Raw genomic sequence first — 112,662 nt, 5'->3', positions numbered from 1 at the left:
CCCGTCGCGTCGTGCTCAGCGGCCCGCGGTCAGGGGACCTGCCAGCCGCGTTCGCGCAGGGCGCCGGCCAGCACCGAGGCCGCGTCCGGCTGGACCCACAGCTCGGCGATGCCCAGGGGCAGCCCCGGCGCGTGCTCCAGCCGCACGTCCTCGACGTTGACCCCGACCTCGTCGCACACCTGGAACAGCCGCGCGAGCTGCCCGGGACGGTCACCGATGACCACCTGGACGACCACATAGGCAGGAGCCGGACCGCCGTGCTTGCCCGGGATGCGCCCGTGCCCGGCGACGCCGCGCTTGAGGAGCTGGGTGAGGTCACCGCTCGCGGTGCCGTCACCCTCGGCCAGGGAGCGCAGCGCGGTCGCGGCCTCGGCCAGGTCGCGGGAGACGGCCTCCAGCACCTCGGCGACCGGCGTCGCGTTGCCCGACAGGATGCCGAGCCAGAGCCCGGGGTCGCCGCCCGCGATCCTGGTCACGTCGCGCACCCCCTGCCCGGCCAGGCCGAGCGCGACCTCGGTGGCGTCGGCCAGGCGGGCCGCCACGGCCGAGGCGGCGACGTGGGGGGCGTGCGAGACGACGGCGACCGCGCGGTCGTGCTCCTCGGCGCCCACCTCGACGGGGTTGGCGCCGCACAGCTCGATCAGCTTGAGCACCGCCGCCTTGGCCTCCGCCCCGGCCTCGCCGGTCGGGCACAGCGCCCACGGACGGCCGAGGAACAGGTCGGCCCTGGCCGCCCCCGGGCCGGACTTCTCCCGCCCGGCCAGCGGGTGGGAGGCGACGTACGACCTCAGGTCGCAGCCCAGCCGCTCGGCCAGGCGGATGGGCTCGGCCTTGACGCTGGCGACGTCGGTGTAGAACCGGGCCACCCCGCGCTTCTGCAACTCCAGCAGCTCGTCGGCCACGTGCGCCGGGGGCACCGCGATGACCACCAGGTCCACCTGCCCGGCGGGCAGCCGGTCCGGCTCCCACTCCTCGCCCGCGCCCAGTTCCCTGGCCAGCCGCACGGCGGCCGCGTCACGGTCGGCGAGCAGCACGCGTACGTCGTGCTTGCGCAGCGCCAGGGCCGCCGAGGTGCCGATGAGACCGGTGCCGACGACGAGCACGGTACGGAGTTCCGAGGCCATATTGATGTCCTGATTTATCGGGCTAGTGAGAGTGTTGCCTGTCGTGTCCGCCAGGCATGTGCCGCACGGCGATCCGGCTCACGGCAGGCGCGCCTACTGGGCGATGTCCTGACGCAGCGCCACCGCGCCCCGCAGATACACATGCTGCATCTCTGCCCGCGGACGGTCGGTCTCCACATGGGCCATCAGGCGCACCACGCGCGGCAGCGCGCCCGGCACGTCGATCTCGGTGCAGCAGATCAGCGGCACGTCGTGGAAACCCAGCTTGCGCGCCGCGAGGGCGGGGAACTCGGCGGTCAGGTCGGGTGTGGCGGTGAACAGCACGCTGATCACGTCGTCCGTGGTGAGGCTGTTGCGCTCCATGAGCGCCTGGACCAGCTCGGTCGTCCCCTGGATGATCGAGTCGCGGTCGTCGGCGTCCAGCTGGATCGCCCCGCGGATCGCCCGCACCATGCGCCTATTCCCCTTCCATAGCGGGAGAGCCCGTGCGAAGTGCGCACGGGCTCCTGCGTTCCGGCCAGATTACAGCTTCACGGCCGCGTAAAGTTCGCCGACCTCCTTCAAGGTCAGCGCGCGGACCGTGCCGGCCTTGGTGCGGCCCAGCTTGACCGGACCGAACTCGATCCTGGCCAGGTCGATCACCCGGTGACCGGCCTCCTCCAGCATGCGCCTGACGACGTGCTTGCGGCCCTCGTGCAGCACCACCTCGACCAGCGCCTGCTGGCCGTGCTCCTGCACGATGGCGAAGCTGTCGGCCTTGACGATGCCGTCCTCCAGCTCGATGCCCTGCCGGAGCCTGCGGCCCAGGTCGCGCGGGATCGGCCCCGGCACCTTGGCCCAGTACTTCTTCTGCACCCCGTAGCTGGGGTGCGTCAGCCGGTTGGCCAGCTCGCCGTCGTTGGTGAGCAGCAGCAGGCCCTCGGTCTCGGTGTCGAGCCGGCCGACGTGGAACAGCCTCGGCGCCAGCTCCTCGACGTAGTCGGTCAGGCACGGGCGGCCCTGCGGGTCGTCCATGGTGGACACGACGCCGATCGGCTTGTTGAGGGCGTAGTAGACCAGGTCGGGGGCGGTCGGGATGCGCTTGCCGTCCACGTGGATGACCTGGGTGGCGGGGTCGACCTTGGCGCCGAACCGGCGCACGACCTGGCCGTTGACCGTGACGCGGCCGTCGCCGATCATCTCCTCGCAGGCGCGCCTGCTGGCCACGCCCGCCTGGGCGAGCACCTTCTGCAGGCGCACGCCGTCGGGGACCTCGGTGGTGTCGCGCTCGTCGGTGTAGTCGTCGTCGTAGAAGGCCCGGTCGCGCAGCGGCTGGCGGGCGGCCTTGACGCGCCTGGCCTGGGGGCTCTCGGAGCCGGCCGCACGCCGTCCGCCGCCGAGCGTCTGCACGTCGTCCCGCCTCGGGGTACGCGGCTGCTGCCCACGGGGGGTGTCCTCGCGCCTGCCGAACCGGGCGCGGGTGTTGCTCGCGCCGCCCGAGCGGGGGGCGTCGTCCCTGCGCCCGCCGCGGTCGGCACGGAAGCCGCCGCGCTCCTGACGCTCGCCGTCGCCGCCACGTCCTGGACGCCCGCCGCCACGGGAGTCGGCGTAACCGCCGGGCCCCCCGCGCCGCTCGCCCGCGTGGCCGCCGCGCCCGGCGGAAGCCCCGCCACGGCCGCCGGAGAACCCGCCACGCTCGCCGGAGAACCCGCCACGGTCGTTGGAGAACCCGCCGCGCTCGCCACCGGCGTAGCCGCCGCGCTCGCCGCGCCGGTCGCCGCCGTAGCCGCCACGCCGGTCATCGCCGGACCTGCCCCGGTCGTCGGACCGGGGAGCCCCGCGGAATCCCTCACCGCGCGGCCGGTCACCGCCCTCAGGACGGGGACGGTCGAATCGCTCCCCGCCGTCACGGCGAGGACGCTCGAAACGGTCACCGCCCTCACGACGGGGACGGTCGAATCGGTCGCCGCGGTCGTCACGGGGACGGTCGTCACGGAAGCGCTCGCCGCGGTCGCCACCGGCTGGCCGGTCGGCGCGCTGGTAGCGGTCGTCGCGGTCGTCGCGCGCCGGACGGTCCGCGCGGTCACCGCGCGAGTAGCCGTCGCGGTCGCCACCGGGGCGGCCATAGCGGTCACCACCGAAGCCGGGACGACCCGAACGGTCACCACCGAAGCCGGGACGACCCGAACGGTCACCACCGAAGCCGGGACGACCCGAACGGTCACCGCCGGAGCGGTCGAAGCGGTCGCCGCCGGAGCCGGGGCGGCCGTCGCCGCCGGAGCGGTCGAAGCGGTCGCCGCCGGAGCCGGGGCGGCCGTCGCCGCCGCGGGGGCCGGCGTCCTGGCGGGCGCGGTCGTCGCGGTCGCCGGTTTTGCCGTAGCGGGCACGGGCTCCGCCGCGGTCCGCGCGGAGGGAGTCGCGACGGGGGTCGTCCCCGCCGAAGCCGCCGCCGAAGGTGTCGCGGCGGTTGTCGTCGGAGCGGAAGGCGGGACGCCCGTCGCGGCCGGAGCCGCCGGTACGTCCACGACCGCGTCCATCACCGGACGGGGTGCTGCGCCTGTTGATCACTTTGTTGTCTCCTCGAGGTTCTCCACGTCGTCGGGGAGGAAGGGAGCGAGCTCGGGAAGCTCGCTGAGGTCCCGCAGTCCCAGACGTTCCAGGAAGTATGAGCTTGTCCGGTAGAGCACTGCCTGGCTCTCCGGGTCGGTGCCGGCCTCTTCGACCAGCCCCCTGGCGACGAGCGTCCGCATGACGCCGTCGCTGTTGACGCCGCGTACGGCGGCGACGCGGGCGCGGCTCACCGGTTGCCGGTAGGCCACGACCGCGAGGGTCTCCAGCGCGGCCTGGGTCAGCCGCGCCTGCTGGCCGTCGCGGACGAACCGCTCGACCAGCGCCGCGCAGTCGGCCCGCGTGTAGAAACGCCAGCCACCCGCGACTTCCCGCAGATCAAAACCCCGCCCGGCGGCGGTATATTCCGCCGCCAGCCTCCTGAGTGCCGCAGCGACCTCGTGGGTGGGACGCTCCAGCACCTGGGCCAGCGTGATCTCGGCGACGGGCTCGTCCACGACCATCAGGATCGCCTCCAGAGCCGCCTCAAGAGGGGGCCCCGCCGCCTCCCCCTCTTCCGGCCGGTCGTCCTGCCGCTCTTCCTGCTGGTCGTCCTGCCGGTCTTCCTCCCGGCCTTCCTCCCGATCGGCGACGCTCACCGGCGCGGCCTCGGAAGGGGCGGCGGTGTCCGAGGGCCGCTCGGGGCCGGCGGAAGGCGACTCGGGGAAGGACGACTCGGGGGACGGCGAGGGCTTCGGCGGCGCGACCGGGAGGTCGGGGCCGGCGGGCAGGGAGGGGGCCTCCTCCGGGGAGGCGGGCTGGACGAGGGAGCCCGGGAGGGTCATCCAGGCGGGCAGCGGCGACCCCGAGTCGGGGGCCTTGCGCGGGCCTGGCAGGGGGTTGGGGTTGTCAGTCATTCGATGGTTTCTCCGCGGATTCCTCGTAGTCGTCCCCCACCGCGACGTCGCCGTCGTCGGCGCCCGTCCAGGTCACGTGGAGCTCTCCCAGTGCCTCGACCTGCTCGAACGTCACCGCCGACTCCCTGAACAGCTCCAGCACGGCCAGGAAGCGGGCGATGACCTCGAAGGTGCCCTCGCAGTCGGCCGTCAGCGCGCGGAAGGTGGCCCGGCGCAGCCTGCGCAGGTGCATGACCAGGATGGCCGCCTGCTCCTTGACGCTGGCCAGGGGCTGGTAGATGTGGCCGACGCTGACCGTGGGCGGGAGTTTCGGGGTGAACGCCTTGGCCGCGATGCGGGCGAGCTGCTCGGGCCCGATCCCGAGGATGAGCTCGGGCAGGAGGTTGGCGAACTGCGGCTCCAGCGACACCGTACGGGGGAAGCGCAGCCCCTCCTCGGCCATCCGCCCCGCGAAGACCTTCGCGACCTCCTTGTACGCCTTGTACTGCAGCAGCCGGGCGAACAGCAGGTCTCTGGCCTCCAGGAGCGCGAGGTCCTCTTCGTCCTCCACCTCGCCGGAGGGCAGCAGCCGGGCCGCCTTGAGGTCGAGCAGCGTGGCGGCGACCAGCAGGAAGTGGCTGGTCTGGTCGAGGTCCCACTCCGGGCCCCTGGACCGGATGTAGGCGATGAACTCGTCGGTGACCTTGGAGAGCGAGACCTCGGTGATGTCGAGCTTGTGCTTGGCGATGAGGCCGAGGAGCAGGTCGAAGGGGCCCTCGAAGACGTCCAGGTGAACCTGGAAGCCTTGGGATGCCTCGGTCTGCTCTGCGGTCACCTGGCCATTGTCGCAGGCGCCGGCCAGCGCGAGAGCACCTCGCGGGCCAGTTCGCGGTAGGCGTTGGCGCCGAGGGACGACGGGTCGAAGGTGGTGATCGGCTCGCCCGCGACGGTGGCGTCGGGGAAGCGGACCGTACGGTTGATCACCGTGTGGAACACCTTGTCGCCGAACGCCTCCACCACGCGGGCCAGCACCTCGCGACCGTGCAGGGTACGGGCGTCGTACATGGTGGCGAGCAGGCCCTCGATCTCGAGGTCTTCGTTGAGCCGCTCCTGGACCTTGGAGATGGTGTCCATGAGCAGCGCGACGCCGCGCAGGGCGAAGAACTCGCACTCCAGCGGCACCATGACGCCGTGGGCGCAGGTCAGCGCGTTGATGGTGAGCAGGCCGAGCGACGGCTGGCAGTCGATGAGGCAGACGTCGTAGTGCGGCAGCAGCGGCTTGATCACCCGGCCGAGCACCTGCTCGCGGGCGACCTCGGTGACGAGCTGCACTTCGGCGGCCGACAGGTCGATGTTGCTGGGCAGCAGGTCGAGGCCCTCGACGCCGGTCTCCAGCAGGACGTCCTCGGCGGTGACGCCGCGGTCCATCAGCAGGTTGTAGACGGTCAGGTCGAGCTGGAGCGGGTTGATGCCCAGGCCGACCGAGAGCGCGCCCTGCGGGTCGAAGTCGACCAGCAGCACCTTCAGCCCGCACTCGACCAGCGCCGCGCCCAGGTTGATGGTGGTGGTCGTCTTGCCGACGCCGCCCTTCTGATTGACCATCGCGACCACTCGCGCCGGCCCGTGCACCTGCGGCGGGACCGGTTCAGGGAACACCGGCCGCGGGCGCCGGGTGGGGCCCAGGTTGACGCCGTTGGAAGGCGCGTTGGTCTTGGTGTCACCCCAGGGGTTGTCGGGGGTCCCCTGGGTCGAACCCTTGGTCGTCACAGTCACCAGCTCGAACCTCCCTGACGATCCCGAACCGGACCGTCCGGACGGACACTATGGCGTCACCACTAAACGCGGCAAGGCGGCACGCCGGGGCGCCGCGCACGCGCAAAAGACTATAGATCACTGCCGGGCGCGCGGGTGCGCCGCGGCGTAGACCTCGCGGAGTTTGTCGACCGTGACCAAGGTGTAGACCTGCGTGGTCGTGACCGAGGCGTGACCGAGCAGCTCCTGGACCACCCTGACGTCCGCGCCACCGTCGAGCAGGTGGGTGGCGAAGGAGTGGCGCAGGACGTGCGGGCTGACACCTGCCAGGCCGGCGCGTTCGGCGGCGGCCTGGAGCACTTCCCAGGCCCCCTGCCTGGTCAGCCGGCCGCCGCGGGCGTTGAGGAAGACCGCCGGGGTGCCGCGTCCGTGGGCGAGCAGGCCGGGCCTGGCGCGGACGAGGTAGGCGTCGAGTGCCGAGCGCGCGTAGCGGCCGAGCGGGACGACACGCGTGCGGCCTCCCTTGCCGCGCAGCCGCACCTGGTCGGGTTCGAGGTCGTCCACGGCCAGGCCGACGGCCTCGGAGATGCGGGCGCCGGTGCCGTACAGGACCTCCAGCAGGGCGCGGTTGCGCAGGGTGAGCGGGGCGCCGTCGGGGCCGGAGGCGGCGATGAGGCGTTCGACCTCGTCGACGGCGATCGCCTTGGGGAGCCTGCGGAGCTGGCGCGGCGGGCGTACCTCGTGGGCGGGGTCGTGGGCCGTGACGCCTTCGCGCAGGGCGAACCGGTGGAGCCCGCGTACGGCCGACACGGCCCGCGCGGCCGAGCTGGCCACGAGGGCGGGATGTTCCCGGTCGCCCTCGCGCAGCGCGGCGAGGAAGGCCTGGACGTCGGCCTCCCCCACCTCGTCGAGCTTCAGCCGCCCGCGCGCCTGAAGATGTTCGAAGTATCGCCGCAGGTCACGGCGGTAGGACGCGAGCGTGTTGGCAGCCAGGCCCCGCTCCACCGCCAGATGGGCGAGGTAGCTGGAGAGCACCGCCTCCACGACATGGTCCTTCCGTCACGCCTCCGGGGCGTCGGCGGGGCGCAACAGGGCGAATCCCTCAACCGAAGCCGCATATGCGGCGAGGATACCGGCCACGGCCGGGGAATTGTGGATCATTCCCATGAGCGCCTTCTCGACCGCGTCGGCCAGCGGCACCCATTCGACCGGCATGCCGATCTCCTCGTGCCGGTGGACGAAGGTGTTCTCCTCGTCGGGGATCCTGCTCAGGCCGCGGGCGAGGAAGACCCTGATCCGCTCGTCGGTCATGCCGGGAGAGGAACGCAGGTCGACCAGGGTGTGCCAGGTGTCGGCGCGGTAGCCGGACTCCTCGGCGAGCTCGCGGGCCGCGGTGTCGGCGAGCGGTTCGCCCGCCACGTCGCGGATGCCGGCCGGCAGTTCCCACATGAGCTGCCGGGTGGGGTGGCGGTACTGCCTGATCATCAGGACCCGGTCGCGGTCGTCGAGGGCGAGCACGGCGACCGAGCCGGGGTGGACGACGTAGTCGCGGTCGGCGACCTCGTCCTGGGGCATCCTGACCGTGTCGGTGACGACCTTGATCACGTAGCCCTGGAAGTGCTCCTTGGACGCGACGACGTCCCATGCCTCGGGCGTGTCTTTGATCATGGTCGCACTCGCTTCCGGTTCTCCGTGGCCGGGGATGGGTTCACTTGCCGACCTTCGTGCTCACGCGGCTGTCGGCGTAGGCCAGGGCGGCGCCGATGAGGCCCTTGAACATCGGGTTGGCGCGGGTGGGACGCGAGCGGAACTCGGGGTGCGCCTGCGTGCCGATGAAGAACGGGTGCACGTCGACGGGCAGCTCGGTGTACTCCACCAGGCGGCCGTCGGGCGACAGGCCGGAGAAGACCAGGCCGACGTTCTCCAGGCGCTCGCGGTAGGCGTTGTTGACCTCGTACCTGTGGCGGTGGCGCTCGTCGGCCTTGGCCTTGCCGCTGTAGAGCTGCCTGGCCAGGGTGCCCTCGCCGAGCTTGGCGGTGTAGCTGCCGAGGCGCATGGTGCCGCCCATGTCGCGCTCGCCGGCGACGACGTCCTCCTGGTCGGCCATGGTGGAGATGACCGCGTGCTTGGTGTCGGGGTCGAACTCGGCGGAGTTGGCGTCCTCGATGCCGGCCATGTTGCGGGCGGCCTCGATGACCATGCCCTGCATGCCGAGGCAGATGCCGAGCAGCGGGATCTTGCCCTCGCGGGCGTGCCGGATGGCGCCGATCTTGCCCTCGATGCCGCGCACGCCGAACCCGCCGGGGATCAGCACGCCGTCGACGCCGTCGAGCTCGCGCTCGGCGCCCTCGGGGGTCTCGCAGTCGTCGCTCTTGACCCAGCGGATGTTGACCCGCGCGTCGTTGGCGAACCCGCCGGCGCGCAGCGCCTCGGTGACCGACAGGTACGCGTCGGGCAGGTCGATGTACTTGCCGACCAGCGCGATCGTGACCTCCTTGGCCGGGCGGTGCACGCGGCGCAGGAGCTGCTCCCACTCCTTCCAGTCGACGTCGCGGAAGGGCAGGCCGAGGCGGCGCACGACGAAGGCGTCGAGGCCCTCGGCGTGCAGCACCTTGGGGATGTCGTAGATGGAGGCGGCGTCGACGCAGGAGACGACGGCGTCCTCGTCGACGTCGCACATGAGGCTGATCTTGCGCTTGATGGCCGTCTGCACGGGCCGGTCCGAGCGCAGCACGATCGCGTCGGGCTGGATGCCGATACTGCGCAGCGCGGCCACGCTGTGCTGGGTCGGCTTGGTCTTCAGCTCGCCGGACGGGCCGATGTAGGGCAGCAGCGACACGTGCAGGAAGAAGACGTTGTCGCGGCCGACCTCGTGCCTGATCTGGCGGACGGCCTCCAGGAACGGCAGCGACTCGATGTCGCCGACCGTGCCGCCGACCTCGGTGATCACGATGTCGACGTCGGGACCGGCCATGCCGCGGATGCGGTCCTTGATCTCGTTGGTGATGTGCGGGATGACCTGGACGGTGTCGCCCAGGTATTCGCCCCGCCGCTCCTTGGCGATGACGTTGGAGTAGATCTGCCCGGTGGTGACGTTGGCCGAGCCGTGCAGGTCGGTGTCGAGGAAGCGCTCGTAGTGGCCGACGTCGAGGTCGGTCTCGGCGCCGTCGTCGGTGACGAACACCTCGCCGTGCTGGAACGGGTTCATCGTGCCGGGGTCGACGTTGAGGTAAGGGTCGAGCTTCTGCATGGTGACCCGGAGACCGCGCCCCTTGAGCAGGCGGCCGAGGCTGGAAGCCGTGAGCCCCTTGCCGAGACTGGAGGCGACACCGCCGGTGACGAACAGATGCTTGGTTTGCGATGCGCTGCGCAAAGGGGCTCCCGTGGCTCGTGATGTGGCCGAAGTGTCCACGGGCTCTCAGGATATCAAACAACGCCCCTCACATGCCCGAACGGCATGACCTAGCGGTAACTTTGGTCCTTATGTCACTTGTACGGCGGGCCATGGGTGCGCTGATTCACCGTGCCTACGCGGCGATCCGGCACGCCGGGGCGATCTCCCCGGACGCCACTGCAGGTTACCGCTTCCGCCGTATCGGCGAGGGTGTCAGCATCGCCTTCCCGCCGGGAGCGATCTTCGGCGAGCGGTGGATCGAGATCGGCGAGCACACGCTGATCGGCGAGCGGGTGTCGATCTCCTGCGGCATGTGGCCCGGCGTCGAACTCGGCCCCGGCTCGATCCTGCGGATCGGCGGCTCGTGCTCGATCGGCAGGGGCTCGCACATCGTCGCCCACCAGTCGATCGACATCGGCGACCACGTCTTCACCGGTCCGTACGTCTACATCACCGACCAGAACCACGTCTACGACGACCCGAACACGCCGATCGGCCGGCAGTGGCCGCGCAACAGCCCGGTCTCCATCGGCGCGGGCTCGTGGCTCGGCACGGGGGCGATCATCCTGCCCGGCACGGTCCTGGGGCGGCAGTGCGTGGTGGCGGGCGGCGCGGTGGTGCGCGGCGAGTTCCCCGACCACAGCGTGGTCGCCGGGGTGCCCGCCAGGCGCGTCCGCGGGTACACGCCCGAGCTGGGCTGGCACGCCCCCGGCGCCGCGGAGGCCGCCGCGGCGATCGCCCTGGCGCTGGACGGGCAGGCCGGTCCGTCCTGAGAGGGGATGGACCGAACAAGCTTCTGGAGGTTAGCGTCGGTGCATGCGGACCGCCATCTGTGAGCGCCTGGGCGTCGAGTTCCCGTTGTTCGCCTTCAGCCACTGCCGCGACGTGGTGGCCGCGGTCACGAACGCGGGCGGGTTCGGGGTGCTGGGGGCCGTCGCGTACTCGCCGGGGCGGCTCGACGCCGAGCTGACCTGGATCGACGAGCGGGTGGGCGGGCGGCCGTACGGGGTGGACGTGCTCGTCCCGGGCCGGATCGACGCCTCGGCGCTCGACCTGCGGGCCCATCTGCTGGACTTCGTACCCGACCGCCACCGCGACTTCGTCGCGCACCTGCTGTCCAAGTACGGCGTGAACGCGCCGCCGCAGCCGCTCAGCGCCGTCGCGGACGAGTTCGGCAGGCGGGTGACGGCCTCGGGGGCGACCGCGCTGATCGACGTGGCGCTCAAGCACCCGATCGGGCTCATCGCCGGCGCGCTCGGGCCGCCGCCGCCGGAGATGGTCGCGAGCGCCAGGCAGGCGGGCGTGCCGGTGGCCGCGCTGGTCGGGACCGTGGAGCACGCGCGCAGGCAGGTGGTGGCCGGGGCGGACATCGTCGTGGCCCAGGGCACCGAGGCGGGCGGGCACACCGGCGAGATCTCCACGATGGTGCTCGTGCCGCAGGTCGTGGACGCGGTCGCGCCCGTGCCGGTGCTGGCCGCGGGCGGCATCGCCTCGGGACGCCAGATGGCCGCGGCCATGGCGCTCGGGGCCGAGGGCGTGTGGTGCGGCTCGGTGTGGCTGACGACCGAGGAGGCGGAGACCTCGCCCGCGCTCCGGCGCAAGCTGCTGGCCGCCTCGTCGCTGGACACCGTGCGGTCGCGGTCGCGTACGGGCAAGCCGGCGCGGCAGCTCAGGTCGGCCTGGACCGAGGAGTGGGACTCCGGGCAGGAGAGTCCCGGGCCGCTGGGGATGCCCCTGCAACTGCTGCTGGCCGAGGGGGCGATGGCCCGCATCGGCGCTGCGGCCGACCGCGGCGATCCCGGGGCCCTGGAGCTCGTCACCTACTACGTGGGGCAGGTGGTGGGCCAGCTCGACCGGGTCCGGCCGGCGCGTGACGTGGTGTACGACATGATCACCGAGTTCACCGAGGCCGTGGCCCGCCTCACCCGCACCGGCTCCCCGTAGAAGCCCCTCGAACTCCCCCTGGAAGCCCCTGGAAGCCCCTCGGAGAGGGGCGTCCCGCACCGCCCGGTAGCATGCGCGTGTGGTCGGGACACCGCCTGAGCTGGAGCGTGGCACCGGGGTTCCCGCGCACACGCAGATCGAGCACTGGCTGCTGGAGGCCATCTCCTCCGGCGAGATGGCGCCGGGCGACCGGCTGCCCGGCGAGCGGGAGCTGGCCGCCCGCCTCGGCGTGAGCCGGATGACCCTGCGCCAGGCCCTGGCCACCCTCGAACACGACGGCGTGCTGATCAGGCTTCCCGGCAGGTCGGGCGGGGCGTTCGTGGCCGAGCCGCGCATCGAGTGCGACCTGACGGGCCTGGCCGGGTTCACCGAGCAGATGCGCCGCGCCCACCTGAGGGCCGAGGCGAGGATCCTGACGGCCGCCGGTGTGCCGGCGTCCGCCGCGGTGGCCGCCGCGCTCGGCGTCGAGCCGGGGGAGCCGGTGCACGAGGTGGCCCGGGTGCGCTCGGCGGGCCGTTCGCCGGTGGCGCTCGAACGTTCCTTCTTCCCCGCCCTGCCCGGCTTCCTCGACGAGGACCTCGGCGGCTCCCTCTACGCCCTGCTCGCCACCCGCTACGACCTGGAGCCGAAGACCGCCGTCGAGCATCTCGACCCGGTGATCGCGGGCCCGCAGGAGGCGGCCGAGCTGGGCATCGCGGCGGGCGCGCCGCTCATGCGGATCGAGCGCACGGCCTACGCCGCCGACGGCACCCCGGTCGAGTACGCCCGCGACCTGTTCCGCCCCGACCGGGTACGCCTGTCGGTGCGCAGCGGCGTCACCGCGCCCGCGACCCCGCCGGGTCGTACAGCGGCTCCCTGACCACGACGCCCGGCACCCACTCCCCCTCCACCTCGACCTCCACCGCCGCCCCCGGCCCGACCGGCAGGTACGCGTAGGCGATCGACTCCTTGACCGTGTACCCGTAGCCGCCGGAGGTGACCCGGGCCACGACCCGCCCGTCCACCCGTACGGGCTCGTTGCCCAGGGCCACCGCCCGGGGGTCGGCCAGGGTGAGGCACCGGAGGCGGCGGGCCGGGTCGGGGTCGAGGGCGTCCCGGCCGAGGAAGTCCTTGTCCGGCTTGACGCAGAACCCGAGCCCGGCCTCGTACGGCGTCGTCTCGGGCCCGATGTCGGCCCCCCACACCCGGTACCCCTTCTCCAGCCGCAGGCTGTCGATGGCCCGGTAGCCGCCCGCGGCCAGGCCGTACGGCTCGCCCGCCCGCCACAGCGTCTCCCACAGCGCGAGCCCGTACTCGCTGGAGCAGTACAACTCCCAGCCCGGCTCGCCCACGAACGTCACCCGCAGCGCCAGCGCGGGCACGTCCCCCACGGTGAGCTCGCGGGCCGACATGAACGGGAGGTCCAGCGGGTCCGGGGTCAGCCCGGACAGGATGTCGCGGGCCTTGGGGCCCCACAGGGCGAAGCACGCGTACTGGCCGGTGACGTCGGCGATCCTGGCCGTCGAGCCCGTGCGGGCGGCCTGGCGGCGCAGCCAGCCGAGGTCGTGGGAGCCGGACGCGGTGCCGGTGACGATCAGGAACTCCTGCTCGCCGCGCCTGGTGACGGTGAAGTCGCACTCGATGCCGCCGCGCCGGTTCAGGGCCTGGGTGTAGGTGACGGCGCCGACCTGGCGGGCGACGCGGTTGTCGCAGACCCATTCCAGCAGGCCGGCGGCGTCCGGCCCGGTGACCTCGATCTTGGCGAAGGAGCTCTCGTCGAACAGCCCGGCCGTGGTGCGGGTGGCGCGGTGCTCCGACCCGACGGCGGGCGACCACAGGCGTCCGGCCCAGCCGCGGGGGCGTTCGTCCTCGCCCGCGGGGCCGGTGGAGTAGTGGTTGACCCGTTCCCAGCCCGCCTTCTCGCCGAAGACGGCCCCGTGGGCGGCGTGCCAGGAGTAGGCGGGCGAGACCCGCAGCGGGCGGCCGGCCGCGCGCTCGTGGCCGGGGTAGCGGATGTCGTAGTACGTCTCGTAGTTCTCGGCCGAGCGCCTGACCGTGTACGACGGCGACCGGTACTGGCGGCCGAAGCGGCGTACGTCCATGTGGTGGACGTCCATGCCGGGCTCGCCGTCGACGATCCAGTCGGCCATGACCTTGCCGATGCCGCCCGCGCCCGCGATGCCGTGGGCGCAGAACCCGGCCGCCACGAAGAAGCCGCCCACCTCGGTCTCCCCGAGGCAGAACTCGTTGTCCGGGGTGAACGCCTCGGGCCCGTTGATCAGCTTGCGGATGCCGACGTCGGCCATCGCGGGCACCCGGATCCGGGAGTTGGCGGAGATCTCCTCCAGGCGCGGCCAGTCCTCGGGCAGCAGCCTGCCGTTGAAGTCGGCCGGCACGGCGTCGTAGGAGGTCTCGGAGGCGGTCCAGGGGGCGCAGGTGCGCTCGTAGCCGCCCATGACCAGGCCGCGCACCTCCTGCCGGTAGTAGACGAGCAGGTCGGGGTCGCGCAGCGTGGGCAGGACGGCGTGGTCGTGGAAGGCGTCGGTGACGACGTACTGGTGCGACATCGGCACGATGGGGACGCGCACCCCGGCCATGCGGCCGATCTCGGCGGCGAACATGCCGCCGCAGTTGACCACGATCTCGCAGGCGATGTCCCCCTGGTCGGTGCGTACGCCGGTGACGCGCCCGCGCTCGACGCCGATGCCGAGCACCCGCGTACGGGTGCGCACGCGGACGCCGCCCTCGCGGGCGCGGGCGGCCAGGGCGTAGCACAACATCGAGGGGTCCACCTGGCCGTCGGTCGGCAGGTACGCCGCCCCCACCACCCCGGACGGGTCCATCAGCGGGAACAGCTCCACCGCCTCGGCGACCGAGATCTCCTCCAGCGGCAGCCCGAACGTCCTGGCCCAGCCGATCTGCCGGCGGATCTCGGCCATGCGCTCGGGGGACGAGGCCAGCTTGACGCCGCCGCACTCGGTCCATCCGGCGTCGAGGGTGCGGTAGAGCTCGACGGAGTACTGGTTCATCCGGGTCAGGGTGGGGTCGGAGCGGAGCTGGCCGACCAGGCCCGCCGAGTGGAAGGTGGAGCCGCTGGTGAGCTCGTCCCGTTCCAGCAGGACGACGTCGCGTTCGCCGCGTCGAGTGAGGTGGTAGGCGACGGACGCGCCGCCCACCCCGCCGCCGATGATCACGATGCGGGCCGAGTCGCTCATGGTCGCGAGGCTAACCTCCGTACCGTAAAAGGTCTAGACCGTTTACGGCGGCGGAGCTAGCATCGACCATGGCTCTGGCCCAGGTGCTCGACCGCATCCCGCTGCTGTCCGGCCTGCCGCGCTCCGTCGAGGAGCTGCCCGGCGGGATGACCAACCGCAACTACAAGGTCACCACCCCCGCCGGGGCCTACGTGGTGCGCGTGGCCGCCAGCGACGGCTCCCTGCTGCGCATCGACAAGGACGCCGAGCACGCCGACTCCCTCGCCGCCGCGCGGGCCGGGGTGGGGGCGCCCGTGCACGGCTACCTGCCGGACGTGGGCGTGATCGTGATCGGGTTCCTGCCGGGCCGGACGTTCACCGAGGCCGACCTGTGGGAGCCGGCGAACCTGCCGCGGGTGGCGGAGGTGTGCCGGCGGCTGCACGCGGGGCCGCGCTTCGTGCGGGATTTCGACATGTTCGAGGTGCAGCGGGGGTATCTGCGGATCGTCCAGGAGCGACATTTCCGACTTCCTGCGAAATATCTTGATTTCATGCCCGCCGCCGAAGAAATCAGGAAATGTTTGGCGGTACGCGCCGAGCCCACCGTCCCCTGCCACAACGATCTTCTCCCCGGCAACATCGTCGAGTGCGGCGACCGCCTCCACCTCATCGACTACGAGTACGCCGGCAACAACGACCCCTGCTTCGAGCTCGGCAACCTCTGGAGCGAGGCCGACCTCCCGCCCGGCCACCTGGAGGAACTCGTCACCGCCTACTACGGCCGCCGCCTGCGCCACAAGATCGCCCGCGCCCGGCTGCTCGGCCTCATGTCCAAGTACGGCTGGACCCTGTGGGCCTCGATCCAGGACGGCGCCAACGACACGCTCGACTTCGACTTCTGGTCCTGGGGCATGGAGAAGTACGAGCGTGCGGCGGCCGAGTTCACCCGGCCGGGGCTGGCGCGCGTGATGGAGGCCGCGGCGGGGGCAGGCTAGGGGGATGTTCGCCGCGCTGACCGGTCTCGGGCTGTCCACCGCCGCCGGCCTGAACGCCTACATCCCCCTCCTGGTCGTGGGCGTGCTGGCCAACCTCACCGACAGGGTGAAGCTGCCCGACGGCTACTCCTGGCTCTCGAACTGGGGGGTGCTGGCGATCATCGCGGTGCTGCTGCTCGCCGAGATGGTCCTCGACAAGGTGCCGGCCGTCGACACCGTCAACGACGCCATCCAGACCGTGGTGCGCCCGGCCGCGGGCGGCGTGGTCTTCTCCGCCACCAACGCCGCCGCCGAGCTCGACCACTCGACCTGGATGGCCGAGAACCCGTGGGCCGGCTGGCTGCTGGGCATCGTGATGGCGCTGGCCGTCCACACGCTGAAGGCGACGGCCCGTCCGGTGATCAACGCGGGCACGGCGGGGGTGGGCGCGCCCGTGGTCAGCACCGCCGAGGACGCCGGCTCGCTCGGCATGAGCCTGATCGCGGTGTTCCTGCCGCTGCTGGTGATCGTCGTGCTGCTGCTCCTCGCCCTGCTCGCGTGGTGGACCTTCAGGCGGGTACGCCGCCTGCGCGCCCGGCGCAGGATCAGGAGAAATCCACCGCCAGGCTGAGTACGCCTCACCCTGCGGGCTGATCCGCTCCCCCGTCCCGCGCTCCTACGGTGTTCCCTCATGAAGCGAGTCATCATCACGGGGGGAGTCGCTGCTCTCGGCCTGGCCGCGCTGGTGCCCGTCGGCCTGGGCGGCAACGGCAAGCTGCGGGCCGACCTGGGCCCCAAGGGCAGGACCCTGGGCACGCTGCTGAGGATCAAGGACGGGAAGTCGTCCGTCATGGGCGACCTGCTCGCGTTCGAGGTCAAGCACAACCCTGACAAGAAGGACAAGGGCAGCGCGATCGACTCGTACCCGTTCGCGGTCGTGCCGACCCCGCAGGGCGGCGCGCTGGTCACGGACGTGGGCGGCAACGACGTGCTCCAGGTGAGCGCGTCGGGCAAGGTGACGCTGCGGGCGGTGTTCCACGCCCGCAAGGTCGCGGCCCCGGCCATGCTGAAGCTGCCCAAGGGCAGCAAGGTGCCGATGCAGTCGGTGCCGATGGGCATCGCGGCCGCCCCCGACGACTCCTACTACGTCGCCGAGCACGCCGGGTTCCCGCAGCCCGAGGGCGTGGCCAGGGTGTTCAGGCTGGCCGGGAAGAAGGCCTAGACCGCCGTCAAGGGCTTCACGACCGCGGTCGACGTCGCCTTCGACGGCGCGGGCCGCCTGCTCGTGCTCGGCTCGGTCGGCCCGGTGCCCTCCGACCACCAGCCCCGTACGTCGCTCTACCGGATCGAGGCCGACGGCAGGCGCACCGAGCTGCTCAAGCCCGGCACGCTGACCGTGCCGCTGGGCATGGCCGTCGCCGGCGACGGGTCGGTCTACGTGTCCAACAAGGGCTTCACCCCCGGCAAGGGCGAGATCGTCCGGGTGGAGCTGCCCGCATAGGCGTGTGAGCGCCATGGCCCCCAACCCCCTGGCGCGCTCACACGAAGGGCCCGGCAGCAGCGTCCGCGCTGCCGGGCCCTTCACCATGTCCCGAGGCCTTTCCCAGCGTTCTGAGCCAGCCCTCCAGCACGCGGACGAACTCCGCCGGGCGCTCCTCGTGCAGCCGGTGGCCCGAGCCCTCCCAGCACACGACCTTCGACTCCGGATGCCTGAGCAGCCCCGCCTCCCAGGCCGCGCGTTCGGGGTCGGCCCAGATCGACAACACCGGACAACCTCTGCGGGCCAGGTAGTCGTCACTGGCCGGCCGCACGCCGATGGCCCCCGGAGCGGTGAACATGGCCTCGAACGCCTCGGCCAGCACGTGCGGGGGCATGCCGTACAGGCGGCGCTTGTGCCAGCGGCGGATGACGGCCGGGGTGGCGGAGGTGGTGCACCACCGGTCGATCTCCTCGGCGACGGCGTGCGGGTGCTCGCCGCGCAGGCCCGCGATCATGCCGGGGAAGCTCGCGGCGAGGTCCTGGCTCATGCCGTAGCCGGGGTCGAGGGTGACCAGCGCCCGTACGCGTCCGGGGTGCTCGACCGCGAGGATCGAGACGACCTGGGCGCCCATCGAGTGGCCGACCGGGATCACCTCGGGCACGTCCAGGCGGTCGAGCAGCGTGTCCAGGTCCTCGGCCATCGCCCTCGGGGTGTTGCCGGCCTCGGGGACCGAGGAGTAGCCGTGGCCGCGCAGGTCCACGGCGATGACGCGGTGGCGGGCGGCGAGGGCGTCGAGGTGCCAGGACCACTGGTGGGAGTCGGCGCCCCAGCCGTGCACGAGCAGCAGCGGCGGGTCGCCGGAGCCGTCGTCGGTGTAGAAGAGGCGGAGGGCTGACGAAATTTCAGCGTGTGGCACGAAATATCCCCTTATTTGAGGGCGCGGATGGCGGCGCACACCCGGTTCGTGGCGTCACCGGCCGCGGGCAGGATCGGGCCCGTGCCGAAGAAGCCGTGGAACAGGCCCTCGTACCGGACGGTCTCCGCCTCGACCCCGCAGTGGCGCAGGTGGCGGGCGTACGCCTCGCCCTCGTCGCGCAGCGGGTCGTGCCCGGCCGTGATCACCAGCGCCGGCGGCAGCCCGCGCACGTCCGCGCCCAGAGGCGAGCTGTACGGCTCCCCGCGCCGCCCCCGGTCGGGCTGGTAGCAGTCCCAGAACCACCGCATGTGCGCCGTGGTCAGGAAGTATCCCTCGCCGTTCTGGTCGTACGAGGGCCAGTGGCGGGTGGCGTCCGTGGCGGGGTAGACCAGCACCTGCAGCACGATCGGCGGCCCGCCCTCCTCGCGCGCCCGCAGGCAGGTGACGGTGGCCAGGTTGCCGCCCGCGCTGTCGCCCGCCACCACCAGCGCGCCGGGGTCGGCGCCGAGCCCGGCCGCGTGCTCATGGGCCCAGCGGGTGACGGCGAAGGCGTCCTCGACGGCGGCCGGATAGGGGTGCTCGGGCGCGAGCCGGTAATCGGCGGCGACCACGACCGCCCCGGCCCCGGCGCAGATCTGACGGCAGACGCCGTCATGGCTGTCCAGCGATCCCAGCGTGAACCCGCCACCGTGGAAGTACACGACAAGAGGCCGCCCCGCCGCGCCCTCCGCGCCCTCCGTGCTCTCCGTGCTCTCCGTGCTCTCCGTGCTCTCCGTGCTCTCCGTGCTCTCCGGCGGCCAGTAGACGCGCACGGGGACGCCCGCCGCGTCGCGGTCCTCGACCCGGCCCACGGGCATCGGCGAGGGGCTCGGGACCGAGGCCAGCACGCGGCGCGCCGCCACCGGGTCCCAGGGCCCCTCGCCCTTGGGGAAGAACTCGCTCATCAGGTCGATGACCGCGCGGGTCGGCTCGTCAACGGCCATCCCCGGCCCCCTTCTCCGAGTCGTCCTCCGCGGCGGGGGCCTGGCCCGTGAGGCGGCCGAGCAGCGCCGTCTCCCCCGCCGTCCAGCCGCCGTCGATCGCCAGCTCCGCGCCCGTGACGTACGAGGCCGCGTCCGACAACAGGAACGCGATCGCCTCGGCGACCTCCTCGGGCTCCCCCCACCGCCCGGCGGCGGCCAGCGGGAACGTGCCCTCCCCCGAGACCGCGCCCAGCGAGGCCGTCATCGGGGTGACGATCATCCCGGGATGCACCGAGTTCACCCGGATGCGGTCCCGCCCGAACTCCAGCGCCGCGATCTTGGTCAGGCCGCGTACGCCCCACTTCGACGCGCCGTACCCGCCCGTGCCGGGCAGCGCGGTCAGCCCCGCGACCGACGAGAGGTTCACCACGGCCCCGCCGCCGCAGGCCCGCATGGCCCCGGCCACCGCCTTGAGCCCGAGGAACACGCCGACCAGATTCACCTGGAGCACGCGCTCGAACTCGGCCAGGGACTGCTGCTCGATCGTCCCCACGGTGGCGATGCCGGCGTTGTTCACCAGCCCGTCGAGCCTTCCGTGCGCCTCGACGGCCGCGTGCACGACGGCGGCCCACTGCTCGGGGTCCCGCACGTCGTGCGGGACGAACGTGCCCCCGACGTCCTTGGCGGTGGCCGCCCCCTCCTCGGTGAGGACGTCGGTGAGCACGACCCGCGCCCCGCCCGCCGCGCACCGGCGTGCCGTGGCCGCCCCCATGCCCCGGGCGCCACCCGTGATGATCACTACCTTGCCTTCGAGCACGCGCACCCCTCATCCGAGACGACCGAACATGTGCACTGAAACACGCGCTCACGTCCCCGATCAAGGGCTTGCTCGGCATGATCGCCGGAACCCCGGGACCCCGCCGCGCGTTGAACCCCTCGCGCGTCGAACTATCCTTCTAGGCAACGACTCCACGGGAGGTGGCGGAGATCAGCGAGTTCCTTGTCATCGTGCTGGCCGTCCTGGCGTTCCTCCTGCTGCTGACCGGCGTGGGCATCTATCTGCTGGTCAAACTGGGCAAGAAGGCCGCCAAGAAGGCCCGGCAGGCCACCACCCGGCTGACCACGCACGTCAACGCCATGGGCACCGGCGACGCGGCCGAGGTCGAACGCCTCCGGCTCGACCTGCGCCGCGAGGTGGCCCTCACCCGCCAGGCCGTCGAACAGGCCGAGCAGCGCGGCTGGGGCCTCGGCGACCTGCCCCGGCTCCTGGCCGACCTGTCCGCCCAGGCCGACGTGCACGACGGCCAGCTCGCCACGTACGCCCAGCAACGCCGCGTCTCGTCGTACGTCGACCACGCCGCGCTCGACCGGCTGCGCGGGCACCAGGCCAAGCTGACCGCCATGTGCGCCCGCATCCGCGCCGACCTTCTGGGCGACCAGATGCACCACGCGTCGTCCGGCATCGACGAGCTGTACTCGCGTACCGAGCTGGAGATCGAGGCCCGCCGCCGTCCTCCGGACCCGCTGGACCAGATCGACGAGCTCTACCGCCGCTCGATGGAGCAGCGCAAGGACCACTCCTGAGGGTCACCGTCCGTGACACAATAGGCTCGCGGAGTAACCTTAGGAGGCGCGCATGAGTACAGCCCTTCCTGAGTGGTTCTACCCCGGCCCACCCGGCGGCTGGACCGCCGACATGCTCGATCACCTTCCCCCCGGCGCGCCCCGGCACGTCGAGCTGATCGACGGGTCGCTCATCATGATGTCGCCGCAGACCGCCTTCCACCTGTACACGATCAGGTTGCTGGAGAATGCCCTGAAACCGCCCGCACATCTCGCGGTGGTCCGTGAGATGACCGTCACTCTGGGCCTACGGCAGCGGCCGGAACCGGACATCCTGGTGGTGGAGAAGTCCGCGATCGGGCCGGAGACGACTTCCTTCCGCCCAGAGGATGTACACCTTGTCGCCGAGGTGGTTTCAGAGGAGTCCAGGGAGCGGGATCGCAGCACCAAACCGATCAAGTACTCAGACGCCGGCATCCAACACTTCTGGCGGGTGGAGCAGGAAGACGGCCTACCCGTCGTCTACACCTTTGAGCTGGAACCCGCAGTCAAGGCTTATGTCCCCACCGGCATCCATCGTAAGCAGTTGCGAGCTTCCGTCGGGTTCGACGTGGACATCGACCTCGGCCTGGAATGGCCGCCCGCCTAGCTCCGGCCGTGGCCAGGGTGGCCATGGGGGGCCCGGGCGGGTCCTGAGGCCCCTTGACGGCGCGGACGGCCGCGGCGCCGGGGTCAGCGGTGCCGGCGGTACTGCAGCTCCATGATCCCGCCGCCCGAGGCGAAGCTGGAGACCAGGTCGAGCCGATAGGACTTGGGGACGCCGTCGAACAGCCTGGTGCCCTCGCCCGCGACGTAGGGGAACACGCTCAGCCGGAGCTCGTCGATCAGGTCGAGCCGCATGAGCGACCGCCAGAGGCCGACGCCGCCCCAGACCAGGAGGTGGCCGTCGCCGCCCAGCCTGAGCTTGTCGATCTCCGCCGCCGCGCCGCCGGAGGCGATGGTGGTGTTGGCCCAGTCGGCCGTCTTCATGGTCCGGGAGAAGACGACCTTGCGGCCGGCGGTCAGGATGTCGGCGAACGGGTGGTCGGGGGCGGTCGTCATGCCCTTGGCGATGCCCTCGTAGGCGGTGCGGCCCATGACGTGCGCGTGGGCGCTCCGGAGGAAGTCGAGGTAGGCCGGGGAGTCGGGCCGGCTGTTCTCGGGCAGGTCGAAGCAGAACTTCCAGAAGTCGGTGCCCTCGTCGGCGAGCAGGCCGTCGAGGGAGTAGTTGAACACTGTCGCTATCAGCTTCCGCATGAGCGCGTCTCCGTGGTCTCGGGTCGTACGGTGACACGTAAGACATCGCAGCCGCCCGGAAATCATCGGTGCCCGGCCGGGCGCCGCTCAGTACTTGTCGACGCAGATGGTCAGCGCCGGGACGGGCCACGTCCAGGAATGTCTGGTCACGCCGCGACAAGCAGTGGCGTCCTTGTCGGCGTTCCCCCGCAGAACGCGCCGCACGGTGAACGTCTTCGGCGCTCGACACTTGCGAGCGAAGTCCACGTATTCATCGTTCTTCGACCACTTGTAGCAGTAGTCCCGCCCGAACTGGTACGCCAGGCAGTACAGCACGTCGTCGTGGACGAGGTAGCGGTGGTTGGTCTCGCCGTCGCAGAGCCCGGAGGGTGTGGTGATGGCGGCCACCCGATAGGGCGCACCCCGCTTGCAACTGTCGACCACCGGCGCGTTCGGCAGGCCGGACAGGCAGTCACCGACCTTGAAGTCGGCCACCGGCTCGCTCGGGGCCGAGGTCGGAGCCACAGTCGGAGCCACAGTCGGGGCCACAGTCGGGACCGAGGTGGGTGGCGCCTGAGTGGGGAAGTCGGTGGGCGCGGGGAACGACGACGTCTCGGCCGGCTCGGTCGTGGTCCTCGGAGAACCGGTCAGCGTCTCGTGCACGGTGTTCTTGAGTACGTTCTTCCCGACCACCGCGAGCACCACCAGGACGACGGCCACCACCGCGGCCCCAATGCCGACCATTTTCGACCGTCCGGCACCCGAAGCCGCCTCGACCTGCCGGGCAGGCGGCGAGACCGGCTCCGGCTGCGCGGCCTCGCGTAATCGCGCGGCCCACTGCGCGGGCATGGGACGACTGAACGGGGGCTGGTCGAGCGCGGTCGTGGCGAACTCCGCCAGACCGGGATGGACGGCGGCCAACGCGGACACGTCGGTGGCGGACGGGTCACGGGCGAAGACGCGGATGGCCAGCAGCGCGAACTGGTAGGCGTCACCCTGCGGCGTCCCCGGCTGCTCCCCGGCGGGGATCCGCCGGTCGGGCGGCGTCTCCACGGGCGGCAGCGCCCGCGCTCCCCCCAGCCCCATCGCGTCGCAGCCGATGAGGAAACATCCCGGCCGGGGCTCCGTCGTGAACAGCACGTTCTCAGGGGACAGGTCGCCGACGACGACGCCCATCGCGTGCAGGCGGGCGAGCGTGTCGGCGAGATCGGCCAGGATCAGCAGACGGTCGCGGCCGGAGACGTCCTCCCGGCCGAACAGGCGGTCGACGGTCGCGAGCCGGCGTACCGCGCCGGACGGGCCGGGCCTCTCGCGGAAGAACCGCTGAGGCACGGTCCGCATCAGGAAGCCGACGACGGCGCCGTTCTCCGCCACCAGTTCGGCCGGCCAGGCCGCGCGCTCCTCCAGCCAGGCGGCGTCCGACGGGGAGAGACGGCCGGTCAGCCGGGTCATCGCGGTGAGGACGGCGATGTCGAGACCCGGTCGGACGTCGTAGTCGATCTCCTTGTACGCGACGCCCAGCCGGCCGTTGATCCTGCCGCTGAGCTCCTCGTGGACCATCCCCTGGCCCTCACGCCCGAGCGGCCGCCCCAGGGCGAGCTTTGCGCGGCCGATCACGATTTGTCACCCCTGGCCTTGACCATGCAGCGACCCTAGTTCCGCCGACACCGAAGATCAAAGAGACATGGCTCACCTCCGGCGCCGGGCCATTCGGCCGCCAACGACTTTCCCAAGAGGAAAGCAGATGATACTTTCCTTATAGGAAAGTAGTAGTCGACCTCGGGGAAGGCCCATGAACCAGCACGACGCCCAGACTTCGCTCGACGACATCCACCGCCTCCAGGAGACGACCCGGAAGCAGATCGTCCACCAGAGCTTCGCGCTCCCGCGCGTGGCCGTCTCCGCGCTCGGCATCTTCGTCGCCCTCGCGGCCATCGACCTCCCCAGCCCCTGGTACTTCGTCGGCGCGGCCCTCGGGGTGGTCGTGTACGCCAGCGTGGGCATCGTCTACGAGCACCGGGCCTCGGTCCGCCGCAAGGCCACCGGCCTGGAGGCGCTGTTCCACGGCGGGCTGCTGGCCTGCGTCATGGTCGCCTTCGCCATCGGCCGGATCGCCGCCTTCGCGCTGCTCGACCTGCCGCCCCACGGGCTGCTGTCACAGGCCGGCGCGGGCGCGGTCGTGGCGGCCTTGGCCTACGTCGCGGCCACGCCCGTCAACCGCTCCATCATGAAGGCGATCGTCCGGCGGGGCCGGGCCGCCTGATGGATCCTCATTTCGACGAGTTCCTGCACGTCCCGGCGCGTCTGTCGGTCGTGGCGCTGCTGGCGCCGGCCGAGTGGGTGGACTTCGGCTTCCTCAGGGACTCGGTCGGCACCAGCGACTCGGCGCTGTCCAAGCAGGTCTCCGCGCTGGCCGCCGCCGGGTACGTCATCGTCCGCAAGGACCAGGACAAGCGGGCGCGGCGGACGTACGTGCAGCTCACCCCTCAGGGACGGCTGGCCTTCCAGCGGCACGCGGCGGCCCTGGAGCGGATCGTCGCCCTCGCCCGCGATTCCGCCGACCGGCCCACCGCCGAGCAGCGCTGAGGGGCCGAGGCGAAGGTCCGCGCGACGCGCGGGACGGTCGTGGGTGTCGGCGTCAGGCGGGGGCGCGCCGAAGTGGCCGCGTTCGTGCACGGCGGGCGTAGCGGTTCTCTCCAGACCCGGCGAAGGCGGAGCTCCTCGCCCGTCCGGCCAGGCATCACACTCAGCTGCCCCACTGCGAGGAGATCGCGGCGGCCAGTTCCTCTTCCGTGGCGCCCTGGCGGACCATGGCCTTGGTGGCCTGGGCCTGGGCCGTCGTGGGCAGGCGGCCCTCGATCAGCAAGGGCAGCGAGAGCCGTCGTATCAGCACCTCCGAGGCCGCGATCCCGTACGGGCGGCGCGTCACGGCCACGTTGACCCGGAGCGCGTGCTCGTTGCCGGGCGGCACACCGGGACGGTCGATCTCGACGGCCGAGTAGCGGAAGCCGTTGGCGAGGTCGCAGGCGGCGCATCCGGCCGGGCCACGGCTCAGCCTGCCGCCGCACTCGGCGCACGTCAGGCGGTCGTAGGCGGCGTCCACGACGCGCCAGGGGTGCCTGTCGGGCTCGTCGACCACCATGCGGGCGATGAGCTGCTCGTCCTGGGGCTCCACGGTGCCGAACTCCTCGCGCAGGAAGGCACGCCAGCCCTCCTCGACCAGTTCGTCCACCAGGCCGGCGCAGCGGTCGCAGTCCGGCGCGCCGGCGGGCTCCTGGTGTCCGCACATCTCGCACTGCCGCATGCCCGCACCGTACAAGCCGGGCAGGCCGGGGTGCATCGCAATCTTCCGGCCGCCGTTTATTCGTTTGCGACGGCCGTGCCGGACGCGGCATACTCGACCGCGTTGATCACAGCGATGCGAAGGGAGGCTGAGACCGTGATGAATGTTGCCCGCGTGCCGTTTTCCGCGTCCTCAGACCTTCCCACCAGGCATCCGCTGACCTGATCCGTTCGGCGAGCCGGTGGGCCTCGATCCTGGAGGGATCTCACCGTGCCCAAGCACTCGCAGCACCGCCGGCGTGGCAAGTTCGCGCTCGACGCCGACGACATCGAATGGCTCGACAGCACCCCCGCGACCGATGACGGCCCGCCCGAGGGCGACCGCTGGTCCACCTGGGACCAGAGCACGCCCACCGAGAAGGGGCCGAAGCCGTACCCCGGCTGGCTGGTCACCGAGCTGGCCGCCGTCGACACCGAGCACGGCCTGCTCAAGACCGGCAAGGAGGCCGACGTCCATCTGATCTCGCGTGGCGTGCCCGGCACCGACCGGATCTGCCTGCTGGCGGCCAAGCGGTACCGCTCCTCCGAGCACCGCCTGTTCCACCGGGACTCCGGCTATCTGGAGGGCCGCAGGGCCCGCGAGAGCCGGATGAACCGGGCCATGGCCAACCGCACCTCGTTCGGCAAGCAGGTGATCGCCGCGCAGTGGGCGGTGGCCGAGTTCGGGGCGCTCTGCCGGCTCCGGGAGCTGGGGGTGCCGGTGCCGTACCCGGTGCAGATCCTGGGGACGGAGATCCTCCAGGAGTTCGTCGGCACTCCCGACGGGTACGCCGCCCCGCGCCTGGCCCAGGTCTCCGACGGCCTCGACGACCTGTGGAGGCAGCTCGTGGACGCCATGGTGACGATGGCCCGGGAGGGGCTGGCGCACGGGGACCTGTCGCCGTACAACCTGCTGGTGCACGAAGGGCGGCTGGTGATCATCGACCTGCCGCAGATCGTGGACGTGATCGCCCACCCGGCGGGCCCGTCGTACCTGGAACGGGACGCGCGCAACGTGGCCACGTGGTTCGCCGCCAAGGGTGTGGCCGCCGCGGACCCCGACGCGCTCGCCGGCCTCCTTCGCAAGGAGTCCGGCCGGACGTGATCGGCCCCGGAGCGTCTAGGTACGCGCGTCGGCGAGCGGGGCCGGTTCCCGCTCCGCCGCCGCCGGGGGCCGGGCGTCGAGGAGGACGCGGACCACGCCCACCCACACGAGGGCCGATCCGAGCAGGTGGGCGACGATGACGGCCTCGGCGAGGTCCGTGACGATCTGCGTCAGGCCCACGAGCCCCTGGGCGAGCAACACGGCCAGGAACAGCGTGGTCCGCAGATGAGCGGCCGAACCCGGCTCGCGCCGCGTCCTGAGCCACAGGGCGACGGCGAGGCCAAGGCTGAGCGCGGCGGCCGCCCCGTGCAGCCAGGTCATCGCCGTCCAGTTGAACGGCATGCGCGGCACGTCGGAGGAGTCACCCGCGTGCGGCCCGGTGCCGGTGACGATCGTGCCCGCCACGACCAGCACCGCCACGGACGCGATCAGCGCCACCGGAAGGCGGCCCGCCGGCGCGGAGAGGGGCCGCGCGGGCCGGTCGAGCAGGCGGGCCTTGTGCCAGACGACCGTGGTGGTGGTCAGGAACAGCACGGCGGCCAGGAAGTGCGCGGTGACGAGGTACGGGCTCAGCCGCGCCCACACGGTGAGCCCGCCGACGACCGCGTTCAGCACGACGATCCAGAACTGCGCCCACGCCCACCGGGTCAGCTCGGGCACGGGACGGCTCTGTAGCCGCGCGACGACGATGAGCCAGCCGACGGCTACGCACACGACCCCGGACAACACCCGGTTGCTGAACTCGATCGCGCCGTGGACGCCGAGCTCGGGCGTCGCCGCGAAACCGGCCTCCGAGCAGCGAGGCCACCCGTCACAGCCCAGCCCGGACCCGGTCAGCCGGACGACTCCGCCGGTCACGATGATCATCAGGCTGGTCGCCGGCGCCGCGCCCGCGGCCCGTCGCAGGGCCACGCGCTCGAAGCCGACCCGGATGCCGGGCGGCGGGCGGCCACCCCCGCCGTTCGGGCAGAGGTGGCCTGCTCCCCCCGTGGGTCAGCTGGTGGCGTTCTTCTTGGTGAGTTCACCGGTGGCGGCGTCGACCATCACCTCGTGCTTGGTCCCGTCCGGGGTCATCACGTCGGACTTCCAGACGGTCTTGCCGTTCTCGGTGTCGAGCTTCAGCTCGGTGACGCGTCCTTCCGGTACGGCGGCGGCGATCTTGTCGGCGGCCTGGGCGTAGTCGAGCTTGGCCTCGGAGATGCGGGTACGCATCTTGGCCTTCTCCTGCTCGTCCTCCTGCTTGGCCATCGGGCCCTTGACGACCTTGCCGGACTCCACGTCCATCTGGTGTTCGGTGCCGTCGGAGCCGACGACCTCGACCTCCCAGATCTTGCCGTTCTCCTTGCTCTCGACGGAGACGACCTTGGACCCGGGCACCGCGGCCATGGCGACCTTGGCGGCCTCCTTCAGCTCTCCGGCCCCCGGCTTCATCATGGACGTGCTACCCGGCGACGGGGACATGGTCCCCGTGGCGGGCGGGCTCTCCATCGACGGAGACGGGCTTCCCATGGTCGGACCCGGTGTCGGTTCGACGGCGAACTGGCCGACTTCCCGTACGGCGCCGCAGCCGGCGGCGAGCACCGCCGCACCGACCAGAGCCCCGATGATCGACTTGTTCATACCAGGACCGCTGCCCCAGGATCCTGCCTTCATTCCCGCAGGTCAGAACCCTGGGTCTCTCTCAGGAGCGATATCGCCCGCCCGGCAGGGGCATACGTCGCCCCTGCCGGTCCTAGCGGACGCCCGCCTCGCGCATGTCCCGGAGCTCGCGCTTGAGCTCCTTGATCTCGTCGCGCAGCCGCGCGGCCACCTCGAACTGAAGGTCGGCGGCCGACTGGTGCATCTGCTCGGTCAGCGACTCGATCAGCGACTCCATCTGCGCCCGCGGCATCTCGCCCGCGATGGCCTTGGCGTGCTGACCGGCCTGGCGGGCGGCGAACCCGGGCACCGGGGCTTTGCCGCGCGACTGCTGACGACCGCCGCCGAGCAGCTTGTCGGTGTCGGCGTCCTCGCGCTGGAGGGAGTCGAGGATGTCGGCGATCTTCTTGCGCAGCGGCTGCGGGTCGATGCCGTTGGCCTCGTTGTAGGCCATCTGCTTGGCCCGCCGCCGGTTGGTCTCGTCGATGGCCCGCTCCATCGACGGCGTGACCTTGTCGGCGTACATGTGGACCTGGCCGGACACGTTTCGGGCGGCGCGGCCGATCGTCTGGATCAGGGAGGTCTCCGAACGCAGGAAGCCCTCCTTGTCGGCGTCGAGGATGGCCACCAGCGACACCTCGGGCAGGTCGAGACCCTCGCGCAGCAGGTTGATGCCGACCAGCACGTCGAACTCGCCGATGCGCAGCTCGCGCAGCAGCTCGATGCGGCGCAGCGTGTCGACCTCGCTGTGGAGGTAGCGGACCCGGATGCCGAGTTCGAGGAGATAGTCGGTCAAGTCTTCGGACATCTTCTTGGTCAGCGTCGTGACCAGGACGCGCTCGTCGCGCTCGGCGCGCTCGCGGATCTCGTGCACCAGGTCGTCGATCTGCCCCTTGGTGGGCTTGACGACGATCTCGGGGTCGACCAGGCCGGTGGGCCGGATGACCTGCTCGACGACGTCACCCTTGACCCGCCCCAGCTCGTACGGCCCCGGCGTGGCCGACAGGTAGACCGTCTGCCCGATGCGCTCCAGGAACTCCTCCCACTTCAGCGGCCGGTTGTCCAGCGCGGACGGCAGCCGGAACCCGTGGTCGACCAGCGTGCGCTTGCGCGAGGCGTCGCCCTCGTACATGGCGCCGATCTGCGGCACGGTCTGGTGGGACTCGTCGAGGACCAGCAGGAAGTCTTCGGGGAAGTAGTCGAGCAGCGTGTTGGGCGCGGTGCCGGCGGCGCGGCCGTCGAGGTGGCGGGAATAGTTCTCGATGCCGGAGCAGGTGCCGATCTGGCGCATCATCTCGAGGTCGTAGGTGGTGCGCATGCGCAGCCGCTGGGCCTCCAGCAGCTTGCCCTGCCGCTCCAGCTCCGACAGCCGCGCGGCCAGCTCGGACTCGATGCCGGCCACGGCCGCCGCCATGCGCTCCTCGCCGGCGATGTAGTGGGAGGCGGGGAAGATGTAGAGCTCTTCGTCCTCGGTGATGACCTCGCCGGTCAGCGGGTGCATGGTGGCGAGCTTCTCGATCTCGTCGCCGAACATCTCGATGCGCACGGCCAGCTCTTCGTACTTCGGGATGATCTCGATCGTGTCGCCGCGCACCCGGAACGTGCCCCGGGTGAAGGCCAGGTCGTTGCGCGTGTACTGCATGTCGACCAGGCGGCGCAGGAGCTGGTCGCGGTCGACCTCCATGCCGACGCGGAGCCTGGCCATGCGGTCGACGTACTCCTGCGGGGTGCCCAGGCCGTAGATGCACGAGACGGAGGCGACCACGATGGTGTCGCGGCGGGTGAGCAGCGAGTTGGTGGCCGAGTGGCGCAGCCGCTCGACCTCGTCGTTGATCGAGGAGTCCTTCTCGATGTACGTGTCGCTCTGCGGCACGTACGCCTCGGGCTGGTAGTAGTCGTAGTAAGAGACGAAATATTCGACCGCGTTGTTGGGCAGCATCTCGCGCAGCTCGTTGGCGAACTGGGCGGCGAGCGTCTTGTTGGGCTGCATGACCAGCGCGGGCCGCTGCAGCCGCTCGATCAGCCAGGCGATCGTGGCCGTCTTGCCGGTGCCGGTGGCGCCGAGCAGGACGTTGTCCTTCTCCCCGGCCTTGACGCGGCGCTCCAGCTCGGCGATGGCCGTCGGCTGGTCGCCGGATGGAGTCATCTCGGTGACGACCTCGAAGGGCGCCACCTTCCGCTGCAAATCTGTGACCGGACGCATGCTGCCACTGTAGGCGGCGCCACCGACAGAAACCGTCAGGCCGCCGGCCCCCCGATCCGGGGGAACGGAGTGGTGGAGAAGACCACCTCGACCGGCACCTCGAAGTATCCGGCTATCCGCAACGCCAGGTGAAGGCTCGGGCTGTATTCGCCCCGCTCCAGGTACCCGACGGTCTGGTAGTGGACCTCCAGCGCGTCGGCGAGCTGCCTGCGGGTCACCCCGCGCTCGGCGCGCAGCAGCGCGATGCGGTTGTGGACGGTCCCGCTCATCAATCCTCCGCGTAGTAGGTCTGCTCCATCCATAGCACCTCCACTACAGGACGTAACAGACATATGACGACACATTGCAAGCGAACAGCAAGTCATACCCGATACGGTCGGATTCGCCTGTAGCGGAAAAGGAAGGTTCGATGTCACGACCCCGAGAGGCACTGATCCAGGCAGGTCAGGGCATAGCCCAAGCGGTCGCTCAAGGAGGTGACGTACGGCAGGCGATGAGCCAGGCGATCGGACAGGTCACCGAACAGGCCGGTCAGCTCACCGGCCAGGCCCCCGGCTTCGCGCTCAACCCGCACGACTTCGCCGCCGCCCGCGACGGCGGCGCCTCCGTCGGCACGCTGATCGAGGCCAGGTCCGCCTCGCTGAACGAAGCCGGCGAGATCGTCAACCGCAGCTTCGCCGAGAACGGCATGCACGTCATCTCGCCGGTGGTGATCCCCAAGGGCAGCACGGCCAAGGTGGTCATCCCGCTGACCGTTCTCGTCGTCCTGGGCCTGATCGGCGCGCTCGGCGGCATCGTGCCGGGGTCGGACATCTTCTTCGGCCCCCATTACTGGGTCGTGCTCGTCCTGGCCGCCGCGTTCCTGTGGTGGCGCAGGAGCGTGGTGATGGTGCCCGAGGGCTGCAAGGCGCTGATCACCAAGTTCGGCAAGCTGGTGCACATCGCCGACCCGGGCCGGGTGACGCTGTTCAACCCGTGGAAGCGGGTCAGCTACATCGTCAACACCACCCGCGAGTACCCCTTCAACGCCCCCATCAGGGAGGCCCCGACCCAGCAGGGCGTCAAGGCCAGCGTCGACCTGTTCCTGCAGTTCAGGATCGAGAACCCGGCCGAGTTCATCTTCGTGCTCGGCTCGGTCAGCGGCTTCCAGTCCAAGCTGCAGAACGCCATCAGCGAGGTCACCCGGTCCCTGATCTACGCCCAGCGGGCCGAGGACATCTACGACCTGGTGGGCGAGAGCACCCTCGGCATGCTGGAGAACCTCAACCAGCAGTTCCTGCCCGCCGTACGGCTCACCGACGTGAACATCACCCACGCCGAGCCGTCCAGCCAGGAGTACCGCATGGACCTGGCGGCCCCCGAGATGGTCCGCGTGGCCAAGGAGGCCTACACCTACGAGTACGAGCTCCAGCTGCGCAAGGAGCAGAACGAGGGCGACCTGGTCAAGGAGCTGGCCGGCCTCCAGGAGACGCTGAGCGCCATCCAGGCCGAGATCGCCGGCTACCAGGCCCGCATGGACACCGCGCTCGAACGCGCCAGCCACCAGGCCACCGCGCAGGCCAGGCAGCGCCTGGTCGAGGCCGAGTCCACGGCCAACGCCAACGCCGCGCTCCTGGAGGCCCAGGCCCTGGACATCCGGGCGCTGTCGGCCGCCGAGGCCCCCGAGATCCTCGACTACCGCTTCCAGCAGGACCTGCTGAACAAGCTGGAGTCGGTGGCCACCAGGCTGCCGCAGGTGGTGCAGGTGGGTGAGCACACCGACATCGACTTCCTGGCCCTGGCCCAGCAGCTCGTGGGCGGCAAGGGCGCGGCGCTGTTCTCCGCCGAGGACATGGCGGCCATCCGCGGCCGGCTCGGCGAGATCGCCGCCCGCGTCAGCGACCGCGAGGACGAGATCGCGGCCCTGCTGAAGAAGGCCGCCGCCGACGTGAGCGAGCCGCAGGCGACGCCTGAGCCCGACCACGACCTGGAAAGCACGGTCGAGCGCCTGCTGCCCGGCCGCCTGAGCGAGGGTGAGGTCCGATGACCCGCGAGTTCTCCAAGATCAAGGAGTCGCTGGCCTCCTGGTCCGACATCCGCCAGCTCCTGCGCGGCGGCGAGCAGGGCCAGCTCGTGCCCGTCGTGATCCCCAAGGACCGGCGCGGCTTCTCCTGGATGGCGCTGGTCCTCCTGGCGCTGTACTTCGCCGGCATGGCCGCGCTCACCGACCTCACCGTGCCCGCCGCGCTGGCCGCGCTGTTCTTCCTGGTCGTGGCGCTGGTCACGATCTGGCGCCAGGCGATCATCGAGATCGAGGAGGGCACCACCGGCGTACGCAGCCGCTGGGGCGCGATCACCGGCACGCTGCCGCCGGGCCGCCACTACCTGTGGCTGCCGTGGGACCGGGTGGACGCGGTCGTGGACACCTCCACCGAGATCCCGTACTCGGCGCCGATCGTGGCCTGCCCGACGGCCGAGAACGTGCCGCTGAAGTCGATCGAGTTCTTCCTGAAGTTCCGCATCGTGGACCCGGTGGCGTTCGTCCGGACGATCGGCGCGGGCAACTTCGACCTCGTGCTCTCCAGCGCCGTGCAGGACGCGATCAGGCAGCGCAGCCGCCGCGTCAACACCGAGCGCGCCTACGACCTGCGCGGCTCCGACGTCGGCGACATGCAGGAGGCGCTCAACCGCCAGCTCGGCCGGTACGGCGTGCGCGTCACCGGCGCCAACATCCCCGACGTCCAGCTCCCCGACCAGTACCAGCAGCACCTGGCCACCCGGGAGAAGGTCGCCAAGGAGCTGTCGGCCTACGAGCGCGAGTGGGAGCTGACCCGCAAGCGCCGCATCGACACGCTGCTCATGGAGATCGAGCGCTCCAAGAAGACCCGCGACGCCCGCGTGGTCGAGGTCAAGGCCGCCCACAACAACGCGCGCAAGAACGTGGCGCGCATGCTGGAGGAGCAGGAGACCGAGGCCCAGCGCGTGACGTGGGAGATCGAGGCGCGCGGCAGGGCCGACCTGACCTCCGCCGAGAACGAGGCCAAGGCCCTGCGCAGGCTGGCCGAGTCCTACCGCGACAACCGGGCCGTGCTGCAGTACGAGCTGGCCCGCCGTCGCCTGGACGTGGGCGCCAAGCTCGCCGAGAACGCCCCCCAGCCCCTGGTCGTACGGACCCAGCAGGGCCAGGCCGACTCGGCGCTGTCCACCCTCATCCTGGCCCAGCTGCTCCCCCGCATCTCGGGTACGGGAACCGCCGCCGTCAACGGCCAGACCCCCACCGCATAGGAGAGACCCCATGGTGTTCCGCAAGTTGATGGCCGCCTTCGGCGCGGGCGTCGAGGTCGACACGGTGCTGACCGACACGACCGTGCGCCCCGGCGAGCCGCTGCGCGGCGTCGTGCACTTCCGCGGCGGCGGCTCCGACTACAAGGTCGAGGGCATCTACCTCGACCTGACCGCCGTGGTGGAGGTCGAGAGCGGCGACAACGAGTACAAGACGACCTACAGCTTCCTGCGCCAGCAGGTGGCCGGGACGTTCCAGCTCGCCTCGGGCGCCCAGCACCAGCAGCCGTTCCAGCTCATGATGCCGTGGGAGACGCCGATCAGCGCGATCGGCGGCCACCCGCTGCACGGCATGCGGCTCGGCGTGCAGACGGAGCTGGCGCTCGCGGGCGCGATCGACAAGGGCGACCTCGACCCGCTGTTCGTCGGCCCGCTGCCGGCCCAGGAGCACGTCCTCGCCGCCCTCGACCGGCTGGGCTTCCACTTCAAGAAGGCCGACCTGGAGCGCGGCACGCTGTACGGCTCGACGATGCCGTTCTTCCAGGAGATCGAGTACCACGCGGGCGGCCAGTGGCGGCGGCACTTCAACGAGCTGGAGCTGACGTTCATCGCCGGGCCGCGGCAGATGGACGTCATCCTGGAGGCCGACAAGCGCGGCGGCTTCCTGACCTCCAGCCACGACACCTACAACCGCTTCACCGTGCGCTACGACGACCATCCCGGCTCGGCCGACCAGGCGTTGCAGCACGGCCTGGAGCAGATGGCCCGCCGCCGGGGCTGGTTCTGACCGGCGTCCCCGGGCCGGGCGGCGTCCCGGCTCAGGGGACCCGGTACATGCGCTCGGTCCAGGCCCGGTAGCGCCAGGTGTGCCCGACGCGGTAGTCGTGGCCGAGATAGACGCCGAAGACCTGGCGCTTGAGCTCGCGCAGCGCCCCCACGACGTTGGGGGCCCAGCCGGTCATCGGGTAGCCGCGGTAGGAGACCGTCCGCAGGCCCAGCCCGTTCGCCGCGGCCAGGGCGAAGCGGGCCGAGGCCACGTGGTCGGGGTGGTCGCACAGCCCCCGGCTCTTGGGCGGCTCCGGGTCGAGCGTGCGCAGCACCGTGGGGCGGAACCGGGCGTAGAGCGCGCGCAGCACGCCGACCACGTCCCCCCTGCCCACGCAGCGCGGCTCGGGGCCCGAGGGGAACCGGCGCACGCAGGAGCGGCCCTCCCACAGCCTGGTCAGCGCGTCGCGGCCGCCGTCGGCGCGCGGGTCGCCGCCGTCGGGCAGCCCGACGAAGGCCAGCCTGACGGCCGGCGTGTCGGCCAGTTCCTCCAGGCGTACGGGGAAGCCGCCCGCCGTGATCGTCCGGACCCGCCAGACGTCGCGTGCCCCGGCCATGAAGGCGTACGCGGCCCGCAGGCCCCGCGCGCGGTCGCGGGCGTAGGCGACGGGGTCGCGGTCGTCGTCCCAGCCCGCCTGGCCCTCCCCCGCGGTCAGGTAGACGGTCACCGTCGGGCGGTGCCACTGGACGGCGCCGTACAGGTCGGGGCTCATGAACAGCAGGTCGTCGTCCGGATGGGCCACGACCTGCACGAACCGCTCCCACAGCGACGGCCGGTTGACCTCCGCCCGCGCCGCGGCGGGCGCCGCCGGGCACGCCAGGACGGCCACCAGCACCAGCGCCAGCGCGGCCGCCGAGAACATCCTGATCCCCTTCATCCCCACCCCCGTGCGCTTCCAGTATCGAACCTGGTCAGGTCCCGGTCCTGAGCTGCCAGGGGGAGATGTCATGTCATTCCCGGGTAGGAGATACCTCCTTCCCGTGCGCTGGAAGTCGCATGCCGACGGTCGTTACGATGACCTAGGGATTGACTGATCGTCGAACGGTGGGGCGGACGATGGCACGGTTCACGGCGGCGCTGAAGCGGGCCGCCCCATGGGCGGCGCAGAACGCCGACGGCGCCATCGCGCTCTTACTGGCGGTCGTGGTCGGCGTGCTCGGCATCATGCCCGACAAGGTCGTGCCCACCGACGTGCAGACCCAGCTCGTCAACGCCGCGACGCTGGTCATCATGGCGCTGGTGGCCACCGCCCTGCTGCGCGACCGCGTCCGCCAGGCCCCGGTCGAGGAGACCATCACCTCCGGCGCGCTGGCCCAGCTCCCCGTCCGGCTGTCGCGGCTGGAGGAGATCGAGACGCTCGTCCACGGCACCCGCAAGGCCCTCGACGCGCTCCAGCTCGTCCGGGTGCTGGGCAGCAAGCAGGAGATCGCCCAGATGCACGCCGAGGCGCGCCAGGACACCACCCGGTGGAGCTTCAAGGGCGGCACCGGCACCTACCTGCGCGCGGTCACCCTGCCCGAGTGCGTGGCGGCCGCCCGCCGGGACAAGCGGCACCTCGTGGTGCGGGTCGAGGTGATCGACCCGTCCAACGTCGAGGTGTGCGAGACCTACGCCCACTACCGGCGCTCCCTGTCCGACTCCCCCGACGCGACCGGCGAGACGTGGACGACCGACCGGGTCAGGAAGGAGTCGTACGCGACGATCCTGGCCGCCTTCTGGTACCGCCAGCGCTACGGCCTGCTCGACATCGAGGTCGGCCTGTCGGCGTCGATGACCACGTTCCGCTGGGACCTGTCGGCCACCCGGCTGATCATGACGGTCGAGGACCCCAACCGGGCCATGACCGCGCTGGCCGGCACGTTCTACTACGAGAACTGCGACACCGAGCTGCGGCTCAGCTTCGAGCAGGCGCGCCGGGTGCCGATGGACATGTACAAGAAGGCGCAGCTCGGCGACGAGCCCACGATCGAGGAGGTCCAGGACCTGTTCGGTCGCATCGGGGTGCCTCTTCCCAAGGCCTACGACGGCCGCGACGTCGTGGACATCGCGCGCAAGGCCCTGCGCGCGGTCGACCCGTACGGCGAGGCGCGTCCCGCGGCCCTCCGACGAGACGGAACGTGAGTGCGACTCCATGAGCTATCGGTCGGTCTTCCAGCGGGTCCACGACGGACAGGCCAGGTCGTGGGCGCTCGGGGCGCTGAGGGGGGCCGCGCACCCCAAGGCCGTACGCCATCCGCTCGGGTTCGTCTGCCTGCCGCTGGAGCGTGAGGGCGGCGAGGGGGTATGCCTCCATCTGTGGTCCGACTCGCTCAAGCACGCCCGGAGCACCACCTCGCAGATCCACTGCCACAGCTGGGACCTGGTCAGCCACGTGCTCTACGGCCAGGTGCGCAACGTGCACGCGGTGGTCACCGACGCGGGCCCCGATGCCACGCACCGGGTGTTCGAGGTGGTCAGCGGCGCCGACGGCGACCGCATCTCGCCCACCGGCCGCACCGTGCGGCACGCGACCGGGCTGGTGGAGCTGTTCGGGCCGGGCGACACCTACACCCTGTCCGCCGACCGCTTTCACAGCAGCGTGGTGCCCGAAGGCGGCGAGGCGGCCACGATCGCGCTCGGGCGCGGCCGGCCCGGCAGCCGCGACCTGTCACTCGGCCCGCTCGGGGCGGCCGGCCACCACGTGCCCCGGGAGCCGCTGGACGCCGAGGAGACGGCGCTCGCCGTCCGGCTGATCACCGCCCACCTGACCTGAGGGGTGCCCGATGGACCTGGATCACGCTCGCACTGTGGCCGTGGAGGCCGCCCAGGCCGCCGGGGCGCTGCTCGCGGCGGGCACCCGCGGGGCCGTCGGCATCCGGGCCAAGGGCGACGCCGGGGACGTGGTCACCGATCTCGACCTGGCCTCGGAGAAGCTGCTGGTCGAGCGCATCCTGACGGCCTACCCCTCGCACGCGATCGTGGCCGAGGAGTCGGGGCTGATCGGCGCGGCGGGCGGCGAGTGGACCTGGCTGGTCGACCCCCTCGACGGCACCAACAACGTGGCCATCGGGCTGCCCACGTACGTCGTGGGGGTGGCGCTGTGCCGGGCCGGGCGGCCGGTGCTGGGCGTGGTGCACGATCCGGTGACGGCCCAGACGTGGTCGGCGATCCGGGGGCGGGGCGCGGTGGCGTCCACGGGGGCGCGGCTGGCGCCGCCGTACACGGCCAGCCCGCACGGCCCGCTGCTGGCCTGGACCCAGGGGTACGGCGTGAGCAGGGGGGACGCCACCATGCTGGCGTTGAAGGCGGCGCTGGAGCTCGGCGCGCGGCGGGTGCTGCACCTGTGGGCGCCGCTGCTGTCGTGGGCGATGCTGGCCCGCGGCGACATCGACGGCATCGTCGGCTACCGCGCCGAGGCGGTCGACCTGCCGGCGGGCGCGCTGCTGGCCCAGGAGGCCGGGATCGAGATCAGGGCGCTGGACGGCGGGCCGTTCGAGGAGAGCATCGACGGCTCGGCCGAGGACCGCAGCTTCGTGGCCGCCCACCCGCGCGCCCTTCCCGCGCTGATGTCGCTCCTGCCCGGATGAGGCCCGCGGCGCTCAGCCGAACGTGACCAGGGCCCAGACCGTGGCCAGCAGCCCGGAGACGGCCAGGCCCGCGCCGGTGAGCAGGAAGCGGCGCAGCGGGACCGCGACGTCGTGGCGGCGGCACGACTCGAACCACAGGAGCGTGGCCAGCGAGGCCCACGGGGTGATCACCGGGCCCACGTTGGTGCCGGCCAGCAGGGCCAGCAGGCGGTCCTGGTCGGCGGCCGGGATGACCTGCGCGACGGCCTGGTAGGCGGGCAGATTGTTGATCACGTTGGACAGGCCCGCGCCCACCGCCGCCGTCCGGTACGGGTCGCCCTCCGTGCCGATCATCCACGTCATCAGCGCGTCGAGCCCGTGGGCGCTGAGCGTGGGCACCACCAGGAACAGCCCGGTCACGAAGACGACGAGCTGCCAGGGGATCAGGCTCCAGGTCAGCCGGGCCCGGTCGCGGGCCAGGAAGGCCAGCACCACCAGCACGGCCGCGGCGGTGGCGGCGACGGCGACGTGCGCCTTGAGCAGCAGCAGGGCGATGAACAGCAGGCAGCCCGCCGAGGCCGCGCCGAACAGCACGCGGTCGGCCACCGGTTCCAGCACCGGCGGCGTGTAGCGCAGGTCGCGGCGCTCGCCCCGGCGCCAGAAGAACACCCACAGGAAGACCATCGTCACCGCGATCGAGGCGAGCTGCGGGGCCCACATGCGGGCGGCGAAGCCCTGGGCGTCGAGGCCGAGCTTGTCCATGCTGAGCAGGTTGGTGAGGTTGGAGACCGGCAGCAGCAGGCTCGCGGTGTTGGCCAGCCAGATGGTGGTCATCGCCAGCGGCAGGGCGGCGATGCGGGCCCGGGGGGCCAGGGCCAGCATGACGGGGGTGAGCAGGACGGCGGTGGTGTCAAGATTCAGAAAAATCGTGACAAATGACGCGAAAGCCGTACAAAGAAAGAAAAGTGCGGTGTAGTTGCCGCGGCCGAGCACCGCCATCCGAGCCGCGATGGCGTCGAAGACCTGCGCCTCCTTGGTCAGCTCGGCCAGCACGATGATGGCGACCAGGAAGATCAGCAGCGGCCCGATGTCAGCGAGGCTGTCCACGGCGTCGCGCCATGGCAGCAGACCGGTCGCCACGAAGACCAGACCGAGAGCAAGCAGCCCGATCCTGATCAGATCGAGCACGCTCAGACGCCGCCACACTTGACGATGATCGCACACCGACTCCAAAAGGCCGACTCCCCGGTGGATACTGAGCAGATGGCACGTGACGGCAGGCCGACCGAGATCTTCGTCAGCTACTCCCCGGCCGACACCGCCTGGGCGACCTGGATCGCCTGGGAGCTGGAGGCGGCCGGCTACCGGACCATGATCCAAGCCTGGGACTTCGTGCCCGGCACCAACTTCATCGACTTCATGGACCGTGGGGTCAGCGAGGCGCAGCTCGTCGTGGCCGTGCTCTCGCGCAACTACCTGACCTCGCGCTACGGGCGCATGGAGTGGCAGGCGGCCATGCGCGCCGACCCGGACAACCCCTCCAACAAGCTCGTCACGATTCGGCTGGAGGACGTGCACTTGGAGGGCCTGCTGTCCACGATCACCTGGGTCGACCTGCTCGGCGTCAACGACTCGGGGCAGGCCAGGGCGCTGCTGCTGGGCCGGGTCGGCGAGGCGATGGCCGGGCGGGCCAAGCCCGAGGCCGCCCCCGCCTTCCCCTCCGGCCGCCTCGTCCCGCCCCCGGCGCCGACGCTGCCCCCGACGGCCGACCTGACCAGGGCCCGCCGCACCCCGGTGACGGCCCCCAAGTTCCCGCCCGCGGGCGGCGGCGAGCGGGGGCGCGAGTCGGTCAACGTCCTGCACATCGGCGGGCCGAGGTTCGGCCGGGCGCTGCCCGATCCGGGCGAGCCGTTCACGCCGGAGGACATGCAGGCCCGCATCTGGGCCGACCTGACCGCCATGTACGACCGGGGCATGCCGCGTCCCGACCTCATGGTGGTGAGCGGCGACCTGACCGAGTCCGGCAGTCTGGGGCAGTTCGCGCAGGCCACCCAGTTCGTCACCGACCTGCGGCTGCTGATCGGGCTGGAGCCCCACCGGCTGGTGCTGCTGCCCGGCCCGCGCGACGTCACCAAGGCCGCGGCCAGCGCGTACTTCATGACCTGCGAAGCCGACGACGTGAGCCCTCAGCCCCCCTACTGGCCCAAGTGGCGGCATTTCGCCGGGCTGTTCCGCGAGGTGTACCAGGGGCTGGACGACCGGGTGTTCGACGGCGGCCAGCCGTGGACGCTGTTCGAGGTGCCCGACCTGAGGGTGGTCGTGGCGGGGCTCAACTCCACGATGGCGATGAGCCATCTGGAGCGCGACGCGTACGCGCTGCTGGGCGAGGCGCAGGCCGCGTGGTTCGCCGAGCGGCTGCGCCCCTATGAGGAGAGCGCCTGGCTGCGGCTGGGCGCGCTCGGCCATCCGCCCACCGCGCTGCGGGACGCCCCTACCTTCGACCGGCTGCTCACCCACCGGCTCAACCTGCTCTTCCACGGGTCGGGCGCGGGCAGCGCGGCCGCCGAGCCCCGGCCGGGCTTCGCCGCGGTCGTGGCCCCGCGCTCCGGCCGCCACCAGGTGGTCGAGATCACCCCCGACGGGATGCGCACCTGGACGCCCGACGCCGGCAAGCCCGTACGCGCCCGGCACGGCTGGCGGGCGGTGCGGGCCACGTTCACGGGCGAGACCCCCGGCGCGCCGCCGCCCGCCGCCAAGCCGGAGGAACGCGAGCCGAGCCCCGTCGAGCTGCTGCTCGACCGCATCACCGAGGTCTGCGAGGCCCGGCACGAGCGGGCCAAGATCCGCCGGTTCCCCGACCACCTGGTGGTCACCCACCCCGAGGACGGGTTCGTCCGGCAGCTCATGATCGGCGCGCACGTCGGCGAGCTGACCGAGGCCGCCGCCGTCGGTTTCGCCCGCCGCGCCCATGCCGCCGACCTGGCCGCCGAGCTGGTCCACCAGGGCCCGCCGGCCCCCCGCGCGCTCCGCGACGACCTCATGCGCAAGGGCGTGCGGGTGCGCAGCTTCGTGGAGTTCCAGGGCCTGCTCGACCTGTCGGGATACGTCGCCGAGCAGACCGGCAGGCTCACCGGCGACCGCCGCTACCCGCCCGGCCTCTACGTCCCCCAGCGCTACCGCGAGCTCGACCGGCCGGGCAGCCAGATCAGGCAGGGGCTCACCGACGAGCTGATGCGGCTGCTGGCCACCGACCACGGCCGTTTCCTGCTGCTGCTCGGCGACTTCGGCCACGGCAAGACGTTCGCGCTGCGCGAGCTGGCCAGGCGCATCCCGGCCGAGCTGCCGCACCTGACGCCGATCTTCATCGAGCTGCGCGCCCTCGACAAGGCCCACTCGGTCGACGCCCTGGTCGCGGCGCACCTGGCCGGGCACGGCGAGGAGTTCATCGACCTCAAGGCGTTCCGCTACCTGCTCCGGCAGGGGCGCATCGTGCTGCTGTTCGACGGGTTCGACGAGTTGGTCACCCGGCTGACCTACGACCGGGCGGCCGACCACCTGGCCACCCTGCTCGCCGCGGCCGAGGACAAGGCCAAGATCGTGGTGGCCAGCCGTACGCAGCACTTCAAGTCGCACAGCCAGGTGCTGACCTCGCTCGGCGAGATGGTGGGCGTGCTGCCGCAGCGGCGGGTGCTCAGCGTGGAGGACTTCACCCAGGACCAGATCCGCTCGTACCTGGACAACCGGTTCGACGACGGCGACGAGGCCGGCGCGCGCATGTCGCTCATGGCCGAGATCAAGGACCTGCTCGCGCTGGCCCAGAACCCGCGCATGCTGAGCTTCATCGCCGACCTCGACGCCGACCGCCTGCGTACGGTCGCCGGCGCCCAGCACACCCTCAGCCCCGCCCTGCTGTACGAGGAGATCCTCAGCACCTGGCTGGCCTTCGAGGAGCGGCGGGCCCGCGTCCCCGGCTCGCCCGGCGCGCTGTCGATCGGCGAGTTGTGGCGGGTGGTGACCGCGCTGGCGCTGCGCCTGTGGGACAGCGGCGAGACGCTGCTCGGCGTGGACGAGCTGACCGAGATCGGCGAGACCCTGAGCGACCTGGCCTCGGGCCAGCTCTCGCCCGCGCACGCCGCGCACGCGATGGGCTCGGGCAGCCTGCTCGTCCGCACCGAGGAGGGCATGTTCGGGTTCATCCACGCCTCGGTGATGGAGTGGCTCATCGCCCGCCACATCGCCGCGAACCTCGACAACCCTCTCCCGCTGGCCCGCCGGCCGCTGTCGGCGTTGACGGTGGAGTTCCTGTGCGACCTGGCCGACGTACGGGCGTTGCGCGCCTGGGTGGCCGACCCGCCCGCCGACGACGTGGCCAGGGCGAACGCGGTCAAGATCGCGGCCAGGCTGCGTACCCCGGCCAAGGCCGACCTGCGCGGCGCGAACCTCAAGGGTGAGGACCTGTCGGCGCGCGACCTCCAGGAGGTCGACCTGACCGGCGCCGACCTGTCGGAGGCCACCCTCGCCGGCACGAACCTGTCCAGGGCCGTCCTGCGCGACGCCAGCCTGGCCGGCGCCCGGCTCGACGGCGCCAGGCTGACCGGCGCCGACCTGACCGGGGCCGACCTGTCGGGCGCGCGCCTGGCGCAGGTCGACCTGAGCGACGTCGCGGTCGAGGGCGCCCGCTGGCACCGGGCCTCCCTGATCAACGTGACCGGCACGCTGCCGCCGCTGCCGGGCGCGGCGGTGGTGCCGGGCCAGCCGGTCGAGGTGGAGTTCGCGCCCGCCGGCATCGGCGTCCCGTACGGCTACCACTTCCAGACCTCCCGCCTGCCCGAGCCCATCGCCTACAGCCCCGACGGCTCGACCGTCGCGATCGGCAACGAGGACGGCGGCGTGCTGCTGTGCGCCGGCGGCTCCCCCGTACGCACCCTCCAGGGCCACCGCGGCCGGGTCTACGCCGTCACCTTCGCCGGCGACCTGCTGGCCACCGGCGCGAGCGACGGCACGGTCCTGCTCTGGGACACCCTCACCGGCCGGCGCCTGCACACCCTGACCGGCCATCCCGACGGCGTGTGGCCGGTACGCCTCAGCGCCTCCGGCGAGCTGGTGGCGGCCGGCGGCGGCGACGGCGTGGTCCGGGTGTGGGAGACCGCGTCCGGGCGGCTGGTCCACGAGCTGCCGGGGCACCGCGCGCCGGTCTACACCGCCTCCTTCGGCCGCTCGCAGCTCGTGACCGGCGACTCCGCGGGCGTCGTCCGGGTCTGGGACCTGAGCAGCGGGGAGACGGCCGTGATCCTCGACGGCCACCGCGGCAGCGTCTACCGGGCCGTGCACAGCCCCGACGGCACCCTGCTGGCCACCGGCGACGAGGCCGGCACGATCCGGCTGTGGGACACCGCCACCTGGTCGCCCCGGCACGAGCTGACCGGGCACGTCGGCAGCGTCTACTGCCTGACGTTCTCGCCCGACGGCTCGATGCTGGCCAGCGGCGACACGGCCGGCAGCGTACGGCTGTGGGAGGCGGCGGGCGAGCCGCTCGGCGTGCACACCACGCACGCGGCGGCCGTCTACCAGGTGACCTTCAGCCCCGACGGCCGCACGCTGGCCAGCGGCGACTCCGGCGGCACGGTCCGGCTGCAGCCCGTCGGCGGCGGGAAGCGCGTGGAGCTGACCGGCCACCGCAGCTCGGTCTGGCCCTTCGCGTTCCGTCCCGACGGGCAGCAGCTCGCCACCAGCAGCAACGACGGCACCGTCCGCCTGTGGGACCCGGTCTCCGGGCAGTGCCAGCGGGTGCTGCGCGGCCACGGCCGGCGGATCTCGTCGGTGCGTTTCAGCGCCGACGGCTCGATGCTGGCCACCAGCGGCAACGACGGCGTCGTCCGCGTGTGGGAGCCGCACACCGGGCGGCGGCTGCGGGAGTTCACCGGCACCGCCGACCGGCTGATCTCCGCCCTGTTCTCCCCCGCCGGCCCGGTGCTGGCCACCTCCAGCAACGACGGCGGCGTGCACTTCTGGAACGCCACCACCGGCGACTACGAGCGCGAGCTGCACGCCGAGACCGACCACGTGTGGGCCGAGGCGTTCAGCCCCGACGGGAACATGCTGGCCACGGCCAACGACGACGACAGCGTCAAGATCTGGTACCGGCCGACCGGCCGCATGGCCGTCGACCTGGTCGACCACCGGGGCCGGGTGCGCTCGATCGCCTTCAGCCCCTTCGGCGACTACGTGGCCACCGGCTGCGACGACAAGCTCGTCCGGCTGTGGCACGTCGCCTCCGGCGGCCGGGTGGCGACGCTGGAAGGCCACACCGACCGGGTCTACTCCGTGGCCTTCTCCCCCGACGGCCACTACCTGGCCAGCGCCGGCAACGACGGCCGCGCGATGGTGTGGGAGCTGCGGCCCGGCCAGCCCTGGCAGCCGCGCCTGGCGCACACGCTGACCCGGCACGACGGCCGCCTGTGGAGCCTGGCCTTCGACGCCACGGGCCGCCACCTGGCGACCGGCGGCGACGACCTGACCGTACGGGTGTGGGAGACCGGGACCGGGCGGCTGCTGCACACCCTCACCGGGCACGCGCGCCGGGTGTGGTCGGTGGCCTACAGCCCCACGTCCGACCTGCTGGCCAGCGCGGGCGACGACGGCGTGGTGATCCTTTGGGAGGGCGGCGAGCGGCGGGCGACGCTGCTGGGGCTGCCCGAGGGGTGGGCCGCCCTGACACCCGACGGGCGCTACAAGGTGCACGGCGATCCTGGCGGGCAGTTCTGGCACGTCATCGGGATGTCGCGGTTCGAGCTGGGTGAGCTGGATCCGTACCTGCCGGGGGTGCGTCAGGTGCCGCTCGACTCGCCCTTCTGAGCGTTCGCGGGGTCGCCTCGCCCGCCATGGTGGCCCGGCAGTCCGCAGGCCGCGGTCTCGACGTACGGGGGCCGGGTCGGCGGCTATCCGCGGGCGGCGCGGCGTACGAGCTCGTGCCAGACCTCGTCGACCCGGGCCTCCAGGTCGTCCAGCGAGCCTTCGTTGGGGATCACCAGGTCGGCGGCGGCCAGGCGGTCCTCCCGGTTCGCCTGGGCGGCGATGCGGGCCTTGGCGTCGGCCTCCGGCATGCCGCGATGGTCGGCCAGGCGCCGGATCCGTACCTCGTCGGCCGCGTCGACCACGATCACCAGGTCGTACATGGGCGCCAGCTTGTTCTCCACGAGCAGCGGCACGTCGTAGACCAGGATCGCGTCGTCGGGCGCCTGCCCCTGCAACTCGGCCACCCGCTCCCCCACCAGCGGATGCACGATCGCGTTGAGCGCGGCCAGCCGGTCGGGGTCGGCGAAGACCACCGAGCCCAGCCGTTCCCGGTTCAGCGAGCCGTCGGGGTGCAGCACACCCTCCCCGAACGCCGCCACCACCCGGGCCAGCCCCACAGTGCCGGGCTCGACCACCTCACGCGCGATCTTGTCAGCGTCGACCACGACGGCGCCTCTGGCCGCCAGCCGCTTGGACACCTCGCTCTTGCCCGAGCCGATGCCACCGGTGAGCCCAATCTTCAACACCGGAAAAGACTACCCATCCCGCCGTACCCGGTCATCCCGACGACACCAGAACGCTCACGCCGACGTCCGTGGTGGCGCGGGTGAGCGACTGACCGGCTTCTTCGGCGAGGGCGGCGGGCGGAGGTGGCGGCCGTGAACGCGTCCGGCGGAGCGATCAGGCTGTCTGGCGGCGCAGGTGGATCAGGGTCAGATGGTCGTCCATCCGTTCCCGGCTGGTCTCCCGGTAGCCGAGCCGCCGGTACAGGCGCAGGTTCCCGTCCGACAGATGGCCCGTGAACAGGTCGAACGCCTCCGCCTCCGGCACCTGCTCGTGCAGCGCTTCGAGCAGTGCCGTACCGAGCCCCTGCCCCTGCCTGTCGGGCGCGACCACGAGCCGCCCGATCAGGCAGGTGGTGCCGGACAGCTGCCCCCGCACGGCGCCGACGATCCGGCCCGCGTCCACGGCCTTGAGCACGACGGCCGCCTCGACGGCCTTGCGCACCTGCTCCAGCGACTCCACGAGCGGAGGGATGTAGGGGTCGCCGTAGAGTTGAGCCTCGCTCACGTACGCCGCCCGTTGCAGGGTGAGGATCTCTCCCGCGTCCGCCGCCACCGCCCGTTCGACCATCACGCCAGCACCCTACCGGCCACCTCCCCGCCCCACCTCCAACTCCTCCACCCGCCCCCCGGCCCAGAACCTCTCCCCAGCGCCTCAGATGCCCTGAGCCCGGTTCCCGGGCGCAGGGGGCCCTGAGGCCCGGTTCCGGAGCGCAGGAGGCCCTCAGCCTGGTTCTGGGGCGCTTGAGGCATTGAGCCCGGTTCTGGGGCGCTGGAGGCCCGACTCTCGGCTACGGGGCGTTCCCCGCCGTCAGTTCGCCCGGGCAGAACGTGCCCGGCTTCGGCATCGCGCCGTTGACCAGGTAGTCGTGCACCTTCGTACGCAGGCAGGCCGCCCGCAGCCTGCTCACGCCCTGCGCCAGGTACGCGCCCTGCCCGTCGCCATGCCACAGCACCCGCGCCCCGGGGAGCTGCCCGGCCACCCGCGCCGCCCCGGAGGACGGCGTCTCGTTGTCCAGCCGTCCGACCCCGACCAGCACGGGCGGCACCCTGAGCCCGGCCGGCACCGGGTGCGGCGCCCAGCCCGGCGATCGCGTCGCGCCCAGGCACCTGGCGACCTCCGCCCTCCCGCTCAACCACCCCACCCGCGGCCCCACCTTCCGCAACCGCGCCTCCACCTGCAAGAACCGCCGATATCCGGGCACGGCCAACCCGAAGTCATGACACCACCTGACCCCTTCCACATCCCCCGGCCCAACCTCCCCCACCCCGAACGCCACCGCCCCCGCCGCTGTCCTTGGAGCGTCCTGCCCCACCCGCAGCTTCGGTTCCGCCACACCCCCGCCGGACGCGGCGGTTCCCCCTGCCGCAGGCGTCCAGCCGGTGCCATGGGGTGCCGCCGTCCTTTCAGGAGTGGCGGTGGAGGGCGGCGTGGACTGCGGGTGCTCGGTGGGGATCATGGCGGCCAGGCCCGTGGCGTCGCCCGTTCTCGCCCTGGAGAGGGCGTGCGCGAGTGCCGGCCAGCGTGCGGGCGTGAGGCCCGCCCGTACGGCGGCGGCGATCTCGTGCCCGCTCACCGTACGTTCGCCGCCACCGAGCCGCAGCGGCGCGCGCTTGACCAGGGCGTCGAACACCCGGATGGCGTCCGCGTGGCCGAGCGGGCAACCAGGACGGGTCCGGCACCAGTCGCGAAAGTACCCGAGCTGCCGTTCCTGGGCACGGGCGAGGGCGAGCAGCCGCCGTTCGAGCCCGGTCTCGGTGTGGTCGGGCAGCCCCTCCAAATACATCCGTCCGGCCCGGCCGGGGAACAGCTCCAGGTACGCCTGCCCGTACACGCTCCCGTAGCCGTTGCCGAGGTAGCGCAGCCGCGACTCCCCCAGCGCGGCGCGTACGGCGTCGAGGTCGTGGGCGACCTGCCAGGACGACAGTCCTGCGTAGGCGGCCCCGAGCGCGGCGCGGCAGGCGCGGTCGTGGACGGCGTTGTCCCTGGCGAACGCGCGCCAGGCCGTCCGCCCCGCGGCCACCTGCAGCCGGGCCGGGTCGGGCTGCGACCTGGGGCACACCCCCACGTCGTCCCGCTCGCCCGCCCCGCGTGCCTCCACCAGGACCACGTCGAACCATCTGGCCAGTTCGCCCACGGTGTCCGGCCGCGCCCTGACCTCACGGACGACCGAGGCGGACCCGGTGTTGACCACCAGCGCCCCGAGCCGCCGCAGCGGGTCCTGGGCGGGGAGCATGGCGAGCTCGATGGTCGTGCGGGCTCCGCGCGGCTTGGCCCAGTCGGCGGGCACGGACAACGTGGCGCATCGCAGACCGTCCCCGCACTCCGACCAGGCGAGCGCCGCCGTCTCCCGGCCAGGCACCGGCTTCACGAGCCCACCGAGGTCCTGCTCCGGCCCCGCCGATCCGGCCGCCCCACGCTCGGACCCGGCTGACCCGAGTGACCCGGCTGACCCGGCTGACCCGGCTGACCCGGCCGACCCGGCTGACCCGGCCGAGTCTGCCGCTTCCCGTTCCGGCTCCGTCAGCTCGGTCGCGTCCCGTTCCGGCTTCGCGAGGTCGGCCGTTTCCCGCTCTGGTGCCGCGAGCTCGGTCACGTCCCGTTCCGGCCAGGGGCGTGGGGAGGCCTCCATACGCATCGCCTGCCCGACTCCACCGCCTGCCGCCGGGACCAGGACGGTGACCGCCGCCACCACCGGGATCACGCGCTGAACCATACGCACCGCATCGCCCCCGAACGTTCGTGCCTCCAGCCGCATGCCAGTTTCCCAGCGGCCGTCTTCGCAGGTAGAGAAGTCGCAAAAGCTCGCTGGGTAAAATCTGGCAACCGCTCGGCGGGTCGCCGTGCCACGGGCCCCTGGGCCGCAGATGCGCACCGGCTCTGGGTGGAGCGCTGCCCGGCACCCGGGCCGGCACAGAACGGGACGGGCCGGGGCGTAGGGCAGGACCCAGACCCACGGTGCGAGACTCACGACGGGGAGCCGCCGTGCCGGACCCGCGTCGCCGTACGGCCCCGACCACCACACGCCCCGCCGCGACGGGTCAGGCAGCCGCCGCTCGGCCTAGGAAGGTGGGTGAGGTCGGTGGCGGACAGGGCGACGTCAGGGACATCGTGGGCGGCCGCCGTGGCCCGAGGTGGCCGGGCTCTGGGTCAGAGCAGGTCGAAGAAGGTGCGGATGGCTGTGACCAGGGTGTCGGGGGCGGCCAGGCCCACCATGTGGCTGGGGCTCACGGCATCGCCCCACCACCGCAGGTCGTTCCCGCGGGACGCGATGCGCCGCATGATCGCCGGCCCCCCGTGCGAGACCCCCGTCGGCACCGCCCGCTGATCGATCGGCAACCCGGCGGCCCCTTCGTAGTACGGCCACGACGAGGAGCCACCCGTGCCGGTCAGCCAGTACAGACTGGCGGTGGCCAGGACGAGGTCCCGTCCGACGGGCTCCTTCAGCGGCGACCAGCCGTCGAACTCCTTGAACCGCTCCACCAGGTACGCGAGCTGCGCCACAGGCGAGTCCACGAACCCGTAGGAGAGCGTCTGAGGCCGTTTGGCCAGGTAGGGACCGTATCCGCTGCCGCCGGAGGTCCACGCGGTCAGCTCGGCGAGCGAGGCCAGCTCCTCCTCGTCCGCCCCGTCCAGTTCGCCGGGATCGCCGGTGGGGATGCCGAGACCGGCGGTGATGAGCGAGCCCACCACGTGCTCGCTGTCCAGGGCGGCCAGCTGGGCTGTCACCAGCGCGCCCGCGTCGTTGCCGTGGGCGCCGTAACGGTCGTGGCCGAGGCGGGACATGAGCTCGGCCCACGTACGGGCCACGCGGGCGATGCTCCACGGCCGTTCGTCCGGCGTGTCGGGGAACGGCGAGAAGGCGAACCCGGGCAGCGAGGGCGCCACGACGTGGAAGGCGGTGGCCGGGTCGAGCCCGTACGCCCGCGGGTCGGTGAGCGGCCCGACCACCTCGGCGAACTCCAGTACGGAGCTCGGCCAGCTGTGCGTCAGGACGATGGGCAGCGCGTGCGGCTCGGGCGAGCGGACGTGCAGGAAGTGGATCGTCTGCCCGTCGATCACGGTGGTGAACTGGTCGAACGCGTTGAGCCGAGCCTCATGGGCGCGCCAGTCGAACTCGTCGGCCCAGTACGCGGCCAGCTCGCGCAGATGGTCGACCGGCACCCCCCGATCCCACCCGCCCGGCAGCGGCCGGGCCCAGCGGGTGCGGCGCAGCCGCTCCTTGAGGTCGCCGAGGTCGGCCTGCGGAACGTCGATGCGAAAAGGCGTCATGGAAGAACCGTAGAGACCCATGCGGCAAGGTTCGTTCCGCGATACCCGTCCCGGCAAAAAGTGCAGGGCATGAAAATGCCCCGCACGGGAAACCCGTGCGGGGCATTTTCAAGGCTGAGCCTTAGCTCTGGCCGCCCGCGAGCTTCTCGCGGAGGGCTGCGAGCGCCTCGTCAGAGGCGAGCGCGCCGCTGGCCGGAGCCGACGACGAGCTGCCCGACGGAGGAGCGGTCTCGCCGCTGTAGGACGAGGGAGCGGCCTCGCCGGCCTCCGCCTCGGCCTTGCGGGCCTCCTCGATCTGCTTGCGGTGAGCCTCGAAGCGCGTCTGGGCCTCGGCGTACTGCCGCTCCCACTCCTCACGCTGCTTGTCGAAGCCCTCGAGCCACTCCCCGGTCTCCGAGTCGAAGCCCTCGGGGTAGATGTAGTTGCCCTGGTCGTCGTACGTGGCCGCCATGCCGTAGAGGGTCGGGTCGAACTCGACCTCGGTGCCGACACCCTCGTTGGCCTGCTTCAGCGAGAGGCTGATGCGACGACGGTCGAGGTCGATGTCGATGATCTTCACGAAGATCTCGTCGCCGACCTGGACGACCTGCTCCGGGATCTCCACGTGGCGCTCGGCCAGCTCGGAGATGTGGACCAGGCCCTCGATGCCCTCCTCGACCCGGACGAACGCACCGAACGGCACCAGCTTGGTGACGCGGCCCGGCACGACCTGGCCGATCTGGTGGGTACGGGCGAACTGCTGCCACGGGTCTTCCTGCGTGGCCTTGAGCGACAGGGAGACGCGCTCGCGCTCCATGTCGACGTCGAGGACCTCGACCGTGACCTCCTGGCCCACCTCGACGACCTCGGACGGGTGGTCGATGTGCTTCCAGGACAGCTCGGACACGTGGACCAGACCGTCGACCCCGCCAAGATCGACGAAGGCGCCGAAGTTGACGATAGAAGAGACGACGCCCTTGCGGACCTGGCCCTTCTGCAGGGTGTTGAGGAACGTCTGGCGCACCTCGGACTGCGTCTGCTCCAGCCAGGCGCGGCGGGAGAGAACCACGTTGTTGCGGTTCTTGTCGAGTTCGATGATCTTCGCCTCGAGCTCGCGGCCGACGTACGGCTGCAGATCGCGGACGCGTCGCATCTCGACCAGGGAGGCGGGGAGGAAGCCGCGCAGGCCGATGTCGAGGATGAGACCACCCTTGACGACCTCGATGACGGTACCGGTGACGATGCCGTCCTCGTCCTTGATCTTCTCGATCGTGCCCCAGGCGCGCTCGTACTGCGCGCGCTTCTTGGACAGGATCAGGCGGCCCTCTTTGTCCTCCTTCTGGAGAACCAGGGCCTCGACGTGCTCCCCGACCTCCACGACGTCAGCAGGGTCGACATCGTGCTTGATCGAAAGCTCGCGCGAGGGGATGACACCCTCGGTCTTGTAGCCGATATCGAGAAGGACCTCGTCTCGATCGACCTTGACGACGGTGCCCTCGACGATGTCGCCGTCGTTGAAGTATTTGATGGTCTCGTCGATCGCTGCGAGGAAGGCTTCCTCGGACCCGATGTCGTTGACCGCTACCTGCGGGGTGCTCGAGGTGGCCTCAGTGCTGGACGTCATGTGTGGAATTGCTCCGAACGCGGACAGGATGTCGATGTGGCGGATGCGCGGCAGGCCCTCTTCCGCATCAAGCCGAGGAATGACGACATCGACGTGACCGAGCGCGAGCCCGCTCCGTCTGAGGCGCGCGCGAGCCCACAGCGCAGCGATCAGCATATGAGACGTTGGCCGCGGGGTCAATCCGGGGGCGCATCAGTACGCAATGATCTGGGACTCCCGCTTGGGGTTGATATTACCCCTTTGTTTCCGCGGGATGGAGATCCGCGCGGGATCGCCGTCCGAGACGTAGCGGTCGCCCGGGTGCTTGTTCAGCCACTCCAGCCAGTACTGGGAGCACCACTTGCGGCACTCCCCGCGCTTGCCGTTGCTCTGGATCCGCTGGATCGCCCCGCGGTCGAAATTTTTCGCGTAGGGCGAAAGGGACGGCTGGGCCCCGGCGAGGAACACGCCCGCGAAATCATAGCGGGTCCCGTCCCAGGAGCCGGTACGGGCGAGCTTCTTGGGCCGCGGCACCGACCCGTACGGCAGGGCCAGGGTCTTGTCGGGCGGCGCCCCCAGCTTCTTGAGCAGGCGCTCCAGCCGGACGATCTGCTCGCGCACCTTCTTCTTCGGCAGCCGTCGCAGATCCGGATGGGACCAGGTGTGGTTGGCGACCTCGAAGCCGTGATCGACCAGCCACCGCACGGCGGCCGCCTGCTGGTCCCGATCGCGCAGCCCGAACGGCTCACGGGTGATCCAGAACGTCGCGGCCGGCCGGAACGAGGGGTATCGGGCGGCCACGTCGAGGATCACGCCGACGGCGGTGTCGGGCTTGGGGTTGCCGGAGGCGTCGAGCGCGAAGTGGCTCGGGTGCCCGTCGTCGAACGTCAGCACCACGGGGAACCGCCCGGCCGGCACCCGGATGTCGCCGGTGGCGAACTGCCGGGCCGTGATGGGCACGTAGCCCTGCTTGGCCAGCTTCTCCAGTTCCTGCCTGAGCTGGCCGGGGGTGCGGTCGATGGAGGCCACGCGCTTGCGCAGGATCCGGTGGTACATGAGGATCGGCACCAGGCCCGCCTCGTTGGCGCGCACCTGCCGGGCGAACTCGGGGGTGGCGACCACGCCGGGGGGCTCGGAGGCGTCCTGGGGCTGTCCCTGCGGGGGTGTGACGGGGGCGATCACGCCGACCTTGGCCGACGCCTGGGTAGTGGGGGTCCCGCCGTCAGGTAAGAGGCTCAGCCCGACGATGGCCACGGTCACCACGGCCACGTTCGCGATTGCGATGATCCGCGTGAATGACGTTGGTACCCGCACAAATCTCCCGGCATCTCGGCCAAAACTGTCTTCAGCGTAGACGAGAAGCCCCGGAGACGGCGGGGCCACGCCGTTCGCGATATGTCGGACTGCCCCGCCGTGTCGGGATAAACATCGTCAGTGGCCGGCGTCCTCCCACGTACGCCCGACGCCCACCGAGACCTCCAGCGGAACGCGCAGGTGGTAGGCCGCGTTCATCTGGTCGCACACGAGCTGCCGCAAGGTCTCCAGCTCGCCCGGCGCGACCTCGAACACCAGCTCGTCGTGGACCTGGAGCAGCATCCGGGAGGACAGCCCCTCCTCGGCGATGGCCTGATGGACGTGGAGCATGGCGACCTTGATGATGTCGGCCGCCGAGCCCTGGATGGGGGCGTTGAGCGCCATGCGCTCGGCCATCTCCCTGCGCTGGCGGTTGTCGCTGGTCAGGTCGGGCAGGTAGCGGCGGCGGCCCATGATCGTCTCGGTGTAGCCGTCGGTGCGCGCCTGGGCCACGATGGCCTGGAGGAAGTCGCGCACGCCGCCGAACTCGGTGAAGTACTCCTCCTTCAGCGCCCGCGCCTCGGAGACCGGGATGTTGAGCTGCCCGGACAGGCCGAAGTCGGACAGGCCGTAGGCCAGGCCGTAGTTCATCGCCTTGATGCGCGCCCGCAGCTCGCCGTCGATCTGCTCGGGCGGCAGGTCGAACACCCGGGCCGCGGTGGCCTGGTGGAAGTCGTGGCCGGACTCGAAGGCCTCGATCAGCGACTCGTCGCCGGACAGGTGGGCCATGATGCGCAGCTCGATCTGGCTGTAGTCGGCCGTCAGCAGCTGATCGTAGCCCTCGCCGACCACGAAGCCCTGCCGGATGCGGCGGCCCTCGGCGGTGCGGATCGGGATGTTCTGGAGGTTGGGCTTCTCCGACGACAGGCGGCCGGTCGCGGCGATGATCTGGTTGAACGTGGTGTGGATGCGCCCGTCGTCGCCGACCTCCTTGATCAGGCCCTCGACCGTGGTGCGCAGCTTCTGCTGGTCGCGGTGGCGCAGCATGATCGTCGGCAGCTCGTGCTCGGTCTGGGTGGCGAGCCAGGCGAGCTGGTCGGCGTCGGTGCCGTAGCCGGTCTTGATCTTCTTCGTCTTGGGCAGGTTGAGCCGGGTGAAGAGGATCTCCTGAAGCTGCTTGGGCGAGCCGAGGTTGAACTGCTCGCCGACGGAGCGGTGGGCCTCCTCCACGGCGTGCTTGACCGCGGCGCCGAACTCGGCCTCCAGGCCCGCGAAGTATTGGCTGTCGACGGCGATGCCGGCCCGCTCCATCTCGGCCAGCACCGACAGCAGCGGCAGCTCGACGTCGGCCAGGAGCTGGGTGCCGCCGCGGCCGGCCAGGAAGCCCTCAAGGGAGTCGGCCAGCTCGCGCACGGCGTGGGCGCGCAGCGCGAGGTCTTTGGCCGGGGCGTCCTCGTCGTCGCCGAACAGCGCGGCCTGGCCGCCGGACTCCTCCTCGGCCCGCAGGTCGCGGTGGAGGTAGCGCCTGGCCAGGTCTTCCAGCGCGAACGTGCGCTGGCCCGGCATGGCGAGGTAGGCGGCCAGCGCGGTGTCGCAGCTCAGGCCGCGCAGCTCCAGGCCCTGGGCCCACAGGGCCAGGATCGGGCCCTTGGCGTCGTGGACGGCCTTGGGCCTGCTCCGGTCGCCCAGCCAGGCCCGCAGCGCCGTCTCGTCGGCCTCGGTGAGCTTGACGGGGTCGATGTGGGCGGCGGTGCCGTCGGGCGAGGCGATGGCGATGCCGTCGATGCGGCCCGTGCCGCTGCCGTAGGAGCCCTTGAAGGCCAGCCCGGCGCGGCCCTGCGGCAGCGCCGCCAGCCAGCCGGCCACCCGGTCGGGCCCGAGGATGACGGTCTCGACCTCGAAGCCCTGCTCGGGCTCCGCCTCGCCGGTGCCGAGCACCTTGAAGACGCGCTCGCGCAGCTCGCCGCGGATCTGCAGGGTGTCGAACAGCTTGTTGATCTCCTCGCGCTCCCACACGCCCTGCGTGAGGTCGCCGAGCTCGACGTCGAGCGGCACCTCGCGCAGCAGCTCGGTGAGGCGGCGGTTCATCAGCACCTGGGCGACGTGCTCGCGCAGCTTGTCGCCGACCTTGCCCTTGACCTCGTCGACGCGGTCGACCAGCGCGGCCAGCGAGCCGAACTCACGCACCCACTTGGCCGCGGTCTTCTCGCCGACGCTGGGGATGGACAGCAGGTTGTCGCTGGGGTCGCCGCGCAGGGCGGCGAAGTCGGGGTACTGGGCCGGGGTCAGGCCGTACTTCTCCTCGACCGCGTCGGGGGTGAACCTGGTCATGTCGCTGATGCCCCGGCGCGTCATCAGCACGGTGACGTGCTCGTTGACGAGCTGCAGCGCGTCGCGGTCGCCGGTGACGATCAGGACGTTCATCCCCTCCCCGGCCGCGCGGGTGGCCAGGGTGGCGATGAGGTCGTCGGCCTCGAAGCCCGCCTTGGACAGGTGCGGGATGCGCAGCGTGTCGAGCAGCTCGTAGATGAGCTGCATCTGGCCGCGGAAGTCTTCGGGGGTCTCGCTCCTGTTGGCCTTGTAGTCGGAGTATTCCTCGTGGCGGAACGTCGGCTCCGACCTGTCGAAGGCCACCGCCACGTGGGTCGGCTGCTCGTCGCGCAGGATGTTCGTCAGCATCGAGGTGAACCCGTAGACCGCCTCGGTGTGCTGACCGTCGGTGGTCATGAGGTTGGCGTCTTTGAGCGCGTAGAAGGCGCGGTAGGCCAGGGAATGCCCGTCGAGCAGCAACAGACACGGGCGGCTGGGGGTCACTTCACTCTTCGGCACGTACGCAGCCTAGTCTGCGTCAACGACAGAAAACCCGAGCTCGGAAGAGTGGAGAGATCCCCTTGACGCAGACCGATCCTTTGGACTTCTCGGCGTACGGCGCGGTGCACGAAGGCACGCTGGCCGACCGGATGGGCATCGAGTTCGTCGAGGCCGGGCCCGAGCGCGTCGTCGGCAGGATGCCGGTCGAGGGCAACACCCAGCCCTACGGCCTGCTGCACGGCGGCGCGTCGGCGGTGCTGGCCGAGACGCTGGGCTCGGTGGCGGCGGCGATCCACGCGGGTCCGGGCCGCATCGCCGTCGGCATCGAGATCAACGCCACCCATCACCGCTCGGCGACCTCCGGGTACGTGACCGGGGTCGCGACCCGGTTGCACGGCGGACGCACCTTGGCGACGTACGACATCGAGATCACCGACGAGGAGGGGCGGCGCGTCTGCACCTCCCGATTGACCTGCATGCTGCGCGACCAGCGCCCCTGACGTCACTTTGACCGAACCTTTGCGCAGCGGCCACATCGATCGCTACGGTTGTCCGAACAGAGCCCGCGGGGAGGCCCGGTAGATAACGTGTGCGGCCGGGGAAGCCCTACATGGCCCCAAAGGCCGCTCCGCGGGCTCGTCCACCTTTTCTCCCCATCGTTATCGTTTCGTTTCCGGCCTGGCCAGGCGTCTTCCCTCATTTAGCCCCTGACCTGCCGCGTTGTTTCCTCACATGTGTGCCACACGCATGTCACTAATTGGTGACGAACGATACTGAAACGGGCGTCTGCGGAATAAGCTCCCGCCATTGCATCCCAGTTGTGCCTGCGATGCGCGCGTGTCGAGATGGAGGGGTACAACCCCGCCTTGACCTATTTGAGGGAGCACCATTGCGCAGAGCCGTGATCGCGTTCACGGCCTTCCTGGGTGGACTCATCTTCCTGCTGGCCAGTCCCGCGCAGGCGGGGCCGGCCGGATGCCAGGGTTTGAAGGGGACGCTCAAACTCCAAGGCCAGCCAGTGAACGGCGTCAAAATCGCCGTGACCACCGAGGGCGGACAACCCGTCAAGGAGGTCACAACAAACGCACAGGGCACGTGGGAAGTTCCTACCGACAAGGGCAAGTTCAAGGTCACCCTTGACCCCGGCAGCCTGCCGAAGAACGCCGAGGTGCGCGGGGGCGGCAACGTCCGCACGCCGACCGTCTTCGAGGGCAACTGCTCGACCGTGCTGTTCGCGTTGCAGGCCAAGGGTGTGGCCGGCCAGCCGCAGGGAGACGACGAGAGCGGTCAGAGCAGCTTCTGGGACACGGCGGCGCAGCTCACCTTCGAGGGGCTCAATCTCGGCCTGATCATCGCCCTGGCCGCGCTCGGCCTGTCGCTGATCTACGGCACGACCGGCCTGACCAACTTCGCCCACGGCGAGCTGGTCACGCTCGGCGCGGTGCTGGCGTACATGTTCAACGTGGGCGCAGGCCTCCATCTCATCCCCGCCGCGGTGCTCGCCGTCGCGCTGGGCGGCGCGTTCGGCTACGCCCAGGACCGCCTCTTCTGGGGCCAGCTCCGCAGGCGCGGCACCGGCACCATCGCCATGATGATCATCTCCATCGGCGTCGCGCTGGTCATGCGCTACGTCATGCTGATCTTCTTCGGCGGCCAGAACGAGGCCTACGCCCAGTACACGGCCCAGCCCGGCATCCAGGTCGGGCCGATCTCCGCGGCCCCCAAGAACTTCGTGGCGATGGGCATCGAGCTGGCCGTGCTGCTCCTGGTCGGCTTCGCGCTGCTGCGCACCCGTACCGGCAAGGCGGCCAGGGCCGTGTCCGACAACCCCGCCCTCGCGGCCTCGTCGGGCATCAACGTCGACCGGGTCATCCGGACCATCTGGACCCTGGGCGGCGGCATCGCGGCGCTGGCCGGCATCATGCTCGGGCTCTCGCAGAACCTGAAGTACACGATGGGCCAGGACATCCTGCTGCTCATCTTCGCCGGCGTCACGCTCGGCGGGCTCGGCACCGCCTTCGGCGCGCTGGTCGGATCGCTGGTGGTCGGCCTGTTCATCCAGGTCTCCACGCTGTGGGTGCCGCCGGAGCTCAAGAGCGTCGGCGCGCTGGTCGTGCTCATCATCGTGCTCCTCGTCCGGCCCCAGGGCATCCTGGGCCGCCGCGAGCGAATCGGCTGATCGGGGGAGGATCAGAATGGACTGGATCACGATCATCAGCACGACGCTGAAGTCCGCGGTCGGCGTCGAGACCGTGCTGTACGCGCTCGCCGCGATCGGCATCAACATCCAATTCGGCTACACCGGCCTGCTCAACTTCGGCCAGGCGGCGTTCATGGGCGTGGCCGGCTACGGCCTGGCCGTCACCGTCACCGTCATGGGCCTGCCGTTCTGGGTCGGCATCATCGTCGGCCTGCTCGCCGCCGCGCTCCTGGCGGTCCTGCTCGGCATCCCGACCCTCCAGCTGCGCGCCGACTACCTGGCCATCGTCACCATCGCGGCGGCCGAGATCGTCCGGCTGGTGTTCCGCTCGGTGGCGTTCAAGAGCGTCTTCGGCGGCTCGGACGGCCAGCGCGGCTTCTCCGACGGCTTCTACGCGCTCAACCCCTACCCCGAGGGCCAGTACGGCTTCAACCTCGGCTCCGTCCCGCTGTTCTTCAACAACCGGGTGTTGTGGGTGCTGACCGTCGGCTGGGTGCTCATCGCCCTGTGCTGCGGGCTGGTCTTCCTACTGATGAAGAGCCCCTGGGGCCGCGTGCTCAAGGCCATCCGCGAGGACGAGGACGCCGTGCGCAGCCTCGGCAAGAACGTCTTCTCCTACAAGATGCAGTCGCTCATCCTGGGCGGCGTCGTGGGCTGCCTGGGCGGCTTCATCTACGGCCTGGCCTACGCCTCCGTCCAGCCCGACATCTTCGGCACCGAGACCACGTTCTACGCGTACACGATGGTCATCCTCGGCGGCGCCGCCCGCGTGCTCGGGCCCGTCGTGGGCGCGTCCATCTTCTGGGTGCTGCTCGTCCTGATCTACGGCGTGCTCTCCGAGGCCGTCGGCGCCGGGATCATCACCTTCATGGACACGAACCAGGTGGGCGCCGTCCGCTGGATCCTGGTCGGCCTGGGCCTCGTCCTGTTGCTCATCTTCCGGCCACAGGGCATCTTCGGCGACAAGAGGGAGATAGCGATCAATGCACGCTGAAACCACGGCCACCGAGCGCAAGGCCGCGGCGCTGGCCGTCTTCAAGGACCTGGCCCGCGAGCCGGGCGTGCCCAAGCCGGACCCGATCCTCACCGTCGACAACGTCGTGCGCCGCTTCGGCGGCCTGACCGCGGTCGAGGTCGGGCACGTCGAGATCCAGCGGGGTTCCATCACCGCGCTGATCGGCCCCAACGGCGCCGGCAAGACGACCTTCTTCAACCAGCTCACCGGCTTCGACACGGCCGACTCCGGCTCGTGGACGTTCAACGGCCGCAGCATGAACGGGGTGCCGGCCCACAAGGTCGCCCGCGCCGGCATGGTGCGCACCTTCCAGCTCACCAAGGCGCTGTCCCGCCTGACCGTCATGGAGAACATGCGCCTGGGCGCCCAGCGGCAGAAGGGCGAGACCTTCTGGCGGGCGCTCATCCCCAGTATGTGGCGCGGCCAGGAGGACGAGATCACCGTCCGCGCCGAGGAGCTCCTCGAACGCTTCAAGCTCGGCCCCAAGCGGGACGACTTCGCCGGATCGTTGTCCGGCGGCCAGCGCAAGCTGCTGGAGATGGCCCGCGCCCTCATGGTCCAGCCGGAGCTGGTCATGCTGGACGAGCCCATGGCGGGCGTGAACCCCGCCCTGACCCAGTCGCTGCTCGGCCACGTCAAGGACCTGCGCGAGCAGGGCATGACGGTGCTGTTCGTCGAGCACGACATGGACATGGTCCGCGACATCAGCGACTGGGTGATCGTCATGGCGCAGGGCAACGTGATCGCCGAGGGCCCGCCGGACACGATCATGTCGGACGAACGCGTGATCGACGCCTACCTCGGCGCCCACCACGACGCCCCGCTGTCGGACACCGAACTGGAGACGCAGCTCCAGGAGGCCGAGGCGGCGCTGGAGGCCGAGATCGAAGAGGAGACGCAGAAGTGAGCGACGTCCCCGAGACGACCGCCCCCGAGACGGCCGCCGAGACGGCCGCTGAGGCCGCCGCTGAGGCCGCCCCCGAGTCGCAGGCGGCCGTCACCGACCGCGCCGCGCACCTGGAGGGCGCGGCCGACGCCGTGCTGCGGTGCGACGAGCTGATCGCCGGCTACCTGCCGGGCGTCAACATCCTCAACGGCTCCGACCTCTACGTCAAAGAGGGCGAGCTGATCGGCATCATCGGCCCCAACGGCGCCGGAAAGTCGACGCTGCTGAAGGCGATGTTCGGGCTGGTCAACATCCGCAGCGGCACGGTGCTGCTCAAGGGTGAGAACATCACGAACATGAAGGCGCACTCGCTGGTCTCCCGCGGCGTCGGCTACGTGCCGCAGACCAACAACGTCTTCCCCAGCCTCACCATCGAGGAGAACCTGGAGATGGGCGCCTTCCAGGTGCCCGGCAAGTTCAAGGAGCGCTTCGAGTTCGTCGCCGAGCTGTTCCCTGCGCTCAAGGAGCGGCGCAAGCAGCGCGCGGGCTCCCTGTCCGGCGGTGAGCGGCAGATGGTGGCCATGGCCAGGGCGCTCATGACCGAGCCGTCGGTGCTGCTGCTCGACGAGCCGTCGGCGGGCCTGTCGCCCAAGCTCCAGGACCTGGTCTTCATCCAGGCCCAGCAGATCAACAAGGCGGGCGTGACCGTGATCATGGTGGAGCAGAACGCCCGACGCTGCCTGCAGATCTGCCACCGCGGCTACGTGCTCGACCAGGGCCGCAACGCCTACACCGGCACCGGCAGGCAGCTCGCCAACGACCCCAAGGTCATCGAGCTGTACCTCGGCACGCTGGCCAAGGCGTAACCGAATCGAACGGCGAAGGGGCTCCCCCGGAGCCCCTTCGCCGTTTTTTAATGAGCGCTGTGAAACGATTGCTGACAGTGGCGCTCATCCTGCCCATCCTGCTCGTCGGCTGCCAGGAGGACGCCTCCTCGGCGCAGAGGTACAGCACCGGCGGCGACCCGACCGACAGCCCGTGCGCGCGCGTGGTCTCGGCCATCGGGTACGCCGGCCTGATGCTCAAGCCGAAGGGCCAGGAGGAACAGCAGTACTTCGAGGACGCCGTCATCGGCCGGCTGGCCGAGCTGCGCGGCATCACGCTCCAGTTCGGCGACCGGCTGCCGGCCTCGCTGCACGCCGCCGTACAGAGCGTCAAGACGACCACCGCGGGCCTGTCCAGGAACGACGTGCCGCACGAGCGGCAGGTCGCGCTGCTGCGGCAGTACCGGGCCGCCGCCGACCAGATCGTGGCCGGCTGCGCATGACGAAGGGGCCCGATCCGCGCGGACCGGGCCCTTCGTCAGGAACTACGGGAGGACGCTGATCAGCCGGCGATGTTGCCGGTGCGGTACTCCAGCGCCTTGGTGGCGTACTTGTTGTCCTTGCCGTACTGGTAGATGCCGATGGTGGCCACGGCGGGGTCACCGGCGTCGTTGAACTCGACCGGGCCGCTCACGCCGTCGTAGTCGATGTCCTTGCCGGCCTTGAGCAGGTCGTCGCAGCTCTTGAAGTCCTTGCACTTCTCGCCGCCCTTGCTGACCTCGGCCAGCTTGGCGGCGATGTCGACGCCCGCGTCGCTCTTGGCGGCCTCGGCGGCCAGCGCGAGCAGGTTCATCGCGTCGTAGGACTCGGGGGCGTAGCTGTAGTCCTCCAGCTTGGGGTTGATGCCGAGGAGCTTCTTCTGGAACTCCTCCGGGGCGGCCGCGCCCGGGATCGTGCCCTTGACGCCCTCAAGAGTGCCCTTGGGCATCTTGACGTAGTTCGTGTTGGAGGTGTTGCCGTCGACCATGTACCACTTGTGCTTGTCGGCCGGCAGGCCCTGCTTGACCAGCTCCTGGATGACCTTGGCGGTCTCCTCGAACCCGATCAGGACGATGCCCTTGGGGTTCTTGGCCTTGACCTTGGCCACATCGGCGGAGAAGTCGGCGGCCTTGGGGTCGTAGTCGACGCGCTCGACGACCTCGCCGCCGCCGTCGGTGACCGTCTTCTGCACCTGGTCGGCCAGGCCGGTGCCGTAGGAGTCCTGCATCGCCAGGATGCCGACGGTGTCGTTGCCGTCGGACACCACCAGGTCGCCGAGCACGCGGCCCTGCAGCTTGTCCGGCGGCGAGGTGCGGAAGTACAGGCCCTTGTCCTCGATCGTGGTGAACTTGTCGGAGGTGTTGGCCGGCGAGAAGTGGATGACGCCCGCACCCGTGATCTTGTCGATCACCGACTCCGACACCGAGGAGGACGCGGCGCCGATGATGGCGTCGGCCTTCTGGGCCAGGAGCTTGTCCACCGACTGCGAGGCGATGTTCGTGGTGGTGTCGCCCGAGTCGGTGTCGTACTTGGTGACGGGCTTGCCCAGCACGCCCCCGGCCTCGTTGATCTCCTTGATGGCCAGGTCGACGCCGGCGAACTCGGGCGGGCCGAGGAAGGCGAGCGAACCGGTCTGGGGCAGCAGCGTACCGATCGTGAGGGTGCCGTCGCCCTTGGCCGCGGGGGCCGACGAGGATGGCGCGGCCGGCTGCGTGGTCTGCGTGGCGGTGTTGCTGCCGCCACCGCCGCAGGCCGTCAGGGCCAAGCTGGTGGCGGCCACGACAGCCAGCGCCCGCCCCGCGGGAGCAATGCGGATCATGAAGTGTCTCCTTCATTTCCAGGCCGGGATCCTCAGCACCGCCGAGCGCTCCCGATCGAATGACGGAAACGTACAAAATCGCTGCGTACTCCAGCCAGATGGCGGGGTGAACTGTCGGCACTTGGATGCGGAGTCGTAATCAGTCCTCAACTTACGGACCTGCGCTAGCAGGCTTAATGTGCGTCGGGTGAAGCGTTTTACGCCTGTCCTAGTCATGGCGGTCCTTCTTGGCGGGTGCACCTCGTCCCCGCCGCCCGCGCCGCCTTCCTCGGATCCTCCCGCCGGCGTATCGGTCACGCTGGAGCAATGGCGTTCCGACGAGCCCGTGCACGCGCTGGAGGTGGCCGTCCGTAATACCACCGGCATACCCGTGTATTTCGCGGACGTCCAGCTCGTGACGCCGTCGTTCAAAACGTTGCCGCCGGAAAAGGCGGACGCCACGATCAAGCGGACCGAGCGCACCGACCTGCGCATCACCTACGGCGCGGCCAACTGCCTGCCCGCGGGCCTGCCACAGCTCCAGCCCGCGACCGTCGTGGCCGACATCCGCGCCGGCTCCGAGCAGCCGCGCCGGGTGGTCTTCAAGGTGCCGCACCCCAGCCCGCTGCTGACCCGCCTGTTACGGGACGAGTGCTCGGAGTTCCTCATCAAGCAGGCCGCCGGCATCGAGTTCGGGCCCGACTGGAAGCAGGTGGGCAAGGCGATGCGGGGCAACCTGGTGGTCACGCGGCGCGGCGCCGGCAAGGTGACGCTGACCGAGCTCGACGGCACCACGCACTACATCATCACGCCGGACGCCGCCGGGCGGCCCGTGGCCGAGCTGGAGGCCGGGCGGCGGCGACTGGAGGTGCCGGTCACGCTCACCCCCGGCCGCTGCGACCCGCACGCCTTCGCCGAGGCGAAGAAGGCGTTCCTGTTCCCGGTGCGGGCCACCGTGGACGGGGGGCCCGAGCGGGTGGTGATCGTGGTGCCGCCCAAGCCGCTGCAGGATCGGCTGATCCAGTACTCGCTGCGAGTGTGCGGCCTGGGCGGCGGGTGAGGGTCAGCCCTCGATGTTGCCCGTGCGGTACTCCAGGGCCTTGGGGGCGTACTTGTTGTCGTCGCCGTACTGGTAGACGCCGATGGTGGCCACGGCGGGGTCACCGGCGTCGTTGAACTCGATCGGGCCGCTGATGCCGTCGTAGTCGATGTCCTTGCCGGCCTTCAGCAGGTCGGCGCAGTCCTTGAAGGTCTTGCACTTCTCGCCGCCCTTGCTGACCTCGGGCAGCTTGGCGGCGATGGACTTGCCGCTGTCGTCCTTGGCTGCCTCGGCGGCCAGGGCGATGAGGATCGCGGCGTCGTAGGACTCGGCGGCGTAGGTGTAGTCCTCCAGCTTGGGGTTGATCTCCAGGAGCTTCTTCCTGAAGTCCTCCGGGGCCTCGGCGCCGGGGATGGTGCCCTTGACGCCCTTGAGCGTGCCCTTGGGCATCTTGAGGTAGTTGGTGTTCGACATGTTGCCGTCCACCATGTACCACTTGGTCTTGTCGACCGTCAGGCCCTGCTTGACCAGCTCCTGGATGACCTTGGCGCCCTCCTCGAAGCCGATCAGCACGATCGCCTTGGGGTTCTTGGCCTTGATCTTGGCGACGTCCGCGGAGAACTCGGCCGCCTTCGGGTCGTAGTCGACGCGCTCCACGACGCTGGCGCCGGCCGCCTCGGCGGTCTTGGTCACCTGGTCGGCCAGGCCCGAGCCGTAGGAGTCCTGCATCGCCAGGATGCCGATGGTGTCGTTGCCGTCGGCGGCGATCAGGTCGCCGAGCACGCGGCCCTGGAGCTTGTCCGGGGGCGCGGTACGGAAGTACAGGCCCTGGTCGCTGATGGTGGTGAACTTGTCAGAGGTGTTGGCGGGCGAGAACTGCACCACGCCGGCCCCGGTGACCTTGTCGATGATCGACTCGGACACCGACGAGGAGGCGGCGCCGATGATGGCGTCGGCCTTCTGCGCGATCAGCTTGTCCGCCGACTGCGAGGCCACGTTCGTGGTGGTGTCACCCGAGTCCGTGTGGATCTTGGTGACCGGCTTGCCGAGCACGCCGCCCGCGTCGTTGATCTCCTTGACGGCCTGGTCGACCCCGGCGAACTCGGGCGGGCCGAGGAACGCCAGCGAACCGGTCTGCGGCAGCACGGTGCCGATCGTCAGCGTGCCGTCGCCCTTGGCCGCCTCCGTCTGGGTGGCCGGGGCCGACGAGGACGGCGCCGCGGACGTGGTCTGCTGCGCGGCCGTGTCGCCACCGCCGCCACAGGCCGTCAGGGCCAGGCTCGCCGCCGCCGCGACCGCCAGGAAGCGCCCTGCTGGAGCAATGCGGATCATAAAAGAGACTCCCCTTATTCCCAGCGGGGAACGATCTCCCTCGCTGCGTTTATCGAGCTCAGCATGCCTCTTTGACGGGGAGGTGTGGGGGATTTCGGGTACTTTTATGCTAATTTGTAATGTCGCAATCACCGTCTGTAATTGCATGTTTCATCAGCGTTACGGTCTTGACTCCAAATGAACCAGCCCAGCCTGAAATATCGTGACTGGGGTGGTTCCATGGTGGGATGTCCGGCTTGCTGTCGTCACCGGCTAGCCGGCGATGTTGCCCTTGCGATATTCGAGCGCCTTGGCCGCGTCGTACTTGTTGTCCTTGTCGTACTGGTAGACCCCGATCGTCGCGACCGACGGGTCACCGGCGTCGTCGAAGTCCACCGGGCCGCTCACGCCGTCGTAGTCGATGTCCTTGCCCGCCTTGAGCAGGTCGGCGCAGGACTTGAAGTCCTGGCACTTCTCGCCGCCCTTGCTGACCTCGATCAGCTTGGGGGCCAGCGCGGTGCCCGAGTCGTCCTTGGCCGCCTCGGCCGCCAGCGCGATCAGCGTCGTCGCGTCGTACGACTCCGCCGCGTAGGTGTAGTTCGTCAGCTTCGGGTTCACCGTCAGCAGCCGCTTCTGGAACGCCTCCGGGGCCGCCGCACCCGGGATCGTGCCCTTGACGCCCTTGAGCGTGCCCTTGGGCATCTTGAGGTAGTTGGAGTTCGACATGTTGCCGTCCACCATGTACCACGTGAACCTGTCGGCCGTCAGACCCTGCTTGACCAGCTCCTGCACGACCTTCGCCGTCTCCTCGAAGCCGATCAGCACGATCGCCTTGGGGTTCTTGGCCTTGATCTTGGCGACGTCCGCGGAGAACTCGGCCGCCTTCGGGTCGTAGTCCACCCGCTCCACGACGCTGGCGCCGGCCGCCTCGGCGGTCTTGGTCACCTGGTCGGCCAGGCCCGAGCCGTAGGAGTCCTGCATCGCCAGGATGCCGATGGTGTCGCTGCCGTCGGAGACCACCAGGTCGCCCAGGACCCGTCCCTGGAGCTTGTCCGGCGGCGCCGTGCGGAAGTACAGGCCCTGGTCGTTGATCGTGGTGAACTTGTCGGAGGTGTTCGCCGGCGAGAACTGCACCACGCCCGCCCGCGTGATCTTGTCCAGGATCGACTCCGACACCGACGAGGAGGCCGCGCCGATGATCGCGTCGGCCTTCTGGCTGAGCAGTTTGTCCACCGACTGGGAGGCGATGTTGGTGGTGGTGTCGCCCGAGTCGGTGTCGATCTTGGCCACCGGCTTGCCCAGCACGCCCCCTGCGTCGTTGATCGCCTTGAGCGCCAGATCGACCCCGGCGAACTCCGGTGGTCCCAGATATGCGAGATTGCCCGTCTGGGGCAGCACGGTGCCGATCGTCAGCGTGCCGTCCCCCTTGGCCGCGGCGGCCGAGGAGGGCTTCACGGACGCGGCGCCCGTGGCGCCCGATCCGGCGGTCGTGCCGCCGGTCGAACATGCCGCCAGCGCCAGGCTCGCCGCTGTGGCGACGGCCAGCGCGCGGGAAATGCGGATCATCGAAAGCGTCTCCGTTCGAGATGAGCGGACCTTCCGTCCGCCCATCAGCATGCGCCGGGACGCCTGCGCGGGAAGAAGCCGAAGCCGGTTGGATGCCCAGTCGTGACCGGGCCACAACCCGCGGGGCTAAATCACCTGATATAGGCCTTTTTCACGCCCGCTCGGCCGCGTCGTCTATAACGATCTGAGCAACCTCCCGCATGCTCAGCCGCCGGTCCATCGACGCCTTCTGGATCCACCGGAACGCCTGCGGCTCCGTCCAGCCATGCTGGGCCATCAACTGACCCTTGGCCCGCTCGACCAGCTTGCGGGTCTCCAGCCGCTCCGAGAGGCTGGACACCTCAGCGCTCAGCGCCACCATCTCCTCGTGCCTGCTGACCGCCATCTCGATCGCCGGCACCAGATCGGCCTTGGTGAACGGCTTCACCAGGTAGGCCATCGCCCCCGCGTCACGCGCGCGCTCCACCAGATCACGCTGGGAGAAGGCGGTGAGGATGAGGCACGGCGCGATCCGGTCGGCCACGATGCGCTCGGCCGCCGAGATGCCGTCGAGCACGGGCATCTTCACGTCGAGGATGACGAGGTCGGGCCGCAGGTCGGCGGCGAGCTGGATCGCCTGCTCCCCGTCACCGGCCTCGCCCACGACGACGTAACCGTCCTCCTGGAGCATCTCCTTGAGGTCGAGGCGGATCAGGGCCTCGTCTTCCGCGATCACTACTCGCCGCTGCGTACTCACGAGCAGAAGAGTACAGACGTCCGGTAGATTAGATCCACGCCGGTGCGGCCTCGGGCATGACGCTCCGAGATCACCAACCGGACGAAACCGCCCCGGTAGACCAACGGCAGAGTCGATGGCCTCAAAATCCATACAGTGTGGGTTCGAATCCCACCCGGGGCACCGGCCTGACCGCCCGGCCCCCTCGTAGGCCGGGCGGTTTCCTGTTCGTCGATGACGACAGCACCCCGGCGCCCGCTCGTCCGACCGCCGGATCGACACGTTGATCCGGAATTGCTGACCGGTTCAGGGCGTCCAGGACGGCGAGCGGCCCAGGAGGGCGACCACGCGGTCGAGCGCCGTGGGGGCGTCACCGGGCTCGACACCGGTCAGGAACGCCTTCCCCGCACCGCGCGAGACCGGCGTGTCGGGCACCTGCGCGGCCGGCGGAAGGGCGGCCTCGGCGAGGTCGTCGTCGATGTTGGGCGGCACGGCCAGCGCCTTGGCGAGGTCCCAGTCGTGCACGACGCAGTCGATGAAGTGGAAGCCGATCGCCATGGCCGCCGGGAACGGGCCGCCGTCGCGGATCTCGGGCAGGAAGAAGGCCCGGTCGAGCACGCCCTCCGCGGCGAAGGCGGCGATGACGGCCTGCGCCGAGGCGGCGTACTCGGCCACCGGGTCCGCGCCCAGGGGGCTCGGCCGCCAATTCGCCAGTTCCGAACGCGCGCCCGAGGCCGCCAGGGCGAAGCCGTGGTTCTGCACGATCTGGTGTTCCAGCAGGTCGCGGACGGCCCATCCGGCGCACGGAGTCGGCCGGTCGAGGTCGCCGGGCTTGATCGTGTTCACCAGGTCGACGGTGGCCCGCACCGACCGCCGGTTGAGCTCGATGATGTCTACCAAGGCACTGTCCCGTCATCGTCGAAGAATCCACCGGTCGGCCCGTCCGGCCCGAGGGTGGCCAACCTGACGATGATGGCGGCCCCTCGGCGGCGGTGCGAGTGATTTTCAGTGGCAGGTCCTCGGTGAAGTCGGTGGCGCAGGCGGCGTTGACGAGGACGCCGTCCTCGCGGAGCTCCTTGGCGTACTGGACGGTGAGGGCGTTCAGCGCGGCCTTCGACGGCGGGCAGGCGGCCGCGGCGGGCAGGGCGGACATGTAGTGGCGGGGGTCGGTGTGGTGGGCGAGGGAGCCCATGCCGCTGGAGACGTTGACGATGCGAGGGGCCGGCGAGCGTCTGAGCAGGGGCAGCATGGCGTTGGTGACCATGAGGACGCGCACGACGTTGGTCCCGAAGACCGCGCGGACGGTCGCCGCCGGCGCGGCTGCTGCGCGACGGCACCGCCGACGTGGCGTTCCTGCCCACGCCGTTCGAGGACCTGACGGGGTTCGACAGCGAGTCGCTGCGGGTGGAGGACGGCGTCGCGGTCCTGCCGCCGGGGCACCGGCTGGCCGGGCGCGACCGGCTGTGCCTGGCCGACCTGGAGGCGGATCCGACGCCCTGCTGGCCGGGGCGGCATCCCGGTCCGGGGGATCAGGCCGCGCTGATGCAGCTCGTGGCGCTGGGCCGGTTGGTGGCGGTGGTTGCGGAGTCGGTCCGGGACCACCTGCGGCGCGACCTGGAGTGCGTGCCGGTCGTGGACGCCGCGCCGACCACCGTGGTGCTGGCCTGGCAGCAGGGGAGACGTTCGCGGGCGCCGGCGGCGTTCGTGCGGGTCGCCACGACCGTGGCGGACGGGATTTCACAGGCGGTTCGCCGGGAACAGTCCTTTGTGACGGATCACCACGAACGAGACGGGGGTGGCGGGGGATGCCGTTGAGCGTGACCGAGCGGGAGGCGTTCCTGGCCGAGCCGCACATCGCGAGCCTGGCGGTGGAGACGGGCGCGGGACGGGCGCCGCTGGCCGTGCCCGTCTGGTACGACTACGGCCCTGGCGGCGAGATCAGGTTCCTGACCGACAGCGAGTCGCGCAAGGCGCGGCTGGTGGCGAAGGCGGGCCGGTTCACCATGCTGGTCCAGCGGATCAGCCCGACCTACCGGTACGTGTCGGTCGAGGGCCCGGTGGTGCGCTCCGACCCCACGACGATCGAGGAGCTGACCCGCATCGCGGCCCGCTACCTGCCGCCGGAGGCGGTGTCGGGCTACGTCCATGGCTCGGACCTGCACGTCCTGGTGACGTTCAGGATGCGGCCCGAGCGGTGGCTGTCGGCGGACCTGGGCTCCTTGGGCTGACCGGCGCCCGGTATTTTTGGCTCGTGACTGCTATCGATCCCACCTCCACCGGCGCCCACGGCGTCGGCCTCGCGACCATCGCCGACGACGGCACCGTTCTCGACACCTGGTTCCCGGCTCCCGAGCTGGGCGAGCCGCCCGCGACGGGCACCGAGCGGCTTTCCGCCGAGGAGGCCGGCGAGCTGGCCGCGCTGACCGGCCGCGACGCGGCGCGGGGCGTCGAGGTGGTGGCGGTGCGCACGGGCGTCGGCAAGCTCTCCGAGCCGCCGGTTGACGCGCACGACGTCTACCTGCGGCTCCACCTGCTCTCCCACCGTCTGGTCCGGCCGCACGGCGTGAACCTGGACGGCCAGTTCGGCCTGCTGGCCAACGTCGTGTGGACGAACTTCGGGCCGTGCCCGGTGCCCGGCTTCGAGCGGACGCGGCTGCGCCTGCGGGGCAGGGGCGTGGTGACGGTGTACGGCGTGGACAAGTTCCCGCGGATGGTCGACTACGTGCTGCCGGAGGGCGTGCGGATCGCCGACGCCGACCGGGTGCGGCTGGGCGCCCACCTGGCGTCCGGCACGGTGGTCATGCACGAGGGCTTCGTGAACTTCAACGCCGGCACGGTGGGCACGTCGATGGTCGAGGGACGCATCTCGGCCGGCGTGGTGGTCGGCGACGGCTCCGACGTGGGCGGCGGCGCCTCGATCATGGGGACGCTGTCGGGCGGCGGCAAGCAGGTCGTCTCGATCGGCGAGCGCTGCCTGCTGGGCGCGAACGCGGGCATCGGCATCTCGCTGGGCGACGACTGCGTGGTGGAGGCGGGCCTCTACGTGACGGCGGGCACCCGGGTCACGCTGCCCGACGGGAAGGTGGTCAAGGCGGCGGAGCTGTCCGGCTCGAACGGGATCCTGCTGCGCCGCAACTCCCAGTCGGGCGCGGTGGAGGCACTGCCCCGCACGGGCTCCGGGATCACCCTCAACGCCGCCCTGCACGCCCACTGAACCACTGAACTCGCAGGCCCCCTCCGGTTCCACGGCGGGGGCCCACAGGGCGCCGCGTCACGGCGGCGCGCCGGTGCGGCGTCAGCGGGCGTTTCCCGGAGGACCCCCGGCCCGATGCTCGCGGGTCAGTTGGCGTGGGAGACCGCGGAGCCGATGGTGTGCACCCGCAGCGCGTTGGTGCTGCCCGGCGTGCCGGGAGGCGAGCCGGCCACGATGACCACCTTGTCGCCCTTCTCCAGCCGCCCGAGCGACAGCAGCGACGCCTCCACCTGCCGCACCATGTCGTCGGTGTGGTGCACGAACGGCACGTGGAACGTCTCCACCCCCCACGTCAGCGAGAGCTGCCCGCGCACGTGCGGGGCCGAGGTGAAGGCCAGCAGCGGGATCGGCGAGCGGTAGCGGGCCAGGCGGCGGGCCGTCTCCCCCGACATGGTGAACGCGATCAGCGCCTTGGCGCCGACGATCGCGCCGACCTCGGCCGCGGCCCTGGCGATGGCGCCGCCGGTGGTCTCCGGCATGCGCTCCAGGGTGTGGGTGGCGTGCAGGGACGACACCTCGGCGGCGCAGGCGATGCGGTCCATCGTCGAGACGGACTCGATCGGGTAGCTGCCGACCGACGTCTCGCCCGACAGCATGACGGCGTCGGCGCCGTCCATGACGGCGTAGGCGACGTCGCTGGCCTCGGCGCGGGTGGGGCGCGGGGCGTTCATCATGGAGTCGAGCATCTGAGTGGCGACGATGACCGGGCGGGCCTTCTCGCGGCACAGCCCGATGAGGCGCCGCTGCACGATCGGCACCTGCTCCAGGGGCAGCTCGACGCCGAGGTCGCCGCGGGCGACCATGATGCCGTCGAAGGCCTCGACGATCTCGGGCAGGCGCTCGACGGCCTGCGGCTTCTCGATCTTGGCCAGCAGCGGCAGGCGGACGGCCTCCTGCTCCATGATGTTGCGCACCACGTCGGCGTCGGAGGGACGGCGGACGAAGGACAGCGCGATCATGTCGAAGCCGGTGCGCAGCGCCCAGCGCAGGTCGGCCTCGTCCTTGTCGGTGAGCGCGGGCGCGCTGACGTTGACGCCCGGCAGGTTGAGGCCCTTGTTGTTGGAGATCATGCCGCCGATGACGACGCGGGTGGTGACGCGGTCGCCGTCGACGCGGGTGGCCTCCAGGACGAGGCGGCCGTCGTCGACCAGGATCTTGTCACCGGGACGCACGTCGCCGGGCAGGCCCTTGTAGGTGGTCGAGACCTGCTCGCGGTCTCCGGGCACGTCTTCGGTGGTGATGGTGAAGACGTCGCCGAAGCCCAGGCGCACCGGCCCTTCCTCGAAGGTGCCGACGCGGATCTTGGGGCCCTGCAGGTCGGCGAGCACGCCTACGCCGCGGCCGAGGTCGGCCGCCACCTCCCGGACCCGGTCGTAGACCTCTCTGTGCATGTCATGGTTGCCATGGCTGAGGTTGAACCGTGCCACGTCCATGCCCGCGGAGATCAGCTCGTGGAGGCGTTCTTTGGACGAAGTGGCTGGGCCTAGGGTGCAGACGATTTTCGCACGACGAGTCACGAGTCCTACCTTAATTGGTACAGACCACTTGGCAGTCACTGACGACGGAGAACGTACCCGACGTAGGAGAACAACACGAGAACGGCGAGTCCGAGCCGTACCAAGTTCGCGTACTGTTCAGGGTAGACGACGCCTTCGATGTAGTGGTCGACGAAGCCGCTCGGCGGCAGGCCCGGCTGCCCTCCCCTGCGCCGCGCCCAGTCCTCGGCGGCGGTCAGCGGGCAGTCCACGCGGGTGACGAGCGTGATCACGGCCCAGCCGACGGCCGCGAGATGGAGGTAGATCGTGCGCCGCCACCGCCAGGCCAGGAACCCGCCCACGGCGACGTAGGCGAGGAAGGCGAAGTGCGTCACCATCACCACGTCGGCGAGCAGGCGGTACATCATGGCTTTATGGTGGCCGCCTTCCAGGCGTTCACGACGCCGTGCCCGTAGAAGCCGTTCTTGGCCTGGTCGCCTTCACACTGGTGGGTCTCGCTCTCGCCGTACATCTTGTAGACGTAGGCGCGGGGGGTGGGGCAGGCCACGTGGGTGGCGGTCCTGTAGAGCAGGTCCTCGACGGTGGCGGGGTCCATGGACAGGCCGCCGGGGCCGGGCTTGCCGAAGCGGCTGATCAGGATCGCCGCGACGCCGGTGGCGTGCGGGGCGGCCATGGAGGTGCCGTCGAGGTACTGGTAGTAGGAGCAGGCGCCCTTGTGGCAGTCGCGCACGACGTCGGCGCCCTTGGGCTTGCCGGAGGCGTCGAGCCGGCCGGCGGCCTTGAGCACGTGCTCGGGGGCGGCGGCCAGGATCGACCGCGCGGCCTCGGCGCCCTTGCCGTCCAGCACGTCGCCGCCGGGGGCGGCCACGTCGGTCTGCTCCAGGCCGTAGTCGCTGTAGATGGCCTTGCGCCCGGACGGGCCGACGGCTGAGACCGAAATCACACCCTTGGACTCGGCGGGCACGTTGATGCACGAGTTGTCTATCTTGCGGGTCTTCTCGTCGCCGCGCGGGTAACCGGGGCTCTGCTTGTCGACCGTGGGACGTCCGAGGTCGGTCGAGCCGTTGCCGAGGGCGGAGACGAGGGTGACGCCCTTGCCGCGGGCGTAGTCGAGGGCGCGCTGCATGCCGACGACGACGGCCTTCTGTTCGAGCTGCTGCTTTTTGGTGTCGGCCTTGTTGGCGGCGCAGTTGAACAACCAGGGGTCGACGTAGTAGCTCATGTTGACGACGTCCACGCCGATGTCGGCGGCGTAGGTGAGGGCGTCGAGGCTGGGCTTGAGGAAGAAGAAGCCGGAGTCCTGGCCGGCCCTGATGCTGACGAGCTGCACGCCGGGGGCGACGCCGGCGATGCCGATGCCGTTGATCGGGGAGGCGATGGTGCTGGCGACGTGGGTGCCGTGGCCGTCGTCGTCCTCGTCCACGGGGTCCTTGCAGGAGGGGACCTCGCAGGGGCCGTCCAGGGTCTCGCCGCGCTCGTCCTTGGGCTTGTCGGTGACGAAGTTGCGGCTCAGCTCGCGGTTGAAGTTGGGGGCGATGTCGGGGTGCTTGCCGTCGATGCCGGTGTCGATGACGCCGACCAGCACCTTCCTGCTGCCGGGGACCTTGGCGTTGGCCCGGTCGGCGCCGATCATCTTCATGTCCCACTGGAGGTGGGCCAGCGGCTCCGGGGCGGCGGCGGCCATGGATCCGGCGTCGGGGAAGCCTCCGCCGGCGGGGCGGGCGGCGCGGGAGGAGGTGGAGCCGATGACGCGGCGGTCGGGTGAGACGCCGACGATCGCCGGGTCGGCGCCGACGCTCTCGGCGAAGCCGTCGCCGCCGCCCTCGGTGAGCACGTAGCCGAGCTTGCCGTCCTCCTCGACGACCGTGCCGCCGGCGCGCTTGACGGCGTCCAGGGCCTGGCTCTGCCTGCCGTCGGCGTAGAAGACGAGGTTCTGGTTCTGGCCGGTACGGGGGCCGGTGGTGGCCTGCGCGGAGCCTGTGGGGCCGTCCCGCGCGGGCTGCTCGGGGGTGGCGCGGTCACCGGCGGCGGCCGAGCACGCGGTCAGCGCGGCGGCGACGGCCAGCGCCGTCAGGCCAGAGGCGACTCGCCGCATTGCTCCCCCATCCACCGACTGTCGCAGAATCTGCATCTTCCCGACACTCAACGGCTGATGCAACTTAGGTGTGAGATTTCGGTCGATGGGGGGAAGCGGGCCGTGGACGTTTCGTCCAGGGCCCGCAGTGCCGGACGCCGTACGGGCTCAGGCGTCGCGGTTCAGGCGCACGTCCGGCAGGAAGGCCAGCAGGACGGCGCCGACCAGCATGATCGGCGCGACCCAGGCGAAGACGCCGGTGACCGCGTCGGCGAACGTCGTCCGTACGGACTCCGGCATCGCGCCCACGGCCCCCGGGTTCAGGACCGCCTGCCCCAGCCTGCCGCTGAAGACGCCCCCGAGCACGGCCACCCCCACGGCGCCGCCCACGTTCCTGGCGAAGGACACCACCGAGGTGGCCGCGCCCCGGTCGGCGGCGGGCGCGCTGACCTGGACGGCCAGCATCAGGTTCTGCAGCACCATGCCGAGCCCGATCCCGAACAGCACCATGTACAGCCCGGACGCGACCGCCCCCGTCCCCAGCTCCATGGTCGAGAACAGGAACCCGGCCACCGTCGCCAGCGCCGCCCCGGCCACCACGACCCACTTGTACGTCCCCAGCCGGGTCACCACCCGGCCCGCCACGGCCGAGGACGCGATCAGGCCCGCCATCAGGGGAAGCAGCAGCAGCCCCGCGTTCGACGCGCTGGCCCCGGCGGCCAGTTGCAGGTAGAGGGGCAGGAAGGTGGCCGCCCCCACCATCCCGGTCGCCATCAGCACGATGGTGGCCGTGGCGATCGTGAACGTGCGGTCGCGGAACAGCCCGAGCGGCAGCACCGGCTCCTTGGCCGTCCGCTCCACCAGCACGAACAGCCACGTCAGCACGACCGCCCCCGCGCCCAGCCCGAGGACGACCGGCGAGGACCACGCGTACGTCGTCCCGCCCCACGAGGCGAACAGCGTCAGGCAGGTCAGCACCCCGGAGATCAGCGCGGCCCCCGGCCAGTCGATCCGGTGCGGCGAGGTGCGCCGCGGCAGCCGGAGCACGGCGAAGGCGACCGCCAGCGCGACGGCTCCGAGCGGCAGGTTGACATAGAAGATCCAGCGCCAGGAGATGTGCTCGGTGAGGTAGCCGCCGATGACCGGCCCGAGCACCGCGGCCACGCCGACCACCGCGCCGAACAGGCCCTGGAACTTGGCGCGCTCGCGCGGGGTGGCGATGTCGGCCGAGATCGCCATGGTCAGCACCATGAGGCCGCCGGCGCCGATGCCCTGGAACGCGCGGAAGGCGATGAGCTGGGCCATCGTCTGGGCGAGCCCGCACAGGGCCGAGCCGAGGAGGAACAGGACGATGGCCGACAGGTACAGGCGGCGGCGGCCGTACATGTCGCTGAGCTTGCCGTAGAGGGGCGAGACGATGCCGGAGGTCAGGGAGAACGCCGTGACCAGCCAGGACACGCTCTCAAGGCCGTTCAGCTCGCCCACGATGGTGGGGGTGGCCGTGGCCACCACGGTCTGGTCGACGGCGGCCAGGAACAGGCACAGCAGGAGCGAGCCCATGCTGAGCAGGAGGCCGCGCCGCGGTCCGGCCTCCTGGGCGATTGTCGATACCATTCAGTTGTCTCCTTGCTTCTTTCGCGAGGGCAGGAGGAATCCGCGGCGGTCGGGGGTGCCACCCCGATCGCCGCTTCTCTTCTCGGTGGGTCAGAGCCCGCGTTCGAGCAGCGCGAACGCCTCGTCGAGCAGTTCTTCGACCGGCTCGTCCGTCGCCGCCGACTCCTGGATGGCGGAGATCATGGCGCCGATCGTCGTGATGAGCAGCATCCGGGCGTGGATCCCGCTCCTCACCCCGGGCCGGGCCCGGACGGCGCCGAGGACCGTCTCCATGATCTGGGTCTGGTCGGCGGCGCGCGCCCTGGCGGCCAGCTCGGGGTAGCGGTTGTTGAGCTCCATGAACGGCTGCATGGTGTCCCAGATCGGGCGCACGCGCACGGCGAGCTCCCGGGCCACCGCCTTGAGCGACTCGAAGGCGGGCTCGCCGGCCGGACGGTCGCCGAGCATGCCGACGATGTCGTCCGGCCGCCAGACCGGTTCCATGACGAGCGCCTCCTCCTTGGAGGCGAAGTAGTTGAAGAACGTGCGGGGCGAGATGTCGGCCGCCGCGCTGACGGCCTCGACGGTCACGGCGTCGAGGCCCTCGTCGAGCGCCAGCCGCACCGCGGCCAGCCGGATGGCCTGCCGCTTCTCGGCCCGGCGGCGCTCACGGCGCTGCTCCGGACTCTCCATGCGTTGCACTCTACGCAAACCTTGCACACTCTGCAAGACTTGCAGAGTGTGCAAAATGAGGAAGGGCCCCGGAGCCGAACGGCTCCGGGGCCCTTCCCGCAGGTCAGACCAGCGGACGCGCCGTCGGCAGGATCGGGTACGGCAGCGCCGTCTCCCCGCTCAGGTACCGGTCGACGCCCGAGGCGGCCGAACGGCCCTCAGCGATGGCCCACACGATGAGCGACTGCCCGCGGCCCATGTCACCGGCCACGAACACGCCGTCCACCTTCGACATGTACGTCTTGTCCCGGGCGACGTTGCCGCGGGCGTCGTAGAAGCCCTCGCCCGCGACCTCGGCCAGGTCCTCCAGCAGGGCGCCCTTCTCCGGCCCGAGGAAGCCCATGGACAGCGTGATCAGCTCGGCCGGGATCTCCCGCTCGGTGCCGGGGATCGGCTTGAAGCCGTTCTGCGGCCCCTCGACCTCGACCAGGCGCAGCGCCCTGACGTTGCCCTCGTCGTCGCCGACGAACTCGGTGGTGGAGACCGCGTACACGCGCTCCCCGCCGCCGTCGGCCAGCTCCTCGTGCGCGCTCTCCATCTTGAACAGGATGGGGAACGTCGGCCAGGGCTGGCCGCCCGGCCGGGCGGCGGGCGGCTGCGGCATGATCTCCAGCTGGGTCACCGACGCGGCGCCCTGCCTGATCGCGGTGCCGATGCAGTCGGCGCCGGTGTCGCCGCCGCCGATCACCACGACGTGCTTGCCCTCGGCCGAGATCGGCGCGACCTCGTAGTCGCCCTCCTGGACCTTGTTGGCCGGTGGCAGGTACTCCATCGCCTGGTAGACGCCCTTGAGGTCGCGCCCGGCGACCGGCAGGTCACGCCACTGGGTGGCGCCGCCCGACAGCACCACCGCGTCGAACTGCTCGCGCAGCTCGGCGGCGGTGACGTCGACGCCGACGTTCACACCGGTGCGGAACCTGGTGCCCTCGGCCCGCATCTGCTCCAGGCGCCGCTCGATGTGGCGCTTCTCCATCTTGAACTCGGGGATGCCGTAACGCAGCAGGCCGCCGACGCGGTCGGCGCGTTCGAACACCACCACGTCGTGCCCGGCCCTGGTGAGCTGCTGGGCGGCGGCCAGGCCCGCCGGGCCCGAGCCGACGACGGCCACCTTCTTGCCGGTCCTGACCCGCGGCGGCTGCGGGGTCACCCAGCCCTCGGCGAACGCGCGGTCGATGATCTCGACCTCGACCCGCTTGATCGCCACCGGGTCGGAGTTGATGCCGAGCACGCACGCCGCCTCGCACGGAGCCGGGCAGAGCCTGCCGGTGAACTCCGGGAAGTTGTTCGTGGCGTGCAGCCGCTCGATCGCCTCGCGCCAGTCGGTGCGGTACACGAGGTCGTTCCACTCGGGGATGAGGTTCCCGAGCGGGCAGCCGTTGTGGCAGAACGGGATGCCGCAGTCCATGCAGCGGGCCGCCTGCCTGGTCAGCTTCTCCTGCGGGAAGTCCTGGTAGACCTCCCGCCAGTCGCTGATGCGGACGTCCACCGGGCGGCGCGCCGGCAGCTCCCGCTCGTGCGTGAGAAAACCCTTGGGGTCAGCCATCGATTACGCCTCCCTAGCCCTGAACCGCAGCCGCCATGACGGCCTCGTCGATGTCCCTGCCTTCGGCGCGGGCGGCCTCGGCGGCCTCCAGCACCCTCTTGTAGTCGGTCGGCATGATCTTGCCGAACCGGGCGAGCGCGGCGTCCCAGTCGGCCAGCAGCTGCTTGGCCACCGGGGACGCGGTCTCGGCGAAGTGCTTCTCGACCGTCTCCTTCAGGAACTCGCCGTCCTGCTCGGTCAGCGTCTCGATGGCGACCATCTCGCGGTTGACCCGCTCGGGCCGCGGGTCGAGCAGGTAGGCGACGCCGCCGGACATGCCGGCCGCGAAGTTGCGCCCGGTCGGGCCGAGCACGACCACCCGGCCGCCGGTCATGTACTCGCACCCGTGGTCGCCCACGCCCTCGACGACCGCCGTGGCGCCGGAGTTGCGGACGCAGAAGCGCTCGCCGACCACCCCGCGCACGAACACCTCGCCGGACGTGGCGCCGTACAGGGCGACGTTGCCGGCGATGATGTGCCCGTCGAGCGGGGCCTCCTCGTGCGGCCGGACGGTGATCCGCCCGCCCGACAGGCCCTTGCCGAGGTAGTCGTTGGCGTCGCCGGTCAGGCGCAGCGTGATCCCCCGGGGCAGGAACGCGCCGAAGGAGTTGCCCGCCGAGCCGGTGAAGGCGATGTCGATGGTGTTGTCGGGCAGGCCCTTGCCGCCGTACCGCTTGGTCACCTGGTAGCCGAGCATGGTGCCGACCGTGCGGTTGACGTTGCGGATGGGCAGCTCCAGCGTGACCTGGGTGCCCTCCTTGAGGGCGCCCTCGGCGAGCTGGATCAGGGTGTTGTCGAGGGCGTGCTCCAGGCCGTGGTCCTGCTCGACGGTACGCCGCTTGGGCGTGCCCTCGGGCAGGTCGGGCTGGTGCAGGATCGGCGACAGGTCGAGGCCGCCGGCCTTCCAGTGGTTCTCGGCGGCCGTCGTGTCGAGCATCTCGACGTGCCCGATCGCCTCGTCGAGCGAGCGGAAGCCCAGCTCGGCCAGGTATTCGCGGATCTCCTCGGCGATGAACTCGAAGAAGTTGACCACGAACTCGGGCTTGCCGCTGAAGCGCTTGCGCAGCTCGGGGTTCTGCGTGGCCACGCCCACCGGGCAGGTGTCGAGGTGGCAGACCCGCATCATCACGCAGCCGGAGACGACCAGCGGGGCGGTGGCGAAGCCGTACTCCTCGGCGCCCAGCAGGGCGGCGATGACGACGTCGCGGCCGGTCTTGAGCTGGCCGTCCACCTGCACGACGATGCGGTCGCGCAGGTTGTTCAGCAGCAACGTCTGCTGGGTCTCGGCCAGGCCGAGCTCCCAGGGCGCGCCCGCGTGCTTGAGCGAGGTCAGCGGCGAGGCGCCGGTGCCGCCGTCGTGCCCGGAGATGAGCACCACGTCGGCGTGCGCCTTGGACACGCCCGCCGCGACCGTGCCGACGCCGACCTCGGCGACCAGCTTCACGTGGACCCTGGCCTCCGGGTTGGAGTTCTTCAGGTCGTGGATGAGCTGGGCCAGGTCCTCGATCGAGTAGATGTCGTGGTGCGGCGGCGGCGAGATGAGGCCGACGCCGGGCGTGGAGTGGCGGGTCTTGGCGATCCACGGGTAGACCTTGTGGCCGGGGAGCTGTCCGCCCTCGCCGGGCTTGGCGCCCTGGGCCATCTTGATCTGCAGGTCGGCCGCGTTGACCAGGTATTCGCTGGTGACGCCGAACCGGCCGGAGGCCACCTGCTTGATCGCCGACCTGCGGGTGGCGTCGTACAGGCGCTCGGGGTCCTCGCCGCCCTCGCCGGTGTTGGACTTGCCGCCGAGCCGGTTCATCGCGATGGCGAGCGTCTCGTGCGCCTCCATCGAGATCGAGCCGTACGACATCGCGCCCGTGGAGAAGCGCCTGACGATGCTCTCGACGGGCTCGACCTCGTCGAGCGGGATCGACTGCCCCTTACGCAGCCTGAACAGGCCGCGCAGGGTCATCAGCCGCTCGGCCTGGGAGTCCACGAGGTTCGTGTACTCCTTGAAGATCTCGTAGCGGCGGGTCCTGGTGGCGTGCTGCAGCTTGAAGACGGTCTCGGGGTTGAACAGGTGCGGCTCGCCCTCGCGCCGCCACTGGTACTCGCCGCCGACCTGGAGCCTGCGGTGGGCGTTCTCCACCCGGGGGTAGGCGTGGCGGTGGCGCTGGGCGGTCTCCTCGGCCAGCACGTCGAAGCCGACGCCGCCCAGGCGGGACGTCGTGCCGGTGAAGCAGGCGTCGACGACCTCCTGGCTCAGGCCGAGCGCCTCGAAGATCTGCGCGCCGGTGTAGGAGGCCACCGTGGACACGCCCATCTTGGACATGACCTTGATGACGCCCTTGCCGTACGCCTTGATCAGGTTGCGTACGGCCTTGTGCTTGCCGATCTGCAGCACCCCGGTGTCGACCAGGTCCTCGACGGTCTCGATCGCCAGGTACGGGTTGACCGCGCCGGCGCCGTAGCCGATGAGCAGCGCCATGTGGTGGCACTCGCGGGCCTCGCCGGTCTCGATGACCAGCCCGATCTTGGTCCGGGTCTTCTCCTGGATCAGGTGGTGGTGCACCGCGCCGGTGAGCAGCAGCGACGGGATCGGGGCGAGCGCGTCGGAGGAGCCGCGGTCGGACAGCACGATGATGCGCGCGCCGTTCGCGATGGCCGCGGACGCCTCGGCCCTGATCTCCGCCAGGCGGCCGAGCAGCGCCTGGCCGCCGCCCGCGACCTCGTACAGGCCGCTGATGACGTGCGGGTGGAAGCCCGGCAGGTCGTGCTCGTCGTTGATGTGGATGATCTTGGCGAGCTCGTCGTTGTCGATCACCGGGTACGGCAGCACGAGCTGGCGGCAGGAGGTCGGGCCCGGGTCGAGCAGGTTGCGCTCGGGGCCGAGCACGCTGGCCAGCGAAGTGACCAGCTCTTCCCGGATGGCGTCCAGCGGCGGGTTGGTGACCTGCGCGAACAGCTGCGTGAAGTAGTCGAACAGGAGCCGCGGCTTCTCGCTCAGCACCGCGACCGGCGTGTCGGTGCCCATCGAGCCGATCGGCTCGGCACCGCTCCTGGCCATCGGCGACAGGATGATCCGCAGCTCTTCCTCGGTGTAGCCGAAGGTCTGCTGCCGCTTGACCAGCGCCTCGTGCGTGGGGATCTCCCGCTGCCGCGCGGGCAGCTCCTCGAACCTGACCAGCCCGGCGTGCAGCCACTCCTCGTACGGGAGCGCGGCGGCCAGCTCGGCCTTGATCTCGTCGTCCTCGATGATCTTGCCGCGGGCGGTGTCGATGAGGAACATGCGGCCCGGCTGGAGGCGGCCCTTGCGGACGACGTCCTCGGGCTTGAAGTCCAGCACGCCGGCCTCGGAGGCCAACACGACCAGCCCGTCGGCGGTCACCCAGAAGCGCCCGGGACGCAGGCCGTTGCGGTCGAGCACGGCCCCGGCCAGGGTGCCGTCGGTGAACGTGATCGAGGCCGGGCCGTCCCACGCCTCCATGAGGGAGGAGTGGAACTCGTAGAAGGCGCGGCGCGCCGGATCCATCTCGGTGTGGTTCTCCCACGCCTCGGGGATCATCATCAGCACCGCGTGCGGCAGGCTCCGGCCGCCGATGTGCAGCAGCTCCAGGGCCTCGTCGAAGCTGGCGGTGTCGCTGCCGTCGGGGTCGCAGATCGGGAAGAGCCGCGAGATGTCGCCCGGGATGTGGGCGGAGGACAACATGGCCTCGCGGGCCCGCATCCAGTTGCGGTTGCCCTTGACCGTGTTGATCTCGCCGTTGTGCGCCACGTACCGGTAGGGGTGGGCCAGCGGCCAGCTCGGGAACGTGTTGGTGGAGAAGCGCGAGTGCACCAGCGCGATCGCGCTCTCGTAGCGCTCGTCGCTCAGGTCGGGGAAGAACGGCTCGACCTGGTCAGGCGTGAGCATCCCCTTGTAGACGACCGTGCGGGCCGACAGCGAGGGGAAGTAGACGTCGGCCTCGTGCTCGGACCGCTTGCGCAGGCAGAAGGCCAGCCGGTCGAGGTCGAGGCCCTGCTCGCCGCCGGGGCTCGACACGAAGAGCTGGGCGAAGTGCGGCATGACGGCGCGGGCGCTCGGGCCCGGCAGGGCACGGTCGACGGGGACGTCCCGCCAGCCCAGCACCGTGAGGCCCTCCTCGGCCGCGATCTCCTCGATCAGGCCGGTGGCGACGCGCCTGGCCTGCTCGTCGGCCGGCAGGAAGGCGATGCCGGTCGCGTACGCGCCGGCCTCGGGCAGCGCGAACGGCACGCTCGCGCGGTAGAACCCATCGGGGATCTGCGTCAGGATCCCGGCTCCGTCGCCGGTGTCCGGCTCGCTACCCTTGGCTCCCCTGTGGTCGAGATTGCACAACGCCGTCAGCGCCTTGACCACGATCGTGTGCCCCCGGCGCCCGGCGACGTCCGCGACCATGGCGACACCGCAGGCATCATGCTCGTTGGCGGGGTGGTAGAGGCCCTGAGGCTCGGGGAATCCGAGGTGGGCAGCAGGCATTGAATCCCTCCCGTCGTCTTCGTCTGTCAAGAACTGCTCTACAGGCGGGGACGACGTTGGCCCTGCTGCATATCGTGGGTAGAGATTACCGCACGATGCCGGAATGGTGCCCGCCACGTCCGCATTGCGAACATTGCGCACGGTTCCAGCATCCGAACCCGCCATCCCAAACCCCGGACCCGGCCATCAGAATCCCCAGCTCAGGCCCCTGTTGCCCCATGGCCCTCACAGACCCCTGACGCTCCTCCCGGACGGGCCCGGCCCTCCCCGCGGGCGGCCGGAGCCGGCCCCGCCCCTCGATAGGGTTGGCGCATGGATCGTGATGGAGTGGAGCGCCTTCTCGCCGAGGCCGGGGTCGACGGCAGGCGGCTGCGGCACGCCCTCACACTCCTGTGCGACGGCCAGTGGTGGGCCCTGGCCGACCTGGTCCGGCGGACCGCCACCTCCAGGCGGACGATCGAGGCCCTGCTGCGCGAGGTGCGCCTGGAGCGTTCTGGCGACAGGTTCCGGGTGCCGCCGGGCGACACGCCCGCCTACCAGGACCTGCTGGCCATGGCGCCGCCGCCCGAGGACCCGGTGGCCCACCTGCTCCCCCACTACCCCGACGTGCTCGAACGCCTGACCGCGCTGGTCGAGGGCGCACCGCGGGCCCGTCACGTGCTCGACCACGTCTCGGCCACGCCGGAGACGGCGCTGCGCCGCGCGCTGCTGCTCGGGGCGCGGTTCTGGCTGCCGGGGGCGCGGCTGCTGTGCGTCGGCGACCACGACCTGACGTCGCTGGCCGTCAAGCTGGTCCATCCCGAGACCGACGTCACGGTGGTCGACGTCGACGAGCGCATCCTGGCCTACATCGACGAGCAGGGCCTCGGGGTCCGCACGCGCTGGGCCGACCTGCGGCTGGGGCTGCCGGCCTCGGCCAGGGAGCACGATCTGGCGTTCACCGACCCGCCGTACACGCCGGAGGGGATCGGGCTGTTCACGGCGCGCGCCCTGGAGGGGCTGAAGGACGACGGGCGGGTGCTGGTGGCGTACGGGGCCAGCGAGCGTACGCCGATGCTGGCCTTCAAGGTCCAGCAGGCGTTGTCGGAGCTCAACCTCACCTACGAGGCGATTTACCCGGATTTCAATCGATATTTCGGGGCGGAGGCGATCGGGTCGGCGGCCGATCTGTACCTGCTGCGTCCCACGAGCAAGACCCGCCCGGCGGTGAACGCCCGGCTGGGCCGTCAGGCCACGGCCATCTACACGCAGGGCCCCCAGTCGGTCGAGTCGGCCCCCGCGGCGTTCCCCGCGCCCGATCTGGCCGGGTTCGAGGCTGACCTGCTGGTGGGCGAGTGGCCCAAGGAACTGGCCCAGCCGCGGGTGCGGCTGTCGACCTGGCTGGCCAAGCCGTACGCGGCGACCGCCGAGCGGGTGGCCGTCGCGCTGCCGCCGGGGCTGGCGGCCGCGCTCCCCCGCGTGCTGCTCGCCACCCGCGCCGCGCACGTGCGCGTGTGGGGGGCCGACCTGCCGCCGCTGCCCGAGGCGCTGGCCGCCGTCTACGAGTCGCGCCGGACGGGCGGGGCGCTCGACGCCGTACGCCGTCCGCAGCCCGCCGCCGCGGCCGACGCGGTGCTGCGCAGGATCCTGGACAACGGCCACGCCAAACTGGCCAACACCTGGCGGGAGGCGCTCATCGCGGTGGCCCGCGACCAGGGCACGGCGCTCACCAAGAACGAGGCCCGCACCCTCATCCGCCAGGCCGCTCCCTGGTCGGACGACCTGACTCCCCTGGAAGCCCCGCTGCACCGCCTGACCGGCCTGGCCGCCGCCGTCCCCACCACCGTCACCGCCCTCACCACGACCACCCCCTGACCCCCGTCAGCGGGAGACCGGCCCTCTGGGACGCGCGCGGTTCCCGTCGGGGTGGTCAGATGGCGGCGAGGATGCGGTTCTGGACCACGCGGCCGAGACCGTCGAGGGCGACCAGCGCCGTGACCGGGTCGTCGGCGGAGGCCGTGCCGCCCGCCCAGCTCACCGTCACGTAGTGGCCCATGGCACGGGCCTGGGCACGGCTGCGGGCGGCGTCGAACGCGGCGTCCTGGCGGACGAAACCGTCCTTGCCCAGGGCGGACACCAGGGCGTCGGCCGCGCGCCCGTCGGGCAGGTTGAAGATGGCGAACTGCCCGGCCAGCGCGTTGCCCTCGTACGCGGCCTCCAGCACCTGCGTGCACCCGGCCGCCGAGGCGCCCCACAGGACCTCGTCGCAGTCGGCGTGCTCCTGCGTGGAGACCCGCCGCAGGGAGCCGAGCGTCTCGGTCTGCGCGGTGAAGACCTCCTGCACGGTCAGCGGCGCGGCGTCGGCCCGGCGGGAGTCGACGGCCGCGTAGAAGGCCGAGGTGGGCTCGCCCCGGAAGGCGGCCGGCCGCGGCTCCCCCGGACGCAGCCACAACCACCCGGCCACCGCGACGGCCACAACCCCCACGGCCACACCGGCCACCACGACGACCCGGCGCGACATCACGCCCCCGCCCCAAGACGGGACGTCACGAGCGCTCCCGCGACCCCATCCACGTGGGAAGACATCACGAGCGCTCCCGCGACCCCATCCGCGCGGGGAGACATCACGAGCGCTCCCGCGACCCCATCCGCGCGGGGAGACGTCACGAGGCCGGTCCTGTGATCGCGACGACGCGGCGGTAGACGGACTTCTCGGCGCCGCGCAGGGCCAGGGTGACGGAGACGAAGTCGTCCTTGGCGGTGGGGTCGAGGCCGTCGGTCTTGCCGAGCCAGACGAGGCCGACGTAGTGCCCGAGCGCGTAACCGCCGCCCTCGGAGTAGCCCCCCGCCGGGAAGGCCGCCTTCGAGGACGTCAGAGGGCGTGCCCACCCGCCCCGGTAGAGCGTCTTCAAGGATTCGACCAGCTCGCCGGCCGACTGGCCGTCCTTGAGGTTGAGCAGCGTGTACTGGCCGACGTAGCGGCCGTCGGAGCTGACGTACAGGCCGCGGGCCGCCTGGAGGCAGCCGGCGTCGGACACCTTCTCCAGCAGGGTCGTGCCCCACAGAGCGGCCGAGCAGTCGGCGTCGAGGCGCTTGGCGGCGAGCTTGAGCGTGAGCTTCTTGGAGACCGCGAGCTCGCTCTGCCCGAACACCTCCTTCTCGGTGAGCTCCTTGCTGTCCTTGGCCCTGTCGGCCAGGGAGGCGAACAGCTTGGGCGAGCTCCAGCCCTGGTAGGCCATGGGCAGGGCGGCGTCCGGGCCCAGGACGGCGGCGTTGGCCTCCCGCTCGGGGGCGTAGTCGCCGAGCGAGCCGACGGTCGCCACCAGCCCCGTCGCGCCCGCGACGACGCCGATGACCGTGGCGATGATGACGATCAGCCGCTGCTGCTCCGGACGCAGGCCCCACTCGGTGAGCACCGGGAACTGCCAGTCGGAGCGCGGCGTGCGACGTCGCTTGCGCGACCCGGAGCCGGCTGCCGACTCCGCCGGCTCCCCGGACCACCCGGCGTCCCCGGACGACCGCGATGCTCCCGATTCCCCGAAAGCCCCGAACACGTCGGCCTGCTCATCACCGCCCGCGACGGCGCTCCGCCGTCCCGACCGTGGCTGCTCGCCGCCGTCCGCGGCCACGCTCCGGCGTCCTGACCGGGCCTGCTCGCCGCCGTCCGCGGCCGCACCGCGACGGCCTGTACGGGCGGCCTCCGCCAGGTCGTCCATGCTCGCGGCCCAGACGGCGTCGTCGCTCTCCGACGCCCGCCTCCTCCCGCGAGCCCCTTCCCCACTCTCCTGGGAACGCCCCACCTGGGGCGCCTCCGGCCCTTCTTGGGAACGCCTCCCCTGGGACGCCTCCGCGCCCTCCAGGGAACGCCTCCCCCTGGGCGCCTCCGCGCCGTCCTGGGCACGCCTGCCGCGACCGGACTCGGCGCCTTCCTGGGCACGTCTGCGACGCTGCGAACGTCGCCCGCGCGGTGCGTCGGCGTCGTCGGCGGGCGGGGCCGCCCCGAGCGGGCCGTCGAGGAAACGTTCCGCCTCGGCGGCGTCCACGCGACCGGTGGACGGACGCGCGGGCCAGGGTGCCCCACGATTCTCGGCCCCGGCCCCGGCGAACTGTCCGCCCCACCCGGCATCGGGAGCCTGCGACGCAGGCCACGCACCGTCACCCCGCTCACCACGAGCCGCCCACTGGGCGTCGGAGCCCTGAGGGGCGGGGTGCGGGGGCCATGGGCCGTCGGGGCCCTGGGGAGTGGATGGGCGGGAGGCCCAGCCAGCGTCGGAGGGCTGGGCGGGGCGGGCGGCGCGGCGGGCCGCCCAGAGGTCCTGGCCGCCCTCGCCACCGTTCACCGGCTGCTCGGCGGCGGCCTCGGCGGCGCGGGCGGCGGAACGGCGACGAGCCCTCCCGGACCCGGCGCCACGCCCACCCCCCATGCCGCCCGAGCGGCCACTGCCACCAGCGCCACCGCCGCCACCGGCAGCGCCGCCGGAAGCGCCATGAACGCCAGAAGTGCCGCCGGTGCCCGAAGTGCTGCCGGGGTCGCCGGCGCCGCCGCCGGAACCGGAGCGTCGTCCTGATCTCACAGTCCCGACGCCCCGATCAACTTGCCCAGCCCGAACGTGATCCCCGCCGCGACCGCCCCCACCACGAGCTGACGCAACCCCGAGTACCACCAGCTGCGCGCCGTCACGGCGGACACCAGCGCGCCCGCCCCGAACAACGCCGCGCACGACACCACGGCCGACACGGTAAGCCCCTCGACTCCGAACAGGTACGGCAGGAGCGGCAGCACCGCCCCCACACTGAACGACAGGAACGACGACACCGCCGCCACCTTCGGCGAGGGCAGCGCGCCGGGAACGACACCCAGCTCGTTCTGGGTGTGGACCTCAAGGGCCCGCTCGGGGTTGCGGGAGATCTGCGTGGCCACCGCGGTGGCCAGGTCGGGCTCCACCCCCTTGTCCACGAACGACTGAGCCAGCTCGGCCAGCTCGGCCTCCGGGTTCCCGGCGAGCTCCCGCTGCTCCACGGCGATCTCGGCCTGGGCCAGCTCGCGCTGGCTGGCCACGGAGACGTACTCGCCGCCCGCCATGGACAGGGCTCCGGCCGCCAGCCCGGCCACGCCGCTGAGGGCGACGACCTTGGTGCTGGCGGTGCCGCCCGCGACACCGGCGATGAGCGCGAAGTTCGACACCAGGCCGTCCATCGCGCCGAACACCGAGGGCCGCAACCAGCCCCCGCTGACGTCTCGATGCCGGTGGTGGATCTCCGCGCCGCCGGTCATCGCGGGTTCTTCTCCTTCGTCGCGGAATCGGCGTCCGCGTCGGCGTCGCTGTCAACATCGGTGTCGGCGCCCGTATCGGCGCCCGTATCGGTGCTGGAGGACTCGCTCCCGGCCGGGGCGGCCGGACCGTCGTCCTCCTCGGAGCGCTCGGCCGCGACCGCGGCCGGCGCGTCGGACGAGCCCGGGTCGGCCTGGCCGCTCTCGTGCGCCGGATCGACCGTCAGGTCGAGCGGTACGACCCTCTCCTCGGTGTCCTTGTTCCTGGTCAGCCAGAGGTAGACCAGCGCGCCGACGAACAGCACGATGGACGTCCACTGGTTGAGCCGCAGCCCGAGGAAGGTCACCGCGTGGTCGACCCCGCCGACGGGGTCGATGCGCAGCCCCTCGATCCAGAAGCGGCCGAGCGTGTAGCCCGCGACGTAGACGGCGAACAGCCGCCCGTGCCGCAGCGCGAACCGCTTGCCCACCAGGATGAGCAGGAAGCCGAGCGCGACGTCCCACAGCGACTCGTACAGGAAGGTCGGGTGGTACAGGACGCCCGGCTCGCCGCCGTGGTCGACGTCGATCTCCAGGCCCCACGGCAGCGTGGTCGGGCCGCCGTAGAGCTCCTGGTTGAACCAGTTGCCCCAGCGGCCGATGGCCTGCGCGAAGGCGATGCCCGGCGCGACCGTGTCGGCGACGGCGCTCATGGAGATGCCGCGCTTGCGCACGGCCAACCACACGCCGACCCCGCCGAGCGCGACCGCGCCCCAGATGCCGAGACCGCCCTCCCAGATGAACAGGGCCTGGTACGGCTCCTTGATCGCACGGCTGCCGAAGTAGGTCTGCCAGTCGGTGATGACGTGGTAGAGCCGACCGCCGATCAGGCCGAAGATCACCGCGGGGACGGCGATGTCGATGATCGTCCCCTTCTGGCCGCCGCGGGCGACCCAGCGCCGCTCGCTCAGCCATACGGCGACGACGACGCCGAGCACGATGCACAGTGCATAGGCCCGGATCGGGATGATTCCGAGATACCAGACCCCCTGGGAAGGGCTGGGAATCGAGGCTAGGGGCATGTCAGGTGAGGGTAGCGCAGCCTGCGGCTACTTGGCGGCCTTCGTGACCGCATCGCGAAGTTGCTGCGGCGAGAACGCCGCCTCGCCGATGCTGGTGCCGTTGAGCTTCACGGTGGGCGTGCCCTCGATCGCCTGCTCCTTCATGATCTTCGTACTGTCGGCCAGCACGGCGGGCGCGTGCTTCTGGGACGTGACGCAACTCTCGAAATCGGGCGAGGTGACGCCGGCCTCCTTGCCCCACTCGGCGAGCTGGTCGGCCTTGAAGCCCTCGACGGTCTCGGCCGGCTGGTTCTTGTAGATCAGGTCGTGGAAGGCCATCCACTGCTTGCCGTCGGCGACGCAGCGGGCGGCTGCCGCGGCGCGTACGGAGTTGCCCTTCGTCGGCTCCCTGGAGAAGATCGTGATGGGATGGAAGACGACCTTCGCCTTGCCCTCGGCGGCCAGGTTCTTGAAGGTCTGGCCGCTGACCCGCTCCAGCTCCTTGCAGACCGGACACTGGAAGTCCTCGTAGATGTCGACCACCGGCCGGGTCACGCCCGCCTGGGCCATCACGGCGCTGCCGTCGGGCTGCACGGTGATCGGCGCGAGCCCGGCACCGGCCTCCTCCGACTTGGAGGAGCTGATCATGTACCAGGCGCCGAGGCCGACGGCGGCCACCGCGACCACGGCCGCGGTCGTGTAGGTCACCAGTTTCTTGCGCCGCTCCTGGGCGCGTGCGGCGGCCTGCTGCTCTCTGATCTTCTCGCGCGCCGACATGGTCCGGTCAGACTTGGTGCGCTGCGCTTTGCTCATCCTCGAACTCCTCTTCCTCACCTGTGTCCTCGGCACCCGCCAGTCCGAGCGCCCCGTCGAGGGCGAACCGTCCCGGCGGGAAGCGGGCCGTCCATGCGCCGAGCAGCACCAGGCCGAAGTCGCGCAGGATGTCGAGCAGGTAGGCCGGCTCCTGTCCTGTCTCCAGCTGGCCGCCGCCGCCGAAGCAGCCGCAGTCGATCCGCAGGCCGTGCGCCCAGGCCCAGGCGATGCCGAACACGAAGGCGAACATGAGCAGCGCGGCGATCACCGCGGCCACCCTGGTCAGCAGACCGACGACCAGCAGCACGCCGACGACGATCTCCAGGATCGGCAGGATGTAGCCCACCATCTCGGCGATCGACTCGGGCAGCAGCTGGTACGCCTTGACCGCGACCACGGAGTCGGACGGATTGCCGATCTTCAGCGCCCCCGCCGCGATCAGCACGCCCCCCAGGATCAGCCGGGCGACGGTCGTCACCCAGGGTATCGCCGATCTGCCGTTGTGTGACGGTTGTGACGCGACCACGGGTGATCTCCTCTTTCTCTGCGCCGGGAATGCGCACAGTACCGGGACATCATCCGATCACGCTCGGGATAAGCGTCGGCTAAGGCAGAGTCCCGTTCACGAAATGGTAGGAAGTCCACGATACTGCTGCGTCCGGAATTCGCTCGGCGGCAGACCGGCGCGGCGGGTGAACAGCCTGGTGAAATAGGCCGGGTCGTCGTAGCCGACGCGCCGGGCCACGGCGGCGACCGGCAGGTCGGTGGTGGCCAGCAGGTCCTTGGCCCGGTTGAGCCGGATGGACAGCACGTAGTCCTTGGGGCTGCACCCGGCCAGCCGGCGTACGGCGCGGCGCAGCTCGGTCAGCGGCATGCCGAGGCGCCTGGCGTGCTCGGCGACCGGCACCGGCAGGCAGGCGTCCCTGGCCAGCCCGGCCAGCACCGGGTCGCCGTACGGGTCCTCGTCGGCTCGGCCGCGCCTGAGGGCGACCAGGACCTCGTGCACGATGGCCGAGGTCTCCACCTCCAGGTACGGGCCGCCCCTGCGGCACGCCTGGGCGATGCGGCCGATGGCGTGGGCGGCGGGTTCGGCCGTGGTGAGCGGGGTGACCGGGTGGTGCGCGTCCACGAAGCCGAGGTCCTGGTAGACGGTGGCGGCGGGGCCGGCGAAGTCGACGAACCACTCGTCCCAGCCGGCCTCGTCCGGCGCGTAATGGTGGGACACGCCGGGCAGGAGCCAGATGACGGCGGGCGCCACGACGTCGACGACGGGCCCGTCCGCCTGGGAGAACCAGCCGCGGCCCGCGGTGACCAGGACGGCGACGTGGTGCTGCAGGGTACGCGGCCCGACCGTGGGCAGCCGCCCCTCCTGGCGCCCGACCCCGAGGCACACCAGGCCGAGCCCGCGGTGGGCGGGGCCGGGCGTGAGGTAGCGCATCCACTTGTCGTAGGGCGGCGTCATACGGTCTCCGCGGGTGAGTCCAACAGGTTGTCTGGGTTTGTCCATGGCCGTTGACCTGCGGTCTCGGCAAGGCTGCGGGGCGCGAAATCCTACCGGAGGAAGAGTTATGGGTGTTTTCTCGGTCGAGAACGGAGTGTTCCGGCTCGACGGCGCGGAGTTCAGGGTGTTGTCGGGGGCCATGCACTATTTCCGGGTGCATCCCGGGCAGTGGCGGCACCGGCTGGCGATGCTGCGGGCGATGGGCCTGAACACGGTCGAGACGTACGTGCCGTGGAACCTGCACGAGCCGCGCAGGGGCGAGTTCCGCCGGATGGAGGAGCTGGGCGCGTTCCTGGACGCGGCGGCCGAGGAGGGGCTGCTGGCGATCGTCCGTCCGGGGCCGTACATCTGCGCCGAATGGGACAACGGCGGCCTGCCCGCCTGGCTCACCGGCCGGATCAGGACCTCCGACCCGGAGTACCTGGGTCACGTGGACCGCTACTTCGACCGGCTGCTCCCGCAGGTCGCCGAGCGGCAGGTGACCCGCGGCGGCAACGTGATCATGGTCCAGGTGGAGAACGAGTACGGCTCCTACGGCAGCGACCCGGCCTACCTGCGCCACCTGGCGGACGGCCTGAAGGCCAGGGGCGTCGAGGTGCCCCTGTTCACCTCCGACGGCCCCGCCGACTGGTACCTGACCGGCGGCACCCTGCCGGGCGTGCTGGCCACGGTGAACTTCGGCTCCGACCCCGACCGGGCGTTCGCCGCGCTGCGCGAGCACCGGCCGGACGACCCGCCGTTCTGCATGGAGTTCTGGTGCGGCTGGTTCGACCACTGGGGCCACAAGCACATGACCAGGGACGCCGGCGACGCGGCCGCCGTCCTGGAGCGCATCCTTGAGCTCGGCGCGTCGGTGAACCTGTACATGGCGCACGGCGGCACCAACTTCGGCGCCCGGGCGGGCGCCAACCAGGCCGGCGAGCGGGCGATGGGCGACTGGCGGCCCACCGTGACCTCCTACGACTACGACGCGCCGATCGACGAGCGCGGGGCACCGACCGAGAAGTTCTGGCGGTTCCGCGAGGTGCTGTCGCGGTACGCGGGCGAGCCGCCCGCGGTGCCGCCGGTCCCGGCCGTGCTGCCGCCGGCGACGCTGCGGCCCGTGCAGTCGGTCTCGCTGCTGGACGCGCTGGAGGCGGTGGCGGGGCCCGGGACGCACGCGCCGGTGCCGCCGACGTTCGAGGAGCTGGGGCTGGAGCACGGCCTGGTGCTGTACCGGGGGGAGGTGCCGGGGCCGCGCTCCGGGTACCGGCTGAGGCTGCCCGGGCTGCGCGACCGGGCGCACGTGCTCGTGGACGGCCGGCTCGCCGGGGTGTTCGAGCGCGACGCCGAGGAGCCCGAGGTGACGGTCTCCGGCCCCGCCACGGTGGAGCTGCTGGTGGAGTCGATGGGGCGGACGAACTACGGGCCGCTGACCGGCGAGAGCAAGGGCCTGACCGGCGGGGTGCTCCACCATCAGCAGTACCTGAACGGGTGGAGCGCGCGGCCGATCCCGCTGGAGGACGTCTCGGCGGTGCCGTTCGCCGACGGCTCGGACGCCGGGCCGCGATCGTTCTTCCGCTTCCTCCTGGACGTGGACGAGCCCGCCGACACGTTCCTGGCACTGCCCGGCTGGGGCAAGGGGTACGTCTGGGTGAACGGCTTCTGCCTGGGCCGCTACTGGGACCGCGGCCCGCAGCGCACCCTCTACGTACCGGCCCCGCTGCTGCGCTCCGGGACGAACGAGATCGTCGTCCTCGAACTCGACCAGGTGGGCCGGGCGCTGGACCTCCGCACCGCCCCCGACCTGGGCTGACCTGCCCCCGTGCCCGGCGCCGCTCAGCTCGTCCGAAGCGGCGAACGGCGTCCGCGGGCAGGAGCGGCACGGCGAAAGGCGCGCCCCCACCCCGGGGACGCGCCTTTCGCGACGATGAGGGTCAGCGGCGCACGCCGCGCGCCATGTCCCCGGCCAGCGCCATGATCGACTCCCGGCCCGCGGCCTCGTCGGGCGCGTCGAGGATGCGGCGGATGAACGCCGACCCCACGATCACGCCGTCGGCGTAGCGGGCCACCTCGGCCGCCTGCGCGCCCGTGCCGACGCCCAGGCCCACGCACACGGGCAGGTCGGTGTGCTCGCGGGTGCGCTTGACCAGGCCCTCGGCCGCCGAGTTCACGCTCTCCCTGGCGCCCGTGACGCCCATCAGCGAGGCCGCGTAGACGAAGCCGGTGCAGCAGTCGACCACGGCCTTGATGCGCTCCTCCGTGGAGCTGGGCGCCACCAGGAACACCGTGTCGATGCCCGCCTCGGCCGAGGCCCTGCGCCACGGCCCGGACTCCTCCGGCGTCAGGTCGGGCGTGATCGTGCCCACGCCGCCCGCGTTGGCCAGGTCGCGGGCGAACCGGTCGGCGCCGTAGCGGTCGATCGGGTTCCAGTACGTCATGACGAGCGTGGCGGCCCCCGTGGCGGCGACCCCTTCGACCGTGCGCATCACGTCGGCGATGCGGGTGCCGTTGACCAGCGAGCGGTGCACCGCGTCCTGGATCGTCGGCCCGTCCATCAGCGGGTCGGAGTAGGGCAGGCCGATCTCGATGACGTCGCAGCCCGCCTCGACCAGGGCCGCGGCGGCGGCGATCGCACCGTCCTTGGACGGGAAGCCGGCAGGCAGGTAGCCGACGAGCGCGGCCCGGTTGTCCGCCTTCGCCTTGGCGAAAACCGTCTGAAGAGTCGTCATGTCTGTCCGTTTCGAAGGTCGAGTCCCGCCCATGATGCCCTGCCGCAGGCCGTCTGCGGGTGCCCCGCGCCGCGCGGGCGAGGGCGTCAGAGGTTGAAGTACTTCATGGCGGTGCCCATGTCCTTGTCGCCGCGCCCGGACAGGTTGACCAGGATCGTCGAGTCGGGACCGAGCTCGCGGCCCAGCTTCAGCGCGCCCGCCAGCGCGTGGGAGGACTCGATGGCCGGGATGATGCCCTCGGTCCTGGCCAGCATCGCGAACGCCGCCATGGCCTCGTCGTCGGTAATGCCGTGGTAGGTGGCGCGGCCGGAGTCCTTCAGCCAGGCGTGCTCCGGGCCGACGCCCGGGTAGTCGAGCCCGGCCGAGATCGAGTGGGACTCGATCGTCTGGCCCTCGTCGTCCTGCAGCACGTACGTGCGCGAGCCGTGGAGCACGCCCACCGTGCCGGCGGTGAGGGTGAGCGCGTGCTCGCCGCTCTCCAGGCCGTGACCGGCGGCCTCGTAGCCGTGCAGGGCCACGCCCTCGTCGCCGATGAAGGCGTGGAAGATGCCGATGGCGTTGCTGCCGCCGCCGACCGCCGCGCACACCGCGTCGGGCAGCTCGCCGGTCAGCTCCAGCATCTGGCGGCGGGCCTCGACGCCGATGATGCGCGCGAAGTCGCGCACGATCTCGGGGAACGGGTGCGGGCCGGCGACGGTGCCGAACAGGTAGTGGGTGGTGTCGACGTTGGTCACCCAGTCGCGGAACGCCTCGTTGATGGCGTCCTTCAGCGTCTTGGAACCGTTGTGGACCGGCACCACGGTGGCGCCGAGCAGCTTCATCCGCGCCACGTTGAGCGCCTGGCGCTCGCAGTCGACGGCGCCCATGTAGATGACGCACTCCAGGCCGAGCAGGGCGGCCGCGGTGGCGGTGGCCACGCCGTGCTGGCCGGCGCCGGTCTCGGCGATCACCCGCTTCTTGCCCAGGCGCTTGGTCAGCAGCGCCTGGCCGAGCACGTTGTTGATCTTGTGGGCGCCGGTGTGGGTCAGGTCCTCCCGCTTGAGCACGACCCGCGCGCCCCCGGCCTCCTCGCTGAAGCGCCGCACGTCGGTAAGCGTGGTGGGCCGGCCGGCGTAGGTGCGCAGCAGGTGGTCGAACTCGCGCAGGAACTGCGCGTCGGTCTTGGCCTTGTCGTAGACGGCGGCCACCTCGTCGAGCGCCGGGATGAGCGCCTCGGGCACGTAACGGCCGCCGAAGATGCCGAACTTGCCGTGCAGGTCGGGGTCGTTGCCGTACGCGGCACCGCCGTCCAGGTCGGCGGCGCTGAGGATGGAGCCTTCGTTAGCCACTGCTATCCCTCTGCTGAGTGGTCGGGGCGCGTCGACGGGTGAGCGCCGGCGGTCACCAGCGCCTCCACTGCCTTGCGCGGATCCTTGCCGGTGACCAGGCTCTCCCCCACCAGGACGGCGTCGGCGCCGCCCCTGGCGTAGGCGAGCAGGTCGTGCGGGCCGCGCACGCCCGACTCGGCGATCTTGATCACATTATCCGGGATCTTCGGCGCCAGCTTGGCGAAGACGTCGCGGTCGACCTCAAGAGTCTTCAAATTACGCGCGTTGACCCCGATGACCCGCGCCCCGGCGGCGACCGCCCGCTCCAGCTCCTCCTCGGTGTGCACCTCGACCAGCGGGGTGAGCCCGATGGACTCGGCCCGCTCGATCAGCGACACCAGCGCCTCCTGCTCCAGGCAGACGACCATCAGCAGCGCCAGGTCGGCGCCGTGGGCCCGGGCCTCCCAGAGCTGGTAGGAGGTGAGGACGAAATCTTTACGCAGGATGGGGATGTCGACGCGGGCGCGGACGGCCGCCAGGTCCTCCAGGCTGCCCCCGAACTTGCGCCGCTCGGTCAGCACGCTGATCACGTGGGCCCCGCCGGCCTCGTAGTCGGCCGCCAGCGCGGCGGGGTCGGCGATGGCGGCCAGCGCGCCCTTGGACGGGCTCGACCGCTTGACCTCGGCGATCACCGAGATCCTGTCACCCCCGAGGGCGGCCATCGCGTCTCTGGGCCCCTGGGCCCGCTCGGCTCGCCGCTTGAGCTCGTCGATCGACACGGCCTGCTGACGTGCGGCGAGATCGGCGCGCACCCCTTCGAGGATGTCGTCGAGGACACTCGGTCCTTCCGTCCGCTCACTCACGCGCTTGGGGTCCCTCCGGTTGACAGTGGGGGTGGCAGAGAGTTCGCCTCGCGTCCGCTCTCGGCCTTGTCCTGCGATGGTATCGGCCCTACCGGGGTCACCTCGCCACAGGGCCCGCACTAGGGCGCGAGGAACGCCCCGAAGGGAAGGTTTCGGACGACCCAGTAGACCATCACGACCGCGATGAAGGCCCACAGCCACGCCGGGTGCGCGAGGGTCGTTCGCCGCGGCCTGCCCTGCCAGGCCCGTAGGACCCACCTGCCCCACCAGAACAGCAGGAACGGGATCATGGCGACGGCCAGCGGGTTGAGCCCGAGGGCGGCCACCGGGTCGAGGTGGGCCAGCGCGTGGATGGTGCGCAGCGTGCCGCAGCCCGGGCAGTAGAGGCCGGTGACCCACAGGAACGGGCAGGTCGGGTAGTGGCCGGGCTGGTTGGGGTCGACCACGCCGACCACGCCGAACACGGCCCCCGCCGCGGCCGCAACACCGAGCGGCGCGAGCAGGCCCTTCAGCCGTCCCGTCCCCCGCCGCCCGGTTGTTGCGATGCTCATGCTCTCAGTGTCCCCGTCCGTCAGTACGAGCTGTACGTGCTCGTGGAGGCGGCGAGCAGGACGAACACCACCACGTAGAAGATGATGAGCAGGACGATGGCGATGATGCCGAAGATCAGGCTGCGCTTCCACCAGGTCTTGGCCTCCTCGGCGGCCTGCATGGCGCCCTGGACGTCGCCGACCTGCCACTTGGAGTTGACCTGCGACGACTTCACGATCGCCACGATGCCGAGGGGCAGGCAGCAGAACAGGGTGGTGAGGATCGCCGGGACCAGCTGGTTGTCCGGCGGGGTCCCGCCGCCGGCGGGGCCGTAACCGCCACCGGGGTAACCGCCGGGCGGCTGCCCGTAACCGCCACCAGGGGGCTGCCCGTAGCCGCCACCGCTGGGGGGCTGCTGGCCGTAGCCGCCACCGGGGGGCTGCTCACCGTAACCGCCGCCGCTCGGGGGCTGCTGGCCATAGCCGTAGCCACCACCGCTGGGGGGCTGCTGGCCGTAACCGCCACCACCACTCGGGGGCTGCTGCCCGTAAGCGCCACCACCGCTCGGCGGCTGCTGCCCGTATCCGCCGCCGGGCGGCTGGGCGCCGTAACCGCCGTCGCCCTGGTTTCCGTAACTCATGCTCATGACTCCTCATGTCGTCATCGTGAAGCGAGTTGCGCGCGGCAGCCTAGCGAGAAAGCATCCCCTACGTGGACTAACGCCCACGTTGCGGACAATTCGTAATCACACCGCAAGCGGGGCGTCACGCTGCGCCCCGCCCGTTCACGAGTAGTCGCTGACGGAGGCCGCAGAGCCGAGGCCGATCAGGGTGAGCCAGAACCCGCCGAAGAAGATCCAGAAGAGCACGAAGAGCACGACCATGATGTAGGAGGTCACCAGGCCGCCCATCGCCATGCCCTGGCCCTCCTCACCCGTGCGCTTGATGCGGTTGAGCGCGATGTGGCCGAGGATGACGCCGACGATGCTGGTGGCGCCGCAGGTGACCAGGCCGACGATGCCGAGGATGAGCGAGGCCACCGCCATGCCGTTGGTGGAGCGGGGCTGCTGCGGGGCGCCGTACTGGCCGTAACCGGGCTGGCTGTAGCCCTGCTGCCCGTAACCCTGCTGGCCGTAACCCTGCTGGCCGTAGCCCGGCTGGGCGTAGCCGCCGCTCGGGGGCTGCGGCTGCTGCCCGTAGCCGAGGGGCTCCTGGGGATAGCTCGGCGGCTGCTGGTTGTAGCCGTAACCGCCGCCGCCGGGCGGCTGCTGGTTGTAGCCGCCGCCGCTCTGGGGCTGCTGACCGTAACCGCCGCCGCTCTGGGGCTGCTGACCGTAACCGCCGCCGCTCTGGGGCTGCTGACCGTAACCGCCGCCGCTCTGGGGCTGCTGACCGTACCCCGGGCCCTGGCCGTAACCACCGCCGGTGGGCGGCTGCTGACCGTAGCCTCCGCCGGGCGGCTGCGCGCCGTGACCCCCGCTGCCGCCCTGGTCCCCGTAGCTCATGAGCCTGGCTCCTCTTGTCTTCTGGACGAGTTGCAACGGCAGCTTATTGAGAAAACGTTTGCCAAGCAGACAGAGGTTCAGAACCGTGGAGATTTCGTAACTACCGACCTCAGCGGCCGTCCGGGGACTCCGTCGGGTCGTCGCCGCGGTCGAGCGCGTCCCACAGCTCGCGGTCCTCATGGCCCCTGCGGGCGGGGGCCGCGACCGCCGTGGCCTTGTCGCCGGGTTGCTCACCAGCCCTTTCGTAGCGGGCCGACATGCCCGTCCACCTGCCGCCGCGCAGCGCCGCCAGCACGCCGCCGGCCAGGAGCAGGAACGCGCCGAGCCCGGCCACGACCGGCCAGGCGGGCACCGGCTCCCAGGGCAGGCCGGCCATCGCGCGGACCGCGTTGTGCTCGCGCAGCCAGCCGGTGACGGTGGCCGAGGCCAGTGCCGCCCAGGTGCCCGCCGCCGCGCCCGCGCCGCAGAGCGCGATCAGCGCGCCGACGACCCTACGCCCGGCGCCCTTGGTGGCCGGCACGGCCACCACGCCCGCCAGCCCGGCCAGCCCCAGGGGCGTGAGCACGGGACCCAGGTCGCCGCCGGTGGGCGCCACCGCGTCGGCGGCCTGCCCGCCGAGCACCCGCACCCAGACCTGGCCGGCCGCCAGCAGCACCAGGCAGCTTCCCAGGACGGTCAGCGCCAGCCACGCCCACAGCTCGCGCCGCCCGTTGTCGGAGGCCATCTCGCGGCCCCTAACCGAGCAGGCCGGCGTCGAAGCAGGTGCGGTCGCCGGTGTGGCACGCGGCGCCGACCTGGTCGACCTTGAGCAGGATGGTGTCGCCGTCGCAGTCGAGGGCCACGCTCTTGACGTGCTGGACGTGCCCGGAGGTGTCGCCCTTGACCCACAGCCGGTCACGGCTGCGCGACCAGTAGGTGGCCCGGCCGGTGGTGAGCGTGCGGTGCAGCGCCTCGTCGTTCATCCAGGCCATCATGAGCACCTCGCCGGTGTCGTGCTGCTGGGCGATGGCGGGCACGAGGCCGTCCGCGTTGCGCTTCAGCCGTGCGGCGATCTCGGGGTCGAGGGACATGCTGCCATTCAACCAGCCCGCCCTCGTGCTCCCGCCTCCGGCTGGGCCAGCGCCTCGGGCAAGGTGCCGTAGATCGGGAACAGGGACGCCAGGTTCGTCCTGCGCAGCCGGCGCAGCACCTGGCCGTCGGAGGCCACCAGCGCCATCGTGCCGTTCCTGTCGCGCAACGCGGCGAGCTGGCGGACCAGCACCCCGAGCCCCGTGGTGTCGATGAAGGTCAACCCGGTCAGGTCGACCACCAGCCGCGGGCCGTACGCCTCCACCGCCTCGTCGAGACACCTCCTGACCCGGGCGACGTTGTCGACGTCGACCTCGCCCGTGAGGCCGACCACCACGATCTCCCCGTGCCTGCTGTGCGTCGTCTCCAGAACGTCCACGCCCATGCCTTTCATGACCCTTCCTGGGCGGCCCCGCCGAAAACGTACACCGGCGAGCATCGGGTAACGGTGTGTTTTGCCGAGAACGCGCTACGTGATCGCGGGCATCACGGTAATTTCTAGGCGACGCGTGCTAGGGAGGACACATCGTGGTGCACGTCGCGGGCTCGGTCCTCGATCCGGATCTGGGGGACCACGTCTGCCTGCCGTTCGAGGGCGACCGGCAGCGCATGACGACGACCAGGCTGTTCACGCTCAACGGGCTGCGCCGCCGGACCAAAGTGATGATCATCACCCATGCCGAGACCCCGGAGCGCACCCGGGGCTGGCTGGCGCCGCACATCCCGGGGTTCGACGACGCCGAGGCGGCCGGGCAGGTGGAGATCCTCTCCTGCGCCGACACGCACTTCACCGACGGCCGCCTCGACCCCGACCGCCTGCTGCACGGCCTGGCCGACGCCCACCACCGGGCGCGCAGGCACGGCCAGCACGGTGTCTACGCCCTGATCGACGCCTCGTGGGGGGCGCGCGACGCCCAGGCCCAGGCCGCCTTCGAGGCCGCGGCCAACGAGCTGTTCGGCGAACGCTGGCTGGCCGCGGTGTGCCAGTACGACCGCGAGCTGTTCCCCCTCGACGCCATCGAGCGGGCCACCGCGGTGCACCCGATCGCGCCCGAGCAGGCCCTGCTGCGCTTCGCCAACACCTCCTCGCCACCGGGGCTGCGGGTGTGGGGCGACGTCGACCTCACCAACAGGCCGGCGTTCGGCTCGGTGTTGTCGCCGCTGGAGAAGGAGCCGGGGCAGGTCGTGATCGACGCCTCCCACCTCGACTTCATCGACGCCGGCTCGGCCCGGCTGCTGACCGTGACGGCAGCGGCCAGGCCCTACGGCTCGACCGTGGTCGTCTGCGCCGAACGGGTGGCCCGGGTGCTCCGGCTGGTCAGGGCCGACGCGCACGTCGTCGTCCGCCGGGTGGGCGATGGGTAGGCACGTGCTCCGCGCGACCTTCGCGCGCGGGCGCATCACGTTCCTGCGCAGGGCCGTGGCCGAGCACGCCGCCTACGAAGGGCTGAGCGGCCGGCGGCTGGAGGACTTCGTGCTGGCGGTCAACGAGGTCACCACCAACGCGGTCCTGCACGGCGGCGGCCAGGGACGGCTGCGGCTGTGGTCGGGCGAGGGCCGGTTGTGGTGCGAGGTCACCGACCAGGGCCCGGGGCTGCCGCCCGGCTGGATGAGCGAGGCGCGCCCGCCCGCGGAACTGGAGTTCCGCGGGCGGGGGCTGTGGCTGACCCGGATGTTGTGCGACCACATCACGATCGTGTCCGGTCCGGCGGGCACCAGCGTGACGTTCGCCGCCGCCCTCGACTAGGAGTGCGCCACTAGGAGTGCGCCGCCGAGACCCAGGAGGCGTGCAGGCCGGCGTAGACGCCGGGCTGGGCGACCAGCTCGGCGTGCGGGCCTCGCTGCACCAGGCGGCCGGCGTCGAACACCAGCACCTCGTCGGCGTTCTCCGCCGTCGAGAGCCGGTGGGCGATCGACACGGCGGTACGGCCCCTGGTGACGCCCTCCAGCGCGCGGGCCAGGCGCACCTCGGTGGCCGGGTCGACGGCCGAGGTGGCCTCGTCCAGCAGCAGCAGGTCGGGGTCGGCGAGGTAGGCGCGGGCCAGGGCGACGAGCTGCCGCTCCCCCGCCGACAGCGACTCGCCGCGCTGGCCGACGGGCGTGTCCAGGCCCGCGGGCAGGCCCTCGACCCAGTCGGCCAGGCCGAGCTCGGTCATCGCGAGCTGGATCTCCTCGCGGGTCGCCGGCGGCCTGCCGTACCGGACGTTCTCCTCCAGGGTGCCGTCGAACAGGAAGCCGTCCTGGGGGACCATGACGATGCGTTCGCGCAGGGAGGAGAAGCGCACGTCGCGCAGGTCGTGGCCGTCCACGGTGACGCGGCCCCCGACGGGGTCCATGAGCCGGGTCAGGAGCTTGGCGAACGTGGTCTTGCCCGACCCGGTCTCGCCCACGACGGCCACGCGCGAGCGCGGCGGGATCTCCAGCGAGACCTCGCACAGCACGGGCGGCCCGCCCGGGTAGGAGAAGTGCACGTCCTCGAAGGCCACCGAGATCGGCCCCCGGGGCAGCAGCACGCCCTTCTCGCCGGGGTCGGCGACGTCCGGCGGGGTGTCCAGGACGCCCAGGATGCGGCGGTAGCCGGCCACCGCGTTCTGGGCCTCGTTCAGCACCTCGGTGGCGGTCTGCAGCGGCGAGACGAACAGCGTGACCAGGAAGAGGAAGGCCACCAGCTTGCCCGCGGTGATCTCGCCGGACACGCCGAGCCTGACCCCGAGCAGCACGATCCCGGCGATGGCCAGCGCGGCCACGATCTCGGTCAGCGGGAAGACGAAGCCGACGATGGTCTGGGCCTTGATCTGCGCGGTCCTGTTGGCGTCCACGGCCTTGTCGATGCGCTCGGCGGTGCGCCGCTCGGAGGCGTAGGCCCTGATGACGGCGGCGCCGACGACGGACTCGCTGACCGCGGCGAGCATGTCGCCGGTGCGCTCGCGCACGGTCGTGTACGCCCGGGACAACAGCCGCTGGAAGCGCGGCAGCGCGATCACCAGCGGGACGAAGCACACCCACACCAGGAGCGTGAGCTGCCAGGAGTAGACCAGCATGAGCACGCTGGCCACGAAGAGCTGGCCGAACGCCACGATGATCATCAGCCCGCCCCACTGCATGAACGTGCTGATCTGGTCGATGTCGTTGGTGACCCGCGAGACCAGCGCGCCGCGCCGCTCGCTGTTCTGGGTGAGCACCGACAGGTCGTGCACGTGCCGGAACCCGCGGACGCGCAGGCTGGCCAGCGAGGACTCGGTGGCCTTGTACAGGCGCACGTTCATGATGTAGCCGGCCAGCGCGGTCAGCAGCACCGCCGCGGCGCACACCAGGACGGCCTGGGTGATGTACGGCAGATCCGGCGTGCCGCCCTTGATGCCGGTGTCGATCGTCTGCTGCACCGCGATCGGGACGATGATCTTGCCGATGGTCGCCACGACGGCCAGCCCCAGCGTGCCGGCCAGCCCTTTGCGGAACTCGGGGGTGAGCGACAGGCCGTGCCAGATGGTGGCCAGCGCGGACCGCTCGACGTTGCCCTGGAGCGCCTCGCTCATGCGCTGACCTCTTCCTCTTCCTCTTCGGCGTCCTGGGCCGGCGACAGGTCGATGGCGGCCCGTTCGGCCTCCTCGCGCTCGTAGGCGGTCACCAGGTTGCGGTATCCGGGGCAGCGTACGAGCAGTTCCTCGTGGGTCCCGCGGTCCTCGACCCGGCCGTGGTCGAGGTAGACCACCTCGTCGGCCAGGGCGATGGTGGCCATCCGGTAGGCGACGACCACGACGGTGGAGGCGTGGGCGGTGTCGCGCAGGCCGTGCAGGATCCTGGCCTCGACCTGGGGGTCCACGCTGGAGGTGGCGTCGTCCAGGATGAGCAGGCGCGGGCGGCGGACCACCGCGCGGGCCAGGGCGATGCGCTGGCGCTGGCCGCCGGACAGCGACGCGCCGCGCTCGCCGACGCGGGTGTCGAGGCCGTCGCCCAGGCGGCCGACGAAGCCGTCGGCCTGGGCCAGGCGCAGCGCCGCCCACACGTCCTCGTCGCCGGCGTCCAGGCCGAGCGCGACGTTGCCGCGTACGGTGTCGTCGAACAGGAACGTCTGCTGCGGCACCAGCGCGGCGGAGCCGGCGATGGCGCCGTAGGGCAGGTCGCGCACGTCCACGCCGTCGAGCAGCACCTGCCCGGAGGCGGGATCGACGAGCCGGACGAGGAGCTGGACCAGGGTCGACTTGCCCGACCCTGTCGGCCCCACGAGAGCCACGGTACGGCCCGGCGGCACGTCGAGGGTGACGTCGTGCAGCACCTCGGCCTGGCCGTAGGCGTACGACACACCGGCGACCTTCAGCTCGGCGGGCCCGGACGAGGCCGCCGGCGTGTCGCCGTAGTCCATGGAACCCTCGGCGTCGAGCACGGCCTGCACCCGCTGCCAGCCGACGACGCTGCGCGGCAGCTCGGCCAGCACCCAGCCCAGCGCCCTGATCGGGAAGGCCAGCAGCGTGAACAGGTAGGCGACCTGCACCAGGTCGCCGGAGTCGATCGAGCCGGTGGACAGGCGGAGCGCCCCGACCGCGAGCACGGCCAGCACGCCGATCGTGGGCAGCGCCTCCAGCATGGGGTCGAACAGGCCGCGCACCCGGCCGACGGCGATGTTGGCGTCGCGCAATTCGTGGGCGCGGCGGCGGAAGCGGTCGGTCTCCAGCTCCTCGCGGCCGAGGGTCTTGATGACCAGCGCGCCGTCGAAGCTCTCGTGGGCGATCTCGCTGACCTCCGCGCGCAGTTGCTGGGCGCGGGTGGCCAGGGGGCTGAGCCTGCGCTGGTAGATCAGGTTCAGCACGGCGATGGCCGGGAAGATCAGGAAGCCCACCAGCGCGAGCACGGGGTCGGTGAACACCATGGCGATGGCCGCGGTGAACAGCATGACCAGCACGCCGACGGCCATCGGCAGCGGCGCGAGCGGCGCCCAGGCGGCCTCGGCGTCGGCGCTGGCGTTGGACAGCAGCTGCCCGGTCGGGTGCCGGTGGTGCCAGGACAGGGGCAGCCGCAGGTACTGCTTGGTCACGTCCCTGCGCGACCTGGCCTGCATGCGGTACTGCACGACGCCGGCCAGGATGCGGCGTCCGGCCACGCCGATCGCCTTCAGCAGCGCAGTGCCGACGATGAGCAGCGCGCCGGTCCACAGGGCGCCGGCGGCGGTCTCACCCCGGTCGAAGGCGGGCAGTACCACGTTCTGCGTCGCCCAGCCCAGTGCCCAGGCTGAGGCGACGGTCATGCCGCCGTAGACCGCGCTGGCCAGCGCGGCCATCGCGAACACGGCTCTCTCCGTGCGAATGGCCACCCCAAGGACACGCAGCCCTTGACGCATGACGGCCGAGGTGACCTTGCTCGCCACTCCGTGTTTTTCCCTTCAAACGTCGATATTTCTATCTATGTCCCTATCACGTCAGATCAGCTCCTTATTCCCACAGGTAGGGTTGGCCGGGTGACTCACGCTCGTGGCGAACGCGCCGCGCTCTGCGACCTGTTCGACCGGCTCGGCCCCGGCGCGCCCACTTTGTGCGAGGGGTGGAACACCTACGACCTGGCCGCCCACCTCGTGCTGCGCGAGCGCCGGCCGGACGCCATGGGCGGCATCGGGATCGCCGCGCTGGCGGGTTACACCGCCTCGGTCCAGAACGGCCTGAAGGCCAGGCACCCCTACCCCGAGCTGGTGGGCATCGTGCGCCGGCCGGGCGGCGTCTACGGGCTGCTGCCCTTCCTCGACGACGCGGTCAACACGCTGGAGTTCTTCGTCCACCACGAGGACGTGCGCCGCGCCCAGCCCGGGTGGGAGCCCCGCGAGCTGCCGGCCGACCTCGACCGGCTCATCTGGAAGCGGGTGGCGGCGGGCGCCCGGCTCATGCTGCGCCGCTCGCCGGTACGGCTGGTGCTGCGCCGCGCCGACGGCCACGGGGCGGCGCTCGGCGGGGCGCGGGAGGGCACCAAGGTGCAGGTCACCGGCACGGCCCAGGAGCTGCTGCTGTTCTGCTTCGGCAGGCAGGCGCACGCCAGGGTGGAGCTGACCGGCGACGACGCGGCGGTGACCCGGGCAACCGAAGCCCGGCTCGGATTCTGACCGAAACCCTCGGCGCAGAAACCCCTCGTCTTAAACCTCCAGCCCGTACGATGGCACAGGAAAGAAGCCCCCCGGTTAGGATCTTGGACATCTTCACAGAAGATGACCGTGATCGCCCAGATCCGGGTATATACGGCTGGGAATGGACTGCAGGAGGCCCCCCATGCAGGTCAAGAAGGTGGCTACGTACGTTCTGGTGGCGTTCGTGGTCTTCTACCTGTTCACCCGGCCGGCCCAGGCGGCGGCCGCGGTCAACGGCGTGTTTGACGGAATTGTCCAAGGAGCCAACCAATTGGCGGTCTTCTTCACGAACGTTCTGACCTGATGTTCGCCTTCTGTCCGCGCTAGGTGCTTCCACGCGCTGACAGATCGTGTTACGCAGGCAGGATGAGAGATCGTCCCAGCGGAACCAAGATCAATCAGCTCGATCCACAGGCCCGGCGCGTCCTTGAGCGGGCCGAGCTTGAGGGCGTCGAGCTGATCCGTTTCCTGTACGCCGATCACGGTGGCGTGGTCCGTGGCAAGGCGGCGTCCCGGACCCGGCTGGCCGAACGGCTCAACTCGGGCATCGGGCACACGGTGGCCATGATGGCGATGAACATGCTCGACCAGCTCCAGGAGGTCGAGCACCTGGGTCCGGTGGGCGAGGTTCGTATTGTCCCCGACCCCGCCACGTTCGTCCCGTTGCCCCATGCGCCGGGCGCCGCCGCGATGTTGTCGGACCTGCGCCGGCCCGACGGCTCACCGTGGGAAGCCTGCGCACGGACGTTCCTCAAGGACGCCGTGGCGGAGCTGGCCGGCGACGGCTACCGGATCGAGGCGGCCTTCGAGCCCGAGTTCACGCTCGGCCGCCGCCTGCCCGACCCCGGTGGCGGCCCCGACCGGCTGGTGCCGCTCGACGACTCTCTCTGCTATGCCAACACCGGCTTCGACTCCGCGCACGACTACACGATCAAACTCATCCGCGCCCTGGAGACCCAGGGCCTGCGCGTCGAGCACTACCATCCCGAGCTCGGCCCCGGCCAGCAGGAGCTGTCGGTGCGCCACGCGCCCCCGCTTCGCGCCGCCGACAACCACGTGCTCTACCGGGAGACCGTGCGCGGCGTGGCGATGCGCATGTCGATGTGGGCCTCGCTGGCCCCCAAGCCCCTGGCCGACCAGGCCGGCAACGGCGCCCACCTGCACCTGTCGCTGTGGCGCGACACCCGGAACCTGTTCGCCGAGGACGGCGACGCGCGGGCCGGCTTCATCGGCGGCCTGATCGCCCACCTGCCCGCCCTGACCGCCCTGACCTGCGGCAGCGTCAACAGCTTCCGTCGGCTCGCGCCCCGCACGTGGTCCAGCGCGTACGCGGTCTACGGCCCCGACAACCGGGAGGCGGCCGTGCGCGTGTGCTCGCCGCTGGGCGAGAGCGGCGAGCCGAACCTGGAGCTGAAGCCGTCGGACTCCTCGGCCAACCCGTACCTGTCGCTCGGCGCGGTCATCCACGCCGGGCTCGACGGCATCCGGCGCAAGCTCGACCCGGGCGAGGCCGTGGACGTCGATCCCGACACCCGGCCCGGCCGCTACCCGCGCCTGCCCGGCTCGCTGGAGGAGGCGCTCGACGCGCTGGAGGCCGACGAGGTGCTGATGGAGGCGCTCGGGCCGCTGCGGCGCGGCGCGTACCTGGCGGTCAAGCGTTCGGAGGCGGCCGCGTTCGCCGCCCAGGACGCCTCCTACGAGCTCTTCCACCACATGCGGGTGTTCTGAACCGGCCGCCGGCCCCGCGCGGACGGGGCCGGCGGGCAGCCTCAGCGGACCGGGTGACCCGCCATCCGCAGCGTCTCCTTGACGTCGCCGATCTTCAGCGTGCCGAAGTGGAACACGCTCGCGGCCAGCACGGCGTCGGCCCCGGCCGCGATCGCCGGCGGGAAGTCCTCCAGCCGGCCGGCCCCGCCGCTGGCGATCACCGGCACCCGCACCGCCGCGCGCACCGCGTGCAGCAACTCCAGGTCGTAGCCGTCGAGGGTGCCGTCGCCGTCCATCGAGTTGAGCAGGATCTCGCCGACGCCCAGCTCCTCGCCGCGCGCCGACCACTCCACGGCGTCGATGCCCGTGCCGCGCCGGCCGCCGTGGGTGGTCACCTCGAACCCGCTGGGCATGCCCGGCGCCCGGCGGGCGTCGACCGACAACACCACGCACTGCGCGCCGAACCGCCGCGACGCCTCGGTCAGCAGCTCGGGCCTGGCGATGGCCGCCGTGTTCAGGGACACCTTGTCGGCCCCGGCCCGCAGCAGCCGGTTGACGTCGTCGACCGCGCGCACGCCGCCGCCCACGGTGAGCGGGATGAACACCTGCTCGGCGGTCCTGCGCACCACGTCGAGCATGGTCTCCCGCTCGCCCGACGACGCGGTGATGTCCAGGAAGGTCAGCTCGTCGGCGCCCTCCTCGTCGTAGCGCCTGGCCAGCTCGACCGGATCTCCCGCGTCGCGCATGTTCTCGAAGTTGACGCCCTTGACGACACGCCCGGCGTCGACGTCGAGACAGGGGATCACTCTTACCGCTACGGTCATGCTCGCAGTGCCTCGATTTCGATCTCGACCAGCATTCGAGGGTCGACCAGCCCGGCGACCCTCACTCCTGTGCAGGCGGGCCGCACGTGCCCGAAGACTTCGTAGATGGCCCGGCCGACGAGGTCGAAGTGGCGCTGCTCCACCACGTAGTAGCGGACCATGACGACGTCCTCGCGGGTCAGGCCGCCGACCTCGACGGCGTCCAGCGCGATGTCGATGGCGGTCAGGCTCTGCCGGTAGGCGTCGCCGACGTGGCGTACCTCGCCGTCGATCGTGGCCGTGCACCCGGACACGATCACCCGCTCCCCTACGACCACGGCGCGGGCGTAGCCGTACTTCTCCTCCCAGATGCCGCCCGAAAACACCCTCGGACCGGTGCTTTCCATGCTGACGCTCATTCCGCCCCCTCCCGGCGAAGCTAAACGCGTACCGCGGCCAGCGCGTCCTCAAGAGTGAACGCGTGAGCGTACAGGGCCCTGCCCACGATGGCTCCCTCCACTCCGTCCGGGACGAGAGAAGCCAGTGCCACCAGGTCGCCAAGACTGGACACTCCGCCACTGGCGATCACGGGCTTGTCGGTGCGTGCGCAGATCCGCCGGTAGAGGTCGAGATTGGGGCCCTGCAGCATGCCGTCCTTGGTCACGTCCGTGACGACGTAGCGGGGGCAGCCGTCGGCCTCCAGGCGGTCGAGCACCTCCCACAGGTCACCGCCCTCCTCCGTCCAGCCACGGGCGGCCAGCGTGGTGCCGCGCACGTCGAGGCCCACCGCGATCCGGTCGCCGTGCTCGGCGATGATCTTCCGGCACCAGTCGGGGTTCTCCAGGGCGGCGGTGCCGATGTTGACCCGGCGGCAGCCGGTGGCCAGGGCGGCGGCCAGCGACTCGTCGTCGCGGATGCCGCCGGACAGCTCCACGTCGACGTCGAGCTTGCCGATCACCTCGCTGATCAGCTCCTTGTTGGAGCCCCTGCCGAACGCGGCGTCGAGATCGACCAGATGGACCCACTCGGCGCCCGCCTGCTGCCAGGCCAGGGCCGCGGCGAGCGGCTCGCCGAAGCCGGTCTCGGTCCCGGCCTCCCCCTGGACGAGGCGTACGGCCTGGCCATCGGCCACGTCCACGGCGGGCAGCAATACGAGCGACATTCAGGTCCTCCGGTCGAAAGCGAGGGTCACGACAACGGGTGCGAGCAGCAGGGAGAAGACGAACACGGCGAGGCTCAGCGCCGGCGAGCCCCACACCAGCCACACGATCGCCTGCACGATCAGGAAGCCGAGCGCCACCGCGATGTTCTGGGCGCGGTGGCGGCGGGCGATCAGGCCGCCCTGCCGGGCGAACCTGACCGGGCGCGGGGTCAGGCGGGCGGCCAGCGCGCGGCGCCGGGCCCGGCGCGCCTGCCGCTCCTCGTTGATCCGGATCGCGCGCGCCCGCTCGGCCTCCCGCTCGGCCCGCCGGCGCGCCCGCTCCTTGCTCATACCGTCTCTAGCCAGTTCCTCAGCAGGGCGGCTCCGGCGTCGCCGGACTTCTCGGGGTGGAACTGGGTGGCCATGAGGGGGCCGTTCTCGGCGGCGGCCACGAACGGCACGCCGTGCTCGGCCCAGGTCACCACGGGTGCGGCGAAGCCCGGGTCGACCGGGTGGAGCTCCCACTCGCGCACGCCGTAGGAGTGCACGAAGTAGAAGCGGGTGGCGGCGTCGATCCCGGCGAACAGCACGCTGTCGGCGGGCGCCTTGACGGTGTTCCACCCCATGTGCGGCAGCACGGGCGCCTCCAGCCGCTCGACCGTGCCCGGCCATTCGCCGCAACCCTCGGTCTCGACACCGTGCTCGACGCCCCTGGCGAACAGGATCTGCATGCCGACGCAGATGCCCAGCACCGGACGCCCGCCGGCCAGGCGGCGGCCGATGACCCGGTCGCCGTGGACGCCCTTGAGCCCGGCCATGCAGGCCGCGAACGCGCCGACGCCCGGCACGACCAGCCCGTCGGCGTCGAGCGCCGCGTCGAAGTCGGCGGTCACGGTGACGTCCGCGCCCACCCTGGCCAGGGCCCGCTCGGCCGAGCGCAGGTTGCCCGAGCCGTAGTCGAGCACCACGATGTTCTTGCTCACCACCACAACACCCCCGCCGTGATCGCCATCGCCGCGCCGAGCGCGCAGCACGCGGCGCCCACCTTGAGCCCCTGCTTGACCAGCGAGAACACGCCTCCGGCCAGGAACAGCCCGAGGAACACCATCACGCCCGCGATGAGATTGTCGGTCACAGCACACCCTTGGTGCTCGGCACGCCCGAGGCGCGCGGGTCGGGCTCGGACGCCTCACGCAGCGCCCTGGCCAGCGCCTTGAACTGCGCCTCGACGATGTGATGGGCGTTGCGCCCGTACGGCACGTGGACGTGCAGGCAGATGGCCGCCTGGGCCACCAGCGACTCCAGGATGTGCCGGGTCATCGTCGTGTCGTAGTCGGGGCCGATCATCGGGGCCATGCCCTCGGGCTCGGTGTGCACGAGGTACGGCCGCCCGGACAGGTCGACCGTGACCTGGGCCAGCGACTCGTCCAGCGGGCAGGACGCGCTGCCGAACCGCCGGATGCCGGACTTGTCGCCCAGCGCCTGGCGGAAGGCCGCGCCCAGCGCCAGCGCGGTGTCCTCGATCGTGTGGTGGGCGTCGATGTGCAGGTCGCCCTCGGTCTTGACGGTCAGGTCGAACAGACCGTGCTTGCCGAGCTGGGCCAGCATGTGGTCGAAGAAGCCCACCCCGGTCGAGACATCGACCAGGCCGGTGCCGTCGAGGCCCACCTCGACCAGGACCGAGGTCTCCTTCGTTGCCCGCTCCACGCGCCCTACGCGACTCACAGAACCTCCTCCATCGCGGCGCGGAAGGCCGCCATCTCCTCGCCGGTGCCGATCGACACACGCAGCCATTCTGGCGGGCCCACCTCGCGGATGAGCACGCCGCGCGCCAGCAGCCCCTCCCACACCGCGCGCCGGTCGGGGAAACGCCCGAACAGCACGAAGTTGGCGTCGGAGTCGGCCACCGACAGCCCCTTGCCGCGCAACCACGCGACCGTCGCGTCGCGCTCCGCGCGCAGCGCGTCGACCGTGCCGAGCAGCTCCTCGCGGTGGCGCAGCGCGACCCGCGCGGCCGTCTGGGTGAGCGTGGACAGGTGGTACGGCAGCCGCACCAGCAGCAGCGCCTGCACCACGGCCGGATGCGCGGCCAGGTAGCCGAGACGCGTGCCGGCCATGGCGAACGCCTTGGACATCGTGCGGGTGACGATCAGCCTGGGGTGGCGCGGCAGCAGCGTCAGGGCCGACGGGGTGCCCTCGCGGGCGAACTCGGCGTAGGCCTCGTCGATCACCACCACGCCCGGCGCGGCGGCGAGCACGGCCTCGATCGTCGACAGCGGCTGCGCGGTGCCGGTCGGGTTGTTGGGCGAGGCCAGGAAGACGATGTCGGGCCGGTGCTCCTCGATCGCCGCGACGGCCTTGCCGGGGTCGAGGGAGAAGTCGTGCTCGCGGACGGCGCCGATCCACTCGGTGCTGGTGCCGGTGGTGAGGATCGGGTGCATCGAGTACGACGGCTCGAACCCGATCGCGGTGCGCCCGTGTCCGCCGAAGGCCTGGAGGATCTGCTGGAGCACCTCGTTGGAGCCGTTGGCCGCCCACACCTGCTCGGGGCTCAGCCCGTGGCCCAGGTAGGCGGCCAGCTCGGCGCGCAGCTCGGTGGCGTCGCGGTCGGGGTAGCGGTTGAGCTCGCCCGCGTTCGCGGCGACGGCCTCGGCCAGGTCGGCGACCAGCGCGGGCGAGGGCGGATAGGGGTTCTCGTTGGTGTTGAGCCGGACCGGCACGTCGATCTGCGGCGCGCCGTAGGGCGAGCGGCCCTTCAGGTCGTCGCGGATCGGCAGGTCGTCGAGCGTCACGTCGGCGGCATTCACTCTGACTCCGTGGGGACTCGCCAGTCGAAGCGGGCGCGGATCGCGGCGCCGTGCGCCGGCAGGTCTTCGGCGTCGGCCAGCACCGACACGTGGGCCGCCGCCCGAGCCAGGGCGTCGCGGGTGTAGTCGACGACGTGGATGCCGCGCAGGAACGACTGCACCGACAGCCCGCTGGAGTGGCAGGCGCAGCCGCCCGTGGGCAGCACGTGGTTGGACCCGGCGAGGTAGTCGCCGAGCGAGACCGGCGCGTAGGTGCCGACGAAGATCGCTCCGGCGTTGCGGACGCGGGCCGCGACCTCGGCCGCGTCGGCGGTGTGGATCTCCAGGTGCTCGGCCGCGTACGCGTCGAGGACCTTGACGCCGTCGTCGATCGAGGAGACCAGCACGATGCCCGACTGCCGGCCGCCCAGCGCCTCGGTGATGCGCTCGGAGTGGCGGGTGGCCGAGACCTGGCCCGGCAGCTCCTTCTCGACCGCCTCGGCCAGCTCGGGACTGGTGGTGACCAGGACGGCGGCGGCGATCGTGTCGTGCTCGGCCTGGCTGATCAGGTCGGCGGCGACGTGCACCGGGTCGGCGGTCTCGTCGGCCAGGATGGCGATCTCGGTGGGGCCGGCCTCGGAGTCGATGCCGATGCGGCCCTTGAGCAGGCGCTTGGCGGCGGCGACCCAGATGTTGCCGGGGCCGGTCACCATGGTCGCGGGCGGGCACTCCTCGGTGCCGTAGGCGAACATGGCCACGGCCTGCGCCCCGCCCACGGAGTAGACCTCCTCGACGCCGAGCAGCGCGCACGCGGCCAGGATGGTGGGGTGGGGCAGCCCGCCGAACTCCTTCTGGGCCGGGCTGGTGACCGCCAGCGAGGCGACGCCCGCCTCCTGGGCCGGGACGACGTTCATGACCACGCTGGAGGGATAGACGGCACGGCCGCCGGGCACGTAGAGGCCCACGCGGTCGACCGGCACCCAGCGCTCGGTCACCGTGCCGCCGGGCACGACCTGCGTGGTGACGTCGGAGCGGCGCTGGTCGCGGTGGACCAGCCGGGCCCGCCTGATCGACTCCTCCAGCGCGGCCCGGACCCGAGGGTCGAGCTCGTCGAGCGCCCGCCGGATCGCGTCGGCGGGGACGCGGGCGGAGGCGATCTCGACACCGTCGAACCTGGCGGTCAGCTCCCGTACGGCTGCCGCCCCGCGATGGCGCACGTCGTCGCAGATGGGCCGCACCTTCTCCAGGGCGGCCTCGACGTCGAGCTCGGCGCGTGGCAGCACGTCGCGCAGGTTCTCGGGGAGGGAACCGCGCATGTCAATACGGGAAATCACCCTGACAGTCTACGGAGTCCGGGCCCCGGATCCGGTTCTGTCCAGAATGCGGGACGCAGGTGAGGCGGGTTACGGGGGCCGCGGGGGCGGGGGGGGGCCCCCCCCCCCCCCCCCCCCCCCCCCCCCCCCCCCCCCCCCCCCCCCGGGGCCCCCCCCCCCGGCCCCCCCCCGGGGCGGGC

Annotated in this window: 104 protein-coding genes, 1 tRNA gene and 1 pseudogene; 37 read left to right on the top strand and 69 right to left on the bottom strand. The window is 71.4% G+C overall.

All coding sequences use genetic code 11. From position 1 onward, the window contains the following. Window positions 1-29: 29 nt before the first annotated feature. The 9 genes from ACIHAD_RS11705 to ACIHAD_RS11665 all read right to left on the bottom strand — a co-directional run bounded on the left by ACIHAD_RS11705 (window position 30) and on the right by ACIHAD_RS11665 (window position 9,671). The gene (locus tag ACIHAD_RS11705) at window positions 30-1,124 is read right to left on the bottom strand and encodes a prephenate dehydrogenase (protein ID WP_397354304.1); all 1,095 of its coding nucleotides are present in this window, start codon (window positions 1,122-1,124) and stop codon (window positions 30-32) included. Between the two features lie 93 nt (window positions 1,125-1,217). Continuing rightward, window positions 1,218-1,577, bottom strand: coding sequence for a chorismate mutase (gene aroH / locus ACIHAD_RS11700; RefSeq protein WP_357704530.1), 360 nt, complete (start codon window positions 1,575-1,577; stop codon window positions 1,218-1,220). 69 nt (window positions 1,578-1,646) lie between these two features. Continuing rightward, the gene (locus ACIHAD_RS11695) at window positions 1,647-3,671 is read right to left on the bottom strand and encodes a pseudouridine synthase (RefSeq protein ID WP_397354303.1); all 2,025 of its coding nucleotides are present in this window, start codon (window positions 3,669-3,671) and stop codon (window positions 1,647-1,649) included. Further along, window positions 3,668-4,189, bottom strand: coding sequence for an SMC-Scp complex subunit ScpB (scpB, locus tag ACIHAD_RS11690; protein ID WP_397354657.1), 522 nt, complete (start codon window positions 4,187-4,189; stop codon window positions 3,668-3,670). Before scpB ends, ACIHAD_RS11695 begins: the two co-directional genes overlap by 4 nt. Window positions 4,190-4,559: 370 nt before the next feature. Further along, window positions 4,560-5,381 carry a segregation and condensation protein A gene (locus ACIHAD_RS11685; protein WP_397354302.1) on the bottom strand — a complete coding sequence of 274 codons (822 nt, stop codon included), beginning with the start codon at window positions 5,379-5,381 and terminating at the stop codon, window positions 4,560-4,562. Then, a complete protein-coding gene (locus ACIHAD_RS11680; protein ID WP_397354301.1) occupies window positions 5,378-6,319 on the bottom strand; it encodes a ParA family protein in 942 nt (313 codons plus the stop codon). Before ACIHAD_RS11680 ends, ACIHAD_RS11685 begins: the two co-directional genes overlap by 4 nt. A gap of 117 nt (window positions 6,320-6,436) precedes the next feature. Continuing rightward, window positions 6,437-7,342 (bottom strand): site-specific tyrosine recombinase XerD, encoded by a 906-nt coding sequence (locus tag ACIHAD_RS11675; RefSeq protein ID WP_357704523.1) that lies wholly within the window; start codon window positions 7,340-7,342, stop codon window positions 6,437-6,439. A 15-nt stretch (window positions 7,343-7,357) separates the two neighbouring features. After that, on the bottom strand, window positions 7,358-7,966 hold the full coding sequence (locus tag ACIHAD_RS11670) for an NUDIX domain-containing protein (RefSeq protein WP_397354300.1): 609 nt from the start codon (window positions 7,964-7,966) through the stop codon (window positions 7,358-7,360). Window positions 7,967-8,006: 40 nt separating this feature from the next. Then, complete coding sequence (locus ACIHAD_RS11665; RefSeq protein ID WP_397354299.1) at window positions 8,007-9,671, bottom strand: CTP synthase; 1,665 nt, start codon at window positions 9,669-9,671, stop codon at window positions 8,007-8,009. Window positions 9,672-9,802: 131 nt separating this feature from the next. On the opposite strand from ACIHAD_RS11665, the gene ACIHAD_RS11660 reads away from it, so the two are divergent. From ACIHAD_RS11660 to ACIHAD_RS11650, 3 genes are all read left to right on the top strand, one after another. Continuing rightward, window positions 9,803-10,465 (top strand): acyltransferase, encoded by a 663-nt coding sequence (locus tag ACIHAD_RS11660; protein ID WP_397354298.1) that lies wholly within the window; start codon window positions 9,803-9,805, stop codon window positions 10,463-10,465. A gap of 43 nt (window positions 10,466-10,508) precedes the next feature. Next, the gene (locus tag ACIHAD_RS11655; RefSeq protein ID WP_397354297.1) at window positions 10,509-11,636 is read left to right on the top strand and encodes an NAD(P)H-dependent flavin oxidoreductase; all 1,128 of its coding nucleotides are present in this window, start codon (window positions 10,509-10,511) and stop codon (window positions 11,634-11,636) included. 79 nt (window positions 11,637-11,715) lie between these two features. Then, window positions 11,716-12,495, top strand: coding sequence for a GntR family transcriptional regulator (locus tag ACIHAD_RS11650; RefSeq protein ID WP_397354296.1), 780 nt, complete (start codon window positions 11,716-11,718; stop codon window positions 12,493-12,495). Here the strand turns inward: ACIHAD_RS11650 and ACIHAD_RS11645 are convergent. Next, the gene (locus tag ACIHAD_RS11645) at window positions 12,452-14,830 is read right to left on the bottom strand and encodes an FAD-dependent oxidoreductase (protein ID WP_397354295.1); all 2,379 of its coding nucleotides are present in this window, start codon (window positions 14,828-14,830) and stop codon (window positions 12,452-12,454) included. The two genes, ACIHAD_RS11650 and ACIHAD_RS11645, sit on opposite strands and share 44 nt — an antisense overlap. Window positions 14,831-14,898: 68 nt before the next feature. On the opposite strand from ACIHAD_RS11645, the gene ACIHAD_RS11640 reads away from it, so the two are divergent. The 4 genes from ACIHAD_RS11640 (at window position 14,899) to ACIHAD_RS11625 (ending at window position 17,284) form a co-directional block, all read left to right on the top strand. Further along, entirely contained in the window at window positions 14,899-15,804 is a 906-nt protein-coding gene (locus ACIHAD_RS11640; protein WP_397354294.1) for a phosphotransferase, read from the top strand. A 4-nt stretch (window positions 15,805-15,808) separates the two neighbouring features. Further along, on the top strand, window positions 15,809-16,414 hold the full coding sequence (locus tag ACIHAD_RS11635; RefSeq protein ID WP_397354293.1) for a DUF4126 domain-containing protein: 606 nt from the start codon (window positions 15,809-15,811) through the stop codon (window positions 16,412-16,414). A 60-nt stretch (window positions 16,415-16,474) separates the two neighbouring features. Beyond that, on the top strand, window positions 16,475-17,005 hold the full coding sequence (locus ACIHAD_RS11630; protein ID WP_397354292.1) for a ScyD/ScyE family protein: 531 nt from the start codon (window positions 16,475-16,477) through the stop codon (window positions 17,003-17,005). Between the two features lie 63 nt (window positions 17,006-17,068). Then, window positions 17,069-17,284 carry a hypothetical protein gene (locus ACIHAD_RS11625; RefSeq protein ID WP_397354291.1) on the top strand — a complete coding sequence of 72 codons (216 nt, stop codon included), beginning with the start codon at window positions 17,069-17,071 and terminating at the stop codon, window positions 17,282-17,284. 37 nt (window positions 17,285-17,321) lie between these two features. Here ACIHAD_RS11625 and ACIHAD_RS11620 read toward each other — a convergent pair whose 3' ends face one another. Genes ACIHAD_RS11620 through ACIHAD_RS11610 form a run of 3 tightly spaced genes read right to left on the bottom strand, consistent with a single transcriptional unit; the run spans window position 17,322 to window position 19,958 of the window. After that, on the bottom strand, window positions 17,322-18,179 hold the full coding sequence (locus ACIHAD_RS11620; RefSeq protein ID WP_397354290.1) for an alpha/beta fold hydrolase: 858 nt from the start codon (window positions 18,177-18,179) through the stop codon (window positions 17,322-17,324). 11 nt (window positions 18,180-18,190) lie between these two features. After that, entirely contained in the window at window positions 18,191-19,162 is a 972-nt protein-coding gene (locus tag ACIHAD_RS11615) for an alpha/beta hydrolase (protein WP_397354289.1), read from the bottom strand. Beyond that, window positions 19,152-19,958 carry a glucose 1-dehydrogenase gene (locus ACIHAD_RS11610; protein WP_397354288.1) on the bottom strand — a complete coding sequence of 269 codons (807 nt, stop codon included), beginning with the start codon at window positions 19,956-19,958 and terminating at the stop codon, window positions 19,152-19,154. Before ACIHAD_RS11610 ends, ACIHAD_RS11615 begins: the two co-directional genes overlap by 11 nt. 161 nt (window positions 19,959-20,119) lie before the next feature. Here ACIHAD_RS11610 and ACIHAD_RS11605 point away from each other — a divergent pair, with 161 nt between their 5' ends. Both ACIHAD_RS11605 and ACIHAD_RS11600 read left to right on the top strand, forming a co-directional pair. Then, window positions 20,120-20,725, top strand: coding sequence for a hypothetical protein (locus tag ACIHAD_RS11605; protein ID WP_397354287.1), 606 nt, complete (start codon window positions 20,120-20,122; stop codon window positions 20,723-20,725). Window positions 20,726-20,777: 52 nt separating this feature from the next. Beyond that, window positions 20,778-21,353: a Uma2 family endonuclease gene (locus tag ACIHAD_RS11600; RefSeq protein WP_397354286.1), complete on the top strand. Its 576-nt coding sequence runs from the start codon at window positions 20,778-20,780 to the stop codon at window positions 21,351-21,353. An 83-nt stretch (window positions 21,354-21,436) separates the two neighbouring features. Here the strand turns inward: ACIHAD_RS11600 and ACIHAD_RS11595 are convergent, their stop codons facing one another. Then, on the bottom strand, window positions 21,437-22,000 hold the full coding sequence (locus ACIHAD_RS11595; RefSeq protein WP_397354285.1) for a dihydrofolate reductase family protein: 564 nt from the start codon (window positions 21,998-22,000) through the stop codon (window positions 21,437-21,439). Window positions 22,001-22,087: 87 nt separating this feature from the next. Beyond that, entirely contained in the window at window positions 22,088-23,596 is a 1,509-nt protein-coding gene (locus ACIHAD_RS11590) for a hypothetical protein (RefSeq protein WP_397354284.1), read from the bottom strand. 175 nt (window positions 23,597-23,771) lie between these two features. Between ACIHAD_RS11590 and ACIHAD_RS11585 the strand changes: the two genes are divergently transcribed. Further along, window positions 23,772-24,242, top strand: a complete 471-nt coding sequence (locus ACIHAD_RS11585) for a hypothetical protein (protein ID WP_397354283.1) — start codon at window positions 23,772-23,774, stop codon at window positions 24,240-24,242. Continuing rightward, complete coding sequence (locus ACIHAD_RS11580) at window positions 24,242-24,565, top strand: winged helix-turn-helix domain-containing protein (protein WP_397354282.1); 324 nt, start codon at window positions 24,242-24,244, stop codon at window positions 24,563-24,565. Before ACIHAD_RS11585 ends, ACIHAD_RS11580 begins: the two co-directional genes overlap by 1 nt. Before the next feature lie 160 nt (window positions 24,566-24,725). On the opposite strand, the gene ACIHAD_RS11575 is transcribed toward ACIHAD_RS11580, so the two are convergent. After that, on the bottom strand, window positions 24,726-25,283 hold the full coding sequence (locus tag ACIHAD_RS11575) for a hypothetical protein (protein WP_397354281.1): 558 nt from the start codon (window positions 25,281-25,283) through the stop codon (window positions 24,726-24,728). A gap of 249 nt (window positions 25,284-25,532) precedes the next feature. On the opposite strand from ACIHAD_RS11575, the gene ACIHAD_RS11570 reads away from it, so the two are divergent. Continuing rightward, window positions 25,533-26,405 (top strand): serine protein kinase RIO, encoded by an 873-nt coding sequence (locus tag ACIHAD_RS11570; protein ID WP_397354280.1) that lies wholly within the window; start codon window positions 25,533-25,535, stop codon window positions 26,403-26,405. A gap of 15 nt (window positions 26,406-26,420) precedes the next feature. On the opposite strand, the gene ACIHAD_RS11565 is transcribed toward ACIHAD_RS11570, so the two are convergent. From ACIHAD_RS11565 to ACIHAD_RS11550, 4 genes are all read right to left on the bottom strand, one after another. Further along, on the bottom strand, window positions 26,421-27,317 hold the full coding sequence (locus ACIHAD_RS11565; protein ID WP_397354279.1) for a heme A synthase: 897 nt from the start codon (window positions 27,315-27,317) through the stop codon (window positions 26,421-26,423). Between the two features lie 81 nt (window positions 27,318-27,398). After that, window positions 27,399-28,025 carry a PepSY domain-containing protein gene (locus ACIHAD_RS11560; protein WP_397354278.1) on the bottom strand — a complete coding sequence of 209 codons (627 nt, stop codon included), beginning with the start codon at window positions 28,023-28,025 and terminating at the stop codon, window positions 27,399-27,401. 112 nt (window positions 28,026-28,137) lie between these two features. Beyond that, complete coding sequence (gene uvrB / locus ACIHAD_RS11555; RefSeq protein ID WP_397354277.1) at window positions 28,138-30,246, bottom strand: excinuclease ABC subunit UvrB; 2,109 nt, start codon at window positions 30,244-30,246, stop codon at window positions 28,138-28,140. 35 nt (window positions 30,247-30,281) lie between these two features. Next, window positions 30,282-30,515: a helix-turn-helix transcriptional regulator gene (locus ACIHAD_RS11550; protein ID WP_397354276.1), complete on the bottom strand. Its 234-nt coding sequence runs from the start codon at window positions 30,513-30,515 to the stop codon at window positions 30,282-30,284. Between the two features lie 140 nt (window positions 30,516-30,655). On the opposite strand from ACIHAD_RS11550, the gene ACIHAD_RS11545 reads away from it, so the two are divergent. Genes ACIHAD_RS11545 through ACIHAD_RS11535 form a run of 3 tightly spaced genes read left to right on the top strand, consistent with a single transcriptional unit; the run spans window position 30,656 to window position 34,294 of the window. Further along, entirely contained in the window at window positions 30,656-32,272 is a 1,617-nt protein-coding gene (locus ACIHAD_RS11545) for an SPFH domain-containing protein (RefSeq protein WP_397354275.1), read from the top strand. Then, the gene (locus ACIHAD_RS11540; protein ID WP_397354274.1) at window positions 32,269-33,510 is read left to right on the top strand and encodes an SPFH domain-containing protein; all 1,242 of its coding nucleotides are present in this window, start codon (window positions 32,269-32,271) and stop codon (window positions 33,508-33,510) included. Before ACIHAD_RS11545 ends, ACIHAD_RS11540 begins: the two co-directional genes overlap by 4 nt. Window positions 33,511-33,520: 10 nt before the next feature. Continuing rightward, complete coding sequence (locus ACIHAD_RS11535) at window positions 33,521-34,294, top strand: sporulation protein (protein WP_397354273.1); 774 nt, start codon at window positions 33,521-33,523, stop codon at window positions 34,292-34,294. Window positions 34,295-34,325: 31 nt separating this feature from the next. Here the strand turns inward: ACIHAD_RS11535 and ACIHAD_RS11530 are convergent, their stop codons facing one another. Next, window positions 34,326-35,210 (bottom strand): PIG-L family deacetylase, encoded by an 885-nt coding sequence (locus tag ACIHAD_RS11530; RefSeq protein WP_397354272.1) that lies wholly within the window; start codon window positions 35,208-35,210, stop codon window positions 34,326-34,328. Between the two features lie 179 nt (window positions 35,211-35,389). On the opposite strand from ACIHAD_RS11530, the gene ACIHAD_RS11525 reads away from it, so the two are divergent. The 3 genes from ACIHAD_RS11525 to ACIHAD_RS11515 are packed head-to-tail and all read left to right on the top strand — an operon-like array spanning window position 35,390 to window position 37,899. Further along, window positions 35,390-36,454 carry a hypothetical protein gene (locus tag ACIHAD_RS11525; protein ID WP_397354271.1) on the top strand — a complete coding sequence of 355 codons (1,065 nt, stop codon included), beginning with the start codon at window positions 35,390-35,392 and terminating at the stop codon, window positions 36,452-36,454. 10 nt (window positions 36,455-36,464) lie between these two features. Next, window positions 36,465-37,085 (top strand): hypothetical protein, encoded by a 621-nt coding sequence (locus tag ACIHAD_RS11520; RefSeq protein WP_397354270.1) that lies wholly within the window; start codon window positions 36,465-36,467, stop codon window positions 37,083-37,085. Window positions 37,086-37,095: 10 nt separating this feature from the next. Beyond that, window positions 37,096-37,899 carry an inositol monophosphatase family protein gene (locus ACIHAD_RS11515; protein ID WP_397354269.1) on the top strand — a complete coding sequence of 268 codons (804 nt, stop codon included), beginning with the start codon at window positions 37,096-37,098 and terminating at the stop codon, window positions 37,897-37,899. Between the two features lie 12 nt (window positions 37,900-37,911). Here ACIHAD_RS11515 and ACIHAD_RS11510 read toward each other — a convergent pair whose 3' ends face one another. Further along, window positions 37,912-39,084 carry an SLC13 family permease gene (locus tag ACIHAD_RS11510; RefSeq protein ID WP_397354268.1) on the bottom strand — a complete coding sequence of 391 codons (1,173 nt, stop codon included), beginning with the start codon at window positions 39,082-39,084 and terminating at the stop codon, window positions 37,912-37,914. A 57-nt stretch (window positions 39,085-39,141) separates the two neighbouring features. Here ACIHAD_RS11510 and ACIHAD_RS11505 point away from each other — a divergent pair, with 57 nt between their 5' ends. Continuing rightward, window positions 39,142-44,733, top strand: a complete 5,592-nt coding sequence (locus ACIHAD_RS11505) for a TIR domain-containing protein (RefSeq protein WP_397354267.1) — start codon at window positions 39,142-39,144, stop codon at window positions 44,731-44,733. 83 nt (window positions 44,734-44,816) lie between these two features. Here the strand turns inward: ACIHAD_RS11505 and coaE are convergent, their stop codons facing one another. The 7 genes from coaE to polA form a co-directional block, all read right to left on the bottom strand. Next, window positions 44,817-45,419: a dephospho-CoA kinase gene (gene coaE / locus ACIHAD_RS11500; protein WP_397354266.1), complete on the bottom strand. Its 603-nt coding sequence runs from the start codon at window positions 45,417-45,419 to the stop codon at window positions 44,817-44,819. Window positions 45,420-45,573: 154 nt separating this feature from the next. After that, complete coding sequence (locus tag ACIHAD_RS11495; protein ID WP_397354656.1) at window positions 45,574-46,026, bottom strand: GNAT family N-acetyltransferase; 453 nt, start codon at window positions 46,024-46,026, stop codon at window positions 45,574-45,576. Window positions 46,027-46,246: 220 nt separating this feature from the next. Further along, window positions 46,247-47,827 carry an alpha/beta hydrolase gene (locus ACIHAD_RS11490; RefSeq protein ID WP_397354265.1) on the bottom strand — a complete coding sequence of 527 codons (1,581 nt, stop codon included), beginning with the start codon at window positions 47,825-47,827 and terminating at the stop codon, window positions 46,247-46,249. A gap of 779 nt (window positions 47,828-48,606) precedes the next feature. Beyond that, window positions 48,607-49,728 (bottom strand): epoxide hydrolase family protein, encoded by a 1,122-nt coding sequence (locus tag ACIHAD_RS11485; RefSeq protein WP_397354264.1) that lies wholly within the window; start codon window positions 49,726-49,728, stop codon window positions 48,607-48,609. 121 nt (window positions 49,729-49,849) lie between these two features. Continuing rightward, window positions 49,850-51,331: a 30S ribosomal protein S1 gene (rpsA, locus tag ACIHAD_RS11480; RefSeq protein ID WP_125631182.1), complete on the bottom strand. Its 1,482-nt coding sequence runs from the start codon at window positions 51,329-51,331 to the stop codon at window positions 49,850-49,852. Window positions 51,332-51,523: 192 nt separating this feature from the next. Then, entirely contained in the window at window positions 51,524-52,579 is a 1,056-nt protein-coding gene (locus tag ACIHAD_RS11475; RefSeq protein WP_397354263.1) for a polysaccharide deacetylase family protein, read from the bottom strand. A gap of 162 nt (window positions 52,580-52,741) precedes the next feature. Next, window positions 52,742-55,432 (bottom strand): DNA polymerase I, encoded by a 2,691-nt coding sequence (gene polA, locus ACIHAD_RS11470; protein WP_397354262.1) that lies wholly within the window; start codon window positions 55,430-55,432, stop codon window positions 52,742-52,744. Between the two features lie 131 nt (window positions 55,433-55,563). Between polA and ACIHAD_RS11465 the strand changes: the two genes are divergently transcribed. From ACIHAD_RS11465 to ACIHAD_RS11440, 6 genes are all read left to right on the top strand, one after another. Beyond that, window positions 55,564-55,914, top strand: coding sequence for a PaaI family thioesterase (locus ACIHAD_RS11465; protein ID WP_387645449.1), 351 nt, complete (start codon window positions 55,564-55,566; stop codon window positions 55,912-55,914). A 389-nt stretch (window positions 55,915-56,303) separates the two neighbouring features. Continuing rightward, a complete protein-coding gene (locus tag ACIHAD_RS11460; RefSeq protein WP_397354261.1) occupies window positions 56,304-57,593 on the top strand; it encodes a branched-chain amino acid ABC transporter permease in 1,290 nt (429 codons plus the stop codon). Window positions 57,594-57,609: 16 nt separating this feature from the next. Continuing rightward, entirely contained in the window at window positions 57,610-58,608 is a 999-nt protein-coding gene (locus tag ACIHAD_RS11455; RefSeq protein ID WP_397354260.1) for a branched-chain amino acid ABC transporter permease, read from the top strand. Then, window positions 58,598-59,536 (top strand): ABC transporter ATP-binding protein, encoded by a 939-nt coding sequence (locus ACIHAD_RS11450; RefSeq protein WP_397354259.1) that lies wholly within the window; start codon window positions 58,598-58,600, stop codon window positions 59,534-59,536. Before ACIHAD_RS11455 ends, ACIHAD_RS11450 begins: the two co-directional genes overlap by 11 nt. Next, the gene (locus ACIHAD_RS11445; RefSeq protein WP_397354258.1) at window positions 59,533-60,381 is read left to right on the top strand and encodes an ABC transporter ATP-binding protein; all 849 of its coding nucleotides are present in this window, start codon (window positions 59,533-59,535) and stop codon (window positions 60,379-60,381) included. The genes ACIHAD_RS11450 and ACIHAD_RS11445 overlap by 4 nt, the downstream gene beginning before the upstream one ends. Before the next feature lie 59 nt (window positions 60,382-60,440). Beyond that, complete coding sequence (locus tag ACIHAD_RS11440; RefSeq protein WP_397354257.1) at window positions 60,441-60,842, top strand: hypothetical protein; 402 nt, start codon at window positions 60,441-60,443, stop codon at window positions 60,840-60,842. A gap of 59 nt (window positions 60,843-60,901) precedes the next feature. On the opposite strand, the gene ACIHAD_RS11435 is transcribed toward ACIHAD_RS11440, so the two are convergent. Next, window positions 60,902-62,197 carry an ABC transporter substrate-binding protein gene (locus tag ACIHAD_RS11435; protein ID WP_397354256.1) on the bottom strand — a complete coding sequence of 432 codons (1,296 nt, stop codon included), beginning with the start codon at window positions 62,195-62,197 and terminating at the stop codon, window positions 60,902-60,904. A gap of 370 nt (window positions 62,198-62,567) precedes the next feature. On the opposite strand from ACIHAD_RS11435, the gene ACIHAD_RS11430 reads away from it, so the two are divergent. Continuing rightward, window positions 62,568-63,236 carry a hypothetical protein gene (locus ACIHAD_RS11430; protein ID WP_397354255.1) on the top strand — a complete coding sequence of 223 codons (669 nt, stop codon included), beginning with the start codon at window positions 62,568-62,570 and terminating at the stop codon, window positions 63,234-63,236. Window positions 63,237-63,239: 3 nt separating this feature from the next. On the opposite strand, the gene ACIHAD_RS11425 is transcribed toward ACIHAD_RS11430, so the two are convergent. From ACIHAD_RS11425 to ACIHAD_RS11415, 3 genes are all read right to left on the bottom strand, one after another. After that, the gene (locus ACIHAD_RS11425) at window positions 63,240-64,547 is read right to left on the bottom strand and encodes an ABC transporter substrate-binding protein (RefSeq protein ID WP_397354254.1); all 1,308 of its coding nucleotides are present in this window, start codon (window positions 64,545-64,547) and stop codon (window positions 63,240-63,242) included. A 252-nt stretch (window positions 64,548-64,799) separates the two neighbouring features. Next, entirely contained in the window at window positions 64,800-66,092 is a 1,293-nt protein-coding gene (locus ACIHAD_RS11420; protein ID WP_397354253.1) for an ABC transporter substrate-binding protein, read from the bottom strand. A 151-nt stretch (window positions 66,093-66,243) separates the two neighbouring features. Continuing rightward, window positions 66,244-66,828: a response regulator gene (locus tag ACIHAD_RS11415; protein WP_352327599.1), complete on the bottom strand. Its 585-nt coding sequence runs from the start codon at window positions 66,826-66,828 to the stop codon at window positions 66,244-66,246. 89 nt (window positions 66,829-66,917) lie between these two features. On the opposite strand from ACIHAD_RS11415, the gene ACIHAD_RS11410 reads away from it, so the two are divergent. Further along, window positions 66,918-66,990, top strand: a tRNA-Leu gene (locus ACIHAD_RS11410). Between the two features lie 123 nt (window positions 66,991-67,113). On the opposite strand, the gene ACIHAD_RS11405 is transcribed toward ACIHAD_RS11410, so the two are convergent. After that, complete coding sequence (locus tag ACIHAD_RS11405; protein ID WP_397354252.1) at window positions 67,114-67,707, bottom strand: TIGR03086 family metal-binding protein; 594 nt, start codon at window positions 67,705-67,707, stop codon at window positions 67,114-67,116. A gap of 190 nt (window positions 67,708-67,897) precedes the next feature. Further along, window positions 67,898-68,071, bottom strand: a pseudogene (locus ACIHAD_RS11400) (dehydrogenase); the annotation flags it as partial. Between the two features lie 56 nt (window positions 68,072-68,127). Here ACIHAD_RS11400 and ACIHAD_RS11395 point away from each other — a divergent pair. From ACIHAD_RS11395 to dapD, 3 genes are read left to right on the top strand one after another with little or no spacing between them, the layout of a single operon-like run. Next, window positions 68,128-68,622: a LysR substrate-binding domain-containing protein gene (locus ACIHAD_RS11395; protein ID WP_397354655.1), complete on the top strand. Its 495-nt coding sequence runs from the start codon at window positions 68,128-68,130 to the stop codon at window positions 68,620-68,622. Further along, window positions 68,613-69,035, top strand: coding sequence for a pyridoxamine 5'-phosphate oxidase family protein (locus ACIHAD_RS11390; protein ID WP_397354251.1), 423 nt, complete (start codon window positions 68,613-68,615; stop codon window positions 69,033-69,035). Before ACIHAD_RS11395 ends, ACIHAD_RS11390 begins: the two co-directional genes overlap by 10 nt. 23 nt (window positions 69,036-69,058) lie before the next feature. Then, entirely contained in the window at window positions 69,059-70,021 is a 963-nt protein-coding gene (gene dapD, locus ACIHAD_RS11385) for a 2,3,4,5-tetrahydropyridine-2,6-dicarboxylate N-succinyltransferase (protein WP_397354250.1), read from the top strand. A gap of 125 nt (window positions 70,022-70,146) precedes the next feature. Here the strand turns inward: dapD and pyk are convergent, their stop codons facing one another. The 7 genes from pyk to gltB all read right to left on the bottom strand — a co-directional run bounded on the left by pyk (window position 70,147) and on the right by gltB (window position 82,017). Then, window positions 70,147-71,577 (bottom strand): pyruvate kinase, encoded by a 1,431-nt coding sequence (gene pyk, locus ACIHAD_RS11380; RefSeq protein ID WP_397354249.1) that lies wholly within the window; start codon window positions 71,575-71,577, stop codon window positions 70,147-70,149. 35 nt (window positions 71,578-71,612) lie between these two features. Then, on the bottom strand, window positions 71,613-71,963 hold the full coding sequence (locus ACIHAD_RS11375; RefSeq protein WP_397354248.1) for a DUF2784 domain-containing protein: 351 nt from the start codon (window positions 71,961-71,963) through the stop codon (window positions 71,613-71,615). Next, window positions 71,960-73,651: a S8 family peptidase gene (locus tag ACIHAD_RS11370; protein WP_397354247.1), complete on the bottom strand. Its 1,692-nt coding sequence runs from the start codon at window positions 73,649-73,651 to the stop codon at window positions 71,960-71,962. Before ACIHAD_RS11370 ends, ACIHAD_RS11375 begins: the two co-directional genes overlap by 4 nt. 147 nt (window positions 73,652-73,798) lie before the next feature. After that, on the bottom strand, window positions 73,799-75,244 hold the full coding sequence (locus ACIHAD_RS11365) for an MDR family MFS transporter (RefSeq protein ID WP_397354246.1): 1,446 nt from the start codon (window positions 75,242-75,244) through the stop codon (window positions 73,799-73,801). A gap of 90 nt (window positions 75,245-75,334) precedes the next feature. Then, the gene (locus tag ACIHAD_RS11360) at window positions 75,335-75,916 is read right to left on the bottom strand and encodes a TetR/AcrR family transcriptional regulator (RefSeq protein WP_397354245.1); all 582 of its coding nucleotides are present in this window, start codon (window positions 75,914-75,916) and stop codon (window positions 75,335-75,337) included. A gap of 103 nt (window positions 75,917-76,019) precedes the next feature. Further along, window positions 76,020-77,498 (bottom strand): glutamate synthase subunit beta, encoded by a 1,479-nt coding sequence (locus ACIHAD_RS11355; protein ID WP_397354244.1) that lies wholly within the window; start codon window positions 77,496-77,498, stop codon window positions 76,020-76,022. Window positions 77,499-77,511: 13 nt separating this feature from the next. Then, entirely contained in the window at window positions 77,512-82,017 is a 4,506-nt protein-coding gene (gene gltB, locus ACIHAD_RS11350; protein ID WP_397354243.1) for a glutamate synthase large subunit, read from the bottom strand. Window positions 82,018-82,329: 312 nt separating this feature from the next. Between gltB and ACIHAD_RS11345 the strand changes: the two genes are divergently transcribed. After that, on the top strand, window positions 82,330-83,871 hold the full coding sequence (locus ACIHAD_RS11345) for a bis-aminopropyl spermidine synthase family protein (protein WP_397354242.1): 1,542 nt from the start codon (window positions 82,330-82,332) through the stop codon (window positions 83,869-83,871). 55 nt (window positions 83,872-83,926) lie between these two features. On the opposite strand, the gene ACIHAD_RS11340 is transcribed toward ACIHAD_RS11345, so the two are convergent. The 7 genes from ACIHAD_RS11340 to ACIHAD_RS11310 all read right to left on the bottom strand — a co-directional run bounded on the left by ACIHAD_RS11340 (window position 83,927) and on the right by ACIHAD_RS11310 (window position 90,583). Then, complete coding sequence (locus ACIHAD_RS11340) at window positions 83,927-84,517, bottom strand: hypothetical protein (RefSeq protein WP_397354241.1); 591 nt, start codon at window positions 84,515-84,517, stop codon at window positions 83,927-83,929. Window positions 84,518-84,659: 142 nt separating this feature from the next. After that, entirely contained in the window at window positions 84,660-85,712 is a 1,053-nt protein-coding gene (locus tag ACIHAD_RS11335; RefSeq protein WP_397354240.1) for a hypothetical protein, read from the bottom strand. 854 nt (window positions 85,713-86,566) lie between these two features. Beyond that, window positions 86,567-87,271 carry a VIT1/CCC1 transporter family protein gene (locus ACIHAD_RS11330; protein WP_397354239.1) on the bottom strand — a complete coding sequence of 235 codons (705 nt, stop codon included), beginning with the start codon at window positions 87,269-87,271 and terminating at the stop codon, window positions 86,567-86,569. Continuing rightward, entirely contained in the window at window positions 87,268-88,245 is a 978-nt protein-coding gene (gene lgt, locus ACIHAD_RS11325) for a prolipoprotein diacylglyceryl transferase (protein WP_397354238.1), read from the bottom strand. Before lgt ends, ACIHAD_RS11330 begins: the two co-directional genes overlap by 4 nt. 111 nt (window positions 88,246-88,356) lie before the next feature. After that, a complete protein-coding gene (locus ACIHAD_RS11320; RefSeq protein ID WP_397354237.1) occupies window positions 88,357-89,121 on the bottom strand; it encodes a DsbA family protein in 765 nt (254 codons plus the stop codon). Continuing rightward, window positions 89,093-89,599, bottom strand: a complete 507-nt coding sequence (locus tag ACIHAD_RS11315; protein ID WP_397354236.1) for a MauE/DoxX family redox-associated membrane protein — start codon at window positions 89,597-89,599, stop codon at window positions 89,093-89,095. Before ACIHAD_RS11315 ends, ACIHAD_RS11320 begins: the two co-directional genes overlap by 29 nt. Window positions 89,600-89,743: 144 nt before the next feature. After that, on the bottom strand, window positions 89,744-90,583 hold the full coding sequence (locus ACIHAD_RS11310) for a helix-turn-helix transcriptional regulator (RefSeq protein ID WP_397354235.1): 840 nt from the start codon (window positions 90,581-90,583) through the stop codon (window positions 89,744-89,746). A gap of 106 nt (window positions 90,584-90,689) precedes the next feature. Between ACIHAD_RS11310 and ACIHAD_RS11305 the strand changes: the two genes are divergently transcribed. Further along, window positions 90,690-92,417 carry a beta-galactosidase family protein gene (locus tag ACIHAD_RS11305; protein WP_397354234.1) on the top strand — a complete coding sequence of 576 codons (1,728 nt, stop codon included), beginning with the start codon at window positions 90,690-90,692 and terminating at the stop codon, window positions 92,415-92,417. A gap of 121 nt (window positions 92,418-92,538) precedes the next feature. On the opposite strand, the gene trpA is transcribed toward ACIHAD_RS11305, so the two are convergent. From trpA to ACIHAD_RS11260, 9 genes are all read right to left on the bottom strand, one after another. Beyond that, complete coding sequence (gene trpA / locus ACIHAD_RS11300; RefSeq protein WP_397354233.1) at window positions 92,539-93,333, bottom strand: tryptophan synthase subunit alpha; 795 nt, start codon at window positions 93,331-93,333, stop codon at window positions 92,539-92,541. 86 nt (window positions 93,334-93,419) lie between these two features. Next, a complete protein-coding gene (gene trpB, locus ACIHAD_RS11295) occupies window positions 93,420-94,643 on the bottom strand; it encodes a tryptophan synthase subunit beta (RefSeq protein ID WP_397354654.1) in 1,224 nt (407 codons plus the stop codon). 20 nt (window positions 94,644-94,663) lie between these two features. Then, window positions 94,664-95,503 carry an indole-3-glycerol phosphate synthase TrpC gene (trpC, locus tag ACIHAD_RS11290; RefSeq protein ID WP_397354232.1) on the bottom strand — a complete coding sequence of 280 codons (840 nt, stop codon included), beginning with the start codon at window positions 95,501-95,503 and terminating at the stop codon, window positions 94,664-94,666. Window positions 95,504-95,622: 119 nt separating this feature from the next. Continuing rightward, window positions 95,623-96,054, bottom strand: a complete 432-nt coding sequence (locus ACIHAD_RS11285; protein WP_397354231.1) for a DUF2752 domain-containing protein — start codon at window positions 96,052-96,054, stop codon at window positions 95,623-95,625. A gap of 20 nt (window positions 96,055-96,074) precedes the next feature. Continuing rightward, window positions 96,075-96,674, bottom strand: a complete 600-nt coding sequence (locus tag ACIHAD_RS11280; RefSeq protein ID WP_397354230.1) for a CD225/dispanin family protein — start codon at window positions 96,672-96,674, stop codon at window positions 96,075-96,077. 144 nt (window positions 96,675-96,818) lie between these two features. Further along, the gene (locus tag ACIHAD_RS11275) at window positions 96,819-97,538 is read right to left on the bottom strand and encodes a DUF4190 domain-containing protein (protein ID WP_397354229.1); all 720 of its coding nucleotides are present in this window, start codon (window positions 97,536-97,538) and stop codon (window positions 96,819-96,821) included. 109 nt (window positions 97,539-97,647) lie between these two features. Beyond that, entirely contained in the window at window positions 97,648-98,262 is a 615-nt protein-coding gene (locus tag ACIHAD_RS11270) for a Trp biosynthesis-associated membrane protein (RefSeq protein WP_397354228.1), read from the bottom strand. A 10-nt stretch (window positions 98,263-98,272) separates the two neighbouring features. Next, a complete protein-coding gene (gene hisI / locus ACIHAD_RS11265) occupies window positions 98,273-98,608 on the bottom strand; it encodes a phosphoribosyl-AMP cyclohydrolase (RefSeq protein ID WP_397354227.1) in 336 nt (111 codons plus the stop codon). 8 nt (window positions 98,609-98,616) lie between these two features. After that, window positions 98,617-99,000: an STAS domain-containing protein gene (locus ACIHAD_RS11260; protein WP_397354226.1), complete on the bottom strand. Its 384-nt coding sequence runs from the start codon at window positions 98,998-99,000 to the stop codon at window positions 98,617-98,619. A 134-nt stretch (window positions 99,001-99,134) separates the two neighbouring features. On the opposite strand from ACIHAD_RS11260, the gene ACIHAD_RS11255 reads away from it, so the two are divergent. Continuing rightward, window positions 99,135-99,971: an MEDS domain-containing protein gene (locus tag ACIHAD_RS11255; protein WP_397354225.1), complete on the top strand. Its 837-nt coding sequence runs from the start codon at window positions 99,135-99,137 to the stop codon at window positions 99,969-99,971. Window positions 99,972-99,975: 4 nt separating this feature from the next. Further along, the gene (locus ACIHAD_RS11250; RefSeq protein ID WP_397354224.1) at window positions 99,976-100,353 is read left to right on the top strand and encodes an ATP-binding protein; all 378 of its coding nucleotides are present in this window, start codon (window positions 99,976-99,978) and stop codon (window positions 100,351-100,353) included. Window positions 100,354-100,363: 10 nt separating this feature from the next. Here ACIHAD_RS11250 and ACIHAD_RS11245 read toward each other — a convergent pair whose 3' ends face one another. Next, window positions 100,364-102,142, bottom strand: a complete 1,779-nt coding sequence (locus tag ACIHAD_RS11245; protein WP_397354223.1) for an ABC transporter ATP-binding protein — start codon at window positions 102,140-102,142, stop codon at window positions 100,364-100,366. Further along, complete coding sequence (locus ACIHAD_RS11240; RefSeq protein WP_397354653.1) at window positions 102,139-103,941, bottom strand: ABC transporter ATP-binding protein; 1,803 nt, start codon at window positions 103,939-103,941, stop codon at window positions 102,139-102,141. The genes ACIHAD_RS11245 and ACIHAD_RS11240 overlap by 4 nt, the downstream gene beginning before the upstream one ends. Window positions 103,942-104,058: 117 nt before the next feature. Between ACIHAD_RS11240 and ACIHAD_RS11235 the strand changes: the two genes are divergently transcribed. From ACIHAD_RS11235 to ACIHAD_RS11225, 3 genes are all read left to right on the top strand, one after another. Continuing rightward, window positions 104,059-104,691: a TIGR03085 family metal-binding protein gene (locus ACIHAD_RS11235; protein ID WP_397354222.1), complete on the top strand. Its 633-nt coding sequence runs from the start codon at window positions 104,059-104,061 to the stop codon at window positions 104,689-104,691. A 163-nt stretch (window positions 104,692-104,854) separates the two neighbouring features. After that, window positions 104,855-105,016: a hypothetical protein gene (locus tag ACIHAD_RS11230; protein WP_185844438.1), complete on the top strand. Its 162-nt coding sequence runs from the start codon at window positions 104,855-104,857 to the stop codon at window positions 105,014-105,016. A 62-nt stretch (window positions 105,017-105,078) separates the two neighbouring features. Next, a complete protein-coding gene (locus ACIHAD_RS11225) occupies window positions 105,079-106,440 on the top strand; it encodes a glutamine synthetase family protein (protein ID WP_397354221.1) in 1,362 nt (453 codons plus the stop codon). 41 nt (window positions 106,441-106,481) lie between these two features. On the opposite strand, the gene hisF is transcribed toward ACIHAD_RS11225, so the two are convergent. The 9 genes from hisF to hisD are packed head-to-tail and all read right to left on the bottom strand — an operon-like array spanning window position 106,482 to window position 112,483. Further along, window positions 106,482-107,243, bottom strand: a complete 762-nt coding sequence (gene hisF / locus ACIHAD_RS11220; protein ID WP_352326355.1) for an imidazole glycerol phosphate synthase subunit HisF — start codon at window positions 107,241-107,243, stop codon at window positions 106,482-106,484. Beyond that, window positions 107,240-107,629 (bottom strand): Rid family hydrolase, encoded by a 390-nt coding sequence (locus ACIHAD_RS11215; protein WP_352326354.1) that lies wholly within the window; start codon window positions 107,627-107,629, stop codon window positions 107,240-107,242. The genes hisF and ACIHAD_RS11215 overlap by 4 nt, the downstream gene beginning before the upstream one ends. Before the next feature lie 32 nt (window positions 107,630-107,661). Continuing rightward, window positions 107,662-108,384: a bifunctional 1-(5-phosphoribosyl)-5-((5-phosphoribosylamino)methylideneamino)imidazole-4-carboxamide isomerase/phosphoribosylanthranilate isomerase PriA gene (gene priA, locus ACIHAD_RS11210; RefSeq protein ID WP_397354220.1), complete on the bottom strand. Its 723-nt coding sequence runs from the start codon at window positions 108,382-108,384 to the stop codon at window positions 107,662-107,664. Beyond that, window positions 108,385-108,714 carry a hypothetical protein gene (locus ACIHAD_RS11205; protein WP_397354219.1) on the bottom strand — a complete coding sequence of 110 codons (330 nt, stop codon included), beginning with the start codon at window positions 108,712-108,714 and terminating at the stop codon, window positions 108,385-108,387. After that, window positions 108,711-109,346 carry an imidazole glycerol phosphate synthase subunit HisH gene (hisH, locus tag ACIHAD_RS11200; protein ID WP_397354218.1) on the bottom strand — a complete coding sequence of 212 codons (636 nt, stop codon included), beginning with the start codon at window positions 109,344-109,346 and terminating at the stop codon, window positions 108,711-108,713. Before hisH ends, ACIHAD_RS11205 begins: the two co-directional genes overlap by 4 nt. Beyond that, window positions 109,343-109,498: a hypothetical protein gene (locus tag ACIHAD_RS11195; protein WP_397354217.1), complete on the bottom strand. Its 156-nt coding sequence runs from the start codon at window positions 109,496-109,498 to the stop codon at window positions 109,343-109,345. Before ACIHAD_RS11195 ends, hisH begins: the two co-directional genes overlap by 4 nt. Continuing rightward, complete coding sequence (gene hisB, locus ACIHAD_RS11190; protein ID WP_397354216.1) at window positions 109,495-110,088, bottom strand: imidazoleglycerol-phosphate dehydratase HisB; 594 nt, start codon at window positions 110,086-110,088, stop codon at window positions 109,495-109,497. Before hisB ends, ACIHAD_RS11195 begins: the two co-directional genes overlap by 4 nt. Beyond that, window positions 110,085-111,170, bottom strand: coding sequence for a histidinol-phosphate transaminase (locus ACIHAD_RS11185; RefSeq protein ID WP_397354215.1), 1,086 nt, complete (start codon window positions 111,168-111,170; stop codon window positions 110,085-110,087). Before ACIHAD_RS11185 ends, hisB begins: the two co-directional genes overlap by 4 nt. Further along, on the bottom strand, window positions 111,167-112,483 hold the full coding sequence (gene hisD, locus ACIHAD_RS11180) for a histidinol dehydrogenase (RefSeq protein ID WP_397354214.1): 1,317 nt from the start codon (window positions 112,481-112,483) through the stop codon (window positions 111,167-111,169). Before hisD ends, ACIHAD_RS11185 begins: the two co-directional genes overlap by 4 nt. Window positions 112,484-112,662: the final 179 nt, after the last annotated feature.

The organism is Nonomuraea sp. NPDC052265 (genome assembly GCF_044547985.1).
Taxonomy (GTDB): Bacteria; Actinomycetota; Actinomycetes; order Streptosporangiales; family Streptosporangiaceae; genus Nonomuraea.
The sequence above is the reverse complement of the archived record's forward strand: the minus strand, read 5'-3'. Positions and strand labels throughout refer to the sequence as shown.

What these genes read in the sequence shown, in the direction of transcription:
- ACIHAD_RS11705 (WP_397354304.1), bottom strand. Translation starts at nt 1,124, where the DNA reads ATGGCCTCGGAACTCCGTACCGTGCTCGTCGTCGGCACCGGTCTCATC.
- aroH (WP_357704530.1), bottom strand. Translation starts at nt 1,577, where the DNA reads ATGGTGCGGGCGATCCGCGGGGCGATCCAGCTGGACGCCGACGACCGC.
- ACIHAD_RS11670 (WP_397354300.1), bottom strand. Translation starts at nt 7,966, where the DNA reads ATGATCAAAGACACGCCCGAGGCATGGGACGTCGTCGCGTCCAAGGAG.
- ACIHAD_RS11660 (WP_397354298.1), top strand. Translation starts at nt 9,803, where the DNA reads ATGGGTGCGCTGATTCACCGTGCCTACGCGGCGATCCGGCACGCCGGG.
- ACIHAD_RS11655 (WP_397354297.1), top strand. Translation starts at nt 10,509, where the DNA reads ATGCGGACCGCCATCTGTGAGCGCCTGGGCGTCGAGTTCCCGTTGTTC.
- ACIHAD_RS11645 (WP_397354295.1), bottom strand. Translation starts at nt 14,830, where the DNA reads ATGAGCGACTCGGCCCGCATCGTGATCATCGGCGGCGGGGTGGGCGGC.
- ACIHAD_RS11640 (WP_397354294.1), top strand. Translation starts at nt 14,899, where the DNA reads ATGGCTCTGGCCCAGGTGCTCGACCGCATCCCGCTGCTGTCCGGCCTG.
- ACIHAD_RS11635 (WP_397354293.1), top strand. Translation starts at nt 15,809, where the DNA reads ATGTTCGCCGCGCTGACCGGTCTCGGGCTGTCCACCGCCGCCGGCCTG.
- ACIHAD_RS11630 (WP_397354292.1), top strand. Translation starts at nt 16,475, where the DNA reads ATGAAGCGAGTCATCATCACGGGGGGAGTCGCTGCTCTCGGCCTGGCC.
- ACIHAD_RS11615 (WP_397354289.1), bottom strand. Translation starts at nt 19,162, where the DNA reads ATGGCCGTTGACGAGCCGACCCGCGCGGTCATCGACCTGATGAGCGAG.
- ACIHAD_RS11600 (WP_397354286.1), top strand. Translation starts at nt 20,778, where the DNA reads ATGAGTACAGCCCTTCCTGAGTGGTTCTACCCCGGCCCACCCGGCGGC.
- ACIHAD_RS11595 (WP_397354285.1), bottom strand. Translation starts at nt 22,000, where the DNA reads ATGCGGAAGCTGATAGCGACAGTGTTCAACTACTCCCTCGACGGCCTG.
- ACIHAD_RS11585 (WP_397354283.1), top strand. Translation starts at nt 23,772, where the DNA reads ATGAACCAGCACGACGCCCAGACTTCGCTCGACGACATCCACCGCCTC.
- ACIHAD_RS11580 (WP_397354282.1), top strand. Translation starts at nt 24,242, where the DNA reads ATGGATCCTCATTTCGACGAGTTCCTGCACGTCCCGGCGCGTCTGTCG.
- ACIHAD_RS11575 (WP_397354281.1), bottom strand. Translation starts at nt 25,283, where the DNA reads ATGCGGCAGTGCGAGATGTGCGGACACCAGGAGCCCGCCGGCGCGCCG.
- ACIHAD_RS11560 (WP_397354278.1), bottom strand. Translation starts at nt 28,025, where the DNA reads ATGAACAAGTCGATCATCGGGGCTCTGGTCGGTGCGGCGGTGCTCGCC.
- uvrB (WP_397354277.1), bottom strand. Translation starts at nt 30,246, where the DNA reads ATGCGTCCGGTCACAGATTTGCAGCGGAAGGTGGCGCCCTTCGAGGTC.
- ACIHAD_RS11550 (WP_397354276.1), bottom strand. Translation starts at nt 30,515, where the DNA reads ATGAGCGGGACCGTCCACAACCGCATCGCGCTGCTGCGCGCCGAGCGC.
- ACIHAD_RS11545 (WP_397354275.1), top strand. Translation starts at nt 30,656, where the DNA reads ATGTCACGACCCCGAGAGGCACTGATCCAGGCAGGTCAGGGCATAGCC.
- ACIHAD_RS11540 (WP_397354274.1), top strand. Translation starts at nt 32,269, where the DNA reads ATGACCCGCGAGTTCTCCAAGATCAAGGAGTCGCTGGCCTCCTGGTCC.
- ACIHAD_RS11535 (WP_397354273.1), top strand. Translation starts at nt 33,521, where the DNA reads ATGGTGTTCCGCAAGTTGATGGCCGCCTTCGGCGCGGGCGTCGAGGTC.
- ACIHAD_RS11530 (WP_397354272.1), bottom strand. Translation starts at nt 35,210, where the DNA reads ATGAAGGGGATCAGGATGTTCTCGGCGGCCGCGCTGGCGCTGGTGCTG.
- ACIHAD_RS11525 (WP_397354271.1), top strand. Translation starts at nt 35,390, where the DNA reads ATGGCACGGTTCACGGCGGCGCTGAAGCGGGCCGCCCCATGGGCGGCG.
- ACIHAD_RS11520 (WP_397354270.1), top strand. Translation starts at nt 36,465, where the DNA reads ATGAGCTATCGGTCGGTCTTCCAGCGGGTCCACGACGGACAGGCCAGG.
- ACIHAD_RS11515 (WP_397354269.1), top strand. Translation starts at nt 37,096, where the DNA reads ATGGACCTGGATCACGCTCGCACTGTGGCCGTGGAGGCCGCCCAGGCC.
- ACIHAD_RS11505 (WP_397354267.1), top strand. Translation starts at nt 39,142, where the DNA reads ATGGCACGTGACGGCAGGCCGACCGAGATCTTCGTCAGCTACTCCCCG.
- ACIHAD_RS11495 (WP_397354656.1), bottom strand. Translation starts at nt 46,026, where the DNA reads ATGGTCGAACGGGCGGTGGCGGCGGACGCGGGAGAGATCCTCACCCTG.
- ACIHAD_RS11485 (WP_397354264.1), bottom strand. Translation starts at nt 49,728, where the DNA reads ATGACGCCTTTTCGCATCGACGTTCCGCAGGCCGACCTCGGCGACCTC.
- rpsA (WP_125631182.1), bottom strand. Translation starts at nt 51,331, where the DNA reads ATGACGTCCAGCACTGAGGCCACCTCGAGCACCCCGCAGGTAGCGGTC.
- ACIHAD_RS11465 (WP_387645449.1), top strand. Translation starts at nt 55,564, where the DNA reads ATGGGCATCGAGTTCGTCGAGGCCGGGCCCGAGCGCGTCGTCGGCAGG.
- ACIHAD_RS11455 (WP_397354260.1), top strand. Translation starts at nt 57,610, where the DNA reads ATGGACTGGATCACGATCATCAGCACGACGCTGAAGTCCGCGGTCGGC.
- ACIHAD_RS11450 (WP_397354259.1), top strand. Translation starts at nt 58,598, where the DNA reads ATGCACGCTGAAACCACGGCCACCGAGCGCAAGGCCGCGGCGCTGGCC.
- ACIHAD_RS11435 (WP_397354256.1), bottom strand. Translation starts at nt 62,197, where the DNA reads ATGATCCGCATTGCTCCCGCGGGGCGGGCGCTGGCTGTCGTGGCCGCC.
- ACIHAD_RS11425 (WP_397354254.1), bottom strand. Translation starts at nt 64,547, where the DNA reads ATGATCCGCATTGCTCCAGCAGGGCGCTTCCTGGCGGTCGCGGCGGCG.
- ACIHAD_RS11420 (WP_397354253.1), bottom strand. Translation starts at nt 66,092, where the DNA reads ATGATCCGCATTTCCCGCGCGCTGGCCGTCGCCACAGCGGCGAGCCTG.
- ACIHAD_RS11390 (WP_397354251.1), top strand. Translation starts at nt 68,613, where the DNA reads ATGCCGTTGAGCGTGACCGAGCGGGAGGCGTTCCTGGCCGAGCCGCAC.
- ACIHAD_RS11375 (WP_397354248.1), bottom strand. Translation starts at nt 71,963, where the DNA reads ATGATGTACCGCCTGCTCGCCGACGTGGTGATGGTGACGCACTTCGCC.
- ACIHAD_RS11370 (WP_397354247.1), bottom strand. Translation starts at nt 73,651, where the DNA reads ATGCGGCGAGTCGCCTCTGGCCTGACGGCGCTGGCCGTCGCCGCCGCG.
- ACIHAD_RS11365 (WP_397354246.1), bottom strand. Translation starts at nt 75,244, where the DNA reads ATGGTATCGACAATCGCCCAGGAGGCCGGACCGCGGCGCGGCCTCCTG.
- ACIHAD_RS11360 (WP_397354245.1), bottom strand. Translation starts at nt 75,916, where the DNA reads ATGGAGAGTCCGGAGCAGCGCCGTGAGCGCCGCCGGGCCGAGAAGCGG.
- ACIHAD_RS11355 (WP_397354244.1), bottom strand. Translation starts at nt 77,498, where the DNA reads ATGGCTGACCCCAAGGGTTTTCTCACGCACGAGCGGGAGCTGCCGGCG.
- gltB (WP_397354243.1), bottom strand. Translation starts at nt 82,017, where the DNA reads ATGCCTGCTGCCCACCTCGGATTCCCCGAGCCTCAGGGCCTCTACCAC.
- ACIHAD_RS11345 (WP_397354242.1), top strand. Translation starts at nt 82,330, where the DNA reads ATGGATCGTGATGGAGTGGAGCGCCTTCTCGCCGAGGCCGGGGTCGAC.
- ACIHAD_RS11340 (WP_397354241.1), bottom strand. Translation starts at nt 84,517, where the DNA reads ATGTCGCGCCGGGTCGTCGTGGTGGCCGGTGTGGCCGTGGGGGTTGTG.
- ACIHAD_RS11335 (WP_397354240.1), bottom strand. Translation starts at nt 85,712, where the DNA reads ATGGACGACCTGGCGGAGGCCGCCCGTACAGGCCGTCGCGGTGCGGCC.
- ACIHAD_RS11330 (WP_397354239.1), bottom strand. Translation starts at nt 87,271, where the DNA reads ATGACCGGCGGCGCGGAGATCCACCACCGGCATCGAGACGTCAGCGGG.
- ACIHAD_RS11320 (WP_397354237.1), bottom strand. Translation starts at nt 89,121, where the DNA reads ATGAGCAAAGCGCAGCGCACCAAGTCTGACCGGACCATGTCGGCGCGC.
- ACIHAD_RS11310 (WP_397354235.1), bottom strand. Translation starts at nt 90,583, where the DNA reads ATGACGCCGCCCTACGACAAGTGGATGCGCTACCTCACGCCCGGCCCC.
- ACIHAD_RS11305 (WP_397354234.1), top strand. Translation starts at nt 90,690, where the DNA reads ATGGGTGTTTTCTCGGTCGAGAACGGAGTGTTCCGGCTCGACGGCGCG.
- trpA (WP_397354233.1), bottom strand. Translation starts at nt 93,333, where the DNA reads ATGACGACTCTTCAGACGGTTTTCGCCAAGGCGAAGGCGGACAACCGG.
- ACIHAD_RS11285 (WP_397354231.1), bottom strand. Translation starts at nt 96,054, where the DNA reads ATGAGCATCGCAACAACCGGGCGGCGGGGGACGGGACGGCTGAAGGGC.
- ACIHAD_RS11280 (WP_397354230.1), bottom strand. Translation starts at nt 96,674, where the DNA reads ATGAGTTACGGAAACCAGGGCGACGGCGGTTACGGCGCCCAGCCGCCC.
- ACIHAD_RS11275 (WP_397354229.1), bottom strand. Translation starts at nt 97,538, where the DNA reads ATGAGCTACGGGGACCAGGGCGGCAGCGGGGGTCACGGCGCGCAGCCG.
- ACIHAD_RS11270 (WP_397354228.1), bottom strand. Translation starts at nt 98,262, where the DNA reads ATGGCCTCCGACAACGGGCGGCGCGAGCTGTGGGCGTGGCTGGCGCTG.
- hisI (WP_397354227.1), bottom strand. Translation starts at nt 98,608, where the DNA reads ATGTCCCTCGACCCCGAGATCGCCGCACGGCTGAAGCGCAACGCGGAC.
- ACIHAD_RS11260 (WP_397354226.1), bottom strand. Translation starts at nt 99,000, where the DNA reads ATGAAAGGCATGGGCGTGGACGTTCTGGAGACGACGCACAGCAGGCAC.
- ACIHAD_RS11245 (WP_397354223.1), bottom strand. Translation starts at nt 102,142, where the DNA reads ATGAGCGAGGCGCTCCAGGGCAACGTCGAGCGGTCCGCGCTGGCCACC.
- ACIHAD_RS11240 (WP_397354653.1), bottom strand. Translation starts at nt 103,941, where the DNA reads ATGCGTCAAGGGCTGCGTGTCCTTGGGGTGGCCATTCGCACGGAGAGA.
- ACIHAD_RS11230 (WP_185844438.1), top strand. Translation starts at nt 104,855, where the DNA reads ATGCAGGTCAAGAAGGTGGCTACGTACGTTCTGGTGGCGTTCGTGGTC.
- ACIHAD_RS11225 (WP_397354221.1), top strand. Translation starts at nt 105,079, where the DNA reads ATGAGAGATCGTCCCAGCGGAACCAAGATCAATCAGCTCGATCCACAG.
- hisF (WP_352326355.1), bottom strand. Translation starts at nt 107,243, where the DNA reads ATGACCGTAGCGGTAAGAGTGATCCCCTGTCTCGACGTCGACGCCGGG.
- ACIHAD_RS11215 (WP_352326354.1), bottom strand. Translation starts at nt 107,629, where the DNA reads ATGGAAAGCACCGGTCCGAGGGTGTTTTCGGGCGGCATCTGGGAGGAG.
- priA (WP_397354220.1), bottom strand. Translation starts at nt 108,384, where the DNA reads ATGTCGCTCGTATTGCTGCCCGCCGTGGACGTGGCCGATGGCCAGGCC.
- ACIHAD_RS11205 (WP_397354219.1), bottom strand. Translation starts at nt 108,714, where the DNA reads ATGAGCAAGGAGCGGGCGCGCCGGCGGGCCGAGCGGGAGGCCGAGCGG.